The organism is Photobacterium ganghwense, from assembly GCF_003025595.1.
GTDB lineage: Bacteria > Pseudomonadota > Gammaproteobacteria > Enterobacterales > Vibrionaceae > Photobacterium > Photobacterium ganghwense.
Genome location: NZ_PYMI01000004.1, coordinates 576422 through 691764, shown reverse-complemented (window position 1 = coordinate 691764; position 115343 = coordinate 576422). Strand labels below are relative to the sequence as shown.

The window sequence follows — 115343 nt, the reverse complement described above, 5'->3', positions numbered from 1 at the left end:
CGCCGTAGGAAACATCCACCGTCAGCTCACCCAGACCTTCGACCTCGATCACCACATCACGGTGGGCGAGGTAGCTTGCGATATTGAAGATCCGCACTTTCTCAACCTTATTGCCGTTTTGTTGGTACTCAATCCGGATTTGTCCTGCCGGTACATCAAGGATCAAGGTGCCCGGATTTTTGGGTTGGATAACGCCATGCTCGATCGCGCTGGTGACCGTGCCGATCGTGCCATGTCCGCACATTGGCAGGCAACCGCTGGTTTCAATGAACAGGACTGACGCATCCGCATTGTCGCTGCACGGTGGGTAGAGAATCGAGCCGGACATCATTGAGTGGCCGCGTGGTTCAAACATCAGGGCGCGGCGAATCCAGTCATGGTGTTCCAGAAAATCCTGCCGCTTCTCACTCATTGTTTTCCCGTTCAGGCTCGGATAGCCACCGGCCACCAAGCGAACCGGATTCCCGCAAGTATGTGCATCAATACAAAAAAACGTTCCTTCACGCATTACTTCTATCTCCTTGAAATTACGCAGTTATCAAGTGTAGCCGAAAGTCGGCGATTCAGCGCCGGATCGATCCCGATCACAAAACAGCTTTAAAGCGCTGGCTGAATTAACAACACCTCTCTAGTGTATATTGTATACAATATACATGATCGCAAAATTAATGGAATGAGATCACAAATGGAAAAGATGGATCACGACATTGCGATTATCGGGGCCGGCGTTATCGGTTGTGCCTGCGCGTACCGCCTCCAGCAGGCCGGACTGAAGGTGTTGCTGCTTGATAAAGAAGCGCCTGGACAAGGGGCGTCATATGGTAATGCCGGGCACATTGCGACCGAGCAAATCATGCCGCTGGCGAACCCGGCGATCCTGACGCAGATCCCGAGCATGTTACTCGACCCGGTTGGCCCGCTCCGGATTGACTGGCGTTATCTGCCGCGTCTGCTTCCCTGGATGCTCCGGCTAATCAGCAATATGCGTGCCGGAGCTCAGGCTCGTAGCCAGCATGGCCTGATGCAGCTTAACCACACCAGCCTTGATGCGTGGAAAGCGCTGCTTGGTGACATCGACGCGGCTGACCTGATGCATCACCAGGGATCACTGTTGGTCTTTGAACAGGAGAAAACCGGTCAGGCATTGCACCAGTTTGCGAAGACGTTGGCGCAAAACGGTGTGGTCGTGACGCCGCTTTCTCAGGTTGAGGTACATCGAAAAGTACCGGGGCTGGCGAAAACGGTGCTGGGGGCGCTGGAATTTCCGGAAACCAGCCATGTAATTGATCCGCTGAAATTGGTGGAGTCACTGGTGGATGCTGCCGTGGCGCTCGGCACGGAATGTCGTCAGCTCGACGTTCATGGTGGTTGCCTGACTGAGGATGGCGTTGAGCTGCATACCTCTCGCGGCACTGTGACCGTTCCGCGGGTACTGATTGCCGCTGGTGCGCACAGCCGATCGCTGGTTTTCCAGCTGACTGATACGGATATTCCGCTGGATACCGAGCGCGGCTATCACCTGATGCTGCCTAATGAATCGCACCGTATTCCGGTGGCGGTGACCTCAGCGGAGCGCCGCTTCATTATGACGCCCATGGCCGACGGCTTGCGCCTGGCGGGCACTGTGGAGTTTGCCGGGCTGGAGCGTCCTGCCAACATGGAACGTGCCCACCGTTTGGCAGAACTGGGTGACAGCTTGTTTGAACACCCGCTGGATCTGGCCGGTTCGACGCCGTGGATGGGATTTCGGCCGTCACTGCCAGATTCACTGCCAATTATCGATGCTGTCGGGCCCAAACAGCAGGTCATGCTGGCGTTAGGGCACCATCATCTGGGGCTGACACAGGCTGCTGTCACCGCGCAGTCAATCAGAGACTTGGCTCTGAACCAACCTCCGTCTTTGGATCTCAGCCCATACCGGTTGAGCCGATTTCGCACAGCCTGATTTGAATGTGACGCAGTCACGTCCGGATGAGGCAAGCCGAAACCACGCTGTACGACGATAAAACTGAAGCTCCTGATTTCTCTGCAGGCTGATACTGAGCGGCAGTAAGAAATAGTGGCTCATGCAAACACTACTACGACTAACAAAAGGAAGAATGTTATGCGTTCCAACTCTAGTGCTATCCGGCTGCCGACCAGTATGGAGGTGGTCGGTTTGATGGTGGGATTTATTGCCGTCATGTTCCTGTTCCTCAACGTCTTGTCGCTGCCTATTCAGCTTGCGCTATTTGCAACCTGGTTCCTGGTCATGGGGCTCGGCCTGCGGCTCGGGCAATCCTATCATGCGATGCAGACCGGGCTGATTAAAGGGATCCATAACGGTATGGAAGCCGTGCTGATTCTGATCACTGTCGGGGCGTTGATTGGCTCGTGGATTGCCGGTGGCATTGTTCCCAGCATCATTTACTACGGCCTGAGTGTCATGAGCCCGAATATTTTTCTGGCTGCGGCATTTGTGATTTGTGCGATGACATCGCTGTCGACCGGGACATCGTTTGGTACCGCTGGCACGGCTGGGATCGCGATGATGGGGATTGGCCACAGCTTCGGGATACCTTTACCGCTGGTCGCCGGTGCTGTCATCAGTGGCGCCTACGTGGGGGATAAAATGTCGCCGCTGTCTGATACCACGGTGATGACCGCTTCGCTGTGTAAAGTGGATCTGATCGACCACATCAAATCCATGCTGTATGTCAGCGGCCCGGCGTGCCTGATTGCCTTCGTTCTGTTCCTTCTGGTCGGTTTCTTTTATATCGATGGCAATGTTGACACCAGCCGCGCAGACGCCGCAATGGTCGCTCTGGAGCAGCACTTTACGATTTCTCCGTGGTTGTTACTGCCAGCCGCCGTTGTCATCCTGCTGTTGTCGCGCCGGATGCCGTCGATTCCGGTTATCACCTTCGGCGCTGTACTAGGAATTGTCTGTGCCATCGTGGCGCAGGGCATGCCGACGCTGGATGCGGTGCGTACGGTGTATGTCGGCAATGCCATGCATTCAGAAGTCGACTTTCTGAATACGCTGCTTAACCGTGGCGGGATTCTGTCGATGCTGGAAGTGATTGCCCTGATCCTGTTTGCTCTTGGGCTGGGTGGTCTGATGGAGCAAATCGGTGTTCTGCAAGTGATCTGTAACCGTTTCCTGACCTGGGCAAACAATGCCGGACGTCTCACGCTGTCGACCCTGCTGGGTGGCTTCTTCGGTAACTTCTTCGGGGGCGCGGCGTATGTGTCGCTGATTACCGCCAGCACCATCACCGAGAAAAACTATGACCAACAGGGTATTGACCGACGCGTGCTGTCGCGCAATACCGAAGCGGGCGGCACGGTGACCACACCGATGGTGCCATGGTCAGACGGTGGGGTGTTCATGGCAACCACCCTCGGCGTGTCAACACTCGGTTACCTGCCATTCCTTTGGTACCACTTCCTTGTGCTCGCCATCTCTGTGTTCTACGGGTACGCCAATATTGCCATCTGGCGGACTACACCGACTGGTGAAGCTACAAACACCGCGGCTCAGCCTGCCAAGGCTGAACCCGCATCCTGAGACGTTGAACGAGGCTCGGCTTGAGACCCTGAGTGAGGCGCTGAGGTGAGACTCTGAATGTTCAAAACACGATTTAGACGCAACCAAATTACTGATGTTCTGCATCATTTTACTGGGGCCGGCCAGGAGTCCGGCCTGACATTTCAAGGAGATAGTTATGAAACTCGACGGTATTTTTGTTCCTGTAGTGACCCCGTTCACGGAAGAGAATAAGGTTAATTTTGATGCGCTGGGCAAGCTGCTGGACTGGCAGCTGGAGGCCGGTGTAGCCGGGATTGTAGCCTGTGGGACGACCGGGGAATACTACGCTTTCAGTGATGAGGAGCGTACGCAGGTACTCACTTTTATCGCCGAACATGTCGGGGATCGCGCCCTGCTGATCGCCGGAGTGAATGATACCCACACCCAGGGTTCTGTGCGAAAAGCGGAGCAGGCGAAAGCCCTGGGTTATCAGGCGCTGATGCTGGCACCGCCGATTTACTGTTTGCCGCAGCAGCGCGAAATCGTTACTCACTACCAGACAGTGAGCCTGGAAGTCGGCTTGCCGATCATTATGTATAACTTCCCGGCGCGCTCCGGTGTTGAGATTGAGGTCGACACCGTGATTGAACTCAGCCGTGATCCGAATATTGTCGGGATCAAAGAAAGCAGCGGTGATTTTACCCGTGCGTTGTCATTGATTAATGCCAACCTGGATAATTTCTCCGTAGTTTGTGGCTCTGACGATCAGGGCGCGGATTATCTGTTCTGGGGCGTGCGTTCCTGGATCGGTGGTGCGGCTAACTACTTACCTGAAGCACATGTGCAGATGCTGGAATGCGCGCGAATCGGTGATTACAACGCGCTGCGTGCCATTATGACGAAACTGCTGCCGGTGATTCAGAACCAGGAATCGGCCGACTACAACCAGAAAGCCAAATTGGCACTGATTCACCGTGGCCAAGACGTCGGCGCGATCCGTGCGCCTCTGCTGCCAATCAGCGATGAAGATCAAAAAGCCTTTCTTCAACTGCTTGATGCCGCTCTGCAATAGGAGGTTCCGCGATGCCATTAACAAATAAGTCTGTATCTACAGTGCCTTTAACCAAAGAGCAGGTGTTTGCCGCCGCAGAGTGTGGCGAGTTGTTTGCGGGTTGTCTGGTGTCCGGCTTGTCGGGTGAGCGGGCAACCATTGCGACTCTGAGTCCCTACGACGGTAAAACAATCGGCAAGATCGAAGCGGGCAATGAACAGGTGGTTAACGCGGCAGCGACAGCGGCCCGCACCAGTTTCGAATCCGGTGAATGGTCTGCGCTGCCACTGGGCGAGCGTAAGGCCATTTTGCAACGCTGGGTGGCGCTGATGACTGAACACAGCGAAGAGTTGGCAGCATTAGATTGTGTTGATGCCGGTAAGCCGATCAGCGAGTGCCTGAATACCGATATACCGGAGACCATTCACACCTTTGCCTGGTACACCGAAGCCATCGACAAAGTATTTGGCCGAATAGCGCCGACGGATAGCGATACCTTGGGACTGATTGTCAAAGAACCGATTGGTGTGGTTGGGGCTGTGCTGCCGTGGAACTTCCCGGCGCAGATGTTTGCCTGGAAAGTTGCCCCGGCGTTGGCGGCAGGCAATGCCGTGATTGTGAAACCAGCCGAGCAAACCAGCCTGAGTGCTTATCGTATGGTCCAGTTGGCGCATGAGGCGGGTGTTCCGAAAGGGACACTGTCATTGGTGACCGGTCTGGGGGAGGCAGTCGGCCAGCCGTTAGGGCTGCATCCGGATGTGGATGTGGTGTCGTTTACCGGCAGCACAGAAGTTGGTCGGCTGTTCCTGCAATACTCGGCTCAAAGCAACCTGAAAGAGATTGTGCTTGAGTGCGGCGGTAAAAGTCCGCAGATCATATTCCCGGATGTCTACAGTCTGGATGAGATTGTCGGTGATGTGCTCAATGCTGCGTTCTGGAACATGAGTGAGAACTGCAGTTGTGGCTCTCGTCTTCTGGTTCATACCAGCATTAAAGACGCTCTGGTCGAGAAACTTAAAGCTGGTCTGGATAACTGGAAATTGGGTGACCCGCAAGATCCACAGGTCAGCATCGGTCCCATGATTGAGCCGGCGCATTTTGAAAAAGTGCGTGGCTATCTGGCACGGACGAAAGCGGAAGGGGCGACGCTGGTTCATGGCGGTGGCACGCCGGACATCGGTGCCGGATTGTTTGTCGAGCCGACCATTTTCGATAATGTCACGCCGGAGATGGCCCTGTTTCAGGAGGAAGTGTTCGGGCCGATTCTGGCCGTCACCACGTTTGATTCGGAGGAAGAGGCGGTTCGCTTGGCCAATGATGGTCAGTACGGGTTGGCAGCGTCGCTGTATACCGCGGATATCCGCCGTGCGCATCGGGTGTCACGTCAGCTGAAAGCCGGGACCGTTTCGGTGAACTGTTTCAGCGAAGGCTGTATCGCGACCCCGTTCGGCGGGTATAAGCAGTCCGGGTTCGGCGGCCGGGACAACGGGCTGGAGGCCTTTGATCAGTATCTGCAAACCAAGACAATTTGGTTGCAGAACTAGAGCTTGGTCAGACGGTTTGGTATTAATGGATATCAAACCGTTTTTTCATAAGGAAGTGAAGGATGTCGATAGCCGTGACAGATTTGCTGTTGGCTGTGCCACATGGCCGGCTGCAGGTTGATAACTGGCGTATAGAACCTGGTCAGCATTGGATGATTTTCTCAGCGTATTCCCGGTTCGGCTCGTTACTCGGGCAACTCCTCAGTGGTGAACGTGTGCCGGATTCCGGATCGGTAACTGGTATACCTCAGCGAGTGGGCGTGGTGTCGCTGGCTTCTCAGCAGGCATTGCTGGAAGAGGAGTTGGCGCAAGAGGAGACGGATTACATTGATCAGATCGACTTTGGCCACACTGTAGAATATCTGATTGCTGACTGTTGCCATTCGCCGGAGCAACTGGAGACTTTGCTGGCACAGCTGGATTTGCAGCATTTACGCCACAGTGGTTTTCGCCAGTTATCGACCGGGGAAACCCGTCGTCTGATGTTGGCGCGGGCGCTGGCAACTGAACCCGAATTACTGGTGCTGGATGACCCCTATGACGGACTGGATGCCGCTCACCAGACGGCGCTGTCAGCGTTGCTGAATACCTTGTCAGAGCAAATGACGCTGGTCTTGATCAGTGCCCGCGAAATGCACCTTCCTGATTGCATCACCCATGTTGCCATGTTCACTGAACAAACGATGAATGTCCAAGGCAGCAGCAAGCGTGGTCCGGCTGGTGCCCTGAGTACTGTCAGTTTAAGTGAAGGGATGACGGTGGCAGAATTCAGCCATCATCCGGTGCTGCGTCAGCTTGAGGCATTGTCTACGCAACGTAGCGATGAGGTCATGGCTCTGATTCGCCAACGGCATCAGGAGAGACAACAGGTTGTTACCAGAGACGAGCCGCTGGTGGAGCTGCGAAATGGAAAAGTGGAATACTTTGATCGGCAGATTTTCGAGGCGGTGAACTGGCGAATAGAACCGGGTCAGCACTGGCAGATCAGGGGGCCGAATGGCTGCGGAAAAAGCACTTTGCTGGCGTTGATTCTGGGAGACCATCCACAGTGTTATGCCAATGATATGAGCGTGCTGGGGTATCGCCGTGGCAGCGGCGAAAGTATCTGGGATATCAAACGGCGAATCGGGGTAGTCTCCTCAGCGTTGCATCTGCAGTATCGCGTTAGCTGCAGTGCGTTGGAAGTGCTACTGTCAGGCTTTTTCGATTCGATTGGGCTGTATGATTCACCATCGAAAAAACAAATTCAGCAGGCCCATGACTGGCTCGCAATTCTGGCAATGTCAGATGATGCGCACACGGGTTTCCGCGAACTGGACTATGGGCAGCAACGACTGTTGCTGATTGGCCGGGCGCTCATCAAACAGCCTGCCTTGCTGATTTTGGACGAGCCTTATCAGGGGCTGGATTTCGTTAATCGTAAACTGGTCTATCAGGTGCTGAATATGATTGCCCGCGATCAGCTTAGCCAGTTATTGTACGTATCCCACCATGATGAAGATCGGCTACCGGCCATCCGGAATTATGTCGACTTTATTGTTAAATCAGAGAGCTCAGACAGTCCACAAAACGGTACGGATAACGAAATAACAGGCATGACAAAAAGCCGTTATGACGTTGTCATCTCGGCTGTATAGGGTTGTCTGGTATGGAAATTGTCGGAATGTGTTATTCCGGCAATACCTCCATTTACCGTCTAGATTTTTGCTTGGTAAATGTTGTTCTGGCTGTGGGCTTAGGTTCTCATTATCAACCTCAACCTCAACCTCAACCTCAACCTCAACCTCAACCTCAACCTCAACCTCAACAGAAGCCATTGAAGTGCGTGATCAAACACGCCATCTGCCCCCGCTATTTATCACTGATGACCATCATCCGTGAGCAGTAAACAAGCAAAAACACCCACGGGGAAAAGAGATCTCCCCGTAGATGCTATTTGATCCTGGTTACCGCGATAAAGCTCTGGTTATCAGTCTTTGGGCTGGTTGTTGTTTTTAGCCAGGCGAAGTATTCCCTTCTGATCATCTTTCATCATGGTGTTATACATCGCGACCGTTTCTTTAAACTGTCCCATCTCCTTGCTTGGCACCGAAGAGGCCATAGGGATATTGGCAGTCAATGGGTTCACCGGACGGTTACGAATCAGGAACTCATAATGAATGTGAGGGCCGGTAACGCGACCGGTGCTGCCCGCCAGGGCGATACGCTGGCCACGTGAGACTTTCTGTCCTTTCTTGACCAGTATCTTACTGTTATGCAAGTAGCGGGTTTTGTAGTTGGTTCCATGTTGGATGACCACATATTTACCAGCGTACGGGTGACTAACAGTTTGGACAACAACGCCGTCACCGGTTGCCAGTACAGGTGTACCACGCGGGGTGGCGAAGTCGACACCATTGTGTGGCGCAACGCGTCCGGTGACCGGGTGGTGGCGCTTAGGATTAAACTGGGAACTGATTCGCCAGCGCTGGTTGGTGGCGTATGGATAGCGCATGAAGGCACGTTGCAGGCTGTCGCCTTTGGCGTCGTAGAAGTTACCATCACTGTGCAGATAAGCCGAAATGGTCTGGCCACGGCTATGGATACGGATAGCCCGCAATTCATGCTGCCCGGTCAGTTTTTCTTTAACCGACTGACGGGACACCACCACTTCAAATTTATCCCCGGCACGAAGATCGCGAGAAAAATTGAGCTTATCTTTCAGCAAGCTGGTGATTTCATGCACTTCCGTGGCTTTTAGACCGGCTTTTTTGGCTGAGTTAGCAAAACTGCCGTGGATTTCACCATTGGCAATCACATCGCTCCAGTCACCCGGAATAGCGATTTCTTCCACATTGAAGTTTTCATCATCCAGACGTTCATAAATGACTTTTTGCGCCAGCGTAAATTCGAGTTCAAGGCGTTTAAGTTGCCGTTGATCGTCAGCCAGCCAGAAGCGCATGCTGTTACCTGGTTTGAGGGTGTCGATTTTCAGGTGGTTTAAATCGGCTTCCATTAGTTGTTGAACAGTGTTCAATGGGATGTTCAGCCTGGAGAAGATTTCGCTTAGGGTGTCACCTTTCTGAATGGTGTAAGCGTAGCGGGGTGGTTCAATGGTGGTTGTGGTCAGTGCATCTTCATTGGGTGTCCATGGGGACGAACTGACAAGGTTCAGTGGAATTGTACGATTAGTCGTTTGACTGTTATTCAGGAACACCGCCATGGTAATCAGTGACAGGCTGGCAATCCCGATGTATTTGGTCGACAACCATCTCCGTGGCAATGTCGCGTTGTGTATTGGCATATCTTAGAACTCGTCGTTTTTATTTGTTGGCAGGCTTTTAATACGGCAGGTATGGGAAAAAGAAAAAATGGAAGTCGCCATACCTGGCATGAATCACTCTCTTTTGTCTGTATTGACTATTTATTCATTTATTTTTTGTATTAGTTTGCCATATACAGACAAGCAAATTGTCAAATTGTTTCCTTAATGACATAAAATTCAGTTTCACAGTGTAAAAGATACCTAAAGTGTGAGGTATGTTGCACTTTTCCCGCCTTTTGTTCTGAAAACTTGATAAAAGCATTAAAAAGCCATGCCTGACACAGCGCTGACATTTGGCTGACTTTATGCTGACGATATAAGTAAAAACGCGTTTCCATTTTTCATGTTTTTCTGTGAATTATATCCGCTTTGTTTGGTTGAAAATTGAGCGATTTGGTTGTTGGTTGGCTTTTTTGTAATGGATTACTTTTGAAAGTGGCAGCGGCTGGCGGCGTAATGCGCAGTGGATAACGATATGAATGTTAACCAGTAAATACAAAAAAGTGCTGACAGAAAGCAGAAAAAAGACAGGCATAACTATCAGAAAAGTCAGTCAGAAGAATCCGCTCAAGCTGAGCAGGAGATTGCGGGCAGTGATGTAAAAATCGGTAAGGTGGGAGGGAATGAAGGGATATCGGTTAGATAATTGTCGGTCGCCAAAAATGAAAAAGGCAAGGTTATAAGCCCTTGCCTCGGTATTGTCACTTTTTATTAGCCTCGTCCAGTTAGCTGGGCGAGTCAGATGAAGCGGATTTTTACCGCTTGCAGAGTATGTTCTGAGTCATCCAGGATGAATGATACCAGACTGCCAGATGCCGGACTGTCTTGTTCAGATACCTGAGCGGCGCTAAAGCGGATGTCGCCACCTAAATCTGAAGTGATCAGGCCAGTTTGGTTAAAAGGGTTGTAGCTACGGATAATGCCGGTTTGTGAAATCATGGTGTTGTCCTTTCTACCCAAGCACTGCATTCGGACTATTTGCCATAGACGTTAATCGTCTGGTCAGGTCACTTGCGTTTGGCTTGTGGTCATTACGTTGAGTAAACGCCGACTGAGCTGACTTTCTTCCTGAATTCGTTTTCTTGTTGAATTCGCGTTCTCCTTAACAAAGTGGAGAACACCGAGAGGGTTCAGCGGCGGTAATAGTTTTCAGCATCACGCTGGTTAAGTTACTCATCGACCTTTGGTTTCACCCGTCAGGAGCTCACCTAACTCGCTGACTCATCACTACGAAACACTTGCAACTCAGTGTGTAGTGGGATGTGTGGTGTAATCTTCTGGAGGTGCTTCTTACTTTGGCGAGAAGTGAGGCGTGTTCTTCGAAAATTATGTCTCGGTCTGAGCAACAGACCTGAGCACATTATCTGTAATCTGTCGGGCTGTAAAGCCTTGTTTGAAAAAATTTATGCCAGAAGAACAAGGCCAGTTGATATCAGGCTTGTTATGAACAGCTGACTATACTTAGGTCAGTTTTCTTTCCGCAGGGTGCTGCAGGATGGCTGAGAATACCTTGTTGCAACGTACCAGGGTGCCCGCGATACGGCTGGTGCTTTCTGCCTGGTTCAATATTGATTTTCGTCTGACTAATAACTTTCCTGCTGTCGGCTGATTGCGGCACCGTCGATGTTTTCACCACCTATTTTTCCTTGATCCGATCACCGGATTGTCTGCGTGTTTTCCAAAGCTGGAGAGCCACTATGAGCAAGCGTGTCCCTGAACCTTTTCGAATCAAAATGGTAGAGCGAATTCGCATGACCACAGAAGCGGATCGCCAATTGGCCCTTGAAGCGGCGGGTTATAATCCGTTTATGCTGCGCAGTGAAGATGTGTATATCGATTTGCTGACCGACTCCGGTACTGGTGCAATGAGTGATACTCAGTGGGCCGGGCTGATGTTGGGGGATGAAGCCTATGCCGGTAGCCGGAACTTTTTTAACCTGTGTGATGCCGTACAGCACTTTTTTCAGTACAAGCTGGTGGTGCCGACCCATCAGGGGCGGGGAGCCGAGCAAATTTTGTTTCCCTGCCTGATTGAACGGATGCGCAAAGTCAGGGGAGGCACAGAGGCGGTTTTTCTGTCCAATTACCATTTTGATACAACGGCCGGACATATTGAAATGTGCGGCGGGAAAGCGATTAACCTGGTAACTGAAAAAGCGTTTTCCACTGAAGTCTACGATGACTGGAAGGGGAACTTTGATCTCGAAAAACTCGAAACCGCCATTCAGCATTACGGCTCTGTGAATATCGCCGCCATTATTACGACAGTGACCTGTAACAGTTCGGGCGGGCAGCCGGTATCCATGGCCAATATGCGCAACGTTTACGCATTGGCTCAGCACTACGATATTCCGGTGGTGATAGATTCCGCCCGTTACTGTGAAAACGCTTATTTCATCAAGCAGCGGGAAGAGGGGTATGACGAGAAGCCTTTGCTGGAGATTATCCGCGAGATGTATCGTTATGGCGATATCCTCACAATGTCAGCCAAGAAAGACCCGATGGTGAATATCGGCGGCCTTTGTTGTATCCGGGATCATGAAGAGTTGTTTCAGGCTGTCCGTACCCGCTGCGTTCCGATGGAAGGGTTTGTGACTTACGGCGGCATGGCCGGGCGGGATATGGAGGCACTGGCCCGCGGGCTCTATGAGGCTGCCGACGAAGACTTCCTGCATTACCGTATCAGCCAGGTGAAATACCTGGGCGACAGGCTGCGTGAGGGCGGCGTGCCGATCCAGTATCCGACCGGTGGGCACGCCGTGTTTGTGGATGCGAAAAAGGTGCTCCCACATATTCCGGCAGAGCAGTTTCCGGCACAGGCTTTGTGCAATGCGCTGTATCTTGAGTCGGGGGTGCGGGCTGTTGAAATTGGGTCATTGCTTCTGGGCCGAGATCCGAGCACTGGCCAACAGAAACCGTCGCCATTGGAATTGTTACGATTGACCATTCCGCGCCGGGTATATACCAATGACCACATGGACTATGTCGCCGATGCACTGATTGCAGTCTGTCAGCAGGCAAGCTCAATTCGCGGGCTGGAATTTGACTACGAACCGCCGGTCCTGCGGCATTTTACTGCTCGCTTAAAACCGCTAACTGACTGAATAACAATGTGCTATCTTGTGATTAGCAAGGTGAGTTTGAGTGAATATTGAATAGTGTTTTTTGACTGAACATTGACCTTGGGATGACGTTATTCACACAGAGGGCAGTCTACAATGATACCCATCTTAGAAAGATTGCTAATAAGGAACACACAATGAATAAGACCTTACTTGCACTGGTAGTGGCTGGTTTTGTACTGGCGGGATGTGATCAAAAAGCCTCACCAGAATCCGCCGCTCAACCTGCTAGCGAAACCGCTACCGTGGTTGAAGAGCAAGCAGTTCAAACCGAGGGCATGACTCAGGTTGAAAATAAGGCAGAAAGCAATGAAGCTGAAGCTGCGCAACCGGCTGATGTGATGGCTGAGGGCGAACAGGACGAAATGAAAGCCGGCGAAAGCAGTGAACCGGTGGCGGACATGGAACACAACGCGCGTAACTCGCTGGACTGGGCTGGTACGTATACCGGTATTCTGCCATGTGCAGATTGTGAAGGTATTAAGACTGAGCTGGTGATTAAAGACGATGGTACATTTACCCTGACTGAAATGTACCTGGGTAAAGACGGTGGTGCTTTTGAACACGAAGGTACGTTCAACTGGAATACCGCGGGTAACACTATCGCGCTGCCTGGAATTTCTGATTCTGCGGTGCAGTATTTTGTCGGCGAAAATCAATTGTTCCGCCTTGATTTGGAAGGTAACCGCATCACCGGCGATCTGGAAAGCCACTATATCCTGAAAAAGCAGTAAGCGCAGATCAGCGTGTAAAGTGCTTTAACGGAGTCTGAAAAAACAGCCACCTTATTGGGTGGCTGTTTTTTATGTGGCTATTGAGCCTGAGCCTGAGCCTGAGCCTGAACCTGAAACGGCTGGCGTGTTAGCTGATCAATTCAACATCACTTAACGGAATACAACAACAGGCCAGTACTTTCCCTGCCTCCTTTTCACCCGGCAGCAAGGCCGGGACGTCCGGCTGGTCAACCGTGCCAGATTCCAGGGTCATTTTGCATGAACCACAGAACCCAGCCCGGCAGCTGTTGGCGATCCCAAGCCCGGCAGATTCAGCCTGATCCAACAAGGTGGCCTGGTTATGGCCCTGAAATAAATGGCCATCAATGCTGATTGTCACAGTGTGTTTCTGTGCGGTCGCCTCGTCGCCACCACGGCTCGCACCGAAGGATTCCTGATGGTAGCGCTCTCCCGCCAGTCCGGCGTTCAGCAGCAAGGCTTTGGCATCGTCCATGAAACGGTTTGGACCACAAACGAACACCTGACGCTCTGTAAGATGCGGGATATGATCCAGGTGGATTGCACTGAATCGACCGGTTATCCCCTGCCAGCTGTTATTTGGCTGACTTAATGCAATGGTTACTTTCAGTGCAGGGTGTTCAGACTGCAGTTTTGCCAGTTCGGCCTGATACGGAATATCCGCTTCGCTGCGGCACTGATGATAAAACACCACATCGTTGATCTGATTATGATCGGCCAGATAACGCAGCATCGCGATCATGGGAGTGATGCCACTCCCGGCAGACAACAACAAAAGCTTGTCGGTATGGGGCCCAAGATGAAAACTGCCGTCCGGTGACTCGGCAACCAGCGTGTCGCCAACCTGCAGGTTGTCATGTAACCAGTTTGAAACCCGACCATCGTTTACCCGCTTAACCGAGATGGCATAGCGGCCAGGGCGGGACGGACTGGACGACAGCGTATAGCGGCGAGAAACGTATTCGCCATTGATCTCTACCTGCAGTGGCAGATGCTGGCCGGGCTGATAAGCGGGCAGTGTTTGTTGCTTGGTTGGCTCCAGCCAGAAGGTACAAAAATCCCGGGCAATGTCTTCCCGTTCAACACAAGTGAGTGTCAGCGATGGCGTGCAATTATCGGGGTAAAGCGGTCTGGCCTGGGTCTCCAGAACTTCAATGGTATCACCGGCATGAATGATACCTTCATTCAGCGCCACCAGATTTTGCCCGAAGTACACGTCACCACTGCCGTCAGAGCGAAATTTCAGCAGCGTGTTGAGCGGCTCTTTCTGGGCATTTAATTGTCCGGTTTGCGGATTCACTGTGGTCAGGATACAGCGGGCACACGGCTTGACGGCCTCAAATTCCACCTCACCGATTCGGATTCGTTTCCAGCCATCTTCCGCAAACGGCTCTGTGCCGGAGACGACTAAATTGGTGCGGAACTGATCCATGGTATGACGCTGGGGGCTGCGTGCATTCAGGGCCTCCAGAGATCCCTCGCTGATAATCAACAGCGGATAGCCGTCAGCAAAACTCACGTTATGGCCGACTTTCTGACGGATGCGCTGGGATTGCTCTCCGGTATAGAGCAGTTGCACTGGCTCGCCAATGAGTTCACTGAACCAACGATTCGCTTCTGAGGTAGTTTGGTGGGCCGGAAACGTGTCTTTCCATACGGTGGATGGGGTTTCCACCATCGTGAACTCGGCGTACCTGAGGCGCAGAGGGGCAGTGTCCGGGTAACTGAGTATCAGACCATCCGGTTGTAGGGCTGCGGTGACTTTGACCAGTTGCGGGTATTTGCGTGCGGTAATCATGCCACCATCGGTTTTGGCGACCATAAAACGGCGGTCAAACGCGATTCCCTGTTTCTCGACCCAGGCTTGCGACTGGCTCAGACCACGAATGGATTTGATAGGGTAAACATTGATCTGGCTGAGTACGGCCGACGCTGATTTGCTCACAGATTCGTCCTTGTAATTGTAATGATAAAGGCGGGGCTATGAGCGTCACTCTAGCAAAAGGGCAACCAGTGGCATAGAGAGCAGATAACAAAAAGGTGCCATCAGGCACCTTTTCAGTGAGTGTAAAGCGCTTTAAACGGAAAGCTCTCTAGATCTACCGCTCTCTTGATGTACAGCACGGTAAATAAATGCGGCTTGTCCGGTCGGTTACTTGGTCAGCGCTTGGTTTAGCCACTGATCAAACTGGCCTTTAGGTAAGGCACCATTGATGGTGTCTGCTAATTGGCCGTTTTTGAAAACCATAATAGTCGGAATACTACGAATACGGTATTGCGCTGCCAGCGCCTGCTGGGATTCCGTATCGATTTTCACAAAGCGTACATCGCCATTCCGCTCTTTTGCCACATCTTCAAAGATTGGCGCGAAGCCGACACACGGGTTACACCACGGTGCCCAGAAATCTACGACTACCGGTTTGTCGCTTTGCAGCAAAGTCAGAAAGTTCTCGGTAGTGCCTTCGACCGGTTTGCCGTCAAGCAGGCGTTCTTTGCAAGAGCCGCAGTTGGCCACGTCATTGACACGTTCAGTTGGGATACGATTCATTGCGTTGCAATGAGGACAACGGGTAGTCATTGTAGTCATTAGTTGCGTTCCATTCGGTGTTTATGCGCACTAATGTAACGACTACCCAGGTATTAGAAAAGCTGAAATAACAGATTAGTGTGATAGAAAATCTCTATCGTTGTTATGACCGGTCAGGCTGTTTCTGTATTCGGGTGTATATGGCACGTAGTTTCAGGTTAATGGATAAGTCCGAGTTCCTTTGCCTCTTCAATGGTCAGGCCGCTTGCTCGAATATCACGTAGCAGTTCAATTCGGCGACGTGCTTCAGCCTGCTGGCGCTTGGTCTGAGAGATATGGGAAGCCGTTTCATCTTTGAAATCCCATTTTGATGCCACGTCAGACATTTCGCTGTGGTCGATAGAATTGATAGACACAATAACCTCCTAAAGAAACGTTGCGTCAGGATCGAGTTATCTTTATCAAAGGTTTTTCACAGCGTTAAGCCGATAAAATCGACTTTGTGATACATCCCAAAAATGTGCAAAAACAATGAAAACTTGCTTTTCGTTTAGAGAGAACAGGAGTAGTGTTGATGGTTCCCGCCCTCGAATATTTCTCCGCTTGAGATCAAAATTTTCCTGCTATTGCCCGGTGTCGTATTTGGCCTGAAAGCGCATAATATTCCGTGGGTATTCACGGTGTTGATTGCTTTTTGTGCGATCCACCTCTTATTTTCTGACCTTTTGTTTTTTCTTACAGATGCAGCTCGTCACCAGGTTCTGGTTTGGGTGACAGAATTTGCAGGGCGTCAGGACGTACCGCAATCTGCAGGACGTCATCCTGAAACAGTTCGCCGTCAATAACGTAGTTCAGCCCTTCGGGATGATGAATCGTCAGGGAAGTGACCTGGCGGTGTTGGGTCAGCCCACCAAGCTTTTCTGAGGTAAGACCGGCAAGCACTAACTCGGTGATCGACAGGACATGGGTGCTCAGGTTATCAGAGGTGGGAATCCAGGTGACGTCAAGCTTTCCATCGTTGATATCCGGTGCTCCGGAACCCTGAGCCAGCACCGTACTGAAAGGGGCGGCATTGGCGATCACCATGCTGCTGGTTTCCAGTACTTGTTCATCTTCGTCATCAAAACGCACCGTCAGGGTCAAAGGCGTTCCTTGAGTTACCGCATTCACGAACCCTTTGAGATAAGCAACCTGTCCTTGCTCATTTTTGGCATCGCGGTTGGCAAATTCGATCATCTGCTGCTCAAAGCCGACGGCGACAATCAACAGCGCAATGCGATCATTACAGGTGGCGACATCCACATGATGGGCCTCGCCGCGAACAATGGCATCGCAGGCGAGGGAGACCGGGGTCAGTTTAGCCCGTATACCCCACAGTGCATGACACAGGGCATTGGCTGTGCCCAGCGGTAAAATCCCAAATCGTACCTGATTGCCAACTAACACGGTGGCCACTTCGTTCACGGTTCCGTCGCCACCGCCGGCAATAACAATGTCAGGGTTGGCATTGAGCGCGTCTTTTGCCAGCTCAGTAGCGCTCAGGGTCTCCGTGGTTTCACGGACGGTCAGTACAAAGTGTGGGGCCAGAGTGGCAAGAATCTCACCCCGGTATTGCGGCCATTTGCCCCCACCGGAAACCGGGTTGGCGATCAGCCAGGCACTTGGTTTGCTCAGACCGAATTCTTTCTGGTTGGCTGCTGCTTCCAGCGCGTGGCGCTGATTTCGGTTCAGGCGGGCATACCGTCGGACTGACTGAATATGGTTTATGATGTCGTCCAGGCTGCTGCCGGGGGTACGGGCAAGAAGATAAGCGGCTATGACCATCACTGACCGGCCACGCCCCAGAGCGCAGTGGACGACAACACGTCGTTGCTGTCGGCGTTGTGAATCTATCCAGCGGATGGCTTGCAGCAGAGAGGCAAAATCAGGGTAGGCATGATCAAGTACAGGGACGTTAAGATATTTGATACCTTCATCCATCGCTGACCAGTTGAGACTTTCAAACTCTGCCGTGACGTCCAGTACGGCACCAATATTGGCTTCGCGTAACGCGGCCATATCGATAGGAGTCAGTCTGGCGGCCACGTACAGACCAGGTTCGATTTCTTGTAGGGTTGGGGAGGAAGAGCGGGTACGTATCAAGCGATTATACAGATACACCCCAAGCATAAAAGGCCAGAAAAGTACCCTGACTGGCCAGGGGATCCGGCCATCGCTGCGTTTGTGGAATATCATGCCATTGTTTTTGATATAGGCGATTGCCACCAGTCCCAGCGACAGCGCCACCCATATCAGAATCAGGCTTATCCACCACCAGGGACAGACCATCGCCAGAAATAATGCAACGATACAGCCTGTCATGTAGTACATCGCAATAGGCATCTGAAACTCCTCTGGCAATACCATGCAAGGGTCGCAGCGAGCGAAGACAACAGATGTTACGAAAAGCCGGCCGCTTGGTTTACCGTTTCACTCTTTCACCCTTGGGTTCATCAGGGGGCTATCCATAGTGTTAACCACTGTACTGTTAGCAACTGTACTGTGAACCCGAAAAGGCAGATAACAGAAAGGCTCCCTGGCGCAGGTGGCCAGGGAGCCTGACATGAATCAGAACAGATGAACGGGTTAGCAGTCTGGGTCTTCTGCGTTCATGCTCTCTTTCATCTCTTCACATTTATCTTCGATGGCGTTGCCGGTATCGGTCACTGCTTCATCGACTTTGTCGCCGACATCTTCAGCCGCATCTTCGATGGCATTCCCCGCGTCAGTCATGGTTTCATCGACTTTATTGCTGACATCTTCAGCGGTATCTTCGATAGCATTCCCCGCGTCAGTCATGGTTTCGTCGACTTTTTTACCCATTTCTTCGGCGCTTTTTTGTTCGCCGCAAGCGACAATACCTGCACTTAAGATCAGTACCAATAGCGTAGCGAGGGTTTTACGGTTGGTAGGCTGCATGGTGTTTCCTCCGGCTTGGCTGCTTTTTGTTGTTGGCTCTTTCATTATTGCTTTTTCTTTTTGTAGCTTCCTCTAGGCATAGCACCTATCGTGGAAGACACAAATTAAAATTATCCCCATTTAAGTCAGATTCAGGTCATAGAGAAGCCAAATATATGTAAATTTCAATCTGTTAGAACTCCGAGGAAGCGAGGGGGGATTAAATCAGAGGCAAAGTGAGGTGCCGGAAAACAGGCATAAAAAATCCCCCTTGCGGGGGATCTCAGCGAATATGGTCAGTGTAACAACTGATTATTCTTCGATTTCGGCGTTGTGGTAAACGTTTTGTACGTCGTCACAATCGTTCAGCGCATCCAGGAATTTTTCAAACGCTGCAACATCATCACCAGACAGTGGTGTCATGGTCTGAGGAACAAAAGAGATTTCTTCCACATCCAGCGTAATATCCGGCATGCTTGCTGCCAGTGCATTCTTCACTTTGAAGAATTCAGTGTGAGGAGCAAAAACAGTGATCACACCGTCTTCACACTCAATGTCAGACACGTCAATGTCTTCCATCATCAGGTTTTCCAGCACAACTTCTTCGTCGTCGCCTTTAAACTGGAATACGCACTGGTGTTCAAACATGTGGCCTACAGCGCCTGGGGCACCGATCTTCGCGTTGTTTTTCACGAATGCCTGACGAACGTCCATGTAAGTACGGTTGTTGTTGTCTGTCAGACAGTCAACGATAACCATGCAGTTACCTGGGCCAAAGCCTTCATAACGAGCAGTTGCGAAGTCTTCACCGCCGCCACCTTTAGCTTTGTCTATAGCTTTATCGATAACGTGACCAGGTACCTGATCTTTTTTCGCTTTTTCGATCAGACGACGTAGAGAAAGGTTGCTGTCTGGGTCAATACCGCCGTTTTTCGCAAGGACGTAAATTTCTTTACCGTACTTTGAATAAACTTTGATTTTTGCGCCCTGTGTTTTCGCCATCGAGGCTTTACGGACTTCGAAACTGCGTCCCATAGGAATCACTCTCTTCTAGAATATTGGGATTTCTGTTGGATGGCGGATTTTACCAGTAAGAAAGGCGAATTGGCTAGAAATAATCATCGCGGAATGCGGCTATTTTCAACGAAACCAGGCGGTTTTGAAGGAATGACTGACAGCCCAAAATTCGATTTTTTTGTGCTGGATATCTGAAATGAAAAATACGCCGGAATGCGTAGTTTGATTTTGGTTGTTTCTTCATCATTTGATGCTGTTTTTTCCATCAGATTACGCGGCAGTGTTATGACTGGCTCTTGAGCTTTGCCTGCTCACTGATGAGGATAAAAGGGCTGACTGGCAGCCCTTTGTTTTTGTGGCTTGACGCGAATTACCTTCAGCGAGGGTGAACAATGCCTGTGAGCAGGAAGGCATCTGGCTCAATACTGTGGTTGTGCGCCAAGTCCAGGTGAACAACAGACTTACTCCACTGCGACGTATACTTCGACTTCGGCAGTGTGGCCCTGATTTGTCATCAGCAGATGGATATACCCAGCCTTGTCTGCGGTCAGCTCAAGATACTCCTGACTGCCGGAGTAAGCCGATGCCCGATCATGGGTCTCGGTGGTCGGCCAGTGAGCCTGAGCGGCGTATAGATTAACATCACTTAGTGAAGACGATTCGGTGGCATTGACTGGTGTCACCCAGACGCGGACGGTTTGGCCTGCCTCTGAAACAGGAACGGCCAGGTAACGCTGGGTGTGAACCTTGAATGTTTGCGGCTGATCGGCTTGCAATACCACTGGGGTCAGATCGTCTTCACCCTGCGGTAGTTGCTGGTTACCTTGATCGGCCGGATCATTGATCTCTGCGGACGCAGTCAGGGTAACGGCATGGAATGCTTCCCTTCCAGTGACGCTCACGTAGTAGCGACCCGGTTTGATAAAGCCATTTTCCTCTGCCGTCAGAGATAGCAGTTCATTACTGCCATCAACAAAGGCGGTTTCATCGTAATCATAATAGTGGGCTACACGGTTGTAGCTGACGAACAGGTCGGCATCGCCATCACCGGAGATGGCCAGTTTCATACTGGTGGTGTGCTGTGGAACGTCAATAAAGAACAGGTGCTCGCTGTATCGTTCGCCTGCCAGGGTGATTGGCGTATTGAACGCTAGTGCTAACACGTCCTTGCCACCTGGCTGCTCTGGTTCTCCGGGGTGATCCGGGTTCGAGCCTGTATCTTCAACCGTGAGCAGCCATTGACGGAACTCTTCATTATATTGCTTACCCAGCGCTTTTGCGGTGTCTGCCCATTGGCGGAACTGTCCCTGACGGGAAAGAGCCAAGAGCGAGTTAACTTCACCCGGGTGGTTTTCCATAAAAAAGCGGACAGCCAGATAACCCCAGCGATAGATACGATTGACATCATGATCGTAAGTGGTAGCCAGTACTTCTGTCAGGCTGTATTTCAGGGACCGGCCCAGAGCAATGGCATCGCTGTAACCTTGCTTGTAGTGCATGTACTCCGCAAAACCTTCCAGCCACCAGACTGTATGGCCGTGGCGCAGGACATCACCGAAATCGCCGTGTAAGTTAAAGCGTCCATCCAGATAATGCACATATTCATGCTCCAGGTTAAGGATGCTGTAACCGTCAGCGTATTCGTTGCGGTAGGCAATAAAGCGGGCCTGATTGTCGGCCTCTGCCGGGTTACCTTCCAGATACTGACCACCATTGTTGGTGGTGTTACCGAACAGGAAATTGGAGTAGCTGACGTAATCCGCATTGCTGTCGAATACCACGACCTCTACCGTGTTGTTCAAATCATCGGCCACCGGCTGATTGCCTGTCGCTGCCACCTGATGAAAATCCGCTTCTTTATCTGCCAGGATATGGCAAACCTCTGCTGCCTGCGCTTCCGTCATCGCCTGAGCGCGAACGATCGCCGGGCCGTCGCAGGCAAAACGCAGCGGCATCATGCTTGCTTCCAGATCGCGCTTAGCATTAGTCAGACCCAGCTCGGCGGCTTTTTCCGGGGCAAAGTAGTTAATCATTTCCGCGATGCCGACCCACATTTTGTCGCTCTTTCCACCCAGTGGGTAGCGGCGTAGTAAGTCTTCCAGAATAGTCAGGACTTGCTGACGGGTATCAGCATGAGGTGTAACCAGCAAGCGTCCCATTTCACGGGCGGCATTGGTCACAATAAAATCAGCACGAGTCTCCAGCGCCCAATCATTGGTCAGGATAAACTGATGCAACTGAGCCAGGTATTCCGGGTGCGCGGCCAGATCATCGTAAAACGTGGTGATGCTAATGTGCCCGCTCATTGCCCGGAACAGGTTGTTCAGAGCCTCGACAAACTGCAGATTATCTGCAGTTTGACGGGTAAAGTGGTCGAGTAAAGGTAACTGATTGGCCATGGTTAATGGTAACTGACGGATATTATCCACCATGGTTGTCATGCTTTTCAGCGCGCCGATTTGTTGCTCACCGGTCAGAGCGGCGTACGGGGAAAGCAGAAACGTATTGATGGTATGAGCCAGAGACAGGTCCAGAGCCTCAGAATAGTCGCCATATTGGCGCTGATGCTGGTAACGCACATAGTAGGCGGCACGAATGAACTCCCCCAGGTTTTCGATCGCCAGTGCCTGAACATCTTCGCCTCGGTAGCCTTGGACATGGCGATGAAGTTGCTGTTGCGCTTGCTGAATGGTGGCTTCACTGAACAAGCTGTTCAGAGTATCTGGCGGGGCTGAAAACCAGTCGTTACGACATTCGTTGTCTGCCCGCTCAATAACTGCAAACGGTTGTTCGGCCGTATTGATTTTGTTTATCTGGCAGGTCGGTGCGGCGAGAACCGGCTGGGCCAATAATCCTGAAGCGATCAACACAGCCAATGTTGAATGTCTGAATAAATTCTTTTTCATGTTTATAACGTTATGATTTTTAAATAATTTGAAGCGGGGTGTTATACCAGTAGAAAGTTAAAATGCACTCTGGTGAATATGAAACTAAGAGATTGATTCCGAAATAAACAGAATTCGTTAGCAGCAGTAAATTGTGATGAAAAAGCGTCGCATAGATTATCTTAACGCATTGAAAAATAGACTGTTCTATGCGTATGTAATGTGATGAGGGAAGAGGCTGATTGATGTAAAATCAGGCGCTTGGACGGCATGGGAAAGATAAAGGCTTTACAGCTATTCCAGGAGAGATTAGTATACGCCGCACTTACGGAGAGATGGCTGAGTGGTTGAAAGCACCGGTCTTGAAAACCGGCATACGTTAATAGCGTATCTAGGGTTCAAATCCCTATCTCTCCGCCACATTCTAAAAAAGCCGCTGTTTACAGCGGCTTTTTTGCATCTGCCGTTTTAAAGTCATCACGATGTTCAACCGTAATGTCGTGCTCATTCTTGCCGCTATCAGTTATTCCTAGACGATCTCTCTATTGAGAATAACCAATCTATTTATTTTTATTATCGTAAACATTCCTATCTCTTCAGATTTTAAATGTTATTCATACCGGAATATGTCATGGCTAATATTTTGGGAATCGTGGGGACAGTCTGCAATACAGTCATCTATAGTGTAACGGAAAAGTTATAAGGTTGGTGTTAAAAGATAACGTATGGTTAAAGGTATAAGCATATAATTTCATTTATAAATCACTGCATTCTTTGTTTTAAAAAATCAGGGAAAATGTTCGGGGATTTTATGCAGTTTAAACGAAGGAAAAGACACATTGATAAAGGGGATCAATAAATTTTCAGTGTCGTAGTGTGAACAAATTATCAGAATTTGGCAAAATTGGGCTGATAGCGTAATTGGCTTACTGAGATAATATTCACCTTTGACGAATCATTCGAAAAAAAATGTTTTTTATAGCCAGATTATTTCAGTTTTTGCGGATAATTAGTCGTAAAGTGATTATTTATCCTGATTAAGTGAGCATTGTCGCGAGAAAATACTTTGATGTCTATCACATTTGCCTGAAATTAATTCACTTACTATTGCCTCGCTTTAAACATTTAATCAGATAAATCTAATAAAGATAGATACGAATCTCTGAACCAATAATAAGGATAAATTTCGATATGACTGGCGGTATCATTAAACTATCAAGAAATACTGACAATGCGCCAAAAAGCGCTGTATTTACACAAACAGTTGCTTTTTCTCATTATAATAATATTTCTGCGCAGCTACCGGTTGATCCAAAAACGGGTAACATCGTTGTCGGCAGCGTAAAAGAGCAGGCGAAGCAGTGCCTGGAAAATATTAAAGCTATCGTGGAAAGCATCGATCATGTGATGGACGATGTTGTTAAGATCAATGTCTTCCTGAAAAATATCTCAGATATTGATGCAGTCGATGAAGTGTACGCCACCTTCTTCCAGAATTATTTTCCAACCCGTACCACTGTCGCTGTTGCCGCTTTGCCAATGGGCGATGCATTAGTGCAAATGGATGCACTTATTTCTAACGGTGAAGGGACTGCTCCGCAAGAGCCATGTGACCTTATCAAACTTGCTAGAAACTCAGACAATGCACCCAAAAGTGCAGTTTCAACACATACCGTTGCTTTCTCTCATTACAACAATATCTCAGCTCAGTTGCCTGTCGATCCGAAAACCGGTGAGATTGTTGCTGGTGGTGTGAAAGAACAAGCCGCTCAATGCCTGAGAAATATCAAGGCTATTTTAGAAAGTATCGATGTTCCTTTTGACGACATTGTGAAAGCAACTATTTTCCTGAAAAACCTTGCTGATATCGATGCCGTTAACGAAGTGTACACAACGTTCTTCCCAGATTCGGCGATCGCGAGAACAGTGGCTTATGTTCCTGCCCGTACCATCGTCTCGGCTGCCGCACTGCCAATGGATGCTCTGGTCCAGATTGATGTTGTTGTGTCACATGGTGATGGCACACCACCACAAGAGGTGGAAGACCGACATGGTATCGTTATCAAAGCAAACAATACTGAAAATGCGCCACTAAGCGCACTATATACTCAGACGGTTGCGTTCTCTCATTACAACCATATTGCTGCTCAATTACCGCTTGATCCTAAAACGGGTGAATTTGTTGCTGGTGGTGCTAAAGAGCAGGCAGAACAGTGCCTGAACAACATCAAAGCCATCGTGGAAAGTATTGACCACGTTATGGACGATATTGTTAAAGTTAACATTCAGCTGAAGAATATCGCTGATCTTGAGGCGGTAAATGAAATCTACGCGACGTTCTTTGAGGGCGAACTGCCAGCAAGAACAACTGTTGGTGTCGCTGAAATTGCGATGGATGCGTTGGTACAAATTGATGCCGTGGTTTCTAACGGTGAAGGTACCCCACCTCAGGCATAACGGGGACTTGATCGCTGCTGAGAGAATCTCAGTAGCTGACCTCTGAACTGAGCCTCAATAATTGGGCAGGGTTTTACTTTTGACGGTGCTTGTCATCGTCAAAAGTAAAACCCTGTTTTTTTTTATGACTATTTATCATTAGTCAGTCCGATTTCAAAAAACACCTTAAAAGAGAGAAGCCGTATGCTTGCTGTCTTCAAATTGAATTTAAAATATTGATACCAGATAGATAAGGGACTTTTAAAAGCGACATATTATTGAAAATAAAACCAGTGATATTTTATTAATATATTGAAACGTAATAAGTTTTACTTTCTTGGTGGTTTCAGTCTGTTGAATAAAAAACTGATGATATTTAACAGATTTGAATTTTAAAATTCAAATTGTTTATCAAATTTACGTTGCTCCAGGATATCTTCAATACGCCTGCGTGTTTGACGTTGTGATTGTGAATTGTCGGGCGCTTTTTCTGGTTTATCATTTGCTTTGGTTTTTTTAGCCATTTGGATTTTCCAACATTAACAGGGGTGATTGAGTGTGATTAGGAAACGGTAAAAATTCCTACTTTTAAGCCTTTCTCAGACAGAATCGAACCGGATTGCGTTTGTTCGCAGTATTCAAAGTTGAGAAGATAAGCGCTGATAGCAATGAATGGGTGGATATGTCTTTGAAGTATATCACTATTGAGCTGATTTAATTCAGCGGACCAAGATTTGTTGTCGGCGAGTAGATGAAAGTTTACTTTAATGATTTATTTCCTGATTAAAAAGTGTTTTATTGGTACGTGTTAGCTGGTACCAGTGCCGTTGTCGACCTGTACGTCTGGACATGTTTTCCTTTTTTAGTTAATGGTTTAGCCTAAACAATAAGCTAAACCATTTTTAATTAGTTGGTTGCTTACAGAGCAACAACTTGAACGGCTTGCAGACCTTTTTGGCCTTGCTCAACCTGGTAGCTTACCTTCTGGCCTTCCTGCAGAGAGCGGAAACCTTCAGAAACAATTGCTTTAAAGTGTACAAATACGTCTTTGCCGCCATTGTCTTGAGTAATGAAACCAAAACCTTTAGTTTCATCGAACCATTTTACTGAACCAGTCAATTTATCAGACATAGATACCTCTGAGTTTTTATAATTAAATTAGTATGCGGCTGATAGCATAAGCTATTGAATGATCTATGAAGAGAAAGTTGACGCAGGTCTATACGAAGGGTATCGAAAGTTATCTGAGAAGAAACTTGCACTAAATGTGACATTAACAACTCTTTATCTAAGAGCCAAAGCACACTATACAGGTAGATTTTAAAATAGCTAGTTATATTTTCTTTTTTATCACATAGAGATTTTTAATAAAAAAGAGATACTTTTGCTGTTCGTTAAGCGTACAGGGCAAAACAGACTAGAGTCTACGTTTCTAGTCTGATGGTTTTCATAGGTGTTGCTTTTGGCGCTGATTTTCTGCACCAAGCGGCTTTGTTTATTAATTCGCTACTTTTACCCGAATTGTGCTTTTGGCAAAACTGGTAAGGTTTAGTTTGGCAATAGCGGCTTTAGCTTCATCTTGGTTGGGCATTTCAAGGAAAGCGAATCCTTTTGACTTGCCTGTAACTTGGTCTAGCACCAGATTACATGAAGTAACTTTCCCATGTTCTGAAAATAAAACACGAATTTCTTGCTCTGTGGTGGAACGTGATAGGTTGCGAACTAAAAGTTTCATGATGTTAATGTCTACTAAGGAATGACGATGTCATTTTCGCAGTTAATTTTGTGGGCGTCCAAGCATTATTGCACCTTAGGGCAAAGATTAATCGAAGATGAATGAGGTAAAACCGCTGCATATGCAGCGGTTTTTGTAGGGGGAAGTGAGTTGTTGCAGCGAAAGTGCGCTGAGATTAGTCAGTAATAAACGCCGGACGCTGCAGTTTGGCTTCGTCTTTTCGTAGTTTAAATGGTGCGTAAATCAGGGCGCCGACCAAGAAGAGCCCCAGGTAACCAATCAGTGGGTAGAAGATGGCAACCAACTGGGTAAAGCCTGCGAAGCTGGCAACAAAGCCGACAGCCAGCGTGGCAAAAATAAACTGGTTGGCCTTCTTGGTTTTCATGGATACAAACCGGGCAGCGAAGGCGTAGAACATGCTGACAGCGGTATTGAAGATCATGCCAAACAGGATGAATGTCATGAAAGTAGACAGTGCTGGGGAAATCATATCGATGATTTTCAGTAGTGGCATTGGGTAGTCAGCGATCAGATCAATTTTCGAGAATAGAGCCAGATGGCTCAGGACAATCAGTACACCTACACCGGCCCCACCAACCAGACCACCGAGTTTAGCAATTTTTTCATTCTTTTCTGCACCGCCCATGACCAGTGCCATTGCAGCACCTACGGCCAGGTTGAACGAAACATAGTTAATGGCTGAAACAAACCAGTGTGGCAGGGTGGACTGAACACTCTCTGCAACTGGTGCCAACTCATCAAAGGATTTGTCCATGGTGAGTACGCTGTAAACACAGATGACAATCAGTGCCAGAATCAGGAATGGGGTGATACTGCCAATAATCGCAACGACGCGGTTGACATTCATCATCGCCGTCAAAGCGACCAGTACGGTCAGTGCGACGCTACCGGTAAAAGCGGGTAAACCAAATTGTTGGTTAAGAAGTGAGCCGGCACCTGCAATCATTACCACACCCACACCAAACAAAGTGAAGATGATAACGTAGTCGACAATGATACCCACCACGCGGCCGCTGATTTGATAAATCACTTTCTTATGCGACATTGTTTGAGTACGGGATCCCAGCATTGTCAGCATCATGCCAAGATAAGCAAAGAGTGCTGTCGCGACGATTGCTGCTGCCGTTCCCCAGTGACCGAAGCTGGTAAAGTACTGTAATACTTCCTGCCCTGAAGCAAATCCAGCTCCGACAATAATGCCGATAAATGCACTTGCGATTTTAAGTATGTTCCACATGACCTTCTTGTCTCCTCGTTGGTCGTTAATCAACCAATCTCAGTGTTTATTCTTATTTGTAGTTTCTAGGGTTTCAGAGTTGTTAAGGTTTTAAACAGAATTAAAACAACGGGGAAACAAGTATCATACTTGTTAGTAAAAAGGCAGCATATGGTGAGCTATCTGTGATCGATGGCTGATGGTTACCAAAGAGTTATAAAATCGCTTGAAAATGCATTTTTTTAAGTATATCAATATCGCCTTTTTTTACTTTCACTAAATTATCATTGTTATTTTTGTGGTTATTTTATATATAAGTTCATATAAATCAGTGGTTTGGTTGTTTTATTTTAGTTTTTCTTGATTCTGTATTTAGTTTTTCTAAACACGAGATCTGTGATGTTATTCAATATTTATTCATTTTGCGGTGATGCTAATAAACCATGTTTAATCGCTGTCTATCAGGTGGGTAATGCGAGGCAAAGAGCCGGTTGCGTATCTGGTATTTAGATGTGATAAAAGCGTGGTTTTGTTTAACTACCTAATTGATTTACAGTTTTGTCCAGTAATCTGTACTTGTTAAAAAGAGAATATCTGGCTCTTAAAAGGATGGCTTTTTGTTGCGGACGGGCAGTCTGGTTGTGTTATTCGGATAAGATTTATCTAATTCGGTTGCATATTCTGGCCGACATATCCTCTTTAACGCTCTTCTTAATGAGGATGTGGTACTGGAGAAAGTTGGTGTGACACCAAGACTTTCAAAAATGAGGGATGGGCGATGCGGGTTCCTGTTGTTCTGCTTTGATGCTCTAACTGAGTTTGCATCTGATTCTGTATTGAGTGTGGACGGCTAACCGCATCAGTGTTTGTGCTGAAGCACCGTATAGGGTAGCCGTGCAAGGGATGGATTGCATTGCGAGGTAGTGAATGAAGAAAATAATAAGTGGTGGCCAGTCGGGGGCTGATATCGGAGCTTTGGATGCGGCCATCGGCAAACAGTTTCCGGTTGGCGGTTTTTGCCCCCAGGGGCGTGAGCCACAGATCAATTTGGATCCTACGGTCTATCCATTGATCGAAGTGGATGGGGGCTATCGGCAACGAACCAAAGCCAATATTCAACATTCTGATGCAACGGTGATTTTCTACGACTCGGATGTCCTCGGTGGCAGTGAGTTAACCTTGTATCTGTGTATAAAAAGCAAAACGCCATACAAGCTAATCGATACGTCGTTGGTCTCGGCCGCCACTGCGGCTAAGGTACTCCACTCCTTTACGCTTCGTCATGACGTGAAGGTGCTGAACGTGGCAGGGCCAAGCCAGTCTCGTTCTCCAGAGATGTACGCCTTTGTCAAAAACACGATCGAATGCCTGATCGACCACTATGTCGTGTGCTGAATAACAGGGCATAAAGGCGGTACTTGCCGTTTCGTGATCGGTGACACGCAAAATAATGCTGTCAGTGGTTTCATTTACCGTAAGTTATGAGATACGGTAGCGCCTTTGTGAGTGTCTATCCAACGTAACGCGGCATTTCCCGCGGGGAAACTGTCGCAGGAGGCTGTGTGTCGCTATTCCTTATTTCTCAGATTCTGGTGGCGGTTGCGATTGTCTTTGACCTGATGTCATTTCAGTTCAAGCAGAGAAAGCATATTGTTGCGTGCCTGTTCTGTGCCGGCGTTTTGATTTCCAGCCATTTTGTGTTACTTGAGCAATGGACAGCCGCTTGCCTGATGGGGATTGCAACGGTTCGCTATTTGGTCAGCATTTTCACCACCTCCTCCGGACTAAAATATTTATTCTGTCTGGCGTCAGTGCTTGCAACTGGCTTCACTTTTTCCGGAATCACCAGCGTGGTTAGCTGCCTGGGTTCGGTGTTTCAGACCGTGGCGGCTTTTAGTCAAGATGATAAACGCCTGCGAGAGTTGATGATTGTTGGCACCAGCTTTTGGTTACTACATAACTATTTAGTTGGCTCACCGACAGCTGTGGTGATGGAAGTCCTCTTTATCAGCAGTAACCTGCTAGGTTACTATCGGTATTATCTGCGCAAACCTGCTGTTGCTTAGTGCTGGGCGACGTTGGTGCAGGTATTTCAGTTCAGGTAGCCATGAGCCTGGCGGTTCCTCTTTTTGTATCTCTCTTGTTATACATCTATTTATCTCTATCTTCTTAACTGTGGCTCTTTGCCTATTGCTTGTGCTTGTGCCTAAAGAGGTGTGGTTAATAGCCAGCGGTTGATCGCGCTGTGATAGGCACAGGGTGGTGATAACTCCATGCTTATAGTGAACATTATTTATTATCGGAAAGTCGTGAAACTAACCGATAGTGTTTTTGTCAGCGATAAATTTTATAAATATTCGTTTTGCCGATTTTTTGTTATCAATATCTCAATTTAATAACACTGGTAAAGACGTTTTAATAATTTTGTACATAATGGTTGATAAGAAAATTGGATTCTCTTTCATTTGAAATCATTTATTTCAAATAGGTGTTGTTATGGATACATTAATGATACTGAGTGACTGGTTTACCCTCGATCATAAAATTGCCTTCTTCTTTCCTGCTAAATAAGCCTCTTTAGCGTACGGCCTGTACGCGATTGTTTGTTCTATATCTGTTGTAAAGTCAAAGTGCCTTTGGCTTTTGTGTAACTCATTGTTGTGTCTGTTTTTATAGGCTTCAGCATTGAGGCTGATGCGCCTGATGTTCATTTCTAATATGAATATATGCATCAGTATGTATTTTTTTGAAAACTTTACATCCGATATTAAATAAACAGAAATCATACCAAATCATCTATTGGGTATTACGCTATCTATTTTCGTAATCACCCTAAGATTTTATTGAAAATTTTCTCAGTGCTGATTATTTATTTTTCAGTACAGGGTCACTGTATATTTAAAATAGGAAAACATCATGGAAAACTTTAAACATCTTCCTGAACCATTTCGCATTCGTGTTGTTGAACCAGTAAAGCGTACTACACGTGAATATCGTGATCAGGCTATATTAAAAGCCGGTATGAACCCGTTCCTTCTGGACAGTGAAGATGTATTTATTGACCTGTTGACCGACAGTGGCACTGGCTCCGTCACTCAAAATATGCAAGCGGCGATGTTGCGTGGTGATGAGGCTTACAGTGGTAGCCGTAGCTATTATGCGTTGGCTAATGCTGTGAAGGAAATCTTCGGTTATGACCTGACCATTCCTACACACCAGGGACGAGGTGCTGAGCAGATTTATATCCCGGTCCTGATAAAAAAACGTGAGAAAGAAAAAGGGTTGGATCGCACCAAAATGGTTGCTCTGTCGAACTACTTCTTCGATACCACCCAAGGGCATACTCAGGTTAACTGCTGTGTTGCCAAAAACGTCTACATCAAAGAAGCTTTTGATACGGGTGTTAATGCAGATTTCAAAGGGAATTTTGATCTGGAGAAACTGGAAGCGGCCATTCTGGAAGCAGGCGCAGACAATGTTCCTTACATTGTCAGCACCATCACCTGTAACTCTGCAGGGGGGCAACCGGTGTCGATTGCCAACCTGAAAGGCGTGTACGAAATCGCTCGCAAATACGATATTCCGGTCATTATGGATTCTGCCCGTTTTGCTGAGAATGCATATTTTATCCAGCAGCGTGAGCCGGGCTATCAGGATTGGAGCATCGAAGCGATCACCCTGGAAAGCTACAAGTATGCAGACGGTTTGGCGATGTCGGCGAAGAAGGATGCCATGGTACCGATGGGCGGCCTGCTGTGTTTTAAAGATGAATCCATGCTGGATGTGTACAACGAATGCCGCACCCTTTGTGTTGTGCAAGAAGGCTTCCCGACATACGGCGGTTTGGAAGGCGGAGCGATGGAGCGCTTAGCTGTAGGGCTGCATGATGCGATGCGTCAGGACTGGCTGGAATATCGTATTGGTCAGGTGCAGTATCTGGTGGATGGCCTGGAAGCCATTGGTGTCGTATGCCAACAGGCAGGTGGCCATGCGGCATTTGTGGATGCCGGTAAGTTGCTGCCGCATATTCCGGCTGAGCAGTTCCCAGCTCATGCACTGGCGTGTGAACTGTATACAGTTGCGGGGATTCGTGCGGTTGAAATCGGTTCAATGCTGCAAGGGCGTGATCCGGCGACCGGCAAGCAGTTACCGTGCCCGGCCGAACTGTTACGTTTGACTATTCCTCGTGCCACTTACACGCAAACGCACATGGATTTCATCATTGAAGCGTTTGAAAAGGTCAAAGCCAATGCCGCGAATGTGAAAGGGCTGGAATTTACATATGAACCGCCGGTACTGCGTCACTTTACCGCGCGGCTGAAAGAAGTCGAGCCGGTGGGTGTCAGCCAGCAGGTTCCAGCCAGAGAGCTTGAAGAAGTTTAACTGGTCCATACAAGAGCGCGTATCCCGGTGGGATCGCGCTCTTTTTTATCTCTGTTTTTAATCTAATAACAATAAATGCCGACCAGTGTCGGTTATCCATAACGTGTAATTTAAGAGTGACAATAAGATGAATAAGAGTCCGTCTATACTGGGGGGATCCTGCATTATCGCCAGTGTTTGTGTCGGCGCAGGTATGCTGGGGCTGCCAAGTGCTGGCGCCGGTGCCTGGACCTTGTGGTCCGTGTTCGCGATTACCCTTACCATGTTGGTCATGACCATTTCTGGCTGGATGCTGCTGGAAGCCTTTCAACGCTATGATCTGAAAGTATCATTTAATACGGTTACGAAAGATATTTTGGGAGACAGAGTTAATCTGTTTAATAACCTGATGGTGTATTTTGTCGGCGGGATTTTGTTGTATGCCTACATTACGTCATCGGGCTTGATTCTCAAAGACATGCTTGGGATCAGCAGCCAACTGGCCTCAATCTTGTTTGTGCTGGTGTTTTCCGCTTTCGTTTGGCACTCGACCCGGGCCGTTGACCGAATTTCTGTGCTGTTGATTATGTTTATGGTACTGAGTTTTGTGTTTGGCGTGTCAGGTCTGGCCCTGAAGGTTGATCTGACTGTGCTGTTTGATTCCGTTGGTGCGGAAACCCAGTACGCCCCGTATGCCATGGCCATGTTACCGGTGGCACTTACCTCATTTGGCTACCATCATTCAGTCTCTTCCATGCGTGCCTATTACGGTGATGAACGTAAAGCGAAAAATGCCATTCTGGGTGGCACTCTGATTGCGCTTGGCTTGTATTTCCTTTGGTTGTTCAGCATTTTTGGCAACTTGCCACGCAGTGAATTTGGTCCGGTGATCGAGCAGGGAGGCAACGTAGATGTACTGCTGTCGGCGTTGGGATCTGTGATTGAATCGGACAATGTTTCCCGTGCCATAAATACCTTCTCTATGGCTGCAATTCTGTCTTCGTTTATTGGCGTAGGGTTGGGGGTCTTTGATTTTCTGGCCGACTTTTTCAATTTTGAAGACACCCGAATGGGTCGCGTAAAAACCTGGGGCGTGACATTTCTGCCACCGCTGGTGATGTCTCTGTTGTTTCCGTTCGGTTTTGTCGTTGCGATAGGGTATGCCGGGGCGGCGGCAACGGTCTGGACCTGCATTGTTCCGGCTTTACTGGTGAAAAAATGCCGTGAAGCGGAAGCTTGCGGGGTGGCCGTGGGGGAAATGCCAGTCACTGGCGTTGCCGTGCCATCGGGATTCCGGGCGCCGGGTGGACAGGGTATGATTGCTTTGGTGATGGGCTTTGGCATTATCACTGCACTGTTCCATTTCTTGTCGATGTTCGGATGGCTGCCTGCATTCAGGGGCTGAGGTCGCTGAAGCACGGTTGATGACTTTTCATCGCGATTGGGCCTGATTCGGCGCGAGCCAAGGTGGCGGCACTGAAAATGAAAAAAGCCTTTGCAGTGCAAAGGCTTTGTTTTTCGGGAACAGAAAACAGGCTGACCGCCACGCCTCCAGAGGGAGAGGCGTAAAGGGGAAGTGCGGTCTTAGTGTTTAAACTCCTCAGGAACCTCGGCAATATACACCGCCGGGACACCTTCAAAATCACTGGTGAACAGTACGCCGTTGTCATCCGGGGTAAATGATGGGTGTGGATGCGTGATTTGACGGTCGCCATCCAGTACTTCCCAAGAAGAGTTATGTTTTGCCAGTTTAGCAAAGGTCTTTTTCTTGGTGTTCAGGATGTACAGGAACGGATCATTTTCGATGTCGTAACTGTCACCGTCGGCCACATCAACCGGCGCATCGCAGCCGTCACCGACCATCAGTGAGCCGTCAAAGTTGCTCATCAGGTGAGAACAAGGTGGCATCACCATCACTTCTTCGTTTTCCAGCGTATCCGGGTTGGCCTTGTAAATCACACGTTCGGTCTGGCCTTTGAAATAAGATACGTAGGCCATGGCGCTGCCGTCCGGAATCCAGAACTCATGCGTGCATGATTCGCCCTCTTCGTGCTCTTTGATTTTGCGTACGTTACTGCCGTCTTCGTTGACCAGCCACATCCGTGCATCCACCAGATCGTGCGGCCCTTCGTGGCAGAAACCAACTGTGGAATCATCAAACGGGCGGTAGATAGGGTGACCCAGCCAGGCATCATCCTGGTGTACTACCTCCAGCTCGCCGGTTTCAATGTCGACCTTGATCAGACGGCAGGTTGGATTGGTGTGGTAGAAATCGTGAAATTTCTGCCAGTCGGTCAGTGGTTTCCAGCAGCTTTTCAGGATTTCGATCCCGACCAGCTTAGTACACTCTGAATTAGCTACCCAGGTGCCGTAGCCTTTCCACTCATCATCCACGGTGTAAATAATGGTTTCTTCCAGCGTCGTCAGGTCGACCTTCATCAGGTTCAGCTCATTTTTGACGTAGAAGAACGTTTGGTCATCATCCGAAATAAAGCCGCCGAATGTGTTGTCGCCTTTCCCTTCGGTCAGCTGAGTCGCTTGTTGGGCCTCTAAGTCCAGCAGGTAGTAGTTGCGGTTGCCGTCAAAATCGCCGGCAAACAAGAGCTTTTTACCGTCCTTGGTGAAGCACTTCTGGTAGAAGTAATTGCGGTGGCAAGTGATGTCGGTAGGGGTCAGGCGGGTTACCTTCACTTGAGTGTCGTCGTCAATGAATGATTCGAACGCCAGTGAAATGATGTCACCTTTGGCCATAGTAAAATCTCCTGTGAACGGCTGCTGACAGAAGTCAGCAGCCTGATGTTGCGTATGTCTGAATTATTGAACGGTTGTGGTGATGGTTGCCGGTGAAGTAGCGTCTTCGTTTAGCCGGGCACTTTTCTTCAGGGCGTAACCGACACCGAAGATAACCGCAGCACAGGCCAGGAAGAGCAGGCGACCCCACAGTGGGTTAGGAATCAGCACCATCAGAGACAAACCAGCCGCCATATACATCACCAGCACACCAAGCTTGTTGCGTTGCATACGGTCAACGATGTCCTGGCCTTCTTCTGCAACACATTCAGTGTCTAGATCTTTGAAGAATTCATCTGCTTGAGCTTTGTTGGTGTCTTTCTCTTCTTTATAGAACAGTGTGGTCAGACAGAAGAAACCCGCTGTCAGGAACAGGTGCGCAGCAATCGTAATGATAGTGCGTAATTCACCCGCTTCACGACGAGTCAGTTCATCGATACCAAACCAGCTTGCCACGTTCGCTGGGGTGAAGAATTCAACCACAGACCAAGAGACCAGCATACCGAAGACAACCGTTGCCCATGGTGCCCATTTTGGTGTCTTGCGAATCAATACACCCAAGAAGAGTGGTACCAGAATCGGTGACTGCAGCAGAGTGGCTACTTGCATCATCAGGTCAAACAGGCTCAGGTGTTTCAGTGAGTTGAAGAACTGTGCCATGAAGATAACCAGCAGACCGTTAACCAGACACGCGATCTGGCCCACACGTAGCTGCTCTTTATCGGTTGCTTGGCCTTTGCGCATAATTGGTGCGTAGAAGCTGCGAACAAAGATGCCTGAGTTACGGTTCAGCGCAGAGTCCATTGAAGACATGGTAGCGGCGAACAGACCGGCCATCAGCAGACCCACAGTCCCTAGAGGCATGGTTTCGCGAGCGAACACCAGGTAAACCGCATCACCCGCTTTCGCACCCAGTGCTGAATACTGCGTTGCTGCATCAGGGTAAAGAATGGCGGAAGCCCAAGGTGGAATGAACCAAATCACGGCACCAACAATCATCATACCCAGTGCCAGCAACGCGGCCTTGCTTGCATTCTTTGAATCTTTTGCATTCAGGAAGCGGTAAGATTCCTGCATGTTGTTGATACTTTGCAGCTGTTTCACTACAAAGAAGATAAAGGTACAAACCAGCAGCAGCGGATAGTTCATATCCGGACCCATGATGAAGCCGCCAGGGAAGTTCTCGATGATTTCGCTCGGGCCACCCACAAAGTACAGTGCTACGGCGGCACAGGCGACAGAAATAACCGCGACCACCAGAGTCTGGATGAAGTCAGAAGCAACCACGCCCCATGCCCCACTCAGCAGAGAGATAGCCAGTACAGCCAGACCCGTGATCCAAATGGTCGTTACGATGTCGGCATCAAATACCGCAGAGGCAAATACACCCAGACCGTTCAGCCACACACCGGCATTGATCACGCTCAGAGGAATGATCACCCAAGTGAAGAACTGTTCGTTTACGCCACCAAAACGACGTTTGACGCCTTCGGTTGGGGTATCTACTCGCATTTGACGGAAGCGACGCGCAAAGTAGAAGTAAGCTAACGCATACGCCACCATGTTGCCGATAAATACCGCCAGGACAGCAAAGCCATCATTAAAGGCTTTACCGGCCGCACCGGTGAAGGTCCAGGCTGAAAACTGGGTCATGAAAGCGGTTGCGCCTACCATCCACCACAGCATCTTGCCTCCGCCCCGGAAGTAATCACTGGTACTGTTACTGGCCATCTTTTTGAATAGCAAACTAATCGCCACCATCAGGGCAAAATAGCCGGCTATGACTAGATAATCATATTGCATCTTAGAACCTCGAAACGCCGTTTTAATTTACGTGCAGTATAGGTTCAAAAACTCCGTTGTTCTGTGATAAAAATCGAAACAACGGTTCATTTTGTCTTTTTGGTGTAATAGTGTGATCGTTGTCACTTGCTGATTTTATTCATCGTCATATCCGGCTCGCTTGCCTGCTTCATTAAGAGAAAACTTAATTCTGGCTACTTTTTGCACTATAAATATTGATCAGTATCGTTGTTTTGAACAATAACCTGAGTTATTGGCATGAAGTGGCCAATTTGTTAAACAAACAGGAGGTGGATGTTTTTGCATAGGTTAGGGGTTAGGTGCATGTTCATGCATACTTGTGTCGGTAGTAAGATGAGCAGAATGAACCTGTAAGATGAGTTCGCAGGATGAGATCAGATTGGGGAGGTATAACGCCTAAAAGCGAGGCTGGGAAAAATCCGCATATAAAAGCAGAGTGTAAGACCGAGAATCTGAGACAGCAGAAAAGCTGCGATCAAGGCGGTGATGCTAGGAAGCCTGTTAAAGCAACAGGAACAGCAAAAGCAACAACTCCTCATCAAAACGAAAGTCGTATCAGCAAACTGCCGTAAGGCAAAGCCTGCGATAGAAAAATGCCTGCCTTACGATGTCGCCGTAAGACAGGCAGAGATCATTAATGGTTTGCAGAACCGGTTAGTTATTGCAGCAGGGCTTTCAGGGCCAGTGCTTCTTTTTTACCCGGTATCGCTGAATCATCATCAACAGCCGACGCCTGCTTCAGGGCTTTCAGCCGTGCTGCCGGTAATGAGTGCTCTTCGGATGCGGAGTGGCCGTCAACAATGAAGACGTTGTCTTTTGCCAGGTAGCTGTGAATGACATCATCATATTGGCTGGGCACATGGAAGCGGTAAGAGCTGTTTTCAGTAAATGTCCCCTGCGGGATGTCACTGGCATAGGGACTCTTGCGGAACAGGTAATTAAACCGCTTATTATCAATGGCGGTATTGTTGCTGACCTCAAGCGAGCCGGGGTTAAAGTTATCGGTAAAACCATCCATACTGTTGTTGAAGGCCAGGCTGTTACGAATGACATGCGCAACAGGCATTCCTTCGCCACCGAGCTTAAAGCCGTTCCCCCGGGTGCCGCCTTTGGCTTTCACGCTCAGTGTTTGTCCGTTGTTAAAGGCAATGGAATCCAGAATCGTGACTACGCCGTTCGGGCCGTCTTCGACCTTATTAAACAGATCCCAGCCATCATCCACGTTGTGATGCGACAGACATCTTACAAAGGTGTTGCCATCACCGATTCGCATTTTGGCGGCAAAGCCGTCGGCGTTGATCTGTGAGGCATCCATGTTGTTATAGCTTTCGCTGTCAGTCACTGTGTTATAGCTGGCCCAGAGCGCGCGGCCGATATTCTCCGGTGAGGTGATCTGGAAACCAGTGTCCGGTGCACTGTGCGTGACGATATGATCAAAGCGGTTATGGCTGCCGTGTACAATCAGGCTGGCTCCGGCAACCTCTATCCCTTTCAACTGCCAGTAGTGGGCCTGGTGCAGCACTTCTCCCGTGAAGCGGGCATTATCGCCACCTGCAACCAGATGTTTTGGCTGCTCTGCCGTGCCACTGGCTGATAGCGGCAGGGTAATGGCCGGGTAATCGCCATCGGCCAGTACAATAGTGCCGCCTGCCGGAAGTACCGTGATCGCGGTGGCTAAATCCAGCGGCTGCGATTCAGAGCCATTTCCGGTCGGCTGACCTTTCGGACTGACATAGAGCGTCATCGGATTGTCCAGTGCAACGTGAGTAACGCTGAAACGCTCTGTTTTAGGCGTGCGGTTTGGACCTTCCAGCGCAGTAAACTGAACGGCAAACGTATTATCGCCATCAGCAAGAGTCACTGGCTGGCTGAATAGTTCACCCGCTGCGACCTGCTGTTCGGCAACGGTTTTGCCGTTGTGTTGGACGGTGAAAACCCCGGTGTAATTGGCTCGCGCCTGCACCGGGTACAAGCTTGTGGCTGACTGCGCGGAAGAGGCCAGTTCAAAAACCAGTGGTGTGGCTTTGGCCGCAAACTTTGGCGCATCAATGGTGTTGGCTGGTGATAGCGCCAGATCAACATTGCTCACCGTGACTTTAGCGTTGCGGGAGGCAAAAAAGCCGATGAACTGGCTGCCCGGGTTTTGCATCTCAACAATATTGGCGTTGGCCCCTTTGACTTCATAGGACTGTGCCTCCTCGCCTTGGCCATAGCTGACGGTAAACCCATTGTCGGTGCGTGTCAGGCTCATTCGGTAAGTGTGTTCTGCCCCGTACGGCACTCCTTCCAGATAGTCCACCCGGCTGAGGCGATTACCAGCAGTGCCCCACGGCTGATAGACGCCTTCCCGGTATGATCCATTGATGTTTACCATGCCATCATTATCACGGGTATGGGAACGCAGCAGGTTCATGACCATATTGGATGCTGACGGGAATTCTTCATGGCCTTCCGGTTGTGGAACCTGACGTTCAGCCCCGAGAATGTCGCGAACCATTATGCCGGCACCTTCCTGGCGATTGGGTGTCGCGCCGGTTTCCGGGCCAAGCTGCTCGAGAGTAATATCGGCAGACAACGTAAAGTTCACGTCGGTCGGCAGTTCCGTGTAATAGAACGTCAGTCCTTCGTGGGAGTTCGCCAGTTTACCGCCCCGGCTTTCAATGGTCACACTGTCTGCAACCGGGCCAGGCTGTACGGCCTGTCCGTTGATCGTGACCTGATTGACGCCGACTTTATCCGGCAGAATTGTCGAACCGAAGTTCAGATCCGTCGACTGGCCAAATGTGGTTGCTTTCCACACCAGCTGGTTTGCGTCTGGAACCTGTGCGTAAGCCTGAGAAGATAAGGCGGCCGCCAGACACAGGGCTAAAGTTGATGGTTTCATAAGTTGCCCCTGCTTAGAAGTTGTATTTCAGGCCGACACGGTAACGAGGAATGTAATCATCCTTGTAGCCGTCTTTGTCTTTGTCGTAAGTAATGAAGGCTATCTCACCAAAAGGGACCCAGCCGCTTTGCAGCTTGGTGTATTCACCCACGAAGCTGAACAGGTGATCGGTGCCTTTGTCTTTCCATCCGCCGGTATCGCCTTGCAGGTCTTTGTATTCAAGATCTACCCCTAACTTACCCCAGTCGAATTTGTAGTTGGTGTAAAGGTTTACCTGGTTGTAGTGGGAGTTGTCGGTATTTTTGTAACCGTAACGGTAACGCGCTGCGACATCCCACTCTTTGGTTACCTGATAGCCGCCGCGCAGATTGAATTTATAAGTGGAAGACGATGAGTTGGAATCAATCTGAAACGCTGGCTGAAGGCTGAACTTGTCGTTCACTTTGTAGTTGTAACTCACACCCACTTCGTGCCCTTTGGAAACGACATCATCGTTTTCCAGAAATGATCCCCCTTCCTTGGAGCCCCACTTGGCTTCAACGCTGAAACCGATCTGGTTTTCGAACCGATGTGAAATCGCAATACGATCGCGGTGCTCGTCACCATCGCGATCCGGTGCGTATTCATGGCGCAAATTCAGTTGGGCGGCAAACGCAGAAGATGTACCCAGGGCAAAAAGGACAGCAAGAGGAATGATTCTGAACTTCATTTTTAAAACACCATTTTGTTTTGTGGTTAATGGTGTTTTAATTTAATGAAAGCGACGCCGAGGAAAAGGGTCACTTCGTGGAAATGTGATCATTGAAATGGTGTTTTAATTTTTTTAGGAGAAGAGTGTGACGCAGTTAGACTGGGGTGTCGTGTTTGGCTATTTCGTATTCATTCTGATCGCCGCGATGGCCTTTAAAAAGTTTGCAACCAGTAGCAGTAGCTTCATTCAGGGCGGGGGAAGCATGGTGTGGTGGATGGCAGGTGCAACCGCTTTCATGACTCAGTTCTCGGCCTGGACGTTTACCGGAGCTGCCGCAAAAGCCTACGAAGACGGCCTGAGTGTCATGTTTGTTTTCTGGGGAAATGCCCTGGGATTTTTTGTTTCGGCGGCATTTTTTGCCGGTCGCTATCGCCGTTTGCGGGTCGAGACTGCGATGGAGGTGATCAAGCTGCGGTTCGGCAAAGTATCAGAGCAGGTTTATACCTGGCTGAGCTTTCCGATCACCCTGATTGCCTGTGCCATCTGGCTGAACGGGCTGGGCGCATTTGTATCTGCCACTTTTCAGTTCGACTTGTCTGTCACCATTATCGGTATCAGTACTGTGGTCACGGTGATAGCCCTCAGTGGCGGCGCATGGACTGTGTCAGCCACCAATGTCGTCCAACTGATCCTGTTGGTGGCGATTACCGTTGTAGTCGGGATGACCGCGACGGACAAATTGATCGATGCCCACGGTGGCTTTGCAGCGCTGGGTGATCATATGACCCGAAATGCTGTGATGGGAGAGGGGATAACGTACTGGCAGGTGTTCGCCTTCTGGGCTTGCGCCATGTTAGTTCAACAAACCATGAGCACCAATAATGCCTTGAGCAGCTATCGCTTTCTGGTGACCGTCAATGAGCGGGAAGCAGAAAAAGCTGCCCGTTTGGCGGGCATGCTGTTTCTGATCGCGCCTCTGCTGTGGTTTGCTCCGGCGTGGTTTGTGTCGGCGCAGGCGGTGGATTTGCAGGCTAATTACCCGAGTCTGGGGGCGCAGGCTAACAATGCCGCGTACCTGTATTATATCGATAAATACATGCCGCAGGGGCTGCTGGGTATGGTGCTGGTAGCCATGATTGCTGCAACCATTGCTCCAATGACAGCGGCCTTAAACCGCAATGCCGGTATTATCGTTAAAAACGTTTACCTTTCTGTGATACGTCCGGCGGCGCAAGATGCCCAGCAATTGGCCGTCGGGAAATGGTCGACCCTGATGAGCGGGGTGGTTGCCTGTGCAACCGCGATGTTGCTGGCCAATGTCAAAGCTTACAGCCTGTTTGACATCATGATGATGTTCAGTGCATTTGTGCAGATGCCGCTGTCGATTCCTTCGCTGTTGGCCCTTGTCTGTCTCAGAACACCTGGCTGGTCAGGTTGGGCAACTATTCTGGTTGGTATGCTGGTTTCGGCCTTTATGATGTTGGTATTTGACGTGAACCACTTACAGCCTTTATTTGGTGATACACCGTTTACGATACGTGAGCAAAAAGATCTGACGATTGTCAGCACATTATTGGTTCACCTGCTGATTACCGGCGGCTTCTTTATCAGTACCCGGCTGTTTTACCGTGAGCCAGACCATGCTGAGGCATCTGTATTGCCAGACACGCTAATGGCACGCATTAACCGACCTATGACGAAGTCTGAGCAGGCGATGGTTGATCATCGGCAAGGGCAATACCTTGGTCGGATAGGACTGTCGCTTGGCGTCATAGTTGCGGGTGTCGCATTCATTCAGCCTGTCGTATCTGCGAGATTGATCTATCTGGGGATAGGGGGACTGATTATGTTGTGTGGCTGGGGGCTAAGTGCGAAAAATCGCCCTAAGGCCGTTTTGCACTGAGCCAAACGAGCAAGTAGCAGCATCGGAAGTGTTCGCCTTCTAAGTTGGGAGAACGAATTCAGGGGCAAACACTTCCGTGACTGTCAGAACCGTTTTTGCGGTTTCTTAGCCGCTATACGCACCGCTCGCGTAATGCAGTTCATAGCTGTGGCTATAGATCTCAAGGATGTTACCAAACGGGTCTTCCATATAGATCATGCGATATGGCTTTTCGCCCGGGTAGTAGTAACGTGGGGCTTTCATGCGTTTCTTGCCACCTGCCGCGACGATTTTTTCCGCTAATTCCTCTACGTTCGGATCCTGCACACAGAAATGGAAGATACCGGTTTTCCAGTACTCGAAGTTATCTTCCGGGTTCTCCTGGTTTTTGAACTCAAACAGTTCAACCCCAATACGGTCACCCGTCGATAAATGCGCAATGCGGAATTTTTCCCATCCGGCACCAAAAACATCGGTACACATTTCACCAATGGCGGAATCATCTTCAACAATTTCAGTTGGTTCCATGATCAAGTACCAACCCAGCACTTCCGTATAAAATTTAACTGCCGCCTCAAGATCCGGGACAGAGATACCAATATGAGAGAAGGTTCTTGGGTATGGCATAGTAGCTGGAGCAGACATAAACACCTCATTAGAATCTGTTTAAGAAAAGACACTCTTTTCGATGGGATAAATATATGCCCGGTAGCCTAGAATTAGAAATTATCATTAATTCTAATTATAATAATTTTTTGTTATTAAAGTGAGTGTCAGCCATGCTCAATCCACTCTGGTTACACACATTCAAAACCTTGATTGATGTCGGTCACTTCACCCAAACGGCGGAAAAGCTGCACATGACACAGCCTGGGGTCAGTCAGCAGATCAAGAAACTCGAAGCCGCCTGCGGCCATTCACTGATCAAAAGGGAAAATAAAAGCTTTGAGCTGACCGAGCAGGGAAGGCTGGTTTATGAGTACGCGCTGAAAGTGGCCAAGGAAGAAGCAAACCTGATGGAAAACCTGAGCTTTGATAATCCTTACTCGGGCCAATGTAAGCTGTCATGCTCGGGAGCGTTAGCGCTAATGCTGTATCCGCAGCTGTTGTCGTTGCAGCAACAGCATCCCGAATTAAGTATTTACCTTGAAGTGGCACCCAATCATAAAATATTGAACGATGTGCAGACCGGCGCTATCGATTTAGGCATTGTGACTCACATACCAAATCATGATCTGTACCATAGCCAGGTTATTGGTCATGAAGCCCTCTGTCTGGTACTGCCGGAACGTTATCAAGGTGAAGATATCACTCCTGATTTACTGTTTAATTGCGGGTTAATCGGTCATCCGGACGCCAAACATTATTTATCCTTGTACTTTGATTTATGCGGACATAAAGAGCTTGGAAAAATCAATGTGGATGAGTTACCCAAGGCTGGCTACGTTAATCAGCTCAGCCAGATATTGCTCCCCGTCGCTAAAGGGTTGGGCTTTACGGTATTGCCGGAAACCGCGGTGGAAAATTTCTCCGGTAAAGCACATCTGCATATCGCCACACCCACTGAAACAGTGAAAGAAACGCTATATCTTGTGCAAAAACGTAACCGAGATTTACCCCAACGTTACCAAACCGTTTGCCAGTTACTTTTTGAGGTGCTCTCGTAAACGATGTTAAAACAGAAGCGGTTAATAAGCTTTTTCACACCATGGGTAATCATGGATACTCCTCTTAACGAAGGGGTTCCTACCAGTAGTTTCTTAGGTACCATCGTCAGGTCGCAACAGACTTAGTCATTGGCGCCTTTTATCGTTGGCTGGTCTGCGTTTATGGCTGTGTGATTTTACAGTTCTGTTAAGCAAAGCAAAGCAAAGGATAGCAGTATGAAAGTGGTGTGGTTACATGGTCCTCCCGCAGCAGGGAAGTTAACGGTCGCGAAAAAACTCAGTGAGGATTTTGGTTATAAACTCTTCCACAATCATTTAACGGTTGATCTGAGCCTTTCCATTTACGATGCATTTGGCGAAAAGGATTTTTGTGAGTTTACAAATCAGATAAGAAGAATTGTTCTGGCAAAAGCGCAAGCGTTGGGCGTCACGCATTTGGTAATGACGTCGATGACATGTTCAGAAAGTGATGCACAAGAAATACAAAAGTACCTGGCCTTTTTCATCAAGCAGGGGATTGACGTTTATCCGATTCACTTAAATCCTGTTCACAAGGCTTTATACAAGCGTGTAATGTCGGAAGAAAGAGCGGATTCACATAAATTGTCTTGTCAGCATTCACTCGAAAAAGTGCTTACCAAAATGGCGTTCAAGGGGATTGAGCATAAAAATACGCTGTCTATCGATAATACCGACTTATCGGAAAATGAGGTGGCGCAATTGATCGTTGAGCATGTTGGGTAAAATGCTTTGGCATCATAGGGGGCGTTGTCATTCATATTTACAGCAAAACGCGTAAGTACTGTGATGCTGTCATTGAGTAGACGTTCTATCAACAAACAGTATGAATAATTGTCATCGATAGATGGGTTACCGATTTGACCGTAGGAATCAATTCCAATCACATCAAAATAGTAACCCAGCCACATTTCAATATATGAGTTAGTACTTCGCCGAGAGTTCCTTGCGGATAATGTCTGCTCCTGCACTTAACGCATTGAGCTTACCTCTTGCGACTTCGCGAGACAAAGGTGCCATACCGCAGTTGGTGCAAGGGTAAAGCTTATCAGCATCGACAAATTGCAGGGCTTTGCGCAGCGTGTCGGCGACTTCTTCCGGGGTTTCGATGGTGTTTGTTGCCACATCAATCGCCCCTACCATCACTTTTTTGCCGCGAACCAGTTCAAGCAGTTCGATTGGGACGCGAGAGTTGTGGCACTCCAGTGAAATGATGTCGATGTTCGATTTTTGCAGTTTAGGGAACACTTCTTCGTATTGACGCCACTCAGAGCCTAACGTCTTTTTCCAATCGGTATTGGCTTTGATGCCATAGCCGTAACAAATATGGACAGCCGTTTCACACTTCAGGCCTTCAATCGCGCGTTCCAGCGCCGCGATACCCCACTCGTTGACCTCATCAAAAAACACGTTAAAGGCTGGCTCGTCGAACTGGATGATATCCACACCCGCCGCTTCTAGCTCTTTCGCTTCTTCATTAAGAATTTTGGCAAATTCCCAAGCGAGTTTTTCACGGCTCTTGTAGTGATCATCGTACAAGGTGTCGATCATGGTCATAGGCCCAGGCAAGGCCCATTTAATCGGCTTATCGGTTTGCTGGCGCAAGAACTTGGCATCTTCCACAAATACTGATTTCTGACGCGAAACCGGGCCAACCACCGTCGGGACACTCGCTTCGTAGCGATTACGAATTGTCACCGTCTTACGATTTTCAAAATCAACGCCGCTAAGGTGTTCAATAAACGTTGTCACAAAGTGTTGGCGTGTTTGTTCGCCATCGCTCACGATATCAATATCAGCCAGTTGCTGTTCTTGTAATGACACGCGCAACGCATCATGTTTGCCGTCAATTAATTCCTGACCTTGTAATTTCCAAGGTGACCAAAGTGTTTCTGGTTGAGCAAGCCAAGTCGGTTTAGGTAAGCTGCCAGAGGTTGAAGTCGGTAATAGTTTTTTCATAATAAATTCTTTTGTCTATTTGAGTTAATTACAAAGGGTAGTTGGCAGACCACTGCTCAAGAATCGTTTGGTATGGTTTGATAAAGTGCTGCTCAGCAAATTTCCCTTGCTCAACCGCTAACTGGCTACGCTCTGCGCGATCATAAACAATTTGAGTAATTGAATGATCAAGGTTCTTTAAATTCGGTTGGTAGCATTTCCCAGCCGAAGAATTGGCATTGTAAATCTCAGGTCGGTAAATTTTTTGGAATGTCTCCATCGTACTGATCGTGCTAATCAGCTCCAGATTGGTGTAATCATTCAATAAGTCACCAAAGAAGAAAAAGGCAAAAGGAGCGGCACTGTTTTCTGGCATAAAATAGCGAACTTGTAAGCCCATCTTTTTGAAATATTGTTCAGTCAACGACGACTCATTAGGCTGGTACTCAAAACCCAAAATAGGATGATGATTTTCTGTGCGATGATAGATCTTACTATCCGACACACTCAGACAGATAACCGGTAGCTTACTAAACGCCTCTTTATAAGTGTCTGAATCAACGAAGCATTTAAATAATTTGCCATGCAGTTCGCCAAAGCCTGCTGGAATGCTGAATTTAGGTTGGTTTTTATTATGCTCTAGCAGCAAAACGCTGAAGTCGTAGTCTCGCACGTAAGAAGAAAAGTTATTGCCTACGATGCCTTCAATGCGTTCGTTAGTTTTTCGATCAAAAATATTTGTCTTCAATATTTCAATCGATGGAAAAGTTTGACCACTGCCTTCAATATCCAAATCAACTGAAATAATTTCAAGTTCAACGGAATAACGATCGCCGCTGGCATTATCCCAGTTCGCCAAAGCATTAAAGCGATTATCAATCATCTTTAAAGCGTTACGCAAATTCGATTGGCGACTTTCACCTCTCGCCAAGTTCGCAAAATTGGTGGTGATACGCGTGCTATCTGAAGGATGATAATTCTCATCGAAAACAACACTATTAATTGTAAATGTAAAGTCTTTATTCATCGTAATCATCCATCCAATGGCTGAGCTTAAACCTGATTTACTTTCTTGCTCTCTCTGTACTTTTTCAGTTTTTCGACGTTTTTGGTCTTTTAGAATTTGATTCAAAAGACTGATTCGATATTTAACGTCAATATTATCTAGAGTTATGAGCGATGTGTTTTTTATACTTGGATGGTTAAATTTATAAAAATGGTTTTACTTCATATTGAACATGAGAAATATTCATACTCCAATAAAAAAGCAGTGTTCATTAGTGCTTTTTACTCCATTGTGATACCTCACTGTCGGTGAGTACTTTCGTGAATACCTCACCTGAAAAGTGTGATAACCACAGCGCTGAGAATAAGGCAGAGAGTGGTGTTGATTGTTTTCGACGTAGGGCGTTTATTGAAGAAGAACGCGCCACCGGCTACCGAAAACACGCTGGAGAGGCGGCGAATAGAAGATACATCGGCGACGTTTCTAAGTGCAGCAACTCCGTAGAAGGATGAGAATGTGGCAAAGTGGGATAAGGCTGGTCGCCTGTATCGCGGAATCTGACGATGGGAAAGGGGGAGGGAGGCAAAACGCGGTGGATAGCCGTCCGGCCATATAGCGACGATATCCTGAAGCGGGCAATTCACATCTGGCTAATCTTCGTACTTAAAAAAAGCGCCTGGAGATGAACACAGGCGCAAAACAGGTACTAATAATCAGGAACCAAAAATCAGGAGTTAATTTAAGGGGGTATGCAAGTCGACTTCTCGTCGCCGACTTGCCACTCATTGGTGAACGGTATAGCCGAGATCAGTCAATAATCTGGGCGACTTCTTTTACCAAAGTTGCCAGTTCATCCCACTGCTCATTGTCGATCAGGTCGTTGGGAACCATCCAGGTGCCACCACAGGCCAGAACCGATGGAATCGCCAGGTAGTCTTTGACGTTTTTCGGGCTGACACCGCCTGTCGGCATGAAATTGACCGGGTAGACAGCCGTCAGGGCTTTCAGCATCGCCGTGCCGCCAGATGGTTCCGCCGGGAAGAATTTCAGAGTGCGCAGGCCCATTTCCATTGCTTGTTCAACCAGGCTAGGGTTGTTTACGCCGGGTACGATGGTGATGTTACGCTGCTGACAGTATTTCACTGTTGTCGGGTTAAAGCCCGGGCTGACGATAAAGTCTACGCCCGCTTCAATAGCCTGATCGACCTGTTCAGTCGTCAGTACAGTACCGGCACCAATCAGCATGTCCGGGTAGGCATCGCGCATGTTTCTGATGGCTGCTGCAGCTTGTTCAGTACGGAAGGTCACCTCAGCACAAGGCAGACCATTTTCAATCAATACCTGAGCCAGCTTCACCGCTTTACCGGCATCTTTGATGGCAATAACAGGGACAACTTTGATGTCACGTAGTTGGCTGTTTAATCCTGAAGCGTCTTGGTTAGACATAATCCTCTCCATATAGTGCTTGTTTTGAAAAGCACTTGTTTTAAATAGTGCTCGTCTGAAATCGTGTTCTTCGTAAAAATGCATTTCATTAACAGGAATAAGATAAAAGTCAGCCTGTTAATCTCACCATGCGTTTTTACGTTTTATGTATTGGGGATATAGGCTCAAATCTGTCGCTGCCAGAATTTTCTCGAGTCAGAGTGTGCCTTTTAAGGCTTGCTACCTTCAAATCTCGGGCATGGCGTCTTTGGGAATAATCGCCCCGCGATGCTGGATGACTCGACCGGCAACAATATGTCCCGCCAGAGCGGCATCTTGCTCGCTGCCGCCAGTCAGGCGCTTAGCCAGATAGCCGGCACTGAATGAATCTCCCGCCGCTGTGGTATCGATGATATTGGCGACAGGGGGTGGCGTGACCGCGATAGAGAGCTGACCGCTAATCACCAAACAATCTTCACCGCCGCGTTTCACCACAATTTCTTTTACGCCAAAGGCCTGAGTACGCGCAATGGCTTGATCTTCCTGCTCATCGCCGTAAAGCATGACTTCGTCGTCGAAGGTCAGGAAAGCGATATCTGTCAGGGCGAGCATCTCGGCGTAACATGCCCGGGCGTGCTCTGCTGAGGACCACAAAGCCGGACGGTAGTTGTTATCAAACGCAATCATGCCACCTTGCTGGCGATAAGCCGTCAACAGTTCAAACAAGGTGCTAAGGCCATCGTCAGGCAAAATTGCCAGGCTGATTCCGCTCAGGTACACCATTTGATGCTGACATAAATCTCTCAGCAGATGTTGGGGATCTTGCTCTCGCAGCCAGTATTTAGCCGCAGAGTCATTGCGCCAGTAGTAGAAACTGCGCTCACCGTCATCACGGGTCTGAATGGCATAAATCCCCGGCAGCTTGTCGGAGGATGGATACACCATTGAGGTATCCAGCCCTTCGGTTTGCCACGCCGACAGCATGTCAGCACTGAAAGGATCCTGCCCCAACCCCGTTAGGTAAGACGTCGTAATGCCCTGTTGGTGAGTCAGGCGCGAGAGGTAAACCGCAGTATTGAGGGTATCGCCGCCAAAGCCCTGAGTGATGGTATCACCGACTTTTTTCAGCTCGACCATGCACTCACCGATGATGGCCACTCGACTAATTGGATTCATAGGATGTCTCCTGAACATTTCTTGAGGCTATTATGACCGTTTTGAAAACTCGTGAAAATAAAAATAAAACAATGGTTCAAAAAATTGTGAGCGTGATCGGTTCGCAGCGTTTTGTTTACCGAAATCTGTTTGCAGCATGACATCGCCGTTGCCCGACCAACAACTAAACGGTATATCGCTGCCCGGCAGACAATTAGGATCAGACAGTGGTCGATTTGGCGATCGCAGAAAACGCGAAAATCCTAATTCGATTGGCTGAGCAGAATAAAAAAACCGGCCTGTAAAGGCCGGTTTGTTCGTTATTCCCGTTGTTCAGTATCGCTGGATAGAATGCGATAAATTAGTTCAGCAGAGCGCGAACGTAGGCTTCGATCTCTGCATCCTGGCAGTTTTCAAAGAAGCATTGCTGGAAGCGCTCACCGGAAACGGCGGTTTTCACCAGTTCCTGATCGATAGCACGCAGTGAATCCAAGTAGTTTTCTTTCACCACAGCGGCTTTCACTTCGTTCAGAATACCTGCATTACGTTGCTGAGGTTCAGCACGCTCGATTGGGTAGCCTTGACCACGTTCACCAGTCAGGAACGCTTTTTCAAAGATATAACGAACGTTCAGTTCCGCGCCCCAGCCATAGCCTTTGGCAAAGGCCAGAGACAGTGCATTACCGTTGTTGATTTGGTTAAACAGGAATGCATCTGATGGATCCAGGCAGTAACCACACACTACGCCTGGGTGGATGTTCAGAGACATCATTGCGCCCTGACCGGTACCACAGCCGGTAACCACAAAATCAACCGCTTTTGAATTCAGCAGGATGCTGGCCATGATACCCAGGTGGATGTAAGTCAGGTGATGATCATTCTCGTCACTCATACCAACGTTATAGACCGGGTACTCATTCGCTTTTACCACGGTTTGAAGTTCATTCAGCACAGTGGCGTTTTTCGCGGCCTGGCTGTTTTCCATCATTAGTGCAATTTTCATGGTTTCTCCTGCAGTCGTACTGCGATTCAATATTCGGTTATTGATAGCTATTTCCGAAAGCCGTTCATTGAGAGCGTTGTAAACAGTGCTTTCTGACACTGTTGTTTTTCACTGTCTATTCTTGCAACCGGCTTTCTTACAAAAGTCTTTTTACACAATTACGTCTTATAAGAAGTCTTTGCGCATTGGTGTGAAGTTATCAATCAGCACACCCGCTTCCAGGCACACACAGCCATGCTCAATATTCGGCTCTTTGTACATGGTGTCACCGGCTTTGACGATCTTCGTTTCGTCGCCGATGGTGAACTCGAACACACCAGAAAGGACATAGGTCAGTTGCTCGTGCGGGTGGCTGTGCATAGTGCCGACAGCGCCTTTGTCGAAGCGCACTTCAACGGCCATCATGTTGTCACTGTGAGCCAGAACCTTACGGGTAATACCGTTGCCGAGGTCTTCCAGTTCAATCTGATCATTAAATACAAACATGTCTTACCTACAATTTAGTTGTTCAGCGCCGGTTGTTGCTGTCGATCTCGGTTAAGCCGGTAAATCGTGATGATATTGACGCTGATAACAGTCATCTCCAGCAGCGATCCACCAATAGAACCGATGGACAGGTTGTTGATCAGCCAGCAAGTTGCCCCAGCCAGAAAGCCCAACCGCATCGCGATGCCTTTCAGCATAAACACAGAATAAGTGCCGATGACAGTGCCCAATATTGGCCAGAGCTCCCAGAGGTTGTCAGCCAGCCAGACGCCACTGATCAGGCTGATGCTGATAAACAGAGCAGCCACTTTGATGGATGAAACATAAATGGCTGTCGCGGTACGCAGTGCCGATAACAGGGCACTGAGCGCCGACACCAACGAGCCCAGTAACAGGAAGTGCACCAGATGGTTCAAGTTGAAAATCAGCATGACGATTTTCAGTTTTCGATCATCCTTTTGGTAGAAGGTCGAAATACCCAGAGCAAAGCTGACAAAACCCAGTGCCTGTGCGAATGAAATATCCACCGTTATATCCCTGTTACCAGACTTGCTACGGTTTTATCGTGCCAGCCAGCCGCCATCAACCGCGATGGTGTAGCCGTTAATGTAATCAGACGCCTTAGACGCCAGGAACACACATGGGCCCTGCAGGTCTTCCGGTGTACCCCAGCGCTCAGCAGGAATACGCTCCAGAATCGCTTGGTTACGATCTGCATCAGCACGTAGCGCAGCGGTGTTGTTTGTTGCCATGTAGCCCGGTGCAATAGCATTCACGTTGATGTTGTGCTTCGCCCATTCGTTGGCCATCAGACGAGTAATCCCCATCACACCACTTTTTGATGCAGTGTAGGAAGGAACACGGATACCACCCTGGAAGGAAAGCATAGAAGCCACGTTGATGATTTTGCCGCCTTCACCCTGTGCGATGAACTGCTTGGCCACCGCCTGAGACATAAAGAACACAGATTTGATGTTGATGTTCATGACATCATCCCAGTCTTGCTCAGAAAATTCGATGGCATCATTACGGCGGATAATACCGGCGTTGTTAACCAGAATATCGATACGACCCAGCTCAGTGACCGCGTGATCGACAATTGACGGAATGTCATCGAGTTTCATCAGGTTAGCGCGGATATCAACGAACTTACGTCCAGTCTCTGCAATTTTTGCCATTGTTTCAGTGGGTTCGGTGATGTTTACGCCCACGATGTCACAGCCTGCACGCGCCAGTCCCAGTGCCATACCCTGGCCCAGACCTGTATCACAACCCGTTACGATTGCTACTTTTCCCTGCAGATTAAATGAATCAAGAGTCATACGGTTTTCCTCACTATTTTCGTCGGTAGTGACTTTCTCGCTGGGAGCCATCACTGTTGTTGAGGTAACCATAGCAACAAAAAGAAACCTTGAACAAATAAAATTGAAAAAGCGTTTTAAAAATATTGATGGAGATCTGCTTTTTCGGGTTGTGAAGGAGTGAGCGGTTTCAAAATATTGAAAAGCGATTTTAAAAAATCTGGTTCATGATGCATCTTGAGGTATAATCACCAGCAATCGGACACAGAAAGGATCAATAATGGAAAAGTCAACGCAGCCTGAAGCGGTTTCTTCCGTCCTCAAGGTTTTTAATATCCTTCAGGCTTTGGGTGAACAAAAAGAGATTGGGGTGTCTGAACTGTCTCAGCGCCTGATGATGTCAAAAGCCACGACCTACCGTTTCCTGCAGACCATGAAGTCAATGGGATATGTTGCTCAGGAAGGTGAGGCAGATAAGTACTCGCTAACTCTAAAACTCTTTGAACTTGGCTCAAAGTCGCTGGAATACGTCGACCTTATCGCACTGGCAGATAAAGAGATGCGCATTATTTCCCAGCAAACGAATGAAGCATTGCACCTGGGTGCGCTGGATGAAAATGCCATTATTTACATCCACAAAATCGACTCAGGCTACAACCTGCGCATGCAATCTCGTATTGGTCGCCGTAACCCGCTTTACAGTACTGCTATTGGTAAGGTGCTGCTGGCAGAACGTGATGAGCTGTTTGTGCGAGACACGCTGGCCGGTGTTGAGTTTATTAAGCACACGGAAAAAACATTGGAAAATGTGGACCAGTTGCTTGAAGAACTGGTGATGGTGAAAGAGCGCCATTACGCGGAAGACAATGAAGAGCAGGAGCCGGGTCTGCGTTGTATTGCGGCACCGATTTATGACCGGTTCGGTAATGTGATTGCTGGTTTGTCGATGTCGTTCCCGACGATTCGTTTTGATGTGGATAGTTTGTCGAGCTATGTTGGCATGTTGCAACAGGCCGGAAAAAACATTTCAGAGCAACTGGGTTACCACGATTACCCGGCATAAGTTAAGAGGAGCAGCCGCAAGGCTGCTTTTTTTGCCGTTAATCAAATCATCGAAACGCTGTTTCAATTTTGTGAGATAAGAGTATGGGAACATCACTGACCTGCAATATTTTTGACTTTCTGGTCACCATTGATCCGTTCGATAAACTGCCTGAAGCCTTGGTACGAGCACTGTCAAAGGTCGTGAAAGTCCGATATCTGGCTCATGGCGAAGAAATTGAATTCAGCGCGCAGTGTGCGCAGCGGTTTCTTTACATCATTCGAACCGGCGCGATTGAGCAGCGCCGTTCAAACGGCGAACTTCGCGCACGTCTTGGTGCCGAGGATCAGTTTGGTTTCACTTTCCTCAAGCCGATGACGAATGCTGAAGATGGCTACCGGGCACAAGCGATCGAAGATTCGCTGTTGTACCTGATCCCGCATCAGGAATTACAGCGGATTTGCTCCGAATACCCTGAGTTTGAAAATTACTTTGCCAGTCAGGCACAAGTGCGTCTGCATTCTGCAGTGAATGACGTGTGCCGCAAGGAAGAGAAAGGTCTGTTCTTTCGTCGGGTCGGGGAAATCGCCAGTGAAAACATTACTATCGTGACAGAAGACACTCCGATACAGGAAGTGGCGCGTCGGATGTGCTGCGGCGAGCGCAGCTCTTGCGCGGTAGTGAAAAAAGGCGATGAGATTGTCGGGCTGGTCACCGACCGTGATATGACAAGCAGTGTCGTGGCGACCGGCATTGATACCCGTCAGCCTATCAGTACCGTGATGACTCAGTCGCCGGTACTGATTCAGAGTGATGATAAAGTCATTCAGGCGGTATCCCTGATGCTGCAATACAACATCCGTTGTCTGCCGGTGGTGAAAGGCAACGAGGTCACCGGTCTGCTGACCACTTCGCACCTGGTACATAACCACCGCACACAGGCTCTGTTTCTGATTGAAAAAATCAAGTATGCCAGCTCAGTCAATGCGTTGGCTTCACTCCGTGATGAACGCCAATCGATTTTTGAAGCACTGGTCGAAAGTGGCGTCAGCGCCGAGATTCAAGGTCGGGTGATGTCGATGATCATGGACGCTTTCACGCGTCGGATCATCCAGCTGACGGAAGAACTGCTTGGCCCGCCACCCTGTGATTATGCCTGGGTCGTCGCGGGTTCTCATGCCCGCAATGAAGTCCACATGCTGTCAGATCAGGACAGTGCTATCGTTCTGTCCGATGCCGTCAAAGAAGAAGATAAACTCTATTTCACGCATCTCGCGATGCGGGTCTGTAACGGGTTGGCCGCGTGTGGCTACCCGTTGTGTGACGGTAAGTATATGGCCGCCTCACCGAAGTGGTGCCAACCATTGTCACGCTGGAAAGAGTATTATCAGAAGTGGGTGCACAGCCCTGAATACAACAAATTGCTCAGTATCAGTGTGTTTCTGGAGGTTCGGGCGATTTACGGTAATGGCGAATTGGTCGAGCAGATGCAGCACTATCTGCATCAACGGATCCAGAGCAGTCATAACTTCATTCCGGCACTGGTAAAAGACGCCATTGAAACGCAGCCGCCGCTGGGGATCTTCAATAATCTGGTGCTGGAAAAAGGGGGAGAAAACAGTAACACCCTCAATATCAAGAAGTATGCGCTTAACCTTATTATTGATCTGGCTCGGATATTCAGCTTGTCAGCCGGTGGGTCAATGACCGGGACTGAAGAGCGGTTCCGATATGCTGCCGAGCAGGGCGCGATGTCGCAGGACAGCTGCGATAATATTATAGGAGCATACCGGTTTATCACTCAGGTCAGATTCAAACACCAGTTGCAGGCTATCAAGGCCGGCAAAGAGCCGAATAATCATATTGCTCCGGACAACTTCAGTAGTTTTGAGCGCAAGCATTTGAAAGATGCGTTCAAAATTATCAATGAGATGCAGGATGTCGCCAAGTTGCGTTACCTGAAAGGATAAGCTGTATGTTACGCAAACTAAAATCATCGTTGGCCAAGAAACCCAATCCGGAACAACATCGGCAATCGATTCATATTGATGCGCACTGGCCGGAAGGGGTGAACCGTTATCTGTCAACGCCGTTACCGGATATCCGCAGTCGGCTGGAAGATGTGTCTTTTGTGGCGCTGGATTTTGAAACAACCGGGGTCGAACCGGGGAATGACCAGATCCTGAGCATTGGCTTTGTGCCGCTGACGCTGAACGAAATTGCGGTTGAACAATCTGCCGAGCTGTTTGTGCGGCACGGACAGTTTGTAAAAGCAGTCAGTGCCGAGGTTAACCACATTACCCCGAAACTGCTGGAAAATGGGGTGAGCCTGGATCAGGGGATGAGCGATTTATTTCGTGCCATTGCGGGCAAAGTTGTTGTCGTTCATGGTGCCTGCATTGAAAAGGGCTTTCTTGAGCACTACTTTCGTACCCGTTATCAGTCAACCACCTTACCGTGCGTTATTCTCGATACGCTGCTGATTGAGAAACTCTGGACCTACCGAGGCAAGACCGGTGGCCATGCGAGTTTCCAGCTATCCGATTTGCGCGAAACCTACAAACTGCCCGCGTACCATGGGCACTCAGCAGCCATTGATGCGTTGGCCTGCGCGGAGTTGTTTCTGGCGCAGTACAGAAAAATCCCTGACCTGGCAACAGCTTCACTCTGTAAGCTGATGGTGCACTAATGGCCTCTTCTCGTGCGAATACGGGCGCCCGTTTTCTTTGCTAAACCGACTAATAGGAGAGGCGATTGGCTTTGGTTGTGCGATATGGCTCTGTTGAGATATTGCATCTGGCCTCATTAAGAGCCCGGATTGCTAACAGCAAACTCAGCCAGCAAAAACAGTTGCACCCGCAGTTGCAATGGATAGAGATAAATGCATTGAAAGAAAAAGAAAAAGAAAAAGAAAAAGAAAAAGAAAAAAAAGGCTGACCCCTGATTACGGTCTGGGTCAGCCCAAAAGGACACCTGAGCAGGTTGGCATGTCGTAAGGCTCAGGTGTGCCGGTGCGCATGAGTATGGTGGCACTTAGTGCCGCTGAATCGCTGCCAGGAAAGCTGTGTGAAAATAAGCAGTGGTTCAGATGTTGCAGTGACACAGTTGTTGCATTGGTTCAAATGGTTCAGTAGTAGCCAGAGCTCAGTAGTCGCAATAGCTCATCAGTACCAAAGGTTCAGCTATAGCCGCAGTTCGTCAAGTGGTTACGTTGACGCATCAAGCTATCAAGCTGTCAGGCTTACTGCAGGTAAGCGTTCAGCATCCAGGTTTCTTTCTCTTGCTGACTGATGTAATCGCTCAGCAGTCCGACGGTACCCTCATCACCCAGTTCACTGGCCGTTGTCAGAATCTGCCGTTGTTTCACCAGCAGGGTCTGGTAAGCCGCCAGCACATGTTTAATCGCCGCAGTCCCTTCAGTGACATCCAGTGTTTCACTGATGTCAGACAATGCCAGGTATTTTGAGTAACCGTGAACCGGTTGCGAGCCCAGGGTCAGAATACGCTCAGCCAGCTCATCCACCTTCACCACCAGATCGGTATACATCTCTTCAAATTTTGCGTGCAGCTCGAAGAAATCGCGCCCCTTGATGTTCCAGTGGTATCCGCGAACGTTCATGTAGAGCACCTGATAGTCCGCCAGCAGCTTGTTCAGTTCGTCAGTTAGTGCCTTCGTTTCAGTTTTGTTCAGGCCAATCAGATTCTTTTCCATATGTCCTCCGGCTTGTTGCAATCGAATGTGACAGTAAATGCTTATTCCGTATCGGATATGAGGTTAGATTACGGTGGATGTGTCTATTTGAGAAATCGATTGAAATTATTGTTCCGATAGGCAAAAGCTATGGATGTATGAGGGAGTGGCGTTAAGCCATCAAAAATTTCGTGCGCAAACAGATGTATGGAAGATCACACTTTTCATCTGAGGCACTGCATGGAAAAGGGGACAATGACACAAATTTATAAACTGGCATTAAAGTTACGGCAGATTGTTCAGATATAGTGACCACTTAGTCACTTATAAGATCAATGAGATAGCACTCGGTTAGGAGGGCTCCTCAAAAAATGATCAATCCACTCAGTTGCATTGGGGCACTCAGAATGAAAAGAATAATCCTGCTGGTAGTCTGCGCTATGTTCGGCATTGCCGTGATAGCGAGTATGGCTTCGACTTACTTTATTTCCAGCCAGAAAATCGACGAAATCATATTAAATAAATCTCAGGTTCAGGCTGAATTTCTGGCTGAAAATGCGGCATACATTCTAGAGCATTCTGATCGCCCGCAAGCCGATTTGCAGGCATTGGTTGATTCTCTGAAGCAGCGCTCTGACATCAGCTATGCCATCGTTATTGATAGTCATGTGAAAGCCGTGGCGCACAGTGACAAACAAAAGCTCAATAAGGTGTATGACGACAGCTATACCATAGACGGCGCGACCAAAGGTGTTCAGCAGTATTCAAAATGGTATGCCGATGTTCAGAAAGTCTGGGTGTTCGACATCATGTCGCCGATTTATGTCAATGGGCAGCTGTACGGGACGTTAGATATCGGTATTCCCATCACGGAAGTCAGCGAGGCGACTAACGGGATCATCACGTATCAGCTGATTTCTATTGTTGCCATTTTCTTACTGTGTGTTGTTGTGCTTTCCGGATTACTGGGTCGACTGCTTAAGCCACTTTCAGTGCTGAAAAATGCCCTGCAGGACATTTCTAAAGGTGATGGTGATTTGACGGTGCGCCTGCCGGTGAAAGGGAATGATGAAGTGGCGCAAATTTCTTCTGCATTCAATACCTTTGTGAATAAAGTCCATGAAATTATCTCGCAGGTGGTGAATACCGGGGTTGAGCTCAACGGATCGGCCTTAGCGCTGCGTCAGCAGTCGCAAAATGCGCTGCAACGAGGTCAGGAACAAAACGAGCAAACCATGCTGGTGGTGACCTCGATGAATGAAATGATCGCGACCGTAAACGAAATCGCTTCCAATGCAGCAGGTGCCGCAGATGCTGCCAGCAATGCGAATAACGAAACTCAGTCTGGTTATCAAACGTTGCAAAAATCGACTACGGCGATCAGCAACCTTGAATCCGAAATGAATAATACCTCGAGTGTAATTTTGACTCTGGCGGATAAAACACAATCGATTGGCTCTATCCTTGAGGTTATCCGAGGTATTTCAGAACAGACCAATCTGCTGGCTCTGAATGCTGCCATTGAAGCGGCAAGGGCCGGTGATGCTGGCCGTGGTTTTGCAGTTGTTGCTGATGAGGTTCGCAATCTCGCCACGAAAACGGCACAGTCTACGGATGAGATCAATGCGATGATTAATCAGTTGCAGGCGGAAGCACAAAATGCGGTGACGTCGATGGAAAGCAGTAAATCGCTGATTAAGGAAGGGGCGAGCGAAACAGAGCTGGCACGTAAGGCGCTGGAAGAAATTTCCCGCCAGGTCATGACTATTCTGGATATTAATACTCAGGTCGCGACGGCAACGGAACAACAATCCACGGTGGCCAATGAGATTAATATGAACATGGATACGGTCAGTCATTTGGTCAAAGACGGGCTCAGCGCCAGCCAGGAGCTGGAAGTGTCCAGCAAGCAGCTCGCAGAGCTGTCTCAGGTGCTTGACCATCATGTCGGCGCGTTTAAAATCTAGCCGAGCATAAACTTCAGGCACAAACGACCAGGTGTGAATAGCTAAGGCATTTATTGCTAAGGTGTTTATCGCTCAGGTGTTTATCGCTAAGGTATTAAGCGCCCGGGGTTTCTCTGGTAACGCCTGCGCTATCGTGACCTGTGCTGGCCTGATGCTTCCGACCCGGAAAATAGCTTTCTGTCTCGCTTACAGGAGGCTATTTTTTTGTCATTAACAGAGAGAACACCACGAATATGAACGACGTATTTATGCTGCGCGCATTGGAAGTGTCACGCAATGCACTTCCGCTGTGTCGCCCCAATCCTCCGGTTGGCTGTGTGCTGGTGAAGCAGGGAGTTATCGTTGCTGAAGGCTATACTCAGGCAATTGGCGGTAACCATGCTGAAGTTGAGGCATGTGCGGCTTACACTGGCTCGCTGGAAGGCGTAACGGCTTACGTCACGCTAGAGCCTTGTGCCTTTGTCGGCAGAACACCGTCATGTGCTCATATGCTGGCAAAGAGCGGGATAAAGCATGTTGTGGTAGCCATCCTCGACCCCGATCCAAGAAACAGTGGGAAGGGCATCGACATTCTCAGAACTGCCGGTATCAGAGTGGATATCGGGTTATGCGGTGAAGCTGTCTCAGAATTCCTGACGCCTTATCTCGGCCACGCATAAGTGCGGCACTGTGTTTTGCCATGCCATGAAGTGTCTCGTATCCTCAAATAAGATGTGTTGCTTATGAGTCTGACTGGCTTATCAGTAGAACTGCCGATGATTCTTTTAATGCAAAGAAGTGGGAAGGGGAAAAGTATTGATGGGTAATTCTGAGCATGGCTATCAGGAGCAGTTACTGTTTATGATCAAACGCGATTCACTCCGGGTCAAAGCGCTCGATTGTGTTTGGCAACTGGGTCTGCCGCAATGTTATCTGGCTGCCGGTTTTGTTCGAAATTTGGTGTGGGATCATCTTCATCAGAAAGAGTATCCAACCGCTCTGAACGATCTGGATGTTGTTTATTTCGACCCAACCGAAGAGTGTGACGTTGCCTATTTAGACTTTGAAAGCAGGTTGCGGAAAATGATGCCTGCAGTCAACTGGCAAGTACGTAATCAGGCGAAAATGCACAGTCGCAACGGTGATATACCTTATACCAGTACGCTTGACGCTTTATCGTATTGGCCGGAAAAAGAAACAGCGGTGGGTATCAGAAAAATCAATCAGCATGACTATGAGTTGATTACCGCATTTGGGTGGGATTCTTTGTTCAATTTGCAACTGACGGCTAATCCCAAACGTTCTCACGCACTCTTTGCACAACGGGTCAGGGACAAACGGTGGCTAACACTGTGGCCGAAATTGCAAATTGTTGAGTCGATGCCTTGAGCGTCAAAAGCCATAACATGTATTCACCGAACAATGTCTATTGCTTCTGTTAGAGTGCAACTGTCGCCGATAACCTGGCTGACTATTCTGGCGCCAGAATTTCAAAGCACCGGTATTATCCATGAGCACTCCAGTCTGCTAATGTTCTGCCCGTGTTCTGGAAATAAAAAGATAACCAGATAAAAAGATAAATGGCGCGAATGCTTTTTCACCAAGATCCAACGCTTTATATTTTCGTAATACAAAAAATTGCTCAATATTATAAATTGATGGTTCTTTAGAATAGATTGATTGTTCTTCAGAATAGATTGAATACTCAACCGTAAAGGCTGATTGCGCGGTTGGATATTCCCGAATAAGCGCAAATCAGATTAATTCACCCTCCATATAAATAAAGTCGGGGATGTGGTTTTTTGCGCGCCAATATTTACCCAGCGGCTTTTGCTACAGCTACAGCGATGTTGATACCAGATATATAAGTGGTTTAGTGACGTTGTCACTTATTGGGTGGCGGAACGTAATGCGTTTACCTGAGTTAGCCGATTTCTTGATAAGACGGTGCCGAATACGCGCTGACTGGTGCTGGCTGGGTACGGTTTGAATTTAACATCGTTGAGTCTGTTTATTCTCAAGGTCTTGATACCAAAAACAGTGAAGCGAATGCGATTAAATTCAATGTCACGAACCCATGCCGCTACGTCGAACGGCAAGTTGATAGTCGCTTATGGTAAGCTGGCGAGCGGGAAAAACAGAGTGATACAGCATGCAAATTCCAAAGTCGGTCAACGTTGATGTGGTGACAGCGCTGGGCGCTGAGGCAATCAGACAAACAGCTATCATTCAGTCTTTGTGGGGAGGGTACGGGGAATTGTTTCGAGCCACCCTACAAGGCGGGGCATGGCCATCCGTGATTGTGAAGCATATTCGATTGCCTCAGCCGGAATCTCATCCCCGAGGCTGGAACACACCGGTATCGCATCAGAGAAAGCTGGATTCTTATCAGGCTGAGGTGAACTGGTATCGCCACTATGCCAGTCAGTGCTCTCCCGAAAGTCCGGTTCCGCAGTGCCTGTACGTTTCACAACAGGGGGATGAAATTTTGCTGGTCTTGGAAGACTTACATACCCTTGGTTATTCCAGAGTGCTGAAACAGGCAGATAGACCGGCGATTTTTGCTTGCCTGCGTTGGCTGGCCGAGTTTCATGCTCGGTTTATGGGGCAGGAGCCAGCCGGGTTGTGGCAGACTGGGACCTACTGGCATCTCTCGACGCGTCCGGATGAATGGGAGGCGTTGGACGATCCAACATTAAAAGCGGCGGCTGAGTGTATTGACCGTGCTCTGGCAGATTGCCCGTATCAGACATTGGTACATGGCGATGCCAAACTGGCAAATTTCTGCTTTACACCCGATCACAGCAAAGTTGCCGCGGTTGATTTCCAATATGTCGGTAAAGGTTGCGGGATGAAGGATGTGTGCTTGTTTCTGAGTAGCGTTCTGACCTTTGAGGAAAACGACATCCAGATAGCGGAATATCTGGAACATTATTTCTCCTGTCTGAAAGCAGCTGTCGAACGCCATCAACCAGCGTTAGACAGCGAGGCGATAGAGGCGGCCTGGCGGCCGCTGTACAGCGTCGCCTGGGCTGACTTTCAGCGCTTTGTGAAAGGCTGGAGCCCCGGCCATTGGAAGATAAATCCTTATACTGAAAACCTGACCCGTCTGGGGTTGGAACAGGTAGGGATAAAGGAAAGCCTGAATGCAGGGAGCGAGAGAAGGTCCTGATGATCTGCCGGGTGTTTTTGTGGTGAGATGAAAAAAAGAAACCCACTGCATGGCAGTGGGTTTTTTACCGAGTCAGCTTAGCGCGCTCGATGGGTGAGACTCAGCCTCAACATCGCGATACTGGCAAAAGGGCTTTCAGGCAGTTTCTTCCAGCACGTCGCCGATGAAGCCACCGGTCTGATGTGCCCACAGCTGAGCGTACAGGCCATTTTTCTCCAGCAGTGCCTTGTGGCTGCCTTCTTCGACAATCTTGCCTTTATCCAGCACGATCAGACGATCCATCTCTGCAATGGTCGACAGGCGGTGAGCAATTGCAATCACTGTTTTGCCTTCCATTAGCTTGTACAAACTTTCCTGAATCGCCGCTTCGACTTCCGAATCCAGGGCCGACGTTGCTTCATCCATCACCAGAATCGGTGCGTCTTTCAGCAGCACCCGCGAGATGGCAATGCGTTGGCGCTGACCGCCGGAGAGTTTCACCCCGCGCTCACCTACCTGAGCGTCATACCCCACGTTGCCGTGTGGATCTGACAATCTCTCAATAAACTCATGAGCATGCGCCTGACGTGTGGCACGTAGCAGATCGTCTTCGGTGGCATCCGGGCGACCATAGAGAATGTTTTCACGGATCGAGCGGTGCAGCAATGAAGTATCCTGCGTTACCATACCAATCTGGCTGCGCAGTGAGTCCTGCTTGACGTCGGAAATGTTCTGACCATCAATTTTAATGGCACCGGACTCGACGTCGTGGAAACGCATTAGCAAGTTGACCAGGGTGGATTTACCGGCCCCGGAGCGACCCACCAGGCCCACTTTTTCACCCGGTTTGATGGATAGGTTGAGTTTCTCCAGAACGCCTTCTTCTTCACCGTAGTGGAAGCTGACATTGTCAAACTCAATGCTGCCATGATTGACGTTCAGTTTCGGAGCATTGGGCTTGTCTTCAATTGCGATAGGTTTAGACAGTGTCTTCATGCCATCAATAACGGTACCGATGTTTTCAAACAGCGCCCCGATTTCCCACATGATCCACTTCGACATCCCCTGAATACGCAGAGCGATACTGATGGCGACAGCAATCACGCCGACGGTCACAGCCGCGTTCATCCACAGGCCAATCGACACTGCCGCCACGGTAAACAGCAACAGGTAGTTAATGGCATCAACACTCAGGACAAAACAGGTCGCCAGGCGCATCTGGCCGTAAACTGTTTTCAGGAAGCCACGCATACCCTGCTCGGCATATTCCATTTCACGATTTGTGTGAGAAAACAGTTTGACCGTTGCGATATTGGTGTAGCTGTCAACGATACGGCCTGTCATTAACGATCGGGCATCAGCTTGTTCTGTGGCGACTTTTTTCATTCGCGGCACGAAATAGAACTGAATACCGATATAAGCTAACAGCCAGGCAAAGATAGGCAGCATCAGGTAAAAATCGGAGTTACCCATCATGATGATCATCGAGGTGAAATACACACTGATATACACCAGTACATCGACGAGTTTCATCACGGTTTCACGCACTGCCAGTGCTGTTTGCATCACTTTGGTGGCAATACGGCCAGCAAAGTCGTCCTGATAGAAAGACACGCTCTGACGCAGCAGATAGCGGTGTGCCATCCAGCGGATCGACATCGGATAATTACCGAGTAGTGACTGGTGCATGATCATTGAGTGGCAGAATGCCAGCACCGGAATTACCACGATCACCAGAAAGCCCATCATCATGATGGTTGAGCCTTCTTCTGCCCACAGTGTGTCCGGGTTGTGGTTGGCCAGCATATCAACCAACCGGCCCATGAAGCCCAGCAGGGTAACTTCGACAATCGCAACCAGCGCACTGAGTATCGACATGGCCAGCAGGGGAAGCTCAAACCCACGCGTGTAATGACGGCAGAACGCAAACAGGCTGCCGGGTGGCTGTTGCGGTTCCTGCCGGGGAAAAGCCGCCGTTAAGTTTTCAAAAAACTTGAACATATTTTCATCTATCCATTGTTTGGAAAAGCATTCAGACAGGCTCGGTTTTCAGCCTGAAGAGGGTATTCTATCTGACAATTACCAAAGATAAAAAAGTCTTTATTTTTAAATAATTAATAAAGATAAAAACCGGAGTTTGTCCACTTTTATAATAGGGTTTAGTGGCAAAATATTGGCTCTAAATACGAAATATTGCCATTATGCAGTGTTATTAATATAAGTATTAATTAAATATGAAAGAGTTGATTTCAGGCATTTATTTTACCGCAAAATAACCACATAATACTAATGATAATAATTCCCATATTTATTACGTGTAGTATTTCGAGGTATTTAAACGGATGTCGCCGACAATTCTTCCGATGCAAAGCAAACTTGCCCGCCTGATCAAGCAAACCTGCCAGGCACCTCTTTTTCCCCTTTCACTGGCTGTGTTGTGTACACCGGTTGTCGCGCAGGCCAGTGAGCAGGCTCAGGCACCTGATGAAACCATCGTGGTAACAGCCTCGGCGTTGAAAGTGGCCACGCCGATGGCAGAATCGCCGACTTCAGTCTCTGTGGTCAATCGGGACGATCTGGACATTCATCAGGTTCAGAAGCTGGATGAAGCATTTCGCTATAACGCGGGTGTGCTGTCGGCGCCATACGGTGCAGATAACGATACAGACTGGTTGAAGGTTCGTGGTTTTGATGCGGCAACGTATCTCGATGGCAGCCGTCTGTTCAAAGACGGTTACTACGGCTGGATGATTGAACCTTATGGTCTCGACAGGGTTGAGCTGCTCAAAGGCCCGGCCTCTATCCTTTACGGTGAGGCGCCTCCGGGTGGAGTGATCAATGCGGTCACCAAAAAGCCAACGTACGAGCCGCGCGGGGAAATTAATGTTCAGGCTGGCAACAAAGACCACAAACAGGTTGGCATTGATGTTTCCGATTCGGTGAATGGCCGCGATGATATGCGTTTTCGTATCGTGGGTATGTTCAAAGACGGTGACGGTGAGCTGAACGGCACGGAGAACACCCGTTACTACTTTGCGCCAAGCCTGGTGATTGATCTTTCTGCCGATACCACGCTGACCCTGCTGGCCAGCGTGCTGTATGACGACGGAGTGCCGACCAACGGTTTCTTCCCGGCGTACGGTACCTTGATTGACACGCCGTTTGGGAAAATCGATCCAAGCACTAATCTGGGTGAGCCGGATTATGATCGCTACCGTCGTACTCAGGTCTCTCTGGGCTACCAGCTTGATCACCAGATTAACGATACCTGGGAGTTCGCTCAGAACGCCAAATACGGTTACAACAAGTTGTTGCTGCGCAGTACTTATGCTTTCCCGAGCGATTCATCGACTACGCTGCAACGCGGTCTGGTTTTCCGCGATGGTGATACCGAAAGTTTCACCGTGGACAACAAAGCGGTAGGGCGCTGGTATAGCGATTATACCGAGCAGACTCTGTTGCTTGGCCTGGATCTGCAATCGCACCGCAACAGTGGCAAAGAGCTGGACAGCTACAGTTTCGGCACCATTGATGCGTTTGACCCGCAATACGGCAACTTTACCCCGATTGACCCGAATACGGCGATTGATCGCCGCATCAGTAAGCAGCAGGCGGGTTTGTATGCCCAGTATCAGATGCGTCTGTATGACCAGTGGGTAGGTATTGTTGGCGGCCGTTTTGACTACGTCGAGACACAGAACAAAAACGGCACGGCCGATACCCGCGAAGCGCGTTACGACAGCGAGTTTTCGCCGAATGCCGGTCTGATGTACCTGGCTGAGAATGGTATGTCGCCTTATGTTAGCTACTCAGAATCGTTTGAAGTGCTGACCACTATCGACACAGCCACGAACGAACTCTATAAACCGCTGAAAGGCAAGCAAACCGAAGTCGGTGTGAAATATACGCCAGATGCGTTTGACGGTTACATCAACCTGGCCTGGTTTAATCTGGAAGAGGAAAATGCGCTGGTGACAAACCCGAACACCTGGGTGAAAACCCAGACCGGGGAAGTGAAGTCTAAAGGCGTGGAGCTGGAAGGGGTCGGGTACATTACCGATGACCTGAAACTGACCGCCAGTTACACCTATACCGATGCACGTACTGATGAAACCTACGGTAAAGGCAAACAGCGTGCTGGGATGATTCCTCGTCATATGGCTTCGGCATGGTTTGACTATGATTTTACCTCCGCGGGTCTGGAAGGCTTCCGCCTGGGCAGTGGCATGCGCTATGTCGGCACGACGGTGGACAATCCGGCGAGCAGTCATCGTCAGGTCGCAGCGTACACCCTGTGGGATGCGGTGGCGCAGTATGACATCAACCGTGCATGGCAGGCACAGCTGAACATCAACAACATCACCGATAAAGAGTATGTATCGAGCTGCGATTACTACTGCTACTACGGTGAATCACGCCGCATAGTGGCCAGCCTGAATTACCGCTGGTAATGCACTTCAGCGCGCCGATCATATCTGGCGTTAATGACTAAGCCGAGTCGGGTGTTTTGCCCGGCTCGGCTTGCCTATTTCAGTAACAGCCTTTTTGGGGAAGACTGAACCATGTTTGAACTGAATAATATACGTATGCATCGCGATGGCCGGGATATCCTGGCTATCGAGACACTGAACATCAAAAGTGATGCCTTGACGGTGGTACTTGGCCACAATGGCTCCGGAAAATCGACGTTGGTGAATCTGCTGTCGGGGCAGGTAGCTCCGGATGCCGGTACCGTCAGCCTGAACGGGCACCTTCTCACTGATTTGTCAGCTAAAGGACTGGCCCGCGAAATCGCATTCTTGCCGCAGAAACTGCCGGAAGTAGCCGGACTGACCGTCCGGGAGCTGGTTCGGCTAGGGCGTTTCCCGTGGCGGGGTACCTTTGGTCGCTGGCAGAAACAGGACAATGACATTATCAACGAGGCGATGGCACAGACCGGGACATTGCCTTTTGCTGATAGTCTCGCGGATCAGCTGTCCGGCGGGGAGCGCCAGCGGGCATGGGTCGCGATGTTGCTCGCTCAGCAGTCGCCGGTATTAATTCTGGATGAGCCGACCTCGGCGCTGGACATCAGTCATCAATACCAGCTGATGGCATTACTGGCCGACCTCAATGCCCGTACTGGCTGTGGAATTATCGTGATCCTGCACGATTTGAATCTGGCACTGCGTTATGCCACTGACATCGTGGCGCTGAAGCAGGGCCGAGTGGTGTTTAACGGCCCGAGCCGCGAGATGCTGAGTGAAGCGCAGCTGTCTGAACTGTACGGCACTGACATCAAACTGATTGATCATCCTGTTCCGGCGGCATCGTCACAATCCAATAAGGTAGCCGTGGTATGTTAATGCTTACTTCTCTATTTTCCCTCACAGGCTCGGATTCAGCCTCAAAATCAGCCGGTGGACCGCGTTCTTCATGGTTATCTGTGTCGCGGTTTTTCCCGTCACGGATTCGGCTGAACCGGTACATCAGGGCTGCGGTGATCGGTACGGGCTGTCTGATGAGCCTGCCGGGCGTCGCTGCTATCACTGTGACAGACAGCCGGGGACAGCATGAGCTGCAAACTCCGCCCAAACGCATTGTTGCACTGAACTGGGATCTGGCAGAGCAACTGCTGGAGCTGGATGTTGTGCCGGTTGGCGTGCCAAATATCAAAGATTACGGCGAGTGGGTGGTCAAGCCTGCGATGCCTGACGGGGTGGACGATCTTGGCACCCGCGCTGAGCCGAATATGGAAAAGCTGGCCGCGCTGAAGCCGGACTTGATCCTGGCGGCGACCCCGCAAAAAGACCTGATCCCGCGTCTGGAAAGCATCGCGCCAGTGCTGTATTACAGCACTTACAGTAAAGAGACCAACAGCGCCGAAATGGCGATTCAGAACTACCGCTACATCGCAGAAGCGGTGGGTAAATCCACGCTGGCGGAGCAAAAATTGGCCGCGATGGATGCCCGTTTTGCAGAGCTGAAAACCCAGTTGACCACGGCATTTGGTGAACCGTTGCCAAAAGTGGCGGCGATGCGCTTTGCCAACAAGACCTCGGTGTACATCTACGGTGAGAACTCCACCACCGAATACGCGTTGCAGAAGCTGGGCTTGCAAACGGCCTTGCCGCAGCCTGCGACGGAATGGGGCATTGTGCAAAAGCGGATTACCGATTTACAGCATGTCGGCAATGGTTATGTACTGTATTTTGAGCCGTTTAATGATGCCGAGGCATTGAAGAAATCCGTACTGTGGAAAGCGATGCCGTTTGTACGTCTGAATCATGTTAACAGTGTGCCATCGGTCTGGAATTATGGCGGCGCGATGTCGATTCGCTATATCGGCGAGGGAATGGCACAAAGCCTGCTGGAGATCGCACCGAAATAATGTCTCGTTCAATGACTTATGTGCCATTTCTGACGCTGGGCCTGGGCCTGGGCCTGGGCCTGCTGGCTGCAGGCAGTCTGCAAATTGGCAATGATGTAACACTGGCTCGACAGATTGATTTGCTGTTTGGTACACCGGCGGAAGAATTTGCCGATTTTGCTTTTGTTTACGCTCAGTTGCCGCGAATGGTGATGGCAGTGATGGTGGGCGCGATGTTGGGGCTGGTGGGCAGCCTGATGCAGCAGCTGACCCAGAATTCACTGACCTCGCCGCTGACGCTGGGAACCTCCTCCGGTGCCTGGCTGGCGCTGATTATTCTGAATGTCTGGTTTCCTGATAATGCCGCCGATTTGCAGGCACTGGTGGCGATGGTCGGGGCGATGTCGGCGCTGTTGTTGGTCATTACCATTGCCGGGCCGCGTAATATGACCGGTTTACCACTGGTACTGGCCGGAATGGTGGTGAATATCCTGTTGGGTGCCTTGGCGACAGCCATCATTCTGCTTAACGAGCAATATGCGCAGAATGTGTTTATCTGGGGAGCCGGTGATTTAACCCAGAATGGCTGGGAGTGGGTGCAATGGCTATGGCCGCGGCTGACAGTGTCGGTGCTGATCCTGCTGTTCGCACCGCGGGTACTGACGTTGATGCGGTTAGGTCATCAGGGAGCAGCAGCCCGCGGCTTGAACGTGATCCCGATGTTTATCCTGCTGATCGGGCTGGGATTGTGGCTGGTGGCGGCTTCAATCACTGCGGTAGGCGTGATCAGTTTTATCGGGTTGTTGACCCCTAACATAGCTCGCGCAGTAGGGGCTCGTACTCCGCGTACTGAGCTGTTGGTGAGTATGTTTCTCGGTAGCCTGCTGCTCCTGCTCACTGACAGCGCTGCCCTCTGGCTGAGCCAATGGACAACGGATGCTCTGCCAAGTGGCACAACGGCTGCTGCTATCGGCGCGCCGGCGCTGATTTGGTTTGCCCGGCGCAAACTCAAAGCGCAGGATCAATTGTCGATCAAACTCCCGCCAAGCAGTGATCGGCTGGCAACCGCAACGCTTCCTGTGCTGGGTCTGATGATTATCGGGCTGGCGGCGCTGAGCCTGACATACCATCCCGCCGAGTCGGGTGCTTCTTTTGCGTTACCGGGGGACTATCAGTGGGCACTGCGCTGGCCGCGGTTGCTGACTGCATTGTGTGCTGGTGTCGGGTTGGCCCTGGCCGGGACCATTTTGCAGCGGCTGATTTATAACCCGCTTGCCAGCCCGGATATTCTCGGGATCTCTGCAGGGGCGACGTTTGCCCTAGTGGCCAGCAGTATTTTTCTCGGCAACAGTATCTTTGCCGCCGGATCGCTGACTGCATTTATTGGCAGTATGGCGGTACTGGCTGTGATTTTGCTGCTGGGACGACGCCATCAGTTTGCCCCGTCCAGTATGATTCTGATTGGAATTGCCGTCAGTGCGCTGATTGAAGCGCTGGTTCAGTTTGCCCTGGCTCGGGGAACGGAAGACAGCTACAGCATCATCAGCTGGCTGGCAGGGTCAACCTACCGGGTAACGCCGGAGAAAGCCCTGCTGTTGATGGCCGTGGTGGCGGCTCTGACAGCCTTCACGCTGGCGACATCCCGCTGGTTAACGCTGATTTCCGCTGGGCGGAAGTTTGCGTCTGCACGAGGGCTGAATGTGCAACTGACCAGTGTGATTCTGCTTGGCGTGGTGGCGCTGCTGTGCGGATCGGTGACGGCGACAATGGGGCCGGTGGCCTTCATCGGATTGCTGGCGCCACACATGGCAGTGATGCTGGGGGCAAAAGTGGTGAAGTCACAACTGACGGTGGCGGCGCTGGTGGGAGGCTGCTTGATGGTATTTGCTGACTGGTTGGGGCAAGTGATGCTGTACCCTATGCAGATCGCCGCAGGTACGCTGGTGTCTGTGATAGGTGGCAGTTACTTCCTGTTGCTGCTGATCCGGGGGCGTAGCCACACCTGATTGGGCTTCTGAAAGTTTTACCTGAACGCTTTACCTGAAAGTTTGACCTTGAAACCTGCACCTGAACTTGTATCTGAAACCTCGACGTCAAGTGTTTACGTCGCGACGTTACAGACAATGGCTCCGTAAGACGGAGCCATTTTTTTATCCGGTGACACAGGTTGCAGAGCAGTACTATGTCAGTACTACGATGTCAGCACTGCGATTTCAGCACTACTATGTCAGTACAACCCGACAGCACAGCTCGGCAACACAATCCGAAATTCTGCAGAGGAAACGGGGCTTAGTCGCTTAAACCGGCGTCGGATGCCACCCCTTTCAGCCAGTGGCAGAAGGCATCAATCGCCGGGTTGGTACGGTGCTGAAACAGATAGTATCCGGCTTGTGCAGGCACCGGCTCAAACGGAGAAACCAATGAGCTGCGTGTTCCGGATGTCGCTTGCTCTGGTGTTTTCACCTGAGTTTGGACTTGGAATGGACTGATCAACGCCCGTCGAGCCATGGCAATCCCCAGCCCGGCCTCTGCGGCAGCCATTGCCATATCGGTTCGGTTGAAATAGTGCCCCTGGGTGTTTTCGTAGGCCCAGCCCTGACTGTCAAACCAGAAACGCCATTCATCGTCTTTATCGGCTCCCTGCCACGGCATCGCATCGTGCAGCAGGGTGACATTCTGCCAGCTTTTAGGCAGATGCCAGTCAGCGCCGGAAAAATAATCCGGGCTCATCACCGGTACCAGATACTCTTCCATCAACAGTTTGGCCTTTGCCGGTGCATTGGCAGACTGGCAGTAATCAATGATCAGATCGACACCGGAATCTCGGTGATCAACCAGTGCGCCATCGGCAAAGGTCAGTACCTTGATGTCAGGATGCAGGCGATAAAAATCCTGTAATCGCGGCACCAGCCATTTAAATGCAAACGACGGTGTGAGCTTGAGCCGTACTTCATTGTTCTGCGAGGGCCCTTGTAACTGCTCCAGCACTTTTTCGATGGCTTCAATGCTGTTATTGACCACCATATACAGCTGTTTCCCCTCCGGCGTCAGGGTCAGGCCGCGCGAATGGCGTTCAAACAGAGTTAAATCTAACCGCTGTTCTAACAGCTTGATCTGCTGGCTTAATGCCCCGGTTGTCAAATGCAGCTGTTTCGCAGCCTGAGTCAGGCTTCCGTGACGGGCTACGGCCTCGAAGGTTGCCAGTCCGGCGAATGTGGCGCTTTTCATGTGTCAGACGAATTCCTGATAGATTTTATGGGTTTGTTTGACTGACTCGGTAAGACAAACAGAATCCGGATTTTAAAGGTTTTAGAAAAACTAAATACTGCTGTTAAATAATATCGATTGTTAGGGAAATGTAAATCCCGCATTCTTCACTCGTTTTCATTTATACCAATAAGAATCAGCCATAAGTGAGGAAAGGGATGGAAGTTATCGTATTAGGTAGTGGCGTTGTCGGTCTGACATCAGCCTGGTTTTTACGTCAGGCAGGTCACGATGTGACTGTGATCGACCGTCAGCCACGCAGCGCAGAAGAAACCAGTTTTGCTAATGCCGGCCAGATTTCTTACGGCTACTCATCGCCGTGGGCTGCTCCGGGTATTCCGACCAAAGCGATCAAATGGCTGATGCAAAAACACGCGCCGTTTAAAGTACAACCTTCAGCGTCACCTGAGCTGTACCGTTGGGCGGCACAAATGTTGGTGAACTGTAGCTACCGTCACTATCAGGTGAACAAATCACGTATGCTGCGCATCGCGAACTACAGCCGTGACTGCCTGATTGACCTGCGCAAATCACACGATCTGAATTACGAAGGCCGTCAGCAAGGTACGCTGCAGGTGTTCCGTACCGAAGCTCAGCTGGAAGCTGTGAAGAAAGACATCGAAGTACTGGCTGAAAGCGGCACGCGTTTCGAAGAAATGGACGTGGCGGGCTGTATCGCTGTGGAACCAGGTCTGGAAGGCGTGAAGCACAAGCTGGTGGGTGGTCTTCGCTTGCCTGACGATGAAACGGGTGACTGCTACCTGTTCTGTCAGCAACTGACTGACATGGCTGAAAAAGCCGGTGTGAAATTCCTGTTCAACACACAAGTTGAGCGTCTGGTGGAAGAAAACGGTCAGATCCGTGGCGTTCACACCGACAAAGGTCTGCTGAAAGCTGACAACTATGTTGTTGCAATGGGCAGCTTCTCACCGCAGCTTCTGTCACCAATGGGTATCAAACTGCCGGTTTACCCTGTTAAAGGTTACTCACTGACAATGCCTGTTACCAATGAAAGCGAAGCACCGGTTTCAACGGTAATGGATGAAACTTACAAAGTGGCCATGACACGTTTCGATGACCGTATTCGTGTTGCCGGTACTGCAGAGCTGGCTGGTTTTAACTACAACTTGCCACAGAAGCGTAAAGAAACCATCGCGATGGTTATCAGCGACCTGTTCCCGAACGGTGGCGATATCAGCAAAGCGGAATACTGGACTGGCCTGCGCCCAATGACGCCGGACGGTACCCCAATTATCGGTAAAACGCACATCAAGAACCTGTACACCAACACAGGTCACGGTACTCTGGGCTGGACGATGGCGTGTGGTTCTGCTCGTCTGCTGGCTGACATCGTGAGCGGTAAGCAAACGGATATCGACTCAACAGGTCTGGATGTATCTCGTTACGCTAACTAAGCTGACGGGGTATTAAGAAGCTAACGAGGTTAATGTTGCAGTGATGCGTCAGTGGTATTCGCTGATGCATCATATGAAAGTAGCTTTTGAGTAGCTTTTGATCGTAGCTTCTATCTCGTCCGTGATAACGACCATACAAAAAAACGCTGGTTACCTTAACCAGCGTTTTTTTATTTTTTGGCAGGCAAGAATCAGCAATTGCCTTTCTTGGCTTGGCCCGGAGGGCAGAAGCCGCCACCGTGGCTGTGTGGACCGCCGTAATCACGATCATTGGTGGTTGCGCGAATATTAACGCCGTCAACTTCACCTTCAACATGTGTCAGTTGGCAGCCTGTGGTTGTCAGCACCATCAGCATTGCTGCAAACATCGCCATTTTTTTCATTGTCATTACCTGTAATGGATAAGAGCCATTGGTTTCAGTATGTTGTCAGCACATATTGTAAACGGTGATCTTCGCCAGAAATGTCAGGGAAATGTCAGGGTGAATCGGCACCAGTAAGAGGCAGATTGCCCATACGTTTTGACGTCAATGTAGTAAAATTATTAACACACCCGTCAATATCGAAATGTCAGGAGGCCGAAATGATTCGGGTCTTTTACATTAGCGATGACTTAGACGACCTTGAGTTAGTGGAATATGAATTAGAACTGAGCGGGATAGGCTCTTCACAAATCCACGTACTTACCGACAATGATGCCGAGGTTGCCAGCCATCATCACCTGCATCCGGTGAAATCTTTTTTGCGCAATGATGTGATTCATTCAACGGAAATTGGAGCTGTTATTGGGGTAGCCGCTTCCGGGCTGATTTTATTTTTTGCGTATATGTCAGGCGTGACCGACACCGTAGGTTGGTTGCCGTTTATTATGTTGGCAATTGTTGTACTGGGATTTATTACCTGGGAAGGCGGGCTGTTTGGTTTTCAGGAGCTGCATTATCAGTTCAGGAAATTCAAGCAGGTGCTGAAATCCGGTCGCCATGTTCTGATGGTGGACGTTGAGCCCGAGCAGGAGTTGACGCTGGCGAACGTAACGCTGGCGCATAATAAGCTGCAGCCTGCCGGTACCGGTAAATCGCCACCGCGATGGTTGGTCTCACTGCATAACCGCTGGGACAGGTTTCTGCATGTGATGCCGTAAAGTAGATAAGTAGATGTGACTGGTGAGCCAGACGTAATTCGTAGTTAGAATTAATTGTTAGATAGAATTAATTGTTAGATAGAATTAATTGTTAGATAGAAGTAATTGTTAGGAGCCGTTGATTGTTAGAATCAACCAGATTACGTACAACGAGCTTACAAATAGAAACTCCCCCTGCTATTTGCTGGGGGAGTTTTTTGTGGGTTCCGCGAGGTCATTCCGGATTTCTGACGTTTCTTCTAATATCGACTTCATCTCGAATATCGATGACGGCGATGATATCGACAATGCCTCTGATATTAAGTGTCAGAGTGAATTCAGCTAAGAGTGTTCAGCCTGATAATGTTGTAAAGAAAAACTCGCGGAGCTGGAAAATGTAGTCAGCTTCAGTCGCCATGAGGCCGATTAATACCAACAATACCAGCGGCGGCAGAAAGATCGTATAAACCAGTGCCAGCCTTTCCCAGCGCATGTGCATGAATACTGCAGCGATCAGCCCGGCTTTCAGTGCCATAAACAGCAGGATCAGGCTCCAGCGCAACAACCCTTCCAGATGAAAATAATCCACCAGGTAGGACATGGTGCTGAGAAAAAACAGCATCAGCCAGACCTTCAGGTAGATGCCAATCGGGTGTCGCTGCCCCTGAGCGGTGTGGCCGGAACCTGTTTCGGTTGGCGAAGTGGTATTGTACATACATCCTCCTTGCTGCCGGACTGGTTTAACATTCGATGAAAGCGGGTATCACCACAGATAGAACAACGCGAAGATGAATACCCAGACCAAATCTACAAAGTGCCAGTACAGACCAGCAATTTCGACGATTTCGTAATTGCCCCGCCGCTCATAGTCACCCCGTAACACTTTTAAGGCGACGGTTAGCAGATAAATGACCCCGACACTGACATGTAACCCATGAAAGCCAGTGATCATAAAGAAACTGGCACCAAACTGGGCTGCACCGCTTTCATTCCCCCAGGGACGGAAACCTTCTGCAATCAGTTTGCTCCATTCAAAGGCCTGCATGCCGACAAAACTCATGCCGAGCAGAGCAGTGATCACCATCAGCAGGGCAGTCATTTCCCGCCGTTTCTGATACCCGAAATTCACCGCCATCGCCATGGTGCCGCTGCTGGTGATCAGGATAAAGGTCATGATGGCGATCAGGATCAGCGGTATCGACTGTCCTCCAATGGTCAGGGCGAATACTTCACTGGGCAACGGCCAGGGATCTGTGGTGGTCATCCGTACTGACATATACCCGACCAGAAAACAGCTGAAGACGAAAATATCGCTGAGCAGGAAAATCCACATCATGGCTTTCATGGGCGAGATGTGAAATACCGCCTTATCACCGGCATAATCTTCAATAATGGATGCCCACTGACCGTCGTCGGGCAATGTGTCTGTGGTAACCGTACGGGAGGCAGGTTCATTCATAATGGGAATCCTCAGGTAAAGCGCAGCAGTCCGAGCAGAAACAGCCAGACGAACAGCAGAAAATGCCAGTAGCGGGTACACAGTCGAAGCGCCGGGTTCAGTTTGTTACGCTGACCGCGAAAGGCTTGCCAGACCACCCAGCCAAGGGCGAGCAGGCCGCCCAGCACATGCAGTCCGTGCATACCGGTTAACAGATAAAAAAAACTGCTGGCCGGATTGCTGCTGACTCCCAGTCCGCTGTCTATCAGAGACTGCCAGGCCCATAACTGTGAGGCGATAAATGCCAGTGTAAACAGGACGGTCATCCTCAGCAGGGTAATGCTCGCACGAAGAGAAGGCAGTAGGGTTGATTGGCGGTAGCACAAATGCATGGTGATACAGCTCATCACCAGCATGGCAGTGCTGATGCCAAGCTGCCACGGTTCATTGAGCGTCTGCCAGTCAGGCAGGGTCATGCGTATCCGGTAAGCGGCGGTAAACAGCAGAAACATCACGGTTATGACCATCATGAGTACCCACAGTCCGGTGGATGCGGGAGGTGTGATGCCGCGTGGGATGTACCGCGCATCCGGGTCTGTGGTCAGCGTCGCCAGTCGCATTGTTACTTCGGGCTTAGACTGCGGTGAAGATGCCGGTTTGGAATCGGGATTGGCCATCATCGCTCCTTATTTGCTTTGACGGGGGTATCCGGGCCACCCCCTTTTGAAGCTGCAGTGGGGGATTCTGGCTCAGGACTTTCCGTAACGGGGTGTTGCGGTTCTGTCTGCGGAATGAAGTCTCGGTCATGACCCGGCACGCTGAAATCGTACGCCCAGCGATACACCACTGGCAGAGAATCGCCCCAGTTGCCGTGGCCGGGTGGGGTTTGTGGTGTGAACCATTCCAGTGAGGTGGCTTTCCACGGGTTACTGTCAGCGACTTTGCCGTATTTTCGGCTCCAGAACATGTTAAACAGAAAAATCAGCTGGCCCGCGCCGACAACCAGCGCCGCAATGGTGATGAATGCATTCAGACTTTGGGCAGACTCCGGAATAAAGGTGTAATTCTCATAGGCGTAATACCGGCGGGGCATGCCCATGATGCCGAGGTAGTGCATCGGAAAGTAAATGGCGTAAGTGCCAATAAAGGTGATCCAGAAGTGGATATGTCCCAGTGCCGGATTGAGCATGCGACCGGTGACTTTGGGATACCAGTGATAGATACCGCCGTAAATCACCAGAATCGGGGAAACCCCCATGACCATATGGAAATGTGCCACCACAAAGTAGGTATCAGACAGCGGAATATCGACCACCACATTACCCAGGAACAGTCCGGTCAGCCCCCCGATAATAAAGGTGCTCATAAAAGCAATGGCAAACAGCATCGGCAGGCTGAGATGAATATCACCGTTCCACAGTGTCAGCAGCCAGTTATAGACTTTGATTGCAGTGGGAACGGCGATCACTAGCGTTGTGGTCGCAAAAAAGAAACCGAAATACGGGTTCATCCCGCTGACATACATATGGTGCGCCCACACAATAAAACTAAGCGCTGCAATACCCACAATGGCCCACACCATCATCCGATAGCCGAAAATGTTTTTTCGGGCATGAATACTGATGAGATCAGACACAATCCCGAACGCGGGCAGGGCAACGATGTAAACTTCAGGGTGGCCGAAGAACCAGAAAAGGTGCTGGAACAGAATCGGGCTGCCGCCGCCGTAATCGGCCTGTTGTCCCATGGAAATGACGGCGGGCATGAAAAAGCTGGAGCCCAGCAGTTTATCGAACAGCATCATGATGGCGCTGACCAGCAGGGCAGGGAACGCTAATAAAGCCATCACAGATGCGGTAAATATTCCCCATACTGTTAGCGGCAGGCGCAGCAGCGTCATACCCTGGGTACGCGCCTGCAAAACCGTCGTGACATAGTTCAGGCCGCCCATCGTCGCGGCAACGATGAAGACCGCCAGAGAAATCAGCATCAGCACGATGCCCCAATCGGTACCGGGTGTACCGGGTAAAATGGCCTGAGGCGGGTAAAGCGTCCAGCCTGCGCCGGTCGGGCCGCCAGAGACAAAAAAGCTGGCAACCAGAATCAGTGACGCAACCAGATAGAACCAGTAGCTCAGCATGTTGAGAAACGGGAATACCATGTCTCGCGCGCCAACCATGAGTGGTATCAGATAATTCCCAAATCCGCCTAAAAATAGGGCCGTCAGCAGGTAAACCACCATGATCATCCCGTGCAGGGTCAGTGACTGGTAATAAGTATGTACATCAATAAAATCAAATTGGCCGGGAAAGCCGATTTGCAGACGCATCAGCCATGACAGCACCAATGCGATAAAACCCATCGCGATTGCGGTCAGCGAGTACTGAATCGCAATCACTTTATGATCCTGACTCCAGACGTATTTTGTCCAGAAGGACTGGGGATGAGCTTTGGGGGCATAGTCACTGGTGTCAAACATTACTCGGCTCCTTCTGACTGGTTACTGCCTGTCGGTTCCCCGGAAGGCGGCGGAGCAGAAATCGCTTTGATATAGGCAATCAGGGCATCCACTTCCTGATCGGAGAACTGGTAAACCGGCATAATACTCGGAAACCCTTTGACGATTTCGGCACTGGCATTGAGGATCGACTTTCTGAGATAGGCGTCATCGACCTTGACGTTCGTGTCGTCCGACAGCGTTTCGGTTTTGCCGTATAAGCCTAGCCAGGTTGGTCCCACGCCGGGTTTACCGTCCAGACTGTGGCAGCCGATGCATCCGTTCACTTCAGACAGTGTTTTGCCCATTGCCACAAGATCGGTTACTTCGCCAGCCTCTTTAGGCTGCTGCGTCTGGGCAAAGGTTGGTTGTTGTGCCAGCCAGCGGCCGAATGCCGCATCGTCTTCAACCACGACCCGGCCTCGCATGTTGAAGTGGCCGACACCACAGAGCTCCGCACAGAGGATGTCAAAGGTGCCGCGTTGGGTCGGGGTAAACCAGAAATGGCTCACGGTGCCGGGCACCAGATCCATCTTGGCGCGAAACTGAGGAACGTTGAAATCGTGCAGCACGTCTTTGGAGCGGAGCAGCACCTTATACGGGGTATAAAGGGGTAAATGCAGTTCAGGGCTGACGATGATTTTGTCATCGGCAGAAGCCGGATCATTCGGATCCAGCCCCAGCGGGTTGCCGGGGGAGACAAAACTGATACTGGATTTTCCCAGTTGATCATCGTCGCCGGGAAAACGAAAGCTCCATTTCCATTGCTCCCCCACAACTTCAATGATTTTAGCGTCGTCCGGCACACTGACAAATTTGGCGTAAACGAACAGGCCCGGAGCCAGCAGGCCGATAATCCCTATGGTAGTCAGTCCTATCAGCCAATGTTCCAGGCGTTTGTTATCCGGCTGATAAGAGGAAGTGTGGCCTTTACGATGGCGAAAGCGAATCACTAACCAGGCGATAAGCAGGTTAATGCCGATAAAAAACGCCCCGGTAATGACAATAGTCAGTGTCAGGGCGTCATCAATTTCCCCCCAGTTTGAAGCAGCAGGCGTTAACCACCAGGGGCTGAGGAAGTGGAATGCGATTGAAGCTATGACAATCACAATCAGGGCAATGGCAATTGCCATAGGCACAAAACCTCGCACAAGCCAGCTGTGTCCTTGGCAATGAGCCTTATGATTAACCGGGAACCCCTAAAGTGACATAACCCAATGAGCAGTCAGGTAATTTATGTCTAGCTACATAAACAAATAATGGTAATATCCTGTTACATTTTAGTGGGCGTTTGCTGTCATCGCGAGATAATCAGCAAAAATAAAATTGTTCACTAAGGTGTGTTGGCCTTTCAGGATGGCGCTTATCAGGGCCTGTCGGGATGCTTTTCTACTGAACGATTTTCCGCCACGAAAGGCTAACTGGCCCTATGGTTAGAAACAGTAATATCGATAAATATTGAGGTGTCTGGTGGCTGGAGCAAGTTTATTAACCCTGTTAGATGACATCGCAACGGTACTGGATGATGTCGCAGTCATGAGTAAGGTCGCGGCGCGAAAAACAGCAGGGGTGTTGGGTGATGACTTAGCCTTGAACGCACAGCAAGTGGCTGGTGTCCGGGCTGAACGAGAAATTCCTGTCGTCTGGGCAGTGGCCAAAGGGTCGTTTCGGAACAAGCTCATTCTGGTGCCGGCAGCCTTGCTCATCAGTGCCTTTGCGCCTTGGCTGATCATGCCGATGCTGCTCATGGGGGGGCTGTTTTTGTGTTTTGAAGGCTTCGAAAAGGTGCTCGAAAAAGTGCTGCACCCTGCTCGCCCTGAAGAGTCTGATCAGTTGGAGATGATGGATGCGGCTGAGGATCTGGTTGAATTCGAACGCAATAAGATCCAGGGGGCAATCCGTACGGATTTTATCCTTTCTGCTGAGATCATCGTGATTGCCCTCGGGACGGTGCAGGAGGTGCCTATTCTGACCCAGGTGCTTGTGGTCAGTGCTATTGCTATCGTTATGACCATCGGAGTTTACGGGCTGGTGGCCGGCATTGTTAAGCTTGATGATCTCGGGTTGTATCTGGAAAAACGGAGTGAACCGGGAACGTTTAAGCGTGGGATCGGCAACAGCCTGATAAAATCAGCACCATATCTGATGAAGACGCTGGCCGTTGTGGGCACTATCGCCATGTTCCTGGTCGGGGGAGGTATTGTGGTGCACAGCATGCCACACTCGCACATTATTCTGGACCATCTGGCTGAGCGGGCATCGGTGGTGCCGGGCGGTAGCTGGATGTTACCGGCGTTTGTTAACGCGGCTGTGGGTCTGTTTAGTGGGGCTGTTGTGTTGGTGGTTGTTAAGATGTTCAGCCGTCTGAAATCGACGTTCGTGGCGGCTAAATAAGTACAATAAAACTGATTCAATAACCTCTATCCAATAAACAAGGCGTTCAAAATGAGCGCCTTGTTTATTTGCTCCGCATAAAAGAAGCAGAAAATGCCTGAGCGGGTGTCTGGAGAAAGGCTTTAACCCAGTTACCGGTTATTTCGTCAGAATCGATTCCAGCGACGCCTCTTCCATGAACAGCGCATTTTTCTTGTAGAAAAAACTGCGGCATTCATGGCGTGCTGGCTTGGTAAATGATTTATCAACCTGATAAGGCGTGCCTTTCGCCATTCTCCACATAAATTGCTCTGCGGCCTGATCAAATTGCTTTTCGTCCAGCTCTGGAATGGGATGCATAAAAATAAATCGCGTCAGACCGGACTTTATATCGGCTTCAAGATGGTGTCTGCTGACTTCACGGAAGCCAAATACGGACGCCTCCGGTTCAATGCCGCCAGGCAAAAGATGTGCAGGGAGCGTCAGAGTCGCTTGAACGAGGGACATTGTTCCTCCTTATCATTGAATTTATCCGTCATCTTGGCATAACAAGCATGATTCGTTTCAATTAATATGCGCTATGTTGGTCACTGTTTGCCAGTGTCTATTTACAAAATGAAGCAAAAATCAACAAATGTCCCCTTGGTGGCGGCTAAGTAATCACTTGGTTTCTATGTGCCTTTACAACCTGAACGGACTCCATTACTATGCCTGCACTTACGGAGAGATGGCTGAGTGGTTGAAAGCACCGGTCTTGAAAACCGGCATACGTTAATAGCGTATCTAGGGTTCAAATCCCTATCTCTCCGCCACATTAAAAAAAGCCGCTGTTTAACAGCGGCTTTTTTGTATCTGAAATTTGGCTCATCCAACCCATACAAATCCAATTTTTCTGAGCTCTTAGAGAGCTAGTCCTTGGAATTTAAAGGGCTTGGCGTCATGAAAATGTGCTGAGACTTCGCCCGCGTAGATTTGGCCGGATGAGACATCCAGCATTTTTGCCGAACTGCTTTCGGAAAAATCCAACTGTTTCAAATCTACCCAGAAAGTGTTGGGTGAGAGAACTGTTTCAAAGGTATATCGTAAATTTGTCTGATCGGCGACGACTCGCCATTGAGTGCTGGACAAATTCGGATGGCCCGCGATGGAATAGCCATACGGTACTGAGGTATGACGCATGATGCTCATGAGAACGGCTGTCGCCACGCGTTCATCATCCGTTTTTGGGGTATTGTTGATAAAGTAATTCGCTCTGACAAATCGATCGGATGATTTTACCGTACCCGGCATAAAATCAGAGCCGCTAATGGTTTGCCAGTACTTCTGAATTGCTAATTGTTCAGGGTACGGCGGATCGTTTGTCATGACGAGATAATCGGGGTTGTGATGAATCACCAGTTTCCCGTCAATATACTCCAAAATGGCACTGTCACCCGTAGCATCCGAGATAGACATATGCACCGTAGTCATTTTCTGTGTGCCCGGAATCATGTCCGTGACGACAACAAATGACTCTTTTGATAATTGTTCTACTGACTCAGCAACTGTTGCAAAGTTATCTAACACATATTGCGCCCACATCGAAATAGCCAAACCAGGATGAGTTGACGAAGGTGCTGACTCCGGATAGCGACTTTCCAGTAACCACAGCAAATTCGCGACTAACCCTTTCTCATTCATTCCGTCTGTTGTGGCAATATCCCAAGAACTGGCGATCAGACTGCCATATTTTGACTTCCATTGAACGGAATGCGGACCCACACTACCGTCTCTGTCCATTCCTTTTGGAAACAGCCACAGATTGGCCGGAATAGGCAGGCTAAAATCCATGTTTCTTCCTGTCATGACCAGGTTCTCTGTTCCTTTGTAGATCACCCGGGTACAGGCCTGAGCCGTATTAATTATTGCTCCTGTCCCTAGGGTAAGGGCAATGCCCATCAGGACTTTTTTGATGTTATTCATTGTATCCTCTGGCAAGAATTGTGAATTGAGGGCAGCTTTTTACATATATTAGAATATCGAACCAAACCCATAAATGGGAGATTTAATTCTCTGAAATAAGAAGATTGATTTTAATTTATCTTCCTAATTTGATAGATGTTTACGGTATAAAATAAATATGAGAATAGTCAGTTATTTAATATGGCTTGATACCTGTTTTTTTAAAGTGGGCTTGTTTTTAAAAAATAAATATAAATTAGTGATCTATCATTTTTATTAAAATGATTTCAATTAAGTCATTTTAGGAAAGTCAGTCAATAAAACCGTACCAGTCCAATGAAAAGCAGTCTTCGTGGTATGGCTCGGCAGTGAGGAAAGGATGCTGTCTTTCTTTATCTGTGATCTCACGGTGTTGCTGCCTCTATCTCAGTACTACAGTTACTTCACTTGAGTGCTCAACCGTGCCTGCCGTTATTGGGGTGAGACAGTGAATTTTAGATTCTCTTGAAATACACCCTCTTTTCTGTTTTTTCAAATGTTTGCTGGGTGTTTGCTGGGTGTTTTTTAGTTGTGTTGTGTCTCAGCAAAGTGACTCAATAGCCGGGCGTATCAAGAAAGGAATGATGTGACTTCACGATTTGGTTCATGATTATTAGGTGAGCTAAGCGCCGAAATACATCATTACTGAAGAGATGCAAAATAAAGCTGACCAGTTATGGCATGAGATGGCATCGGAAGATGCGATTGATACCCTGAACGCAAACAGAGACGGGCTGTCTTCTGATGAAGCAGCGAAGCGTCTCAATGCCTATGGTCCCAATTGCTTACCGGCTCCTCCTCGACAGCATCCCTTTCTCCGCTTTTTGCGTCAGTTTCACAATATTCTTATCTACGTGCTTCTTTGCTCTGCGGCGATGACGGCGGTGCTGGGCCACATTGCCGATACCTGTGTAATTCTGGCTGTTGTTATTGTGAACGCAGTTATCGGGTATTTTCAGGAGGGGAAGGCCGAAGAAGCAATGGATGCTATCCGCCATATGCTGGCACTGAAAGCCTCGGTGCGACGGGAGGGTATCCGCCGTTCCATAGATGGGGAAGAACTGGTGCCGGGTGACATTGTGCTGTTGGAAGCCGGTGACAAGGTATCTGCCGATTTGCGACTTGTGCAGGTCAACGGGTTGCAAATTCAGGAAGCGATACTGACCGGTGAGTCTGTTCCCGTGAAAAAAGACACTGATGCCGTTGCGCCCAGCACGCCGCTTGGTGATCGGGTATGCATGGCATACAGCGGTACACTGGTGACCAGCGGGATAGGATGGGGAGTGGTGGTGGCCACCGGTGCTAGCACTGAGCTTGGCCGGATTAGCGGTATGCTTTCCACCGTTGAAACTTTAACCACCCCGCTGCTCCGGCAAATGGATGTGTTCGCTCGTTGGTTAACCGCCCTCATTTTGCTGCTTGCCGCCGTGCTGCTGGTTTTTGGGTATGTTGTCGAAAACTTTGCATTTTCCGATATGTTCATGGCTGTGGTTGGCTTGTCCGTTGCGGCTATCCCGGAAGGGCTTCCGGCGGTACTGACTATCACGCTGGCCGTAGGTGTACAGGCCATGGCGCGTCGCAATGCGATTGTCCGGCGTTTGCCTGCGATTGAAACCATAGGCGCAGTATCGGTGATCTGCACGGACAAGACCGGCACTCTGACCTGTAATGAGATGATGGCGGTGAGTGTGGTAACGGAATCGCACGTCTTTTCCCTGGATGGTGTGGGATACGAGCCGGAAGGAGAAATCCGCTTAAATGAGGTGGCAGTCAGTGCGAGCGAGCACGCTATTTTGGATGAGATTGGCAGAGTGGCGGCGCTGTGTAATGACGCGACCCTGCATTGCAGTGACGGTGCATGGGCGGTGCTGGGTGACCCGATGGAAGGCGCTTTGCTGGCACTGAGTGGCAAGCTCGGTCTTGATCTCACCGACGAGCTGTCAGGATGGATGCGAACTGATGTGATTCCGTTTGATGCCAAACACCGCTTTATGGCGACCCTGATTCATGACCACGAGAACCACGCGTTTATCGCAGTGAAAGGAGCGCCGGAGCAGATTTTTGTGATGTGTACCCGGCAACGTACGGTAGTGGGCGACAGTGAAGTGTTTGACCCTGGCTACTGGCATGAGAAGGCAGAGGATATTGCGTCGCAGGGACAGCGCGTACTTGCCTTTGCGGTCAAACCGGTACCGCCGGAGCATACCGTGCTGGAATTTACCGATGTTGAGCAGGATCTGGTTTTCATTGGTATGGTCGGGCTGATTGATCCGCCGCGCCCAGAGGCCATTGCTGCGATCGCTGAATGCCATACCGCCGGGATCCGCGTAAAAATGATCACCGGCGATCACAAAGGAACCGCGGCGGCCATTGCCAAACAGCTCCGGCTGCAGAACCCTGACAAGGTGTTAACCGGTGCTGATCTGGCTGGCATGGACGATAGCTCGCTGGCGGCGGCAGTGATGGAAACCGACATTTTTGCCCGCACCAGTCCGGAAGACAAATTGCGGTTGGTCATGGCACTGCAGTCGCATGGCCTGACGATTGCGATGACCGGCGACGGCGTCAACGATGCACCTGCACTCAAGCGCGCCGATGCCGGGATCGCCATGGGGCGAAAAGGCAGTGAAGCCGCGAAAGAAGCGGCGGAACTGGTGTTGGCTGATGATAATTTTGCCTCAATCGTTGCCGCTGTGCGTGAAGGGCGAACGGTCTATGACAACATCAAGAAGGTCATCAGTTGGACCTTGCCTACCAATGCCGGTGAAGCGCTGACGATCGTGGTTGCGCTCCTGTTTGGTATGACGCTGCCGATTACCCCGATCCAGATCCTCTGGGTGAACCTGATCACTGCGATCACCCTTGGGATTGCACTGGCGTTTGAACCGACAGAAAAGAACACCATGCAACGACCGCCGCGACCGCGGTATGAGCCCATTCTGAATGGTGAGCTGGCATGGCGAATTATTTTTGTGTCACTCTTGCTGCTTGGCGGGGTGTTCGGGATGTACGCCTATGCTGTCGAGCAGGCGTATTCCGTCGAATTGGCGCGTACCATTGCCCTGAATACGCTTGTGGTGATGGAAATCTTCCATCTGTTCTTTATCCGAAATATTTATGGCACGTCATTGAAATGGGAGTTGATTGTCGGAACCAAAGTGGTTTGGGCAACAATCGTGTGTGTCACGGCGGCACAGTTTGCCATGACGTATCTGCCGCCATTGCAGGCGCTCTTTGCCACCGAGGCCGTGCCGTGCTGGGACGGGGTGATCATTGTCGTTGTCGGAGTGGTGTTTTTTGCAATCATCGAAATTGAAAAGCGACTTCGTTTGCTGTTGCATGATATTCGTACCGGCTTGCTTCCGCCGAGATCTTGATTGGCTGCGTCCTGTAACTCTCATTTTTCAGAGAATCGTATTCAGGTGCGCGCGTTCAGATAATTCACCAAAGCGGAGAACGATCTGATTTGCGGGTAGTCAGACTCCGGAATGCTGACGCCGCAGCTTCGTTTCAGGGCATCCAGCAGATTGAGGAAATCCATTGAATCGAGGTCGCATTCCTCGCGCAGATCTTCATCAGGATCAATATCGCTTTCGGTGATTTCCGGCGCAATGTTTTGGATAGCCTGCATGACCAGGTCCCTGATGTTGTCGTTATTGCCGTTGGTTGTCATAGCTGCTCCGGTTTTTGTAATTGCTGCGACAGGGCATGTAAAAACTTCGCCCCCTGTATGCCGTCACTGACCCTGTGGTCGGCACTGAGCGTGACCGTCATGGTGTCGCAGATAGCGATTTGGTTGTAACCCTTGTCATCGGTTCTGACCTGGAGCGTCTGGCGTAAACGACCCGCGCCCAGAATCGCGACTTGCGGTGGGTAAATCACACCAAACACACTGTCAGAGCCTCTCTCACCGATACTGGTCAGGGTGATTGTGGCGTCGGTCAACTCAGAGCTGCGCAGGCGGCCAGTACGGCTCCGGTTGCTGATATCGCGCAGTGCCAGCATGGTGTCATCGACCGAGAGCCGGCTAACATCATGAATAGCCGGCACCATAAGCCCACCTTCACGCAGGCTGATTACCGTCCCGATGTGCACCGCTTTCTCAGGTTTGAACTCACCATTTTGAAAATAACCGTTTAAAGATGGGAAGTTAGGCAGAACCGTTGCAATGGCTTTGAGTAGTAAAGCAGGCAATAGGAGACGGTGTTCGGGATCACGCCCGGCGTTTTGTTCATTTAGCCATTGTTGAGTGCGGGTAAGATCCACGTCCAGGCTTAGGTAATAATGGGGAATTTCCCGTTTCGATTTTTCCATTGCTGCGGCGATTGCTGCTCGCATCGCGGCCGGATCCCGGTTGTCGCGGCTGTCACGGGAGGCGGTGTTTTCAACACTCTGGGTTGAAGGGCCTGCTGCGGTGGCCATCGCAGCAGGCACGGCAGTTTGCTGAGCAGAAGCGGTTGGTTCGACGTTGTAGCCCGATACCACTTGATGTGCGGTGTCGAGATCCCGCAGCAAGATGGCACCCATCGGCCCGCTGCCGACGATGCTTGCTAAATTCAGATCGTGCTGACGGGCCTGTGTTCTGGCTGCGGGGGAGGCCAAAATTCTGATCTCTGATGGTGCAGGTTGTGCCATGATAGGCCCGGAGATGCTGGGTTCAGAAACGTTGGGCCCAGAGATGCTGGCTTCAGAGACGTAAGCCTGCGGTGAAAGCGGTTCCGGTATTTCCGGTTGAGACGTCTCCGATTGAGGTATATCGGGCGGTGCCATAACCTGTTCGGCGGTCGGCAGTGTGTCAGCCTCTATCGTGTCAGCCTCTATGCTGGCCAGGATGGATCCGACCGGCAGACTGATGACCGGCTGCACCAGAATTTTGCTGATGGTGCCGCTGTGGTAGCTTTCCATCTCAATAGCGCCTTTACTGGTTTCAATGACGGCGATGCTGTCACCTTTGTTGACATGGTCACCTTCGGCCACCATCCATTCCGTCAGGGTGCCGTCTCGCATGTCAGCACCCAGTGAAGGCATCACAATATCAAATGACTGGCTGCTCATCAGCGGCCATCCATCGTCGCTAAGGCGGCGGCAACAATCTGTTCGACCTGAGGCAGGGCCGCCTGCTCCAGATGCTGAGGATAGGGGATGGGGACTTCCGCGCTACAGATTCTTTTGACCGGGGCATCCAGGCTCCAGAATCCGTCCTCCATGATGATGGCACTGATTTCGCCTGCCAGGCTGCCGGTTTTCCAGCCTTCATCAATGATGACAGCGCGGTGCGTTTTGCGAACGCTTTCCAGCAGTGTTGATTTGTCCAGCGGGCGCAGGCAGCGCAGATCCACCACTTCGGCTGAAATGCCATCCTGTTCCAGTTGCTCGGCGGCCGTCAAGGCTTTGTGCAGGTTACCGCCGTAGCTGATGAGGCTGATGTCGGAGCCCAGACGTCGAATAAGGGCTTTTTCCATCGGGGCATCCGGCGAATCCGGCACGGCGCCGGGTTCATTGAGCAGCATGACATGCTCGAAAATCAGCACTGGGTCCGGATCAGCCAGCGCCTGCCCTAACATATGCCGCGCATCACCGTGCGTCGCCGGGCTCAGGACTTTCAGGCCGGGAATATGGGCGTAGAAATTTTCCCAGCTGTGTGAGTGCTGGGCGGCAAGCTGTCTGCCGGCACCGCAAGCCATGCGGATAACCAGAGGAACATTAAACTGACCACCTGACATATGGCGTAGGGTGGCTGCGGTATTGACGATCTGATCCATCGCCAGCAGGCTGAAATTGACGGTCATGACTTCGACAATGGGTCGCATCCCGCCGAGAGCCGCGCCAATGCCGACCCCGACGAAACCGGATTCGCACAGCGGAGTATCGATGATGCGGTCAGCACCAAACTGAGCAAGCAACCCCTTGCTGACCGCATAGCAGCCCCCATAGCGCCCGACATCTTCACCCATCAGGAAAACCCGCCGATCCTGTGTGAGTGCTTCGACCAGTCCGGCCCGCAATGCCTCACGGTAGCTCATGGTTTCTGAGCTTGTCTCTGGATTTGTGTCTGAGAGCATGGGTTTACCCCCTGTATTCCGGTCTGCTGTTGTGGTCTTTAACTCGGCAGCTAGTTCGTCAGCACGTTCATCAACACGTTCTGTACGGGCTGTGAGCATTTGCTGGTGCCCTGTCATCACTTTCTTTGTGGGCTATAGACATCCCGAGCCAAGTCTTCTATCGGCTCCCAGGCTCCGGCTTCAGCAAATTGGACGGCGGCCTGAATTTCTTGTTCCACATCTTTTTCCAGCTCATCCAGTTCGTTATCCAGCAGGTGGCTGTTGTTTCTCATCCATTGCACCAGTTGCTTCACCGGCCCTTTTTCTTCCCATAGCGCGATTTCTTCTTTTTCGCGATAGAGCTGGCTGTCAAAACTGGAGTGACCGCGAAAGCGATACGTTTGGCATTCCAGAAAATAGGGTTTCTGTTCTTTGTGAATGTAGTCGCAGGCTTCAAGGGCGGCTGCCTCTACATTGACCACATTCATGCCATCCACTTGTGCGGCTGCGATACCATAGCTACGCGCTTTTTGAGCGATGTTGGTTTCAGATTCGGACAGGGCAAGGGCGGTTCCCATGGCATAGCGGTTGTTTTCACAAATAAACAGTACCGGCAGTTGCCATAACGCTGCCAGGTTAAGACTTTCATGAAATTCCCCTTCGGCTACCGCACCTTCACCGAAGAAGCAGGCTGTCAGCGCTGTCCGTTGCATTTGTTTATTGGCCATGGCCAGTCCGGTTGCTAACGGCAGGCCGCCACCAACAATGGCGTTCCCGCCGTAAAAGTGGGTTGCCCGATCAAACAGATGCATGGAGCCTCCGCGTCCGCGGCTGCATCCGGCGGTGCGACCGTACATTTCAGCCAGAATACTGCCCATGCTGACGCCCCGCGCGAGCGCGTGCCCGTGTTCACGATAGGTGGCCACGACCTGATCATCGCGGCTGAGTGCGCTCATAATGCCGACAGCAATGGCCTCCTCGCCGATATAAAGGTGAAGAAAACCACGAATTTTCTCCAGGGCGTAAAGCTCGGCACATTTTTCTTCAAAACGGCGAATGCGCAGCATTTGCTTAAGTTGCTGCAATAAATGGGCTCGGTTGATATGGAGTCTGCTGGTCATTGTTCATCGCACTCCAGTGTAGAGGTATCGCCTTCAGGCAGCCCCAGTTCCCGGGCTTTGAGCAACCGGCGCATGATTTTTCCGCTTCGGGTTTTTGGCAGGCTGCGGCGAAAAACGATTTCTTTTGGTGCAACTGCCGCTCCCAGCCGTTTGCGGGCAAAACCCAGCAACGTTTTTTGCAGTCCCTCGTCCGGTTCAAACCCGGTTTTGAGGGTGACAAAGGCTTTAACTATTTCACCTGCGACAGGATCAGGTTTGCCGATGACCCCGACTTCGGCGACCGCTTCGTGTTCCATCAGGGCGCTTTCAACCTCAAATGGGCCGATTAAGTGGCCTGAGGATTTAATGAGATCATCCTTGCGACCGACAAACCAAAAGTAGCCGTCTGCATCGCACATGGCCAGATCGCCGCTCATGTACCAGCCGTTACTGAAACAGCTGCGGTATTTGTCTTCCTGATGCAGATAGCCGCGGAACATGGAGGGCCAGCCCGGCTTCAGTGCAAGTTCGCCGACTTCCATCGGCGTGGTGATGACGGACCGGGAACCATCGTCGTTCTGTCCCAGAATCGCCGCTTCAATGCCGGGTAGCGGCCGGCCCATCGAGCCGGGTTTGATGTCCTGACTGGCGGTATTGGCGATCATGATGCCGCCGGTTTCGGTCTGCCACCAGTTATCGTGGAACGGGATCGGAAGCGTTGTCTGGCTCCATAAAACGGCTTCAGGATTGAGCGGTTCGCCCACGCTGGCGATAAACCGCAGGGCGGATAAGTCGTAATTCCGGCAAATCGCCGCCCCGGCTTTCATGAGCATACGGATGGCGGTCGGGGCGGTATACCACACTGTAACCTGATGGTGTTGCAGGATGTGGTACCAGCGTTCGACGTCAAATTCGGCTTCATCAATGATCATCGTCACCCCCAGGCAGAGCGGCGCGATAATGCCGTAGGAGGTGCCGGTTACCCAGCCCGGGTCGGCTGTACACCAGTAGATATCGGACGGTTTCAGATCCAGCGCCCAGTACGCCGACAGCTGGTGATAGGCTACCGCCTGATGGACATGAATCACCCCTTTGGGCTTGCCGGTTGTACCACTGGTGAAATGCAGCAGTGCCATCTCTTCCGGCTGCGTGCTGACGCAGGGGAAGGCGGGATCGGCCTGTTGCATGAGGTCGGACAGGCGATAGCAGCCTGAGTCGGGCTCTGATTCACCATCAATTAACAGGATGGCTTGGAGATGGGGCAGTTCGTGACACCACGCTTTGACTTTTTTTTGATAAAGGCTGTGCGTGGTCAGCAGGACCTGCGCTTCGCCGATTTCCATCCTTGAGCGGATAGGCTCGGGGCCAAAGGCGGAAAACAAGGGGGTAAACACACAACCTGCCTTTAAGGTGCCCAGCGCGGCGATATAGAGCTCTGGCCGTCGCCCGGAGAGGCTGAAAATACGTGCTCCGGGCGGTAAACCTAAACGGTGCAGTACGCTGGCGAACCGACTGGTCAGCTGGCACAGGTCACGATAGCTGTATTCCAGTATTTCATCATTTTTGCTGATCCAGCGGAGTGCCAGTTTGTCTGCGACAGGGGTAGTCAGATGGCTGTCCAGTGCCTGGAAACAGATATTCAGCCCGCCATCCGGCAGGTGTTTCAGCGTGGGTTTGCCGCCTGTTGAGTCATCAGGCTCAAGGGTGAAATCTGTGTCGAGGCAGTCACGTTGATAGTCGGATAAATAGTCGGATAAATTGGCAGAGGCCGCATCAGCGGATTTTTTGATGATTGGTACCGCCATTCCAGTTTCCCCCTGTACACGACATGCTGATCTCACGCTGGCAATCGGTGTTGCTGCTGGTGTCACTTTCACTGCTGGGTATAAGAATAGTGTGTTTCGCCGCAAGAATACGTGGATTCGGTGAGACAGAAAATAATCGGTCAGGTCAACCAATTGATTTATCTGGAATGTTTTCGTTGAGAATTGAGCCGGCTTTCTTGTTAAGACATGGCATTACCTGCCGGGAGGCTACACTCTGTACGCGAAGGCGTATCCGCTGCTCATTGCAACCTGGAGAGTCAACCTGAACAGCGACCAGTAAATCGCTTTCTTATGACTGAAGCGAGAATGAAAGATGGCAGATATTTATGGCTTTGATGCTTTTTCTCCGAAGCAAATTGCTGAAAAGGTTGACAACATAGGCGTGACTAAAGCGCGTCTGCCGCTGTTGTCGATGGTCATGCTGGGGGTTCTGGCGGGGGCGTTTATCGGCTTAGGGGCGCTGTATTTTGTGCTGATAAAGTCGGACGCTAATTTGGGGTTTGGCACCAGTCAAATGCTCGGCGGGCTGGCGTTTTCACTGGGCCTGTTGCTGGTGGTGGTAGCCGGTGCGGAGTTATTTACCGGTAATAACCTGCTTGCGATGGCTTGGGCCGATAACAAAATCACGACCACAGAGTTGCTCAGGAACTGGCTGGTGGTTGCTTGCTCAAATTTCATTGGGGCGGCAGGGCTGGCCGTGCTGGTTTATGTGTCGGGACACACCGAGCTGAACCACGGCGTGATTGCCGAGCGTTATCTGCAAATCGCACAGGCAAAATGCAGCTTACCTTTCTGGACCGCTTTTTTTCGCGGCGTGCTGTGTAACATTCTGGTTTGTATGGCGATTTGGATGGCCATGGCTGGCAGAAGTGTGGTGGATAAGGCGGTTGCCATTGTTTTTCCGATTTCGGCTTTTGTTGCTGCCGGGTTTGAGCACAGTATCGCGAATATGTTTTTCATTCCACTGGCCATGTGTATCAAGGCTTTTTCTGGTACGGCGGCAGCAACGGCTACTGACGCTGTAGGCTGGCTGGGGTTTATCGGTAATCTTATTCCGGTGATTCTGGGAAATCTGGTTGGCGGAAGCGTGCTGGTGGGGCTGGTTTATTACGTGATTTACCTGAGAAAACCGGTATTACCGTCAGATAAGACGTAATGTTTTCAGGGTAAACGCGGGTATTGGCGGCAATTCCCTCAGAACTGTGTGGCTATACTCAATGTCAGAATCCACCGATTGATTGTGAGCGACCATGGTTTCCTCTAAGGCGGTTTCATCTAAAGCGGCTTCACCTAAAGCGATTGTCTCTGAGGCTGCGGCTTCAACGATGGCTTGTGCGACGACGGCCACTTCCATAGTGAAAACCGTTTGCCCCTTTTGTGGCGTCGGTTGCGGGATCAACCTGAAAGTGGATGCGCGGGGCAATCTGGTTGGGGTTGAGCCCCAGCAGAGCCATCCCATCAGCCGCGGAAAACTGTGTGAAAAAGGCTGGAGCACGGCTTATGCTATCCGGCCGGACAACCGCATCACGGAACCGCTCAAACGCATAAAGGATCGCTTTTATCCTATCAGCTGGGATCAGGCCCTGAGTGAGATCAGCGAAGCGATCCGCGATATTCAGGCGGAATCGGGCAATGATGCCATGGGTGTCATCAGCAGTGCCCGCGCCACCAATGAAGACAATTATGCCGCGCAGAAATTTGCCCGCGCCGTCCTCAACACCAATAACATCGATCACTGCGCCCGCATTTGCCACAGCCCGACGGTGGCCGGATTAAAACAGACTTTAGGCTCAGGGGCGATGACCAACAGCACGAAAGACATCTTCGAGACGGAGTTGATTGTTGTCATCGGTGCCGATCCCACAGAAAATCACAGTGTGCTGGGCGGGCAAATTTTTGATGCCCGGCAGCGCGGAGTAAAGCTGGTGGTGATTGATCCCCGGGTAACCCGGTTGGCAAAAGTGGCCGATATCCATCTGCAGTTGAAACCCGGCAGTAATATCGCACTCATTAATGCCATGCTGCATGTGATTATTGAGCAGAAACTGTGTGATACCTCTTTCATTCATCAGCGCTGTGAAGGTTTTGAGGGGCTGGCGGCCAGCGTGGAAACCATTACGCCGGAGTCGGTGGAAAACAGTACCGGGGTCAGTGCCCGGCAGATCAGGGCCGTGGCTGAACTCTATGGTCAGGCCAAAACAGCCATGATTTTGTATGGAATGGGCATTACCCAGTTTGTCAGCGGGACCCAGAATGTGATTGCCCTGTCTAATCTGGCGTTGGTCTGTGGCCAGATTGGCCGCCCCGGCACCGGGATCAATCCACTCCGCGGACAGAATAATGTGCAGGGCGCGTGTGATATGGGCTGTCTGCCGAATGTATACCCCGGTTATCAGGCAGTTACCGATGCCACGGCGCAGCGTAAATTTGCACAAGGCTGGGGCCAGCCAATTGCGCTACAACCCGGTCTGACATCACTGGGAATGACCAAAGCAACCTTGGCGGGGGCATTTCGTGGTCTGATCATTTTTGGTGAAGATCCGGTGGTAACGGATCCGGATCAGAACCATGTCCGGGCCGCCATGAAAAAGATGGAGCTGTTGGTGGTGGCAGAGCTGACCATGACCGAAACCGCCAGACTGGCCGATTATATTTTACCGGCTGCCTCTTTTGCCGAAAAAGAGGGGACTTTTACCAACTGTGAACGGCGGGTTCAGCATATTGCTCCGGCCTTGTCGCCTCCCGGAATTGCGATGGGTGACTGGCAATGGCTGAAAGCGCTGGCGGAAAAACTGGGGAGTCAGGCCCTGAGCTGGAGCTGCAGTGAAGCGGTGTTTGACGAAATGGCCTCGTTGACTCCGTCCTATCAGGGCATGAGCTATTCGCACCTTCAGCAGGCACACGGTCTGCAGTGGCCCTGCAATCAGAGTGCGCCGGAAGGGACGGCCATTTTGCATCAAACTACGTTTCCGATTGGCAAAGCCCGACTGATTCCGGTACACCAGATTGCGGTGGATGAGCCCCCTGACGACCAGTATCCGCTTATTCTGACCACCAACCGGCTGCATTTTCACTACGGCTGCGGATCCATGACCCGAAAATCGCCACTTCTGGAACGGGAAACCCCGGCCGGTCTCTTGTTTATCAATCCGCAAGATGCCCGAAACCTGCTCATACATCGCTACTCGCCGGTTGGCGTGCGCTCGCGTCGTGGCTATATCGAGACACGTGCGATGATCACTGACGATGTACCACCTGGCTTGGTGGCCATGCCATACCACTTTCGGGAAGCGCCATCGAATCAGCTGACAAACACCGCTCAGGATCCTGTCACTAAGATGCCGGAACTCAAAGCATGTGCCGTATCGGTCGAGCCTCTGCCTCCGGGACAGGAGCCCAAAGACATCGATCGGTTATTGGAGGAGCCATAATATGCAGCAGTATTTGCTCGACTCACTTCATGAACTGCAAGCGCATTTAGCTCAGTCCTACCAACTTTATCAGGTCATCGACAACGACGGTGATACCAGCTGGCAGCATGTGGTGCAAGCACCTTACGGGGAACTGGTGTCAAAGCTGCCGCAGAGTTCAGCCAAGGGCTTTTTCTTTACGGAGCAGGAAACCCTGTATGTTTTCGACGGGCAGTATTTTCGCGAAACCATTCCGCAACCGGAACCCTTTGTGTTGTTCGGAGTGCAAAGCTGCGACCTGATGGCTATCCACTATCAGGATATCTTTTTTGAAGAAGACCCTTACTATCAGGCTCGACGGCAACAGGCATTGCTGGTGGGCATAGATTGTGTGCAACCTTGCCAGCAGGGGTTTTGCTATCTGGTGAATGCCGGGCCGGGTGTCAGGGATACCACCGCTGATCTGATTCTGCACCCGCTTGAAAACAGCCAATGGTTACTGATTGTGGTGTCTGAGCGGGGGAACGCTGCCCTGCATGGGCTGACGCTGACACCCGCCTCGAGCGATGACAAAAAGCAGCGCTGGGATAACCTGAGTCAGTGCGAGCATCAGTTTGGCGATCATTCCTATATTCTGGAAGGCATTGATAAACTGAACCGCGATTTGCCGTCTGATGCATTCTGGCAGCAGGTGGCGGTGCAGTGCATTGCCTGTTCCGGATGTACGACCTTGTGCCCGACATGCTCTTGTTACGGAACCCAGACAAAGGTGATGGTGCCGGCAGCCGCCATCAACTCACCTGAGACGGGAACTGAAGGTGGGGAACCCAACGGGGTGAAATCCTCAACGGTGCGATTCTGGGATTCCTGCCTGTACGAAGGGTTTCAGCGCGAAGCCAGTTTTCATAACCCGTCGGAACAGGCGGGTGATCGGGTAAAACGCTTCTGGTATCACAAATTCAGTCATGATTTTGTGCCGGAATTCGGGCGGTATGGGTGTATCGGTTGCGGACGCTGCGAGCAAACTTGTCCGGGAGTGATTGGGGTTCACTCGGTCATGAAGAGGATCGTCAAAGATGCATAACCTAACGCCAATGGCTATTCGTCTGCTTGATTTCTATGAGGATGGCGAGCACACGCGCCATTTCACTTTTCGTCTGTTAGATCCAGAGCCTGATAATCCTGAATCTCAGGTTTCTGGAATAGCCGAATCTGAAGAAGCAGGAACTGAATCTCCAGTATCGGCGCGGCAAAGTGACTGGATGAAAGCCCAGACAGGACAATTTTTTATGTTGTGTCTGCCTGCGGTTGGCGAAGCGCCGTTTACTTTTACTCAGCTTCCGGATCAGCAGGGGACATTTCGTGCGCTGGTCAGAAAAATGGGCAGCGTCACCTCCGCCTTGTTTCAACTTGAAGCGGGGCAGATTCTGGGCGCCCGCGGGCCCTATGGCAAGGGCTGGCCGATGGCAGAGGTGATAAATAAAAGGGTACTCGTTGTGGGAGGCGGCTGTGGCCTCGCACCGCTGGTCGGCGTGGTGAATCAGTTGATCGCGCAACAGGAATACACCCAACTGATGGTGGTGTATGGTGCCAGAAGCCGTCAGGCGAAGATGCTGACACCGGAGCGTAAACACTGGCAGCAGGTTGTTCAGGTGTTCAATACCATTGAGGACGGCGATATCGATACCGGTGAGAATGAGTATGCTGGCACTCCGCTTGATATTCTGCCGATGGTGCTCAGTCAGTTTGATGAAACGCCGGATGTGGTACTGCTGGCAGGACCCCAGGCGATGATGTTCGCAGTAGCTAAACAGCTGACTGCCGGTGGTATTGCGGAATCGGCGATCTATTTGTCGATTGAGCGTCGCATGCACTGCGGCCTGCAGACCTGCGGGCACTGTTACCTGAAAGATAAGTACGTCTGCACGGATGGCCCTACATTCCGCTGGGATCAGTTGAAGCAGCACCTGCCTGACAGTTATTAGCTATTAGCTATTAGCGAATAGCTAATAACTAACAAGTAATCAATGATAGCGGTTTTATCACGAAGTGACCCGATGTGTATAACCGCTATCATGTTGTGACTCAGCTTTTTGTTTATTGTGTTGTCTATTGTCCTGTCTATTGTCCTGTCTATTGTCTTGTTTATTGCCGTGATTATGTTTGTGGTGGCTTAATTTTCTGGTGGTTTGACGTTTTGGCGTTTGCTTTCCGCCAAGGCGATTTGTTGGCAGCCTCTGGCGACGGAATCGGGATTCAGGGAAATCGAATCAATGCCGCAGTTTACCAAAAACTCCGCAAATTCATGATGATCCGACGGTGCCTGCCCACAGATGCCCACTTTGCAGCCATACTGGTGCGCGACGGTGATGACCTGAGCAATCATGTCTTTGACCGCATCGTCTCTGGCATCAAACAGAGGTTTCAGCTCAGCGGAATCCCGGTCAATGCCCAGGACCAATTGAGTGAGGTCGTTACTGCCGATGGAAAACCCGTCGAAACGCTGGGCGAAACGGTCAGCCAGAATGACGTTCGAAGGGATTTCGCACATTACATACACCTGCAGGCCATTTTTTCCGCGTTTCAGCCCCGCTTCCGCCATGACTTCCAGCACTTTGTCGGCTTCACCTGTGGTTCGGCAAAACGGAATCATCACAATGATATTGTCAAAGCCCATCACTTCGCGGGCCTCGACAATGGCCTGGCATTCGAGCTTGAACGCTTCACGGTAAAGCGGATGGTAATAGCGAGAGGCACCGCGCAGGCCGAGCATCGGGTTTTCTTCGTTCAGTTCGAAAAACTCTCCCCCCAGCAGGCCTCGGTATTCATTGGATTTAAAATCAGACATTCTGACAATGACCGGGCGCGGGTATTGTGAGGCCGCGATTTTTCCGACTCCCATGGCAAGATTATGGATAAAGTAATCCGGCTGATGGGGGTAACCATGGGTGAGCTGGGCAATTGTCTGGCTGATGGTTGGGTCTGTGACTTTTTCAGGATGGATCAAGGCCATGGGGTGAACACGGATCTGGCTTGAAATGATGAACTCGATACGGGTCAGGCCGATGCCGGCAACCGGTAACTGCCACCAGCGAAACACGCCATCCGGCATTGCCGCGTTAATCATGACGGCGGTGTTGGTACGGGGGATGTCATCCAGATTGACCTGTTGGGTGTCATAACGCAGGATGCCGTTATACACTTTTCCGACGGCACCACCGGCACAGCTCAGTGTGACGGGTTGACCGGTTTTCAGCGTTTGGGTCGCGCATCCCGTTCCCACAATTGCAGGTACTTTGAGCTCGCGGCTGACAATGGCGGCATGACTGGTGGGGCCGCCGGTATCGGTAATAATCCCTGCGGCTTTTCGCATTAAGGGCACCCAGTCCGGATCGGTGCGTTCGGTGACAAGAATGGCTCCGTCCGGAAACTGGTCGACATCACGCGGATCTGTGATAAGAAATGCGTTCCCGGTGGCGATTGCACTACCCACACTGGCCCCTTCCAGCAACAGGGTCGATGTTTCTTTCAGGCTGTAGTTCACCAGCACGGCCTGGCGTTTTTGTGACTCCACTGTTTCGGGGCGGGCCTGAACCAGATACAGTCCGTGGTTGCCTTTTGCCCATTCCATATCCATCGGACAACCGTAATGGCGTTCAATGATTACCGCCCAGCGAGCCAACTGCAGTACGTCATCATCGGTGAGCACGAGCGTGTTTTGCTCTTGTTCTGTCGTGGCTAGTGTTTGGGTTGCACCCGTGATGTTGCTGAAGGTTTCAGTAGTCACTTTACTGATTGCTTGGTTGTTATCTTGGCTTTCAGTGTGGCGTTCCGCATGGCTTTCAGGGGCATACACCATTTTCTGCAGCTTATCCCCCAGCTGTTTTTCAATAATGGGGCGTTTTCCTGCCACCTCAAGCAGCGGTTTGTACACCATGAACCGATCCGGTGTGACGCTCCCCTGTACAATGGTTTCGCCCAGTCCCCATGCGCCGTTAATCATCACAACGTCAGGAAAACCATTTTCGGTATCTAAACTGAACATCACCCCGGCAGCTTTGGATTCGACCATTTGCTGCACCCCGACGGAGAGTGCCACTTGCTGGTGTGCAAACCCTTTTTCCTGACGATAGACAATGGCTCTGTCAGTATAGAGCGAGGCAAAACAGTGTTTACAGGCCAACAGAACGTCCGCCTGACCGCGAATATTGAGATAGCTTTCCTGTTGCCCGGCAAAGCTGGCGTCAGGCAGATCTTCCGCGGTAGCTGAGCTTCGGACGGCAACACTGACATCGGGTATCTCCAATTGCTCGCACAACTGCTGATAGGCTTCAGTAATGGCATGTTGTTGCTCGTCGCTGAATGTGCCCTCGGCGATCAGCATCCTGATTTTAGCCCCTGTCTCTGCCAGCGTTGCATTCCCCGTATCCATATCAGCCAGAAGCCGTGAGATGGGCTCATCGAGGCCATTTTGTGCCAGGAAATCGCGATACAGCTGGGCGCTGGTGGCAAAGCCAATGGGAACCCTGATACCGGCGTCTTTTAATTGACTGATCATTTCGCCCAAGCTGGCATTTTTACCGCCGACATAAGGAATGTCGGTGGTACGCAACTGGTGATACCAATAAATGGCTGATTGGGCGGTACTTTGAATGGCGGAAGCGTGAGACTCCGGATTTTGTTGCTCTGGAGATTGTTGTTCTGGGGATTGATGTTCAGAAGCTTGATGATCAGATGCCATGCTGCTCTCCTTCAGGTCGCTCTGGCGCTCATACATAACCCGGGGCGTGGACTCGTCGACAGGGACTCATTTATTTTAGGTGCAATTTTTTTGAATCGTGCAAAAAGCCCACATTAAACGTGGGCTTTTTTAGTGCTTTTGATGGGCTGCCTGCGGCTTGCTATTTCTAAGCATCTGGCAGCTAAGTCGCAGTCTGCTTTACAGCATCATTACCTGAGCGATAAGCAGCAATGAACCAAAGCCAAGCAGGAAGATCACGATAGGCAATACGAACTTCACCCACTTGTTAAAGGGAATATCGAGCATTTGCAGGGTCACCAGTACCAACCCGGTTGGCGCCAGGAACAACATGGCATATTGCCCCCAGTTATAAGCAGAGACAACGATGTCACGCGGAATCATCACGGTATCGGCTAACGGTGCCATGATCGGCATCGACAGTACCGCCAGCCCGGATGATGACGGAACCACCAGACCCAGCAGGAAGAAAATAAACATCTGAGACACGGCAAACACGCTGCCATGCATACCCGCAACCAGCTCAGATGCCCAGGCGAGGATGGTATCGGACACCATGCCTTGCTCAAGAATGATGTTAACGCCGCGGGCCATCCCGATAATCAGGGAGACTGCAACCAGTTCTGAAGCGCCCTGGGTAAAGGCTTCAACGGCTTCTTTCTCTCTCAAACCGGAAATGAAGATGATCACAATGGCAATCGCCAGGAAAGAAGCCGCCATTTGGCCAAACCACCAACCCTGTGTTGACACGCCCCAAATCATCATCGGGAAGGCGATGGCGAAAAGGGTTAAAATAATTTTGCGGCGCAGGGTAAAAGGGACTTTCTCGTTGAGATCTTTGCCTTTGAGGAAACGCTCTCTGAAAGCGTCACGGTCTTCATAGGTATAAGAAAATGACGGATCCGCTTTGATTTTCTTGCAATACCAGTACAAGTAGCCAATGACAACGGTCATACCCACGGCTAAGCCGAACGTCCGTACGCCAATCCCTTCGGTGAAAGAAATCCCCGCGGCGTTGGATGCGATAACAACGCTGAATGGGTTGATGGTTGAAAATGCCGTACCGATAGAGGCAGCCAGAAAAATGGCGCCGACACACACGATCGAATCAAACCCTAAGGTCAGGAAAATCGGAACCAGAATGGGGTAGAAAGCCACGGCTTCTTCTTCCAGGCCACAGGACGTGCCCCCGAGCGCCATGACGATGCAAACCAATGCGACAAACAGGAACTCTCTGCCTTTGGTTTTCTCTGACAGGGTGACCAGTCCGGCATTAAATGCCCCGGTTCTGTTGATGACGCCTATCATGCCCCCGAGAATCAAAATAAACACAATAATATCGGCACCTTCCACCGTCCCTTCCACCATGGAGATAGCGATGTCACTGAGGCCTTTGGGGGATTGCTCCAGCTTTTCGTAAGTGTCGGGAATAGCGATAGGCTTGCGTATTGTTCCGTTAATGAATTGATCGATACCGATATTGATTTGTCGTTTTTTTAGTTCCTCCTGATTGGCCGGTACGATAGTGACGTCGCCCTGAGGGTTCTCTACCAGCAAAGTATTTTGTGAAGCATCGTAAGACAGTTTGGAATAGGATCCTGCCGGGACAATCCAGGTAAGACCGATAGCAAAAAGCGTGATCGCAAATAAAATGGTGAATGCAGTAGGGAATTGAAATGTTCTGGTTCTTTCTTTTGTTAGCAGCATAAGAATTTCCTCTAAGCCGAATAGCTAGATAAAAAATCATTCAACCTATTCACTTAAAGTATTATGTTGCAAATTGTAATAACACAGCGGTGATCACAAATTAAACAAGATGAAAATAGGAATAACTTAGCCAATTATTCCGATTAAATATCCATGGATTGAATAAAGCATGATAACTATATTCTCGTTTACAGTTTTTTATTGTGGTGTGAATATATATAAACAGAAAAAATTGTAATGTGAAATTAAAATAATGATTCTTATTGATACGTATATTTAAAAATATACGTATCGGATATCAATACTGTTTTCATGTAATAAAAAATAAATAAAAGTACAAAAGAAAATCAAGATAGACGTATAATCAATGACCTGCCGGCATATCGCTGGCAGGGTGCCTCAAAATCCAGCAGGCTGACTGCTAACTGTTACACTTGAAAGTACCTTTTAGGTTTTGAGGTTATTCACAATGAAAACTCGAACAGCAAAACCAGCCGGACGGGTACATGCTAATCAACCACTTCTGCTCTGTTCACTGACGGCTCTCGCCATGCTTTCTGCCTCCTATGCTTATGCTGATCACCACAAGCTGACGGTGGCTATCGCAACGGATATGCCACCTTATGTCTCAGACAGTGCAAAGACTGGGCTGGAAGTTGATATCGTCAAAAAAGCCCTTGATGGGTATGTCGTTGAGTTTGTGCAGATGCCGTACAGTCAACTGCAAGACGCGGTGCAAAAGCAAAAGGCGGATGTATCTATTGGCGTGGTTGCGGATAACACGGATAACACGGATAACAGTGATGTGTTTTATTCCGACCCGCTCATCTCGTTTGCAAACTTTGCCATCAGTAAAAAATCTGACAACCTTGATATAAACAACATGGACGATCTAAAAAAATATCAGGTGTTGACCTGGCAAAACGCCTATCTTGAATTGGGTGATGAATTTAAAAAGCTGTTTTCACCAGAGTCTGAATACCGGAAAAATTACCATGAATTCTCCGATCAGGCGGAGCAGGTGGCACATTTTTGGAAAGAGAGCCAACAGGTAGCGATTATCGATCGAAATATCTTTGCTTATTTCACTAAAGCCCTTAAACCGTCTGACGGTGAGGTTGTCCACCACAGTTTGTTTCCCGCTGTAACTAATTTCTCCGCCAGTTTTAAAGACGAATCTGCGATGAAATCTTTCAACAGTAAACTCAAAGCGATGTGCCAAAGCGGAGAGTACGGTAAACTGCTGGAAGAGTATGAGGTTCAATTAGAAACGACGGTCTGCGGCGATAAGTGATTTTTAAAGCGTAAGCACACACTGTAGGTTATGCAGTGTGTGCAAAATGGCTTTTAATTATGACATGCCTTTCATTGGTGATATGGCTTTCATTGGTGACATGGTATTTATCGATGGCACAGCTTTTTATTGAGGACACAGCTTTTATCGATGCAAAATCCTCCTCAGAAAACAGCCTATTTTTCGGTGAAATTCCTGAGTTATCAGAAAATAAATGGGATCAGTGAGCGGCGCTTAAATCTTAGCTATGTTTGTGGCCTGCTTTGGTTCATGGAAAAACCGAATATCGAGTCAGATATTTGAGCCACTCATTCAAGTTATTTACGTGCGATGCATAAGCGGCTCAGGTATGAGACGTCAGCAAGACAAGGAGGTCAATTGAACATTTTGGTGTTAGGCGGCACCGGTTTTTTAGGTGCGCAAGTCGCTCAGCAGTGCCTTGTTCGGGGCCATAATGTGAGCGTTTTTAGCCGCGGGTTATTCGTCGAATCACCAGGCTATCGCCTTGCTGGCATGGCTACCCTGAAGCATGTGCAGCATTTTTATGGCGATCGGAATAAGGGCATTGACGCTCTAAAGGTGTTAGACGACTGCTGGGATGTCTGTATTGATCTGTGCGGCTACACCGCACCACAGGTACGGGAAAGCACTACTTGGTTGCGTGACAGAGTCCGGCATTACATTTATATCAGTGCCGTTCGTGCATTTTTGCCATCCCCTGAGCGCATGATTAATGAAAGCAGTGAAAGATATTCACCGATCGATGAAAATATCACATGTGTCGACAATGAAACGTATGGCCCGTTGAAAGCGGCTTGCGAGTCTATTGTGAATGAAATATTTGAGGGTCGAAATACCATACTTCGTCCTCAGGTGATGGTTGGTCCTAACGATCTATCCGGAAGAATGACCTACTGGTTGTTACGTGCCAAGAATCAACCAGTGATGTTGCCCGGTGATGGCAATGATTTTCTTCAGGTGGTTGATGTTACCGATGTCGCCAGCTTTATTGTACGAGTCAGTGAAAACAGGTATCTCGGTGAATTTAATCTGGCGGGACATAAAATAAGCTGGCGAGCGTTTTCGCAGTTGCTGGGTATTCAACACGGTGTGTGGGTAAACAATCAAATAATCAAGAACGCAGGCTTAACGTTCAGGGAGCTGCCACTGTTTCGGCCCAGAGGTAATAATGAAGCGTCTTACATGAATATCTCTCACGACAAGGCCGTGTCATGTGGTTTCAGGATCAGTGAAATGAGTGACACAATATCAAGAATAATGGAATGGATAGGTCACACTGATATTACGAAGATGATTCCCGATGATATTCAACATGAGCAATTAAGCCCGGAAGCGGAAGCACAGCTCATCAGAGAGCAGTTGTTCTTTCGGGCAATTCAGGGATGGCCATTCACAAAAAGCTATTGAATAAGAGCGAATAAGAGGACTTATTCAAAAGACATTTTTAAGAGAACAATTAACAAATGAAAAAAGTCAGTGCTAAAGGCTGTAAACAGAGGTTCATTGGCTTTAGTATCACGTTATTGAATATCTCACAGGTTAGTGGGTTATCTATGGAAAAGGAGTTTCCAGATGACACTTGAAATATGGATGGTTTATGCATTAGCCGTGTTGGTTTTAACGGCTTCACCCGGCCCCAGTTCTCTTTTATGCATGACCAAAGGCGTGACCTCGGGCTGGAAAGCGGGGGCATATACCGCTTTGGGCAGCTTAACTGCTATCACAGCCATAATGACTTTGTCTTTTACCGGGCTGGGGATGGTGATTGCTTCATCTGAACTGGTGTTCAATATCGTGAAATGGACTGGGGCGGCTTACCTCGTTTATCTGGGAGTGAAAGCACTGACATCATCCCAGGACAGTTATGAGCCGGTCAAGATGTGCGGTGACAGCCAAACTCGATTTACGCAGCACTACGTCAGTGGCTTTATTGTCGGTGCCAGTAATCCCAAAGCTATCCTGTTTTTTACGGCATTGTTTCCACAATTTATTAATCCTTCTGCGGGGATGCTGACTCAGTATCTGGTCTTTGCGGCGACCTTCGTGACGTTAGAACTTTCTTGGTTACTGACGTATGCCTATCTGGGATCAAAGTCATCGTCCTGGGTATTCGGTTCAGGTAAGGCGAGGTTGTTTAACCGTATTACGGGAGGTGGGTTTATCGGGGCGGGTGCTTTACTGGCGTCGGTGAATCGTGGTTAACAGAGTATGAGGCAATGTGTGACATTTATTGATCTGTGTGATGTTCCACCAAAAGAACTTGTCGCCATGCTGAATGAGTGTGAGGTCAGGGCGCATTTAATCAAACATGAGTTGTTTACGGTTCAGACGGCTTACGAGTGGGTAAGCCGTAAAGCTGAAATGAATGCCATCAAAGGCTGTTATATCCGCGCCATTGACGTTGACGGTCAGTTAGCCGGATGGTGTGGAATCCAGCCAGACGGTGATGACTACGAAGTCGCCATTGTATTGCGGCAGCGTTATTGGGGGGCCGGTATTTCGGTTTTCAGGGTGTTGCTCGACAAGGCGAAAAGTATGGGACACAAAGAAGTGGTGTTGAACCTGCTAAGTACGCGTCCAAAGTATGACAGTCTGGTACGTCGGGCGAGTAAAGTGGAAATCAGGCAAATACACGGAGGTTGTTTTACCTCGTATTTCATTCCGCTGTAATGTGGCGGCTTTTATGTTGTTTTACTCTTTAACAGACTTGAACCCGTGGACGGGGGAATGCACTGTTTTCATTGAATGGTCACGGCAACAAAGTAAGGATAAATGTTGAAAACTGGCATCAGGATAAGTTTGGCTCAGATTCCGGTCGTAAAAGGAAATGTGGTTGAAAATCTTTCCAACCATCTAACTATGATTGCGCAGTCTTCATTGTACGGCGCGAATGTCGTCGTATTTCCAGAATTATCATTAACTGGATATGAACTGGAGTTGGCTCAAGAACTGGCTTTTAGCCCGCAATCACCGCATTTTTCTGCGTTATCCCGAGCTTCAATTGAAAATGATATCGTAGTGATTGCTGGTTGTCCTCTTAACATAAAAAGCTCAGCCAAACCGACAATTGGCGCGGTTATTTGCTTTCCCGACGGAACCATTGAGTTTTATTCAAAGCAATATTTGCATGAAGGGGAAGGGACGTTTTGTGCGTCAGGTTCCGAGGACTATGTCTTCAATGTCGAAGGTCATCGAATTGGGCTTGCCATATGTGCCGATTTCTCATCAACAGCGCATTCACTAAACGCTCGAATGTTGGGTGCCGACATTTACATCGCCAGTGCGTTAATTTCGGACTCGGGCTTTGAGGCTGATGCCAAAATATTGTCCCACATTGCATCAAAACACCGTTTTCCGGTGCTGTTAAGCAATCATATATCTTCGACAGGCGGTTGGTCTGCATGTGGGAACAACACCATTTGGAATGCTAGCGGTGACGTTGTGCTGAGTTCTGCATCAAAAGAGCACTGTTTGGTCATGTGTTCAATAAACGGACATGAGGTTTACGCCGCTCAAGTTCAGCAAATTACCTAAAAGGGTTGGTACGTGTAACCGGTTTTGCTTGTGTTTTCTTTGTCATTCGGTTGCTTCGGCATTCTGTTGCTGAAACATTGTGCATTGTGCATTGTGCATTGTGCATTGTGCATTGTGCGTGGTTTGATTGTTTCGCTCTTAACTCTAAAAAGTCGTTTTTGAAAGGAAAAATAAAAGTGGGATTGTTTCGTAAAGTAATGGTATGCGTTTTCATATTTCTTATAGCGGGTTGTTCCCACAGGGAATTTTTGGAATCTAAGTCGCTTACGGAATCTGTATGGGAACAGTCATCCTATCAGGAGAAGATAAAGGGATTCTATGTCGATGAGAAAGCGTCAATGTTGCTCATTCTGGGAGAACAGTTTAGCTATGTGATTAATTGTGATGACTTGCTGTGTGACTATGCGAAAGCAAGCAGAGAGATTGATATTAATCTTGAAATTTTTGACTTAAAGCTGGTCGAAGGCGGTCTGGTTAAAGGCAAGCTTTTAATTAAACCGTATTCTACTTACCCAACGCCACATTATTCAGATTTTTATGATAAAGAACTTATCAATAGATATATAGATTTAAATGTACTGGAAACCAACGATAAAGGCGAAATAAAGTATCAGTCAAAAGGCTTCAACTTTGAAGCTAAGCGATATGAGATTGAAGGCGATTTCCCCTTTGACGTGTTGGAAAAACCCATTGTCGTTAATATAAAGAACGTAGTTCCAGATTCAGCAATAGTGAAAGCAGGAAAAATATCAATCACTCCGGTGACTGTGATCATTGATGGGGTGATATTCCCAATAAAACTTCTGTCATTTGCGCCTTATCTTCTGTTTTATAAGCATTCAATTTAAAGGATGCATGTTGCAACGGATATCAATTAAAGAAGTGATGTATGAAGCATTAGGAATGAAGAGTTAGGAAGAAGCATTAGAGATGAAGGCAAAGTCTGGAAGGATAAATACGTAAATACCCGCACATATTTATTCTAAAAACAGGCCCTATTTATAAGGGCCTGTCATCAATCACTTCTTACACTGAGCGTTAACAATGTAACTTGTCTGATCAAACTGTGTCCAAGCCCCGGTTCCAATACCATCAACAACCAAGATTGAAACGACACCAAAATCAATAAATACCCCTAATAGGGTGGTAGCATCGAATGACTTAGAGACGGGAATGGTCACAGAGGTGCAGTTGTCTTCTTCGACACGGATCGTGTAATCGTATTTCTTCTTAAAAGAAGTGATGACGTTTCCATCACCCAAATAGGCCTCATTAACATAAATGCGGGCATCAGGATTTTTACTGCGAATTGAAACTTGCTGGCTTGTGCCATTAAACATTGCTGCGCAACCACTTAGCGTGAATAAAGTGATAAAAGCAATTAGTAATTTTTTCATAGAGTTGTGATTCATAAAGCGTGCAAAGGGCGGCATTATAGAGATGGCCTGCACATATGTCTATTTCCTGAGTTATCTATCATCAAGAGAAGTGACTCTGTTTTTATACCTAAAACGAAAAAAAAAGCGGGATGACGTTTAATGCAATGTCATCCCGCTTTTAACATTTGGTTTTATTGTCAGCTTATAAATCGTTTTTCTGGAAAATTTACTCCTCTCAGACGACTTATCTTACACGCCAACCGTCATATGCAGACCATAAAAGACCCCGCGGCCAATCAGTTCTGAACACAGCACCAAGATAAAGCTGAGCGCGATGATCGCAACTCCCGGACGGCTATTCATCAGGCGGGGAATAAACCACACTGCGAGGGCTCCAATCAGTAAGCCGACCCGCAGGATCTGTAACTGAGCCAGATTCGGGATCAGCTCGGAAGCGCTGACGACGGCACTGTGAATTTCACCCAGACTCAGCATCTGACTGATTATTGCCACCAGACTGACTGCCACGGCAATTGCCCCAAACAGCGGAAGCGCGTTATCCAGCCTTGCTAATTTGTGCTGCGCGCCTGCCAGAATCAGGTGACCAAAAATCAGCCCCGAGATGATGGTGGTCAGCACAAAAGCCAGTGGGGTGTACACTGTGTTCCAGGTAGGCACGGTATCAATCAGGTACACCTTAATCATGGAATACATGAAGGCGATACCAACGGTCATTGCTGCGAGAAGCAGAACTTTACGCAGGCTTTGTGCCCCCTTATCGAGGATTTCCAACAGCCAGTAGCCACCCCCCAGGGCAAAGAACAGGCTGCCGGTGAAAATCTCATTCGACAACCAGGAACTGCCGACCTGATTCAGGGCATTAAAAGCACGCAATGGACTGCCAAGGTGCATGGTGGAGGCCATAAATCCCAGCCCCATTAATACCCAAATAAAGAACATGCCTTTGTGCAGGCGGTCAGTAACCCCGACGCAGAGCTTGTTGCCCAGAATCACCGCCCCCAGCAGCAAAAATGCGCCAACAGCGGTTTGTGCCAGTACCGTGAACAGAATCAACGGCCATTCATGCCAAGCCATGTTATACCTCCTTCGGATTGACCAGGAAGCCGCTTTGATCGCCGGTCGGGCGCGCATGGCGGTTCGGTTTGATGACAATATTCGGTTTGGTTTTCAGTGACGACGGCAATGGTGCCACGTCAGCATTGGAACCATATTTGGCTCGCAGTTCGGCGATAGGGCCAAACTCCAGGGCTCGCAGTGGGCATGAACCGACACAAATCGGCTCCAACCCTTCAGCCACGCGTTCGTAGCAGCCGTCACACTTGGTCATGTGGCCTTTTTCTTCGTTATACTGTGGCGCACCATAAGGGCAGGCCATTGAACAGTATTTACAGCCGATGCAGACATCTTCATCGACGATCACGAAGCCGTCTTCCCGCTTGTGCATGGCACCGGACGGACACACCTTGGTGCAGGCTGGCTCATCACAGTGGTTACAGGCAATTGATAAATAGTACGAGAACACATCCTGGCGGAAAGTGTCTCCCTCTTTGACCCAGTTGCCGCCGTTGTATTCATAAACACGGCGGTAGTTAACGCCGACATTGAGATCTTTGTTGTCTTTGCACGACAGCTGACAGGTTTTGCAGCCGGTACATTTACTTGAATCAATATAAAAACCGTATTGTTTCATGGCTTAAACCTTATGCTTTCTGCACCAGTTGCACTTCCACCAGGTTGGTGTGCTGTGGATTGCCTTTTGCCAGCGGGCTAGGACGCTGAGTTGTCAGAACGTTGATGCAACCACCGTGATCCACTTTCTTACCATCCGGCGCATACCATGCCCCTTCACCCAGGGCGACAACGCCAGGCATCATCCGAGGGGTAACTTTGGCATTGATATGCACTTCGCCGCGATCGTTAAAAATACGGATCAGATCGCCGTTTTTGATCCCGCGGGAGTCGGCATCCATCGGGTTAATCCACATCTCTTGCCGGGCGGCTTCTTTCAGGATGTCGACGTTACCGTAGGTTGAGTGACAGCGTGATTTGTAGTGGAAACCGGTCAGCTGCAGCGGGAATTGGCTGCGCGCTGGATCATCCCAGCCTTCAGCGGTTGACGCATAAATCGGCAACGGGTGAATTACATCACCTTCCGGTAACTCCCACTCTTTGGCAATTTCAGCCAGCCGCTCAGAATAGATTTCGATTTTCCCGGACGGTGTGCTCAGTGGGTTATTCAGCGGGTCTTCACGGAACGCTTTATACGCGACGTAATGGCCGTTCGGATCGCGACGTTTGACGATGCCCTGTTTACGGACAGTCTCAAAGTCAGGTAGCGACGGATCTTTTTCGCGTGTCAACTGGTACAGATGACGTAGCCAACCTTCCTGATCACGCCCTTCAGTAAAGGCCTGCTCTACGCCAAGCCGCTTGGCCAGCTCGGTACAAATCTCGTAAATTCCTTTGGATTCAAATTGCGGCTCAATGGCTTTATCGGCATAAATGAAGTAAGGCATATTGGCGGCTTTTCCATCCATACAGAAGTCCGCCTGCTCGGAGGTGGTTAAATCCGGCAGCACAATGTCGGCGTACTTAGCGGACGACGTCATGTGGTTATCGATCACAACAATCATTTCACAGGCTTTGTCGTCCTGAAGGATTTCGTGAGTGCGGTTGATGTCTGAATGCTGGTTAACGAGGCAGTTCCCGGCGTAGTTCCAGATAAACTTGATTGGCACATCGAGTTTGTCTTTACCACGAACCCCATCTCGGGTGGCCGTCATTTCCGGGCCACGAATGATGGCGTCAGTCCACAGGAACATAGAAATGGCCGTTTTGACCGGATTTTCCGGGATCGGGAAGCGGACAAACGGGATGTTGTAGTCCGATTCTCGGGCACCGGTGCCGCCACCATTGATGCCTACGTTACCAGTCAGCAGTGCCAGCATGGCAATCGCGCGGGATGCCAGCTCGCCATTGGCGGTACGCTGCAGTCCCCAGCCCTGGAAAATGGCACATGGCTTAGCCTGACCGATTTCGCGGGCCAGTTTGACAATGATGTCGACCGGAATACCGGTAATCGGCGAGGCCCATTGCGGCGTTTTCTCAATGCCGTCTTCACCTTGACCCAGAATGTACGATTTATAGTCTGAATTGGCAGGGGCGGAAGCTGGCAGGGTTTTCGCATCGTAGCCGACACAGTATGTGTCCAGAAACGGCTGATCGACCATATTTTCGGTGATCAGCACGTGTGCGATGGCTGCAACCAGCGCGGCATCGGTACCGGGACGAATTGGGATCCATTGATCTTCCCGGCCACCAGCCGTGTCGGTGTAACGCGGATCGATCATGATCATTCTGGCGTTGGATCGCGCTTTGCTTTCCATCAGGTGGTGGATAAGCCCGCCACCTGACATGCGGGTTTCAGCCGGATTGTTACCAAACTGCACAATCAGTTTGGTGTTTTCTAAATCAGAAAAACTGTTGTTGTTTGCCCAACCACCGTAGGTGTAGTTCAGACCAGCCGCAATTTGCGCCGTGGAATAATCGCCATAGTGGTTAAGGTACCCACCGGTCAGGTTCATTAGCCGGGCAATCAGGGTGCCGCCCGGCGGCCAGGATTTGGTCACAGTCCCGCCCAGCGTGCCGGTGCCGTAGTTCAGGTAGATGGCTTCGCTGCCGTATTCTTTGCGGATTCGGTTCAGACTGTTCGCGATGTCGTCGTACGCTTCTTCCCAAGTGATCCGCTTGAATTTTCCTTCTCCGCGTTTGCCAACCCGTTTCATCGGGTATTTAAGGCGGTCAGGATTATAGACACGGCGGCGCATTGACCGGCCTCGCAAGCAGGCCCGAATCTGGTGGCTACCGTAGGTATCATCCCCGGTATTGTCGGTTTCGACCCATTTGATTTCGCCGTCCGCAACATGCATACGTAGCGGGCAACGGCTGCCACAGTTAACCGTACAGGCACTCCAAACGACTTTTTCTTCAGATTGAGGAGAGGCAGGCTCAGATGCGGCCAGGGCAGGGTTGGACTTGAATGGCAGGCTCATACTGCCGGCTACGGCGGCCAGGCTCCCCAGCGCTGAACTTGATTTGACGAAGTCCCGCCGGGTGAACTTAGGTGCCAATAGCTGTTTTAGTTTTGATTTCATGACACGACACTCTTTGCAACGCACACACACCACTTTGGTGGTAGTTCCTGTTATCGATTGTCGTTAAGGGAAAACGTTTAACCTTGTTGTTTGTCAATAAACCATACAGAAAGTACGTATACCGGGCAGGTATCAATAAGTAATGTGAAACCGATCACTGATAGAAGAAAAATAGTGCCTCTACATCAATGTGTTATAAGTGATAACCGTTCGTGTTTGCTTCCTTGTTTAAGAAGGTTATCGGGAAAAGGAAAGTCGTCGCGTGAAAAGGCTAACTTTGTTCTAAAACAAGTTACTGTCGGGTCTCTTAGGCTAAGTTATTAGCTGATAACTTGCTTGATTACACTGCCTGATAAGGCCGGGTGACAATCACAGCGACACAAACCTGGGGATGGAGAGCCTGTATTTATGGAGCATATTGCCACCATTGCAAAACTGCTTGGCAGCCTGTTTTATTATCCGGTTACACACAAAAATAATCAGTTGATGTGCCATACGTTACGGCAGAGTGAAGGATGGCAGGAGAGTCCTTTTGCCCCCGTCTTGGTGGCTATTGAACAGGAATCGGCAGCGCAACTGGCCGACGATTTTCAGCAGCTGTTTGAAGGCTGTGACGTGATGCCAGCACCGCCATGGGGCTCTGTGTATCTGGACCGAGAGCAGGTAATTTTCGGGGAATCGACCATCCGATTCCGCCACTTTTTAAAAGATAACCAACTGGCGTTGGATACGGGTATGCGAGAGCCGGAAGACCAGTTCGGACTCATGCTGATGGCACTGGCAAAGCTGGCTGATGAGCAGGATGGCCTGTCGGTGGATAGGTTGCTGCAAACCCACCTGTTACCTTGGGCTTACCGGTATCTGACGCTGGTGCAGGAACATGCCCGGACTCAGACTTATTGCTTGTTAGCGGATATTGCCCGGCAGTGGTTACAGCTGGTTCAGGAAGAACGGGGTATTACTGCGGAGAACCTGAAGGTGTATTTCTGATGAGCAATCATCCTGATCCCGGCAGGGACGAGCGGTATTACAAGGCGTGTCTTGAGCATTACACCGTCAGCCGGCGTGGTTTGTTTCGGGGGCTGATCGCCGGTGCGCGCAAAGCATCAAAGCATATTGAGGTGCCGCTGGTGATCAGGACGGTACCTCGCCCTCCCGGGGCGGTCGATGAAGTGTTGTTCCTTGAGTTTTGTGAGTCTTGTGACCTGTGCAAACAAGCGTGCCCTAATGGCGTGATTGAGAAGGAGAAGGAATTTCCTCAGCTTAACCTGGAATATAATGACTGTAGTCAGTGTGGTGCCTGCCAACGAGTGTGTCCGACCCCCGCGTTATCTTCTGCCTGTCGGGATATCGGAGTAAGACCGTACTTTTCTGATGGGTGCGCAAATCGCATGTCTGGTGCATGCCATGCCTGTGCTGAGCAGTGTCCGCAGCAGGCGATTAGCATATCTTATGGCCAGATCCCTCGGGTTGATGACTCGCTTTGTGATGGTTGCGGGCAATGCCGTACTGCGTGTTATCAGGGGGCTATTCAGTTGCGTTTCAAAGCGTACTAAATTTAAAGCGTAATAAATTTAATGATTAAAAAGAGAGTATTTTAAACGCCAATGCTTTACTCACTTAACTAAATGCTCTCTGTTATAACTCTGCGATATCTTTGCTTTATGGTTCTATTGGGATAATCCATTGGATTTAATTTTTCTCTGTTATTCAAACATTGAGTGCTTAAAAAAACATCCCTCTGTTCGGGGTGAGCAGAGGGATGTGTGAGCCGCTTAGATATTAATCTTTGAGTCGGTAGATGACCGTGATGAAATTTTTAGCCATTACTGACTTTGGCCAGTGTGCTGGTCTGGGCTTTCTCCTGGTGCCAGTGGCGGAAATCGCTGCCGGTAGGGGCTTGCGCCACACGTAAATCAAACTCCGACATAACCGCATATAAATGGTCAAAAATATCGGCCTGAATGCGTTCGTATTCTACCCAGGCCGTAGTGTTAGTGAAGCAGTAAATCTCCATGGAGATACCGTCATGGCTAGGAGCAAGCTGGCGAACCATTAACGTCATGTCTTTGCGAATTTCAGGGTGAGCGCGCAGGTAACGTTCCAGATAAGCTCGGAAACTGCCGAGGTTCGTCAGACGGCGGCCATTGATACAACAGCTCTCGTCCACATGGTGTTGAGCATTGTAGTCAGTGATCTCTTTCACCTTGTGTTTGATATAAGGTTCCAGTAACTGTGCCCGGTTTAAATGGTTTATTTCCTCTTTGCTCAGGAAATGCACGCTGGTGGCATCAATCAGTACATGGCGTTTAATGCGTCGTCCGCCGGACTCGGTCATGCCCTTCCAGTTTTTGAAGGAATCTGAAATCAGCGCATAAGAAGGGATGGTGGTGATGGTTTTATCCCAGTTCTGGACTTTCACTGTCGTCAGGCTGATATCAATCACGTCACCGTCAGCACCGTATTTCGGCATTTCCAGCCAGTCCCCAACACTCAGCATTTTATTGGCTGATAGCTGAATACCGGCAACCAGCCCCAGAATAGGATCTTTGAACACCAGCATGATGACAGCGGTCATTGCACCTAAACCACTGAGCAGAATCACCGGTGATTTCCCGATTAAAATCGAGGTGAACATTAGGGCCGCAATAACGAATAGGACAATCTTGATGCTCTGAATAATGCCTCGCAACGGCAGATTGCGGCCTACCTGAGTACGCCCAAGCAGGGTTTCCAGCACACTGAGCAAAGAATACAACGTCAGCAAGGTGTACATGACCACCCAGAGGTTAACTAACGTCAGGAGAACTTCCCGTACGGCGCTGTCTTGGGACAACCACAGGTTGGCCTGAATCCCAATCACGATCCCCTGAATCAGCAAAGCAATACGACTGAACAGGTTGCCGCTAAATAACGCGTGGTGCCAGATGGCCTGTGATTTGTCAGCGCGTCGCTTAAGCCATGACACTACACCACGGTGCAGAACAAGGTGAATGATCACCGCGATAAGTACAATCAACCCCAACGCTTCGGCAAGTTGGGTAAGCTGCGACATTTGAATATTATATTGACTGAACCAGTCTTCGATTGACTGCAACATAATTGTCTCCAGATTATAAGAGTAATCGTTTAGGTTTGATTTTATGTTAGGGAAAAGACTACTACGCGTATATATCAGACACAACCCCTGACATTATTTATAGAGAGCATGGAATGTAATAAGTGAAATTAAATAATGTTCAAAGTTGAGATATTTACCCAATAAATCATATAGCAATGTTTATATATGAATTGAGGCGGTTCTTGCTTGTTTTTAACAATCTTGAAATACTCCGTGT

Annotated in this window: 95 protein-coding genes and 2 tRNA genes (1 of these 97 cut by a window edge); 47 read left to right on the top strand and 50 right to left on the bottom strand. The window is 49.7% G+C overall.

Going from position 1 to position 115343, the window contains the following annotated elements; all coding sequences use genetic code 11:
* Nucleotides 1-508, bottom strand: partial view of a 4-hydroxyproline epimerase gene (locus tag C9I92_RS17430; protein WP_047886232.1) — the 5' portion only. Its footprint begins 494 nt before the window's first position; 508 of the gene's 1002 nt are visible here — the first part of the coding sequence; it begins with the start codon at nucleotides 506-508; its stop codon lies off the left edge, out of view.
* Nucleotides 509-685: 177 nt separating this feature from the next.
* Between C9I92_RS17430 and C9I92_RS17425 the strand changes: the two genes are divergently transcribed.
* From C9I92_RS17425 to C9I92_RS25605, 6 genes are all read left to right on the top strand, one after another.
* Nucleotides 686-1945 carry an NAD(P)/FAD-dependent oxidoreductase gene (locus C9I92_RS17425; protein WP_047886231.1) on the top strand — a complete coding sequence of 420 codons (1260 nt, stop codon included), beginning with the start codon at nucleotides 686-688 and terminating at the stop codon, nucleotides 1943-1945.
* Between the two features lie 114 nt (nucleotides 1946-2059).
* Entirely contained in the window at nucleotides 2060-3550 is a 1491-nt protein-coding gene (gene nhaC, locus C9I92_RS17420) for a Na+/H+ antiporter NhaC (RefSeq protein ID WP_479724823.1), read from the top strand.
* 157 nt (nucleotides 3551-3707) lie between these two features.
* On the top strand, nucleotides 3708-4583 hold the full coding sequence (dapA, locus tag C9I92_RS17415) for a 4-hydroxy-tetrahydrodipicolinate synthase (RefSeq protein WP_047886229.1): 876 nt from the start codon (nucleotides 3708-3710) through the stop codon (nucleotides 4581-4583).
* Between the two features lie 11 nt (nucleotides 4584-4594).
* The gene (locus tag C9I92_RS17410) at nucleotides 4595-6106 is read left to right on the top strand and encodes an aldehyde dehydrogenase (RefSeq protein ID WP_047886228.1); all 1512 of its coding nucleotides are present in this window, start codon (nucleotides 4595-4597) and stop codon (nucleotides 6104-6106) included.
* A gap of 62 nt (nucleotides 6107-6168) precedes the next feature.
* Nucleotides 6169-7743 (top strand): ATP-binding cassette domain-containing protein, encoded by a 1575-nt coding sequence (locus C9I92_RS17405; RefSeq protein WP_084712630.1) that lies wholly within the window; start codon nucleotides 6169-6171, stop codon nucleotides 7741-7743.
* Between the two features lie 11 nt (nucleotides 7744-7754).
* On the top strand, nucleotides 7755-7994 hold the full coding sequence (locus tag C9I92_RS25605; protein WP_146149705.1) for a hypothetical protein: 240 nt from the start codon (nucleotides 7755-7757) through the stop codon (nucleotides 7992-7994).
* Nucleotides 7995-8075: 81 nt separating this feature from the next.
* On the opposite strand, the gene mepM is transcribed toward C9I92_RS25605, so the two are convergent.
* Both mepM and C9I92_RS17390 read right to left on the bottom strand, forming a co-directional pair.
* Nucleotides 8076-9389 carry a murein DD-endopeptidase MepM gene (gene mepM, locus C9I92_RS17395; protein ID WP_047886227.1) on the bottom strand — a complete coding sequence of 438 codons (1314 nt, stop codon included), beginning with the start codon at nucleotides 9387-9389 and terminating at the stop codon, nucleotides 8076-8078.
* A gap of 759 nt (nucleotides 9390-10148) precedes the next feature.
* Nucleotides 10149-10349, bottom strand: coding sequence for a hypothetical protein (locus tag C9I92_RS17390; RefSeq protein WP_047886226.1), 201 nt, complete (start codon nucleotides 10347-10349; stop codon nucleotides 10149-10151).
* 758 nt (nucleotides 10350-11107) lie between these two features.
* Between C9I92_RS17390 and C9I92_RS17385 the strand changes: the two genes are divergently transcribed.
* Nucleotides 11108-12514 carry a tryptophanase gene (locus C9I92_RS17385; protein ID WP_047886225.1) on the top strand — a complete coding sequence of 469 codons (1407 nt, stop codon included), beginning with the start codon at nucleotides 11108-11110 and terminating at the stop codon, nucleotides 12512-12514.
* A gap of 155 nt (nucleotides 12515-12669) precedes the next feature.
* A complete protein-coding gene (locus C9I92_RS17380) occupies nucleotides 12670-13266 on the top strand; it encodes a copper resistance protein NlpE (protein WP_047886224.1) in 597 nt (198 codons plus the stop codon).
* Nucleotides 13267-13393: 127 nt separating this feature from the next.
* Here the strand turns inward: C9I92_RS17380 and C9I92_RS17375 are convergent, their stop codons facing one another.
* The 7 genes from C9I92_RS17375 to C9I92_RS17345 all read right to left on the bottom strand — a co-directional run bounded on the left by C9I92_RS17375 (nucleotide 13394) and on the right by C9I92_RS17345 (nucleotide 22671).
* Nucleotides 13394-15229 carry a hybrid-cluster NAD(P)-dependent oxidoreductase gene (locus tag C9I92_RS17375; RefSeq protein ID WP_047886223.1) on the bottom strand — a complete coding sequence of 612 codons (1836 nt, stop codon included), beginning with the start codon at nucleotides 15227-15229 and terminating at the stop codon, nucleotides 13394-13396.
* A 207-nt stretch (nucleotides 15230-15436) separates the two neighbouring features.
* Nucleotides 15437-15871: a thioredoxin TrxC gene (gene trxC / locus C9I92_RS17370; RefSeq protein ID WP_047886222.1), complete on the bottom strand. Its 435-nt coding sequence runs from the start codon at nucleotides 15869-15871 to the stop codon at nucleotides 15437-15439.
* A gap of 158 nt (nucleotides 15872-16029) precedes the next feature.
* On the bottom strand, nucleotides 16030-16227 hold the full coding sequence (locus C9I92_RS17365) for a hypothetical protein (protein ID WP_047886221.1): 198 nt from the start codon (nucleotides 16225-16227) through the stop codon (nucleotides 16030-16032).
* A gap of 319 nt (nucleotides 16228-16546) precedes the next feature.
* A complete protein-coding gene (locus C9I92_RS17360) occupies nucleotides 16547-18193 on the bottom strand; it encodes a diacylglycerol kinase family protein (RefSeq protein WP_047886220.1) in 1647 nt (548 codons plus the stop codon).
* A gap of 243 nt (nucleotides 18194-18436) precedes the next feature.
* Nucleotides 18437-18769, bottom strand: a complete 333-nt coding sequence (locus C9I92_RS17355; protein WP_107193908.1) for a hypothetical protein — start codon at nucleotides 18767-18769, stop codon at nucleotides 18437-18439.
* Nucleotides 18770-19060: 291 nt separating this feature from the next.
* On the bottom strand, nucleotides 19061-19783 hold the full coding sequence (locus tag C9I92_RS17350) for a YebC/PmpR family DNA-binding transcriptional regulator (RefSeq protein ID WP_047886218.1): 723 nt from the start codon (nucleotides 19781-19783) through the stop codon (nucleotides 19061-19063).
* 443 nt (nucleotides 19784-20226) lie between these two features.
* Nucleotides 20227-22671, bottom strand: a complete 2445-nt coding sequence (locus C9I92_RS17345; protein WP_047886217.1) for a M9 family metallopeptidase — start codon at nucleotides 22669-22671, stop codon at nucleotides 20227-20229.
* Between the two features lie 308 nt (nucleotides 22672-22979).
* Between C9I92_RS17345 and C9I92_RS17340 the strand changes: the two genes are divergently transcribed.
* Nucleotides 22980-23070 (top strand) — tRNA-Ser (locus C9I92_RS17340).
* 771 nt (nucleotides 23071-23841) lie between these two features.
* Nucleotides 23842-25107: a RidA family protein gene (locus C9I92_RS17335; protein WP_047886216.1), complete on the top strand. Its 1266-nt coding sequence runs from the start codon at nucleotides 23842-23844 to the stop codon at nucleotides 25105-25107.
* A 371-nt stretch (nucleotides 25108-25478) separates the two neighbouring features.
* Here the strand turns inward: C9I92_RS17335 and C9I92_RS17330 are convergent, their stop codons facing one another.
* From C9I92_RS17330 to C9I92_RS17310, 4 genes are all read right to left on the bottom strand, one after another.
* Nucleotides 25479-25610 (bottom strand): PA3496 family putative envelope integrity protein, encoded by a 132-nt coding sequence (locus C9I92_RS17330; protein WP_107193891.1) that lies wholly within the window; start codon nucleotides 25608-25610, stop codon nucleotides 25479-25481.
* Between the two features lie 394 nt (nucleotides 25611-26004).
* Nucleotides 26005-26217: a transcription antiterminator/RNA stability regulator CspE gene (cspE, locus tag C9I92_RS17320; protein WP_047886215.1), complete on the bottom strand. Its 213-nt coding sequence runs from the start codon at nucleotides 26215-26217 to the stop codon at nucleotides 26005-26007.
* A gap of 367 nt (nucleotides 26218-26584) precedes the next feature.
* On the bottom strand, nucleotides 26585-26821 hold the full coding sequence (locus C9I92_RS17315; protein ID WP_047886214.1) for an RNA recognition motif domain-containing protein: 237 nt from the start codon (nucleotides 26819-26821) through the stop codon (nucleotides 26585-26587).
* 175 nt (nucleotides 26822-26996) lie between these two features.
* Nucleotides 26997-28079, bottom strand: coding sequence for a YkvI family membrane protein (locus C9I92_RS17310; RefSeq protein WP_047886213.1), 1083 nt, complete (start codon nucleotides 28077-28079; stop codon nucleotides 26997-26999).
* 906 nt (nucleotides 28080-28985) lie between these two features.
* Between C9I92_RS17310 and C9I92_RS17305 the strand changes: the two genes are divergently transcribed.
* The 5 genes from C9I92_RS17305 (at nucleotide 28986) to C9I92_RS17280 (ending at nucleotide 33825) form a co-directional block, all read left to right on the top strand.
* Nucleotides 28986-29453, top strand: a complete 468-nt coding sequence (locus tag C9I92_RS17305) for a YpsA SLOG family protein (RefSeq protein ID WP_047886212.1) — start codon at nucleotides 28986-28988, stop codon at nucleotides 29451-29453.
* 167 nt (nucleotides 29454-29620) lie between these two features.
* Nucleotides 29621-30124, top strand: coding sequence for a YgjV family protein (locus C9I92_RS17300; RefSeq protein ID WP_047886211.1), 504 nt, complete (start codon nucleotides 29621-29623; stop codon nucleotides 30122-30124).
* Between the two features lie 430 nt (nucleotides 30125-30554).
* On the top strand, nucleotides 30555-30629 hold the full coding sequence (gene tnaC / locus C9I92_RS25910; protein WP_084712641.1) for a tryptophanase leader peptide: 75 nt from the start codon (nucleotides 30555-30557) through the stop codon (nucleotides 30627-30629).
* Between the two features lie 345 nt (nucleotides 30630-30974).
* On the top strand, nucleotides 30975-32441 hold the full coding sequence (gene tnaA / locus C9I92_RS17285; protein WP_047886209.1) for a tryptophanase: 1467 nt from the start codon (nucleotides 30975-30977) through the stop codon (nucleotides 32439-32441).
* 127 nt (nucleotides 32442-32568) lie between these two features.
* Nucleotides 32569-33825: an aromatic amino acid transporter gene (locus C9I92_RS17280; RefSeq protein ID WP_047886208.1), complete on the top strand. Its 1257-nt coding sequence runs from the start codon at nucleotides 32569-32571 to the stop codon at nucleotides 33823-33825.
* A gap of 179 nt (nucleotides 33826-34004) precedes the next feature.
* Here the strand turns inward: C9I92_RS17280 and C9I92_RS17275 are convergent, their stop codons facing one another.
* From C9I92_RS17275 to C9I92_RS17260, 4 genes are all read right to left on the bottom strand, one after another.
* Nucleotides 34005-35171 carry an oligogalacturonate lyase family protein gene (locus C9I92_RS17275; protein ID WP_047886207.1) on the bottom strand — a complete coding sequence of 389 codons (1167 nt, stop codon included), beginning with the start codon at nucleotides 35169-35171 and terminating at the stop codon, nucleotides 34005-34007.
* A gap of 63 nt (nucleotides 35172-35234) precedes the next feature.
* The gene (locus tag C9I92_RS17270; protein WP_047886206.1) at nucleotides 35235-37013 is read right to left on the bottom strand and encodes a sodium:solute symporter family protein; all 1779 of its coding nucleotides are present in this window, start codon (nucleotides 37011-37013) and stop codon (nucleotides 35235-35237) included.
* 679 nt (nucleotides 37014-37692) lie between these two features.
* A complete protein-coding gene (locus C9I92_RS17265; RefSeq protein WP_047886205.1) occupies nucleotides 37693-39918 on the bottom strand; it encodes a right-handed parallel beta-helix repeat-containing protein in 2226 nt (741 codons plus the stop codon).
* A gap of 13 nt (nucleotides 39919-39931) precedes the next feature.
* The gene (locus tag C9I92_RS17260; protein WP_047886204.1) at nucleotides 39932-40627 is read right to left on the bottom strand and encodes an oligogalacturonate-specific porin KdgM family protein; all 696 of its coding nucleotides are present in this window, start codon (nucleotides 40625-40627) and stop codon (nucleotides 39932-39934) included.
* Nucleotides 40628-40754: 127 nt separating this feature from the next.
* Here C9I92_RS17260 and C9I92_RS17255 point away from each other — a divergent pair, with 127 nt between their 5' ends.
* On the top strand, nucleotides 40755-42512 hold the full coding sequence (locus tag C9I92_RS17255) for a sodium:solute symporter family transporter (protein WP_346242932.1): 1758 nt from the start codon (nucleotides 40755-40757) through the stop codon (nucleotides 42510-42512).
* A gap of 105 nt (nucleotides 42513-42617) precedes the next feature.
* On the opposite strand, the gene C9I92_RS17250 is transcribed toward C9I92_RS17255, so the two are convergent.
* Complete coding sequence (locus tag C9I92_RS17250) at nucleotides 42618-43136, bottom strand: lactoylglutathione lyase family protein (RefSeq protein WP_047886203.1); 519 nt, start codon at nucleotides 43134-43136, stop codon at nucleotides 42618-42620.
* A 134-nt stretch (nucleotides 43137-43270) separates the two neighbouring features.
* On the opposite strand from C9I92_RS17250, the gene C9I92_RS17245 reads away from it, so the two are divergent.
* Nucleotides 43271-44158 carry a LysR family transcriptional regulator gene (locus C9I92_RS17245; protein ID WP_047886202.1) on the top strand — a complete coding sequence of 296 codons (888 nt, stop codon included), beginning with the start codon at nucleotides 43271-43273 and terminating at the stop codon, nucleotides 44156-44158.
* Between the two features lie 216 nt (nucleotides 44159-44374).
* Entirely contained in the window at nucleotides 44375-44902 is a 528-nt protein-coding gene (locus C9I92_RS17240; RefSeq protein WP_047886201.1) for a nucleoside/nucleotide kinase family protein, read from the top strand.
* A gap of 198 nt (nucleotides 44903-45100) precedes the next feature.
* On the opposite strand, the gene C9I92_RS17235 is transcribed toward C9I92_RS17240, so the two are convergent.
* The 8 genes from C9I92_RS17235 to kduD all read right to left on the bottom strand — a co-directional run bounded on the left by C9I92_RS17235 (nucleotide 45101) and on the right by kduD (nucleotide 52511).
* Entirely contained in the window at nucleotides 45101-46135 is a 1035-nt protein-coding gene (locus C9I92_RS17235; RefSeq protein ID WP_047886200.1) for a methionine synthase, read from the bottom strand.
* 28 nt (nucleotides 46136-46163) lie between these two features.
* Nucleotides 46164-47141 (bottom strand): DUF1852 domain-containing protein, encoded by a 978-nt coding sequence (locus C9I92_RS17230; RefSeq protein ID WP_047886199.1) that lies wholly within the window; start codon nucleotides 47139-47141, stop codon nucleotides 46164-46166.
* A gap of 786 nt (nucleotides 47142-47927) precedes the next feature.
* Nucleotides 47928-48566 carry a bifunctional 4-hydroxy-2-oxoglutarate aldolase/2-dehydro-3-deoxy-phosphogluconate aldolase gene (locus C9I92_RS17225; RefSeq protein ID WP_047886198.1) on the bottom strand — a complete coding sequence of 213 codons (639 nt, stop codon included), beginning with the start codon at nucleotides 48564-48566 and terminating at the stop codon, nucleotides 47928-47930.
* 225 nt (nucleotides 48567-48791) lie between these two features.
* Nucleotides 48792-49721, bottom strand: coding sequence for a 2-dehydro-3-deoxygluconokinase (gene kdgK / locus C9I92_RS17220; RefSeq protein WP_047886197.1), 930 nt, complete (start codon nucleotides 49719-49721; stop codon nucleotides 48792-48794).
* 340 nt (nucleotides 49722-50061) lie between these two features.
* A complete protein-coding gene (locus tag C9I92_RS17215; RefSeq protein WP_047886196.1) occupies nucleotides 50062-50703 on the bottom strand; it encodes an RpiB/LacA/LacB family sugar-phosphate isomerase in 642 nt (213 codons plus the stop codon).
* A gap of 165 nt (nucleotides 50704-50868) precedes the next feature.
* Complete coding sequence (locus C9I92_RS17210; RefSeq protein ID WP_047886195.1) at nucleotides 50869-51189, bottom strand: cupin domain-containing protein; 321 nt, start codon at nucleotides 51187-51189, stop codon at nucleotides 50869-50871.
* Between the two features lie 14 nt (nucleotides 51190-51203).
* Nucleotides 51204-51722, bottom strand: a complete 519-nt coding sequence (locus tag C9I92_RS17205; RefSeq protein WP_047886194.1) for a YgjV family protein — start codon at nucleotides 51720-51722, stop codon at nucleotides 51204-51206.
* Nucleotides 51723-51749: 27 nt separating this feature from the next.
* Nucleotides 51750-52511 carry a 2-dehydro-3-deoxy-D-gluconate 5-dehydrogenase KduD gene (kduD, locus tag C9I92_RS17200; protein WP_047886193.1) on the bottom strand — a complete coding sequence of 254 codons (762 nt, stop codon included), beginning with the start codon at nucleotides 52509-52511 and terminating at the stop codon, nucleotides 51750-51752.
* A gap of 259 nt (nucleotides 52512-52770) precedes the next feature.
* Between kduD and kdgR the strand changes: the two genes are divergently transcribed.
* The 4 genes from kdgR to C9I92_RS17180 all read left to right on the top strand — a co-directional run bounded on the left by kdgR (nucleotide 52771) and on the right by C9I92_RS17180 (nucleotide 56469).
* Nucleotides 52771-53553 (top strand): DNA-binding transcriptional regulator KdgR, encoded by a 783-nt coding sequence (gene kdgR / locus C9I92_RS17195; RefSeq protein WP_047886192.1) that lies wholly within the window; start codon nucleotides 52771-52773, stop codon nucleotides 53551-53553.
* 83 nt (nucleotides 53554-53636) lie between these two features.
* Nucleotides 53637-55502 carry a DUF294 nucleotidyltransferase-like domain-containing protein gene (locus tag C9I92_RS17190; RefSeq protein WP_047886191.1) on the top strand — a complete coding sequence of 622 codons (1866 nt, stop codon included), beginning with the start codon at nucleotides 53637-53639 and terminating at the stop codon, nucleotides 55500-55502.
* Between the two features lie 5 nt (nucleotides 55503-55507).
* Nucleotides 55508-56221, top strand: a complete 714-nt coding sequence (locus C9I92_RS17185) for an exonuclease domain-containing protein (RefSeq protein ID WP_047886190.1) — start codon at nucleotides 55508-55510, stop codon at nucleotides 56219-56221.
* Between the two features lie 65 nt (nucleotides 56222-56286).
* Nucleotides 56287-56469, top strand: coding sequence for a hypothetical protein (locus C9I92_RS17180; protein ID WP_047886189.1), 183 nt, complete (start codon nucleotides 56287-56289; stop codon nucleotides 56467-56469).
* A gap of 304 nt (nucleotides 56470-56773) precedes the next feature.
* On the opposite strand, the gene C9I92_RS17175 is transcribed toward C9I92_RS17180, so the two are convergent.
* A complete protein-coding gene (locus C9I92_RS17175) occupies nucleotides 56774-57244 on the bottom strand; it encodes a Dps family protein (protein ID WP_047886188.1) in 471 nt (156 codons plus the stop codon).
* Between the two features lie 386 nt (nucleotides 57245-57630).
* Here C9I92_RS17175 and C9I92_RS17170 point away from each other — a divergent pair, with 386 nt between their 5' ends.
* From C9I92_RS17170 to C9I92_RS17155, 4 genes are all read left to right on the top strand, one after another.
* Nucleotides 57631-59190 carry a methyl-accepting chemotaxis protein gene (locus C9I92_RS17170; protein ID WP_047886187.1) on the top strand — a complete coding sequence of 520 codons (1560 nt, stop codon included), beginning with the start codon at nucleotides 57631-57633 and terminating at the stop codon, nucleotides 59188-59190.
* Nucleotides 59191-59423: 233 nt separating this feature from the next.
* Entirely contained in the window at nucleotides 59424-59849 is a 426-nt protein-coding gene (locus C9I92_RS17165) for a bifunctional diaminohydroxyphosphoribosylaminopyrimidine deaminase/5-amino-6-(5-phosphoribosylamino)uracil reductase RibD (RefSeq protein WP_047886186.1), read from the top strand.
* A 139-nt stretch (nucleotides 59850-59988) separates the two neighbouring features.
* Nucleotides 59989-60558, top strand: coding sequence for a nucleotidyltransferase family protein (locus C9I92_RS17160; protein ID WP_047886185.1), 570 nt, complete (start codon nucleotides 59989-59991; stop codon nucleotides 60556-60558).
* A 763-nt stretch (nucleotides 60559-61321) separates the two neighbouring features.
* On the top strand, nucleotides 61322-62341 hold the full coding sequence (locus tag C9I92_RS17155) for a phosphotransferase (protein ID WP_047886184.1): 1020 nt from the start codon (nucleotides 61322-61324) through the stop codon (nucleotides 62339-62341).
* 135 nt (nucleotides 62342-62476) lie between these two features.
* Here the strand turns inward: C9I92_RS17155 and C9I92_RS17150 are convergent, their stop codons facing one another.
* Nucleotides 62477-64321, bottom strand: a complete 1845-nt coding sequence (locus tag C9I92_RS17150; protein WP_047886183.1) for an ABC transporter ATP-binding protein — start codon at nucleotides 64319-64321, stop codon at nucleotides 62477-62479.
* 341 nt (nucleotides 64322-64662) lie between these two features.
* Between C9I92_RS17150 and C9I92_RS17145 the strand changes: the two genes are divergently transcribed.
* The 4 genes from C9I92_RS17145 to fhuB all read left to right on the top strand — a co-directional run bounded on the left by C9I92_RS17145 (nucleotide 64663) and on the right by fhuB (nucleotide 70675).
* Nucleotides 64663-66771, top strand: coding sequence for a TonB-dependent siderophore receptor (locus C9I92_RS17145; RefSeq protein ID WP_047886182.1), 2109 nt, complete (start codon nucleotides 64663-64665; stop codon nucleotides 66769-66771).
* A 111-nt stretch (nucleotides 66772-66882) separates the two neighbouring features.
* The gene (locus tag C9I92_RS17140) at nucleotides 66883-67665 is read left to right on the top strand and encodes an ABC transporter ATP-binding protein (protein ID WP_047886181.1); all 783 of its coding nucleotides are present in this window, start codon (nucleotides 66883-66885) and stop codon (nucleotides 67663-67665) included.
* Nucleotides 67666-67769: 104 nt separating this feature from the next.
* Nucleotides 67770-68690: an iron-siderophore ABC transporter substrate-binding protein gene (locus tag C9I92_RS17135; RefSeq protein ID WP_443147143.1), complete on the top strand. Its 921-nt coding sequence runs from the start codon at nucleotides 67770-67772 to the stop codon at nucleotides 68688-68690.
* The gene (gene fhuB, locus C9I92_RS17130; protein ID WP_107193889.1) at nucleotides 68690-70675 is read left to right on the top strand and encodes a Fe(3+)-hydroxamate ABC transporter permease FhuB; all 1986 of its coding nucleotides are present in this window, start codon (nucleotides 68690-68692) and stop codon (nucleotides 70673-70675) included. Before C9I92_RS17135 ends, fhuB begins: the two co-directional genes overlap by 1 nt.
* A 283-nt stretch (nucleotides 70676-70958) precedes the next feature.
* Here the strand turns inward: fhuB and C9I92_RS17125 are convergent, their stop codons facing one another.
* Nucleotides 70959-71897, bottom strand: coding sequence for a LysR family transcriptional regulator (locus C9I92_RS17125; protein WP_047886180.1), 939 nt, complete (start codon nucleotides 71895-71897; stop codon nucleotides 70959-70961).
* Between the two features lie 197 nt (nucleotides 71898-72094).
* Here C9I92_RS17125 and C9I92_RS17120 point away from each other — a divergent pair, with 197 nt between their 5' ends.
* Nucleotides 72095-73351, top strand: a complete 1257-nt coding sequence (locus tag C9I92_RS17120; protein WP_047886179.1) for a D-amino acid dehydrogenase — start codon at nucleotides 72095-72097, stop codon at nucleotides 73349-73351.
* 191 nt (nucleotides 73352-73542) lie between these two features.
* On the opposite strand, the gene C9I92_RS17115 is transcribed toward C9I92_RS17120, so the two are convergent.
* Nucleotides 73543-73734, bottom strand: a complete 192-nt coding sequence (locus C9I92_RS17115; protein WP_047886178.1) for a hypothetical protein — start codon at nucleotides 73732-73734, stop codon at nucleotides 73543-73545.
* 200 nt (nucleotides 73735-73934) lie between these two features.
* Here C9I92_RS17115 and C9I92_RS17110 point away from each other — a divergent pair, with 200 nt between their 5' ends.
* Nucleotides 73935-74492: a hypothetical protein gene (locus tag C9I92_RS17110; RefSeq protein WP_047886177.1), complete on the top strand. Its 558-nt coding sequence runs from the start codon at nucleotides 73935-73937 to the stop codon at nucleotides 74490-74492.
* Nucleotides 74493-74823: 331 nt separating this feature from the next.
* Here C9I92_RS17110 and C9I92_RS17105 read toward each other — a convergent pair whose 3' ends face one another.
* Genes C9I92_RS17105 through C9I92_RS17085 form a run of 5 tightly spaced genes read right to left on the bottom strand, consistent with a single transcriptional unit; the run spans nucleotide 74824 to nucleotide 79539 of the window.
* Nucleotides 74824-75186 (bottom strand): cytochrome C oxidase subunit IV family protein, encoded by a 363-nt coding sequence (locus C9I92_RS17105; protein WP_047886176.1) that lies wholly within the window; start codon nucleotides 75184-75186, stop codon nucleotides 74824-74826.
* Nucleotides 75187-75234: 48 nt separating this feature from the next.
* Nucleotides 75235-75930 carry a heme-copper oxidase subunit III family protein gene (locus C9I92_RS17100; protein ID WP_084712628.1) on the bottom strand — a complete coding sequence of 232 codons (696 nt, stop codon included), beginning with the start codon at nucleotides 75928-75930 and terminating at the stop codon, nucleotides 75235-75237.
* 11 nt (nucleotides 75931-75941) lie between these two features.
* Entirely contained in the window at nucleotides 75942-76586 is a 645-nt protein-coding gene (locus C9I92_RS17095; RefSeq protein ID WP_242551915.1) for a cytochrome c oxidase subunit 3, read from the bottom strand.
* Nucleotides 76586-78388 carry a cytochrome c oxidase subunit I gene (gene ctaD / locus C9I92_RS17090; protein ID WP_047886175.1) on the bottom strand — a complete coding sequence of 601 codons (1803 nt, stop codon included), beginning with the start codon at nucleotides 78386-78388 and terminating at the stop codon, nucleotides 76586-76588. The genes C9I92_RS17095 and ctaD overlap by 1 nt, the downstream gene beginning before the upstream one ends.
* Nucleotides 78388-79539 (bottom strand): cytochrome c oxidase subunit II, encoded by a 1152-nt coding sequence (locus tag C9I92_RS17085; protein ID WP_047886174.1) that lies wholly within the window; start codon nucleotides 79537-79539, stop codon nucleotides 78388-78390. The genes ctaD and C9I92_RS17085 overlap by 1 nt, the downstream gene beginning before the upstream one ends.
* 337 nt (nucleotides 79540-79876) lie before the next feature.
* Between C9I92_RS17085 and C9I92_RS17080 the strand changes: the two genes are divergently transcribed.
* The gene (locus C9I92_RS17080; protein WP_047886173.1) at nucleotides 79877-80800 is read left to right on the top strand and encodes a DUF808 domain-containing protein; all 924 of its coding nucleotides are present in this window, start codon (nucleotides 79877-79879) and stop codon (nucleotides 80798-80800) included.
* A 138-nt stretch (nucleotides 80801-80938) separates the two neighbouring features.
* On the opposite strand, the gene C9I92_RS17075 is transcribed toward C9I92_RS17080, so the two are convergent.
* Nucleotides 80939-81286: a hypothetical protein gene (locus C9I92_RS17075; RefSeq protein ID WP_053061894.1), complete on the bottom strand. Its 348-nt coding sequence runs from the start codon at nucleotides 81284-81286 to the stop codon at nucleotides 80939-80941.
* 214 nt (nucleotides 81287-81500) lie between these two features.
* Between C9I92_RS17075 and C9I92_RS17070 the strand changes: the two genes are divergently transcribed.
* Nucleotides 81501-81591 (top strand) — tRNA-Ser (locus C9I92_RS17070).
* Nucleotides 81592-81679: 88 nt separating this feature from the next.
* Here C9I92_RS17070 and C9I92_RS17065 read toward each other — a convergent pair.
* Entirely contained in the window at nucleotides 81680-82741 is a 1062-nt protein-coding gene (locus tag C9I92_RS17065) for a linear amide C-N hydrolase (protein ID WP_053061893.1), read from the bottom strand.
* Between the two features lie 671 nt (nucleotides 82742-83412).
* Here C9I92_RS17065 and C9I92_RS17060 point away from each other — a divergent pair.
* Nucleotides 83413-86136, top strand: a complete 2724-nt coding sequence (locus C9I92_RS17060; RefSeq protein ID WP_047886172.1) for a cation-transporting P-type ATPase — start codon at nucleotides 83413-83415, stop codon at nucleotides 86134-86136.
* A 41-nt stretch (nucleotides 86137-86177) separates the two neighbouring features.
* On the opposite strand, the gene C9I92_RS17055 is transcribed toward C9I92_RS17060, so the two are convergent.
* From C9I92_RS17055 to acsA, 5 genes are all read right to left on the bottom strand, one after another.
* A complete protein-coding gene (locus C9I92_RS17055; protein ID WP_047886171.1) occupies nucleotides 86178-86432 on the bottom strand; it encodes an acyl carrier protein in 255 nt (84 codons plus the stop codon).
* On the bottom strand, nucleotides 86429-87814 hold the full coding sequence (locus C9I92_RS17050; RefSeq protein ID WP_047886170.1) for a dihydrolipoamide acetyltransferase family protein: 1386 nt from the start codon (nucleotides 87812-87814) through the stop codon (nucleotides 86429-86431). The genes C9I92_RS17055 and C9I92_RS17050 overlap by 4 nt, the downstream gene beginning before the upstream one ends.
* Nucleotides 87814-88821, bottom strand: coding sequence for an alpha-ketoacid dehydrogenase subunit beta (locus C9I92_RS17045; protein WP_047886396.1), 1008 nt, complete (start codon nucleotides 88819-88821; stop codon nucleotides 87814-87816). Before C9I92_RS17045 ends, C9I92_RS17050 begins: the two co-directional genes overlap by 1 nt.
* Nucleotides 88822-88937: 116 nt before the next feature.
* Nucleotides 88938-89921, bottom strand: coding sequence for a pyruvate dehydrogenase (acetyl-transferring) E1 component subunit alpha (gene pdhA, locus C9I92_RS17040; RefSeq protein WP_047886169.1), 984 nt, complete (start codon nucleotides 89919-89921; stop codon nucleotides 88938-88940).
* Complete coding sequence (acsA, locus tag C9I92_RS17035) at nucleotides 89918-91705, bottom strand: acetate--CoA ligase (protein ID WP_047886168.1); 1788 nt, start codon at nucleotides 91703-91705, stop codon at nucleotides 89918-89920. The genes pdhA and acsA overlap by 4 nt, the downstream gene beginning before the upstream one ends.
* A gap of 334 nt (nucleotides 91706-92039) precedes the next feature.
* Here acsA and C9I92_RS17030 point away from each other — a divergent pair, with 334 nt between their 5' ends.
* The 4 genes from C9I92_RS17030 (at nucleotide 92040) to C9I92_RS17015 (ending at nucleotide 97121) form a co-directional block, all read left to right on the top strand.
* A complete protein-coding gene (locus C9I92_RS17030) occupies nucleotides 92040-92882 on the top strand; it encodes a formate/nitrite transporter family protein (RefSeq protein WP_047886167.1) in 843 nt (280 codons plus the stop codon).
* A gap of 94 nt (nucleotides 92883-92976) precedes the next feature.
* Nucleotides 92977-95157 (top strand): formate dehydrogenase subunit alpha, encoded by a 2181-nt coding sequence (fdhF, locus tag C9I92_RS17025; RefSeq protein ID WP_207103805.1) that lies wholly within the window; start codon nucleotides 92977-92979, stop codon nucleotides 95155-95157.
* 1 nt (nucleotide 95158) lies between these two features.
* Entirely contained in the window at nucleotides 95159-96220 is a 1062-nt protein-coding gene (locus C9I92_RS17020; protein WP_047886166.1) for a 4Fe-4S dicluster domain-containing protein, read from the top strand.
* Nucleotides 96213-97121 (top strand): iron-sulfur cluster-binding protein, encoded by a 909-nt coding sequence (locus tag C9I92_RS17015; protein ID WP_047886165.1) that lies wholly within the window; start codon nucleotides 96213-96215, stop codon nucleotides 97119-97121. The genes C9I92_RS17020 and C9I92_RS17015 overlap by 8 nt, the downstream gene beginning before the upstream one ends.
* Before the next feature lie 188 nt (nucleotides 97122-97309).
* On the opposite strand, the gene ppsA is transcribed toward C9I92_RS17015, so the two are convergent.
* Together ppsA and C9I92_RS17005 are read right to left on the bottom strand one after the other, a co-directional pair.
* Nucleotides 97310-99877, bottom strand: a complete 2568-nt coding sequence (gene ppsA, locus C9I92_RS17010) for a phosphoenolpyruvate synthase (protein ID WP_084712627.1) — start codon at nucleotides 99875-99877, stop codon at nucleotides 97310-97312.
* Between the two features lie 198 nt (nucleotides 99878-100075).
* On the bottom strand, nucleotides 100076-101602 hold the full coding sequence (locus C9I92_RS17005; protein ID WP_047886164.1) for a YfcC family protein: 1527 nt from the start codon (nucleotides 101600-101602) through the stop codon (nucleotides 100076-100078).
* A gap of 469 nt (nucleotides 101603-102071) precedes the next feature.
* Here C9I92_RS17005 and C9I92_RS17000 point away from each other — a divergent pair, with 469 nt between their 5' ends.
* From C9I92_RS17000 to C9I92_RS16975, 6 genes are all read left to right on the top strand, one after another.
* Nucleotides 102072-102896, top strand: coding sequence for a substrate-binding periplasmic protein (locus C9I92_RS17000; protein WP_084712626.1), 825 nt, complete (start codon nucleotides 102072-102074; stop codon nucleotides 102894-102896).
* A 378-nt stretch (nucleotides 102897-103274) separates the two neighbouring features.
* Nucleotides 103275-104324 carry an NAD-dependent epimerase/dehydratase family protein gene (locus C9I92_RS16995; protein ID WP_053061891.1) on the top strand — a complete coding sequence of 350 codons (1050 nt, stop codon included), beginning with the start codon at nucleotides 103275-103277 and terminating at the stop codon, nucleotides 104322-104324.
* Nucleotides 104325-104489: 165 nt separating this feature from the next.
* Nucleotides 104490-105119 carry a LysE family translocator gene (locus tag C9I92_RS16990; RefSeq protein WP_047886163.1) on the top strand — a complete coding sequence of 210 codons (630 nt, stop codon included), beginning with the start codon at nucleotides 104490-104492 and terminating at the stop codon, nucleotides 105117-105119.
* Between the two features lie 18 nt (nucleotides 105120-105137).
* Nucleotides 105138-105587 (top strand): GNAT family N-acetyltransferase, encoded by a 450-nt coding sequence (locus C9I92_RS16985; RefSeq protein WP_053061890.1) that lies wholly within the window; start codon nucleotides 105138-105140, stop codon nucleotides 105585-105587.
* Between the two features lie 105 nt (nucleotides 105588-105692).
* Nucleotides 105693-106451, top strand: a complete 759-nt coding sequence (locus C9I92_RS16980) for a carbon-nitrogen hydrolase family protein (RefSeq protein WP_053061899.1) — start codon at nucleotides 105693-105695, stop codon at nucleotides 106449-106451.
* Between the two features lie 248 nt (nucleotides 106452-106699).
* Nucleotides 106700-107299 carry a hypothetical protein gene (locus tag C9I92_RS16975; RefSeq protein WP_169776048.1) on the top strand — a complete coding sequence of 200 codons (600 nt, stop codon included), beginning with the start codon at nucleotides 106700-106702 and terminating at the stop codon, nucleotides 107297-107299.
* 171 nt (nucleotides 107300-107470) lie between these two features.
* On the opposite strand, the gene C9I92_RS16970 is transcribed toward C9I92_RS16975, so the two are convergent.
* The 4 genes from C9I92_RS16970 to C9I92_RS16955 all read right to left on the bottom strand — a co-directional run bounded on the left by C9I92_RS16970 (nucleotide 107471) and on the right by C9I92_RS16955 (nucleotide 112005).
* The gene (locus tag C9I92_RS16970) at nucleotides 107471-107848 is read right to left on the bottom strand and encodes a PEGA domain-containing protein (RefSeq protein ID WP_047886391.1); all 378 of its coding nucleotides are present in this window, start codon (nucleotides 107846-107848) and stop codon (nucleotides 107471-107473) included.
* Between the two features lie 231 nt (nucleotides 107849-108079).
* Nucleotides 108080-108925 carry a DmsC/YnfH family molybdoenzyme membrane anchor subunit gene (locus C9I92_RS16965; RefSeq protein WP_047886159.1) on the bottom strand — a complete coding sequence of 282 codons (846 nt, stop codon included), beginning with the start codon at nucleotides 108923-108925 and terminating at the stop codon, nucleotides 108080-108082.
* A 1-nt stretch (nucleotide 108926) separates the two neighbouring features.
* Nucleotides 108927-109541, bottom strand: a complete 615-nt coding sequence (locus tag C9I92_RS16960) for a DMSO/selenate family reductase complex B subunit (RefSeq protein ID WP_047886158.1) — start codon at nucleotides 109539-109541, stop codon at nucleotides 108927-108929.
* Nucleotides 109542-109551: 10 nt separating this feature from the next.
* Nucleotides 109552-112005 carry a DmsA/YnfE/YnfF family dimethyl sulfoxide reductase gene (locus C9I92_RS16955; protein ID WP_047886157.1) on the bottom strand — a complete coding sequence of 818 codons (2454 nt, stop codon included), beginning with the start codon at nucleotides 112003-112005 and terminating at the stop codon, nucleotides 109552-109554.
* A 408-nt stretch (nucleotides 112006-112413) separates the two neighbouring features.
* Between C9I92_RS16955 and dmsD the strand changes: the two genes are divergently transcribed.
* Together dmsD and C9I92_RS16945 are read left to right on the top strand one after the other, a co-directional pair.
* Nucleotides 112414-112995 (top strand): Tat proofreading chaperone DmsD, encoded by a 582-nt coding sequence (gene dmsD, locus C9I92_RS16950; protein ID WP_047886156.1) that lies wholly within the window; start codon nucleotides 112414-112416, stop codon nucleotides 112993-112995.
* Nucleotides 112995-113561, top strand: a complete 567-nt coding sequence (locus C9I92_RS16945) for a 4Fe-4S binding protein (protein ID WP_047886155.1) — start codon at nucleotides 112995-112997, stop codon at nucleotides 113559-113561. The genes dmsD and C9I92_RS16945 overlap by 1 nt, the downstream gene beginning before the upstream one ends.
* Nucleotides 113562-113824: 263 nt before the next feature.
* Here C9I92_RS16945 and C9I92_RS16940 read toward each other — a convergent pair whose 3' ends face one another.
* The gene (locus C9I92_RS16940; protein ID WP_047886154.1) at nucleotides 113825-115105 is read right to left on the bottom strand and encodes a mechanosensitive ion channel family protein; all 1281 of its coding nucleotides are present in this window, start codon (nucleotides 115103-115105) and stop codon (nucleotides 113825-113827) included.
* Between the last annotated feature and the right edge of the window lie 238 nt (nucleotides 115106-115343).

Coding starts and splice junctions, on each gene's coding strand:
- C9I92_RS17425 (WP_047886231.1), top strand. CDS start 686: ATGGAAAAGATGGATCACGACATTGCGATTATCGGGGCCGGCGTTATC.
- dapA (WP_047886229.1), top strand. CDS start 3,708: ATGAAACTCGACGGTATTTTTGTTCCTGTAGTGACCCCGTTCACGGAA.
- C9I92_RS17410 (WP_047886228.1), top strand. CDS start 4,595: ATGCCATTAACAAATAAGTCTGTATCTACAGTGCCTTTAACCAAAGAG.
- C9I92_RS17405 (WP_084712630.1), top strand. CDS start 6,169: ATGTCGATAGCCGTGACAGATTTGCTGTTGGCTGTGCCACATGGCCGG.
- C9I92_RS25605 (WP_146149705.1), top strand. CDS start 7,755: ATGGAAATTGTCGGAATGTGTTATTCCGGCAATACCTCCATTTACCGT.
- mepM (WP_047886227.1), bottom strand. CDS start 9,389: ATGCCAATACACAACGCGACATTGCCACGGAGATGGTTGTCGACCAAA.
- C9I92_RS17390 (WP_047886226.1), bottom strand. CDS start 10,349: ATGATTTCACAAACCGGCATTATCCGTAGCTACAACCCTTTTAACCAA.
- C9I92_RS17385 (WP_047886225.1), top strand. CDS start 11,108: ATGAGCAAGCGTGTCCCTGAACCTTTTCGAATCAAAATGGTAGAGCGA.
- C9I92_RS17380 (WP_047886224.1), top strand. CDS start 12,670: ATGAATAAGACCTTACTTGCACTGGTAGTGGCTGGTTTTGTACTGGCG.
- trxC (WP_047886222.1), bottom strand. CDS start 15,871: ATGACTACAATGACTACCCGTTGTCCTCATTGCAACGCAATGAATCGT.
- C9I92_RS17360 (WP_047886220.1), bottom strand. CDS start 18,193: ATGCCTATTGCGATGTACTACATGACAGGCTGTATCGTTGCATTATTT.
- C9I92_RS17355 (WP_107193908.1), bottom strand. CDS start 18,769: ATGCAGCCTACCAACCGTAAAACCCTCGCTACGCTATTGGTACTGATC.
- C9I92_RS17350 (WP_047886218.1), bottom strand. CDS start 19,783: ATGGGACGCAGTTTCGAAGTCCGTAAAGCCTCGATGGCGAAAACACAG.
- C9I92_RS17345 (WP_047886217.1), bottom strand. CDS start 22,671: ATGAAAAAGAATTTATTCAGACATTCAACATTGGCTGTGTTGATCGCT.
- C9I92_RS17335 (WP_047886216.1), top strand. CDS start 23,842: ATGACTGGCGGTATCATTAAACTATCAAGAAATACTGACAATGCGCCA.
- C9I92_RS17330 (WP_107193891.1), bottom strand. CDS start 25,610: ATGGCTAAAAAAACCAAAGCAAATGATAAACCAGAAAAAGCGCCCGAC.
- cspE (WP_047886215.1), bottom strand. CDS start 26,217: ATGTCTGATAAATTGACTGGTTCAGTAAAATGGTTCGATGAAACTAAA.
- C9I92_RS17315 (WP_047886214.1), bottom strand. CDS start 26,821: ATGAAACTTTTAGTTCGCAACCTATCACGTTCCACCACAGAGCAAGAA.
- C9I92_RS17310 (WP_047886213.1), bottom strand. CDS start 28,079: ATGTGGAACATACTTAAAATCGCAAGTGCATTTATCGGCATTATTGTC.
- C9I92_RS17305 (WP_047886212.1), top strand. CDS start 28,986: ATGAAGAAAATAATAAGTGGTGGCCAGTCGGGGGCTGATATCGGAGCT.
- tnaA (WP_047886209.1), top strand. CDS start 30,975: ATGGAAAACTTTAAACATCTTCCTGAACCATTTCGCATTCGTGTTGTT.
- C9I92_RS17280 (WP_047886208.1), top strand. CDS start 32,569: ATGAATAAGAGTCCGTCTATACTGGGGGGATCCTGCATTATCGCCAGT.
- C9I92_RS17275 (WP_047886207.1), bottom strand. CDS start 35,171: ATGGCCAAAGGTGACATCATTTCACTGGCGTTCGAATCATTCATTGAC.
- C9I92_RS17270 (WP_047886206.1), bottom strand. CDS start 37,013: ATGCAATATGATTATCTAGTCATAGCCGGCTATTTTGCCCTGATGGTG.
- C9I92_RS17265 (WP_047886205.1), bottom strand. CDS start 39,918: ATGAAACCATCAACTTTAGCCCTGTGTCTGGCGGCCGCCTTATCTTCT.
- C9I92_RS17260 (WP_047886204.1), bottom strand. CDS start 40,627: ATGAAGTTCAGAATCATTCCTCTTGCTGTCCTTTTTGCCCTGGGTACA.
- C9I92_RS17250 (WP_047886203.1), bottom strand. CDS start 43,136: ATGTCTGCTCCAGCTACTATGCCATACCCAAGAACCTTCTCTCATATT.
- C9I92_RS17245 (WP_047886202.1), top strand. CDS start 43,271: ATGCTCAATCCACTCTGGTTACACACATTCAAAACCTTGATTGATGTC.
- C9I92_RS17240 (WP_047886201.1), top strand. CDS start 44,375: ATGAAAGTGGTGTGGTTACATGGTCCTCCCGCAGCAGGGAAGTTAACG.
- C9I92_RS17235 (WP_047886200.1), bottom strand. CDS start 46,135: ATGAAAAAACTATTACCGACTTCAACCTCTGGCAGCTTACCTAAACCG.
- C9I92_RS17230 (WP_047886199.1), bottom strand. CDS start 47,141: ATGAATAAAGACTTTACATTTACAATTAATAGTGTTGTTTTCGATGAG.
- C9I92_RS17225 (WP_047886198.1), bottom strand. CDS start 48,566: ATGTCTAACCAAGACGCTTCAGGATTAAACAGCCAACTACGTGACATC.
- kdgK (WP_047886197.1), bottom strand. CDS start 49,721: ATGAATCCAATTAGTCGAGTGGCCATCATCGGTGAGTGCATGGTCGAG.
- C9I92_RS17215 (WP_047886196.1), bottom strand. CDS start 50,703: ATGAAAATTGCACTAATGATGGAAAACAGCCAGGCCGCGAAAAACGCC.
- C9I92_RS17210 (WP_047886195.1), bottom strand. CDS start 51,189: ATGTTTGTATTTAATGATCAGATTGAACTGGAAGACCTCGGCAACGGT.
- kduD (WP_047886193.1), bottom strand. CDS start 52,511: ATGACTCTTGATTCATTTAATCTGCAGGGAAAAGTAGCAATCGTAACG.
- kdgR (WP_047886192.1), top strand. CDS start 52,771: ATGGAAAAGTCAACGCAGCCTGAAGCGGTTTCTTCCGTCCTCAAGGTT.
- C9I92_RS17190 (WP_047886191.1), top strand. CDS start 53,637: ATGGGAACATCACTGACCTGCAATATTTTTGACTTTCTGGTCACCATT.
- C9I92_RS17185 (WP_047886190.1), top strand. CDS start 55,508: ATGTTACGCAAACTAAAATCATCGTTGGCCAAGAAACCCAATCCGGAA.
- C9I92_RS17175 (WP_047886188.1), bottom strand. CDS start 57,244: ATGGAAAAGAATCTGATTGGCCTGAACAAAACTGAAACGAAGGCACTA.
- C9I92_RS17170 (WP_047886187.1), top strand. CDS start 57,631: ATGAAAAGAATAATCCTGCTGGTAGTCTGCGCTATGTTCGGCATTGCC.
- C9I92_RS17165 (WP_047886186.1), top strand. CDS start 59,424: ATGAACGACGTATTTATGCTGCGCGCATTGGAAGTGTCACGCAATGCA.
- C9I92_RS17160 (WP_047886185.1), top strand. CDS start 59,989: ATGGGTAATTCTGAGCATGGCTATCAGGAGCAGTTACTGTTTATGATC.
- C9I92_RS17155 (WP_047886184.1), top strand. CDS start 61,322: ATGCAAATTCCAAAGTCGGTCAACGTTGATGTGGTGACAGCGCTGGGC.
- C9I92_RS17150 (WP_047886183.1), bottom strand. CDS start 64,321: ATGTTCAAGTTTTTTGAAAACTTAACGGCGGCTTTTCCCCGGCAGGAA.
- C9I92_RS17145 (WP_047886182.1), top strand. CDS start 64,663: ATGTCGCCGACAATTCTTCCGATGCAAAGCAAACTTGCCCGCCTGATC.
- C9I92_RS17140 (WP_047886181.1), top strand. CDS start 66,883: ATGTTTGAACTGAATAATATACGTATGCATCGCGATGGCCGGGATATC.
- fhuB (WP_107193889.1), top strand. CDS start 68,690: ATGTCTCGTTCAATGACTTATGTGCCATTTCTGACGCTGGGCCTGGGC.
- C9I92_RS17125 (WP_047886180.1), bottom strand. CDS start 71,897: ATGAAAAGCGCCACATTCGCCGGACTGGCAACCTTCGAGGCCGTAGCC.
- C9I92_RS17120 (WP_047886179.1), top strand. CDS start 72,095: ATGGAAGTTATCGTATTAGGTAGTGGCGTTGTCGGTCTGACATCAGCC.
- C9I92_RS17115 (WP_047886178.1), bottom strand. CDS start 73,734: ATGAAAAAAATGGCGATGTTTGCAGCAATGCTGATGGTGCTGACAACC.
- C9I92_RS17110 (WP_047886177.1), top strand. CDS start 73,935: ATGATTCGGGTCTTTTACATTAGCGATGACTTAGACGACCTTGAGTTA.
- C9I92_RS17105 (WP_047886176.1), bottom strand. CDS start 75,186: ATGTACAATACCACTTCGCCAACCGAAACAGGTTCCGGCCACACCGCT.
- C9I92_RS17100 (WP_084712628.1), bottom strand. CDS start 75,930: ATGAATGAACCTGCCTCCCGTACGGTTACCACAGACACATTGCCCGAC.
- C9I92_RS17095 (WP_242551915.1), bottom strand. CDS start 76,586: ATGGCCAATCCCGATTCCAAACCGGCATCTTCACCGCAGTCTAAGCCC.
- ctaD (WP_047886175.1), bottom strand. CDS start 78,388: ATGTTTGACACCAGTGACTATGCCCCCAAAGCTCATCCCCAGTCCTTC.
- C9I92_RS17085 (WP_047886174.1), bottom strand. CDS start 79,539: ATGGCAATTGCCATTGCCCTGATTGTGATTGTCATAGCTTCAATCGCA.
- C9I92_RS17075 (WP_053061894.1), bottom strand. CDS start 81,286: ATGTCCCTCGTTCAAGCGACTCTGACGCTCCCTGCACATCTTTTGCCT.
- C9I92_RS17065 (WP_053061893.1), bottom strand. CDS start 82,741: ATGAATAACATCAAAAAAGTCCTGATGGGCATTGCCCTTACCCTAGGG.
- C9I92_RS17060 (WP_047886172.1), top strand. CDS start 83,413: ATGCAAAATAAAGCTGACCAGTTATGGCATGAGATGGCATCGGAAGAT.
- C9I92_RS17055 (WP_047886171.1), bottom strand. CDS start 86,432: ATGACAACCAACGGCAATAACGACAACATCAGGGACCTGGTCATGCAG.
- C9I92_RS17050 (WP_047886170.1), bottom strand. CDS start 87,814: ATGAGCAGCCAGTCATTTGATATTGTGATGCCTTCACTGGGTGCTGAC.
- C9I92_RS17045 (WP_047886396.1), bottom strand. CDS start 88,821: ATGCTCTCAGACACAAATCCAGAGACAAGCTCAGAAACCATGAGCTAC.
- pdhA (WP_047886169.1), bottom strand. CDS start 89,921: ATGACCAGCAGACTCCATATCAACCGAGCCCATTTATTGCAGCAACTT.
- acsA (WP_047886168.1), bottom strand. CDS start 91,705: ATGGCGGTACCAATCATCAAAAAATCCGCTGATGCGGCCTCTGCCAAT.
- C9I92_RS17030 (WP_047886167.1), top strand. CDS start 92,040: ATGGCAGATATTTATGGCTTTGATGCTTTTTCTCCGAAGCAAATTGCT.
- fdhF (WP_207103805.1), top strand. CDS start 92,977: ATGGTTTCCTCTAAGGCGGTTTCATCTAAAGCGGCTTCACCTAAAGCG.
- C9I92_RS17020 (WP_047886166.1), top strand. CDS start 95,159: ATGCAGCAGTATTTGCTCGACTCACTTCATGAACTGCAAGCGCATTTA.
- C9I92_RS17015 (WP_047886165.1), top strand. CDS start 96,213: ATGCATAACCTAACGCCAATGGCTATTCGTCTGCTTGATTTCTATGAG.
- ppsA (WP_084712627.1), bottom strand. CDS start 99,877: ATGGCATCTGATCATCAAGCTTCTGAACATCAATCCCCAGAACAACAA.
- C9I92_RS17005 (WP_047886164.1), bottom strand. CDS start 101,602: ATGCTGCTAACAAAAGAAAGAACCAGAACATTTCAATTCCCTACTGCA.
- C9I92_RS17000 (WP_084712626.1), top strand. CDS start 102,072: ATGAAAACTCGAACAGCAAAACCAGCCGGACGGGTACATGCTAATCAA.
- C9I92_RS16990 (WP_047886163.1), top strand. CDS start 104,490: ATGACACTTGAAATATGGATGGTTTATGCATTAGCCGTGTTGGTTTTA.
- C9I92_RS16970 (WP_047886391.1), bottom strand. CDS start 107,848: ATGAAAAAATTACTAATTGCTTTTATCACTTTATTCACGCTAAGTGGT.
- C9I92_RS16965 (WP_047886159.1), bottom strand. CDS start 108,925: ATGGCTTGGCATGAATGGCCGTTGATTCTGTTCACGGTACTGGCACAA.
- C9I92_RS16960 (WP_047886158.1), bottom strand. CDS start 109,541: ATGAAACAATACGGTTTTTATATTGATTCAAGTAAATGTACCGGCTGC.
- C9I92_RS16955 (WP_047886157.1), bottom strand. CDS start 112,005: ATGAAATCAAAACTAAAACAGCTATTGGCACCTAAGTTCACCCGGCGG.
- dmsD (WP_047886156.1), top strand. CDS start 112,414: ATGGAGCATATTGCCACCATTGCAAAACTGCTTGGCAGCCTGTTTTAT.
- C9I92_RS16945 (WP_047886155.1), top strand. CDS start 112,995: ATGAGCAATCATCCTGATCCCGGCAGGGACGAGCGGTATTACAAGGCG.
- C9I92_RS16940 (WP_047886154.1), bottom strand. CDS start 115,105: ATGTTGCAGTCAATCGAAGACTGGTTCAGTCAATATAATATTCAAATG.